Origin of the sequence: Algoriphagus sp. A40 (assembly GCF_002002735.1) — a bacterium.
In the GTDB taxonomy this organism is placed as follows: domain Bacteria; phylum Bacteroidota; class Bacteroidia; order Cytophagales; family Cyclobacteriaceae; genus Algoriphagus.
Window position 1 is genome coordinate 57,672 of record NZ_MUNY01000049.1, and the last position, 115,343, is coordinate 173,014.

A 115,343-nucleotide genomic window follows, 5' to 3' on the forward strand; every position below is an offset into this window, starting at 1 on the left:
ATGCTGGAACTCCAACCTCCGGCTAACCTTCAATTCACTTTACCCACTTGAGCGGGAATTTGTAGTGGGAATGGACCCCAGCGTCAAGGAGGACAAATGGTACAATTTTGTAGCCCGAGGAGTTTTGGGCCATTCCGGACTGAAAAGAGACTTGCTGCAAACGGTTTACATGAAAATCCCCGACAAAGTGGTCGACTATTTCCAATCTCCACATTATGATTATTGGGAGTCTCTGAATCGGGAAAAAGACTTTGTCATCCAAGACTCGGGAAAAAGGATCAAGAAAAATGAAATCCATGTTCCGATGGCTCTGTTGGGAGATAAAAAAGCCTCCGAAAAACGGGCCAAGGAAGATCCCGACAGCTATGTGGCCAAAAATGCCTGCTACCGGATCCCTAAAACCAACTTGGAACTGCTCCAATCTCTGGCAGACGACAGCGAAATCACGATGATTATCACTATCGAAGGAGCGCATTCCATTGGAACTGCCCACCCAAAAACCGTCCAGGATATCTCCGATCGGATCAAATTCATCAAGGAAATGTGGGAGGTGCCAGTTTTCTTTATCACGTTTGCACACCACTTTGACAATCACCTCTGCGGCCATGCGCATTCGATTCCCGGAATGGGAAAGATTTTGATGAAGCAAAAACCACACATGAATGCTGGCTTTCAAAGAAATGGGAATCGGATCATAAGGGAAACCCTGGGATTGAACTCCAATTTGGATCGGGATCCTTCGCTTGGCTACCGGATTCTCATCGATGTGAAGCACATGGCAGCAAAGTCGCGCCAGGAATACTATAAAATCATTAACACTTGCCTTGAAAAGCGCGATCGGATTCCCGTGATTGCTTCCCATTGCGGATACTCTGGGGTAAATACTTTACAGGATCATATTGATTGCGAAAACAAAGAAGATGATGATTTCTGTGATCAATCCGGGAAATTCAATGCCTGGAACATCAACATGTGCGACGAGGATATCGAGATGATTGTCAAAACAAGGGGAATGTTTGGTATTTCTTTCGACCAGCGGATTTTAGGCTTGACCAAAGAGGACATCAAAAAAGACGAAACCCGAAATCCCAAGCGAAACGGAATTCAGCTAATCTGGGAAAACATAGAAGGAATCATCAAAAGCGCCTACTCCAATTCCAATCTCAACGAATTGGAAAAACCTCAAGTCTGGAAATGCATCACCATTGGCACTGATTTCGAAGGCCTGATCGATCCTGTCAATCCTTATCCCACTGCTTTGAAATACGATCAAATGGCAAATAACCTGGTCTTTGCAATCGATGAGGCCAGGCAAAAGCCCGGAGCCAGCCATTTGGCGCATTTCAAGTCCCGAGAAGATGTATCAAAATGGGTGGATGACTTTTGCTATTACAATGCGGAAGCCTTTGTTAAGGAAAATTATCCAGTTTGAAAAAGAATCAAGATTGAAGAGCCAAGAATCAAGACCGACGATCTTGAATCTTGGCTCTTTTTAATTTAGCACCGTTAAAAAACTTTCAGTCAATCGCAAAAATCTCCAAGTACAGCTCATTCAGGATTTTTTCAGCTTCGGTATGTATCGGGCTTCCAGTAACGGTTGCCAGATTGATGGCCAGAAAGATGTAGGTTTTTTGTTCTGGAAAGTAGTAAAGCTGGCTTCCTGCACCCAATCCTCCCCCACTGTGACCGATCGCTTCTTTGCCTCCCAGAGTCGTCAGATCCAATCCTAAACCGTATTGGGGAAGACCTTTGGAATCATTTACCCAGGTTTTCATCTCAGCTAATGATTCCGGAGAGATCAGTTTCCCCGAAATCAAGCCTTCCAAAAAACGAATTCCATCTGCCGGAGTTGTGATGATCCCATCGTCACCCACCATCTTTTTCACATTTTGCTTTTGCAGGTAGCTGGAGTTTTCAATGATCCCATTGCTGTGACGGTCCCAATAGCCGTCCACCAAAGCGGATTTTTCGAGATAGTCTGGACTTTCTCTGTAAAAGGTATTTTTCATATCGAGCTTATCGAAAATGTTTTCCCTGATAAAAGCAGCATGATCTCCTGTCAGGTGGTCCATCATCAAGGCCAGCAATACAAAGCCGGAATTACGGTAAGAATAACGTGAGCCAGGTTCGAAATCCAAATCTTTACCTTCTATCAATTCCATGTAATCCCTGGGCTCAAAAGGATAATCCGGGTTTTGCAAAAGCACGGTGATGTATTCGGGGAGGTAATTGTATTCCGGAATTCCGGAAGTGTGGTTGAGAAGCATCCGGACAGTCATCACATTAGATTTGGAAATCCAGGAAGACAGATCAGCTGGCAAATAGTCTGAAACAGGCTTATCCAGATCGATTTTACCCTGATCCTTCAGTTGCAAAATACTTACAGCCAGATAGGTTTTGGAGATACTTTGAAGGTATTGCAGATTACACACGGTCATAGGTGTCCTATTCTCCAGACTTGACAATCCCGCAGAACCGGACCAGTATTCCTCCGACGTTTTTACTCCGGCTGCAATACCCGGAATTCCCACTTTTACCAGTTGATCCATTTTCCCCTGAACTTTTTCAAAACGCTGGGTTGCGGCCTCAGAATTAGAGGAAGTACAGGTTTGGTCTGTTCCTTGAGCAAATGCTTGGTCAGTAAAAATCAACCCAAAATACATTAAGATTACATTCTTGCTGATCGTTTTCATTTCACCAAGGAGTTAAAGTGGGTTCGGGTTCCAAACTGAAAAATGGTTTCAGGCACTATCGGGATATCCTGATTGTATCCTTTAAGAAAAACCGCCTGATAGTTTATGAAAGGACTGGTGTACACGTCGTCAGAATAATTATGGACCCCGAGCCCAATTCCGATTGGAATTGCAAGCATGCCTTTTCCTTTTTTACCAGCAGAATTCCATTCTCCGTCTTTTTGGATCCAGGAATCACTCGGCCTGAAAGCAACTTTGTAGCCGATTCCGGCTTTGAGTTCTCCAAAAACCGGATTACCCAAATAGGGTCTCCAAGCCGTTTGGGTCATCAGGTAGATGCCGTTTCCCATGGCTTTATTCCGGATCCAAAAAAGGGAAAACTCCTGAATCCAGTCGTGGTCTCCGTTGTGACTGACTTCGGTGCCTATCCCGATTCCCATGTTTTTGAAATTGCTTCCCAGATTTTTAAAAGGGAGGGAAAAGGATTGGAATTGTAGTGTAATAGTCACAGGAAAATTCCTATAGTCCTTTGGGCTAGTATCCTGTGCCATTCCTGTTTTGAAGGCAAACAGGGAAACCAGGAAAATGAGAAAAATCTGTTTTTTCATAGCTTTCGTAGCTGTTGGTTTGTGAGACAATTTTACCCACAAAAGCCAGCGGGGATTTAAAAAATCGGGTTTGATTCCCTGAACCGTACCAAAATTGACCGTGAAATGTCAGCGATTTGGCATAAACCAAGTCCGAAATGAAGGTGCCTTGGCCCGACTGATGCCCAATTCAAGGTCAAAATTGAATTTTGAATCCACCTGGGCCTCCAATTTTCCATGGTCTAATTTCTTGAATCCGAGCAGAATTTGGCGGTGGATAATAGTCTGACGATTCAGTCTGAAAAATCCGCTTTCGGGAAGGTTCTTTTCCCAATAATCCAAACTTTCATCAAGGAAGTATTTTTTGCCAGTGAGGGTAAAAAGCAACACATACTCCTCGTCTATCTTTAAAGCAGCGACTTCTGATCCTGAAATAAGCAATTCCTGATTTCCGGTTTTCACAGGAATTCCCTTGAATTCAGGCTCTAACCTGGACTTTTGTGCCTGAATCTCCTGCAAGGTGTGATAATAAAAAAGTCCGGTATAAATGCCATTGATCACCAAAAACCAAATCCCGATGATAAACACATCCATAGTGTAGAACTCAGGAATTGCGGGCCGGCCTTTGGCAATCCAACTCACCAGTTCTGTGGTCAAAATGATAAAAGCTAAACCTGCAAAAGTGGTGATGGCTACTTGGATCAGAATTCTCTTAGTCGGATTAGGTCCAAATGGAAGTACGCGGTCCAGCCAGAAAATAATCCTCCTGACGATAAGCCAAGCCAAATACCCCTGCGTGGTATCGATCGCAAAAGTGAGTGCCAAAAACCCATTCCATTGAATATTGGAATAGGTCAGGTAATAGTTGAATGCGCTGATCACAGGGATCAGCAAGAGGAAAATCAGGACATCCGGCCTGTACTTTTTGGAAATGGAAAAGTCAGAAGTCAGTCCCATGAAGATTTAACCCTTTTGGATTTCTTCTCCAAAAATTTCTTTTACAACCCAACCTTTGCCCCATTCTTCCATTTCTTTCTCGGTCCAGAGTTCGGGGAAAAAGATCACTTTTTGGAAGCGTGGAGGAAGGTATTTTTGCCAGTTGGTACCACCGGTAGCAGCGATATCGTGCGGGTCTTTTTGCAGATAGCGTACGGCAGACTTGTAATGTGCCAAAGGCCAGAAGACATTGGCTTTCAGATCAAAACTCCTCATCAGGTCTTTCAAGGCTTCAGATCCGTTTTCCAGATCCATGTATTTTTGCCAAAGGTTTTTGCGGCGATAGGATTCGATGAGTTCGATGAGTTTTTTTCCGTATTTCTCCTCAAAATTTTTGAGTGTCAAGGTCTTCTCACCGGTTGCCAATTCAATTGCGCCATGCTGCCAATACAGGTTTTCAAACAAGTCATCCCCTGGACTGTGGTAGTCAAATTCCGCTCTTTTGCTCAGGTAAATCAGATGGAAAGCATCAGTTGCCATCAATTCGATTTCACGAAACTGTGCACTTTGAAAACCAGAAGAAGGCAAAAGTGACATCCGAAACTTGAGAAATTGGTCCTTTTCCATGCCTTTCCACATCATGGCAAATGAACTGATCAAGTGGTCAAAGTACATCAGAATCCGCTCCAATCTAGCTTTGAAAAAAGTCTCCGAAAGCGGATTTTCATCTGCAATCTGCTCCATTTCGGATATGATCAGCTTAAAGTACAACTCAGTGATCTGATGGTAAATAATGAAAATCTTCTCGTCCTTGAAGCTGGTTTTGGGTTGCTGCAGAGATAGCAGAACATCAAGATTGATGTAATCCCAATAAGTGAGGTAATCTGCATAAAGCAAGCCCTCCAGATAGGAAAGTAAATCCTGTCCCGAAGACCTGAATTTCTCTTCCAACTGATGGATTTTCTCTAGGATCTTGGGATCAAACTGGGATTCGTGCATGGGGATTATTTAGTCAAAAAGGTAGTTTTTTCAGTGCCTTTCTCCTTAATTTCGGATCAGCTTTGCTTAGCTACGCGGCAAAAATGACTGATTCCCAAAAATAAACCAAATATAACATGGAGGCTGTTGAAATCCAGAAATCCCTAAAGCAGGATCTTTTTGAAGGGGTTGATTTTCTTGATCTGGACGATTTGCTCACGGAAGAGCAGAAACTGATACGATCATCTATCCGGGATTTTGTCAAAAAAGAAATCTCTCCTTACATCGAAGATTGGGCCCAAAAGGCACATTTCCCTTACGAAATCGTCAAAAAATTCGGAGATGTCGGCGCATTTGGCCCACAGCTTCCGGTTGAATATGGCTGCGGAGGACTGGATTACATCTCTTACGGCTTGATCATGCAGGAAATCGAGCGGGGTGATTCCGGCATGAGATCTACCGCATCTGTGCAGGGTTCACTCGTGATGTATCCGATTTATAAATTCGGTACCGAAGCCCAAAGGCAAAAATACCTTCCCAAATTGGCTTCAGGCGAATACTTGGGCTGCTTTGGTCTGACAGAACCGGATCACGGTTCAAACCCTAGTGGGATGGTTACCAACTTCAAGGATATGGGCGACCACTACCTGCTCAACGGCGCCAAAATGTGGATTTCAAACTCTCCAAAAGCAGACATAGCAGTAGTTTGGGCCAAAAATGAAGAAGGCAGAATCCACGGATTGATCGTGGAGCGAGGCATGGAAGGTTTTTCTACCCCTGAAACTCACGGTAAATGGTCTCTTCGGGCTTCCTGCACCGGTGAGTTGGTTTTTGACAATGTGAAAGTGCCAAAAGAAAACCTTCTTCCGGGAAAGTCCGGTCTTGGAGCACCGATGATGTGCTTGGATTCAGCGAGGTTTGGAATTGCTTGGGGAGCAATCGGTGCCGCAATGGACTGCTATGAGTCTGCCAGAAGATATGCTGCTGAACGGATCCAGTTTGGGAAACCGATCGCTGGATTCCAGCTTACACAAAAGAAGTTGGCGGAAATGCTTACCGAAATCACCAAGGCGCAGCTTTTGGCCTGGAAAGTCGGGAAGATGATGAAAGAGGGAAAAGCCAAAACTGTACATATCTCTATGGCCAAGCGAAACAATGTGGAAATGGCACTGAACATCGCCCGGGAAGCCCGACAGATCCACGGCGGCATGGGCATCACCGGAGAATATCCGATCATGCGACACATGATGAATCTGGAATCAGTAGTGACTTATGAAGGAACCCAGGATATCCACTTGCTGATTCTGGGACAGGAAATTACCGGTTTGCAGGCTTTTAAGTGATTGAATTGAAAAATTGGAACTGAATAGTAGTAAGGTGAAAAGGTGGTAAGGTTGTAAAGTTGTGACATCTTTCCGCCTTCGTGAGTGTCTCCACTCGCGAAAATTCAAATCCACATTCTGAACACAAAAAGAGTTTGCTATTTGAACAGCAGATCATAACTTAATCTCCTGGAAAAATATCAAATCCAAGAAGTGTTCGGCTAGGGTAAGTTCACTGTTTCGATCCGAAAACCTAATTGTTATATTATGAAGATGCATAGAAATAATTTAAACACTTTTCTTAAATCTAAGGGCTACAACTTAGAACAAAGTGAGGTTTCGAAATATTTTGGAGACTTTTTTCAACTATTTTCTTCTCCAACTATAAAAATACGATTAAGTAGTTCGAAATCTTCCGAGATGCTCGATGTTAGCAGTGTTGGAGAGCCTAATAATTGGTTTGATGTGGCTTTGGTGAAAGCTTTGATAGAACGGGAAAGTGAGCTAAACAAGACAGCAGAGATATTTTCGCTGATCACGTTTTTAGTCCAAAAACTAGAGACAGTGGAAGCTTTGTTTGATTCCAATAGTTACAATAGCACAAAAAAGAAGTTGGAGGAGCTCGAACATAAACGTGTCTTCCAGATGTTCCCGAACTTAAAACAAGAATATTAGAATCTCCATTTGTGCGTAGTTTGACGCAGGCTTTCCAATTTAACGTACTTTGTCGGTTGGTTACATAAAAACTTATAAAAACATAGATGTCTCCGAAGTTTTTCGGACCTTTTTTATTTCATTTTACCGGGATTCTCAAGTATCTCCTTGAGATTTTGTGGACTGTTTTTTTGATTGCCGGTGAGTAGGTAGACTATCATCCCTGCATCTGAAGGATCAAACTCCTCTCCTTTTTGTGCAGCTACCAATCTGCTGTACAACCATGTCCATGAATCTTTTTCGAAAAGCTTCGGATTGAGGTTAGTCGGGTTTTTCAACCAGTCATACTTGCTCAAGTCAGTCTTCAAACCTTCGTAATCTTCCCCTCCATTTTGATCTGAAATATGATCCAATTGAAGTCCCATTGGTTCAAATTCTTCTTTGATCTCTGCCCAAGTCCAGCCCTCATGCTTTTCCCATTCGTAGGGTTTGTCGGCATGCTCATCGTTCCAGACCGAGTGGGAAATCAGCCTGACATGTTTGAGTTTGGTCGAGTCTGCCTCATTAATGGCATCGCCAACGACATCCATCGGTCCTGCGGCGATGATAGTCAGTGGATCTTTGGCCGAGCTTTTATTGATTTGAAGTGTAATTTCGATCACCGCATAATTCGGAGCAGTCGATGCCTCGATGAATTTGGTCTTTTTGAAACCGAAATTTTTGGCCCCGATAAAGGCGCTTTCCCGCATTTGTCCATCTGCACCCGGCTTTTCCTTGTTTGAACCCCAGGTATGGTCGCTGAAAGAATAGATAACTAAATCATCCTGCAGTTCTTTGGCTGCCAAAAGTGCAAGACTCATTGGAGTGGCTGCCCAGTCATCCTCATCGTGTTCATTCCCGTCAGAGCTGATCACAATCCTTCCCTTGGAAAAAGGGATGGTTTGGGAGAAAGCAGAATTCAGTGTAAAAATGAAAAAGGCAATACTAATGGAATAAAATTTCATGAAGTTCAGTTTACAACTACTAATTTACCAAAGTAGGTTTTTTGGTTTTCTCCGACAATCCAGATAAGGTACGTGCCTTTTGCCAATCTGTTTAGGCTAATTTCAATCTCAAAGTCACTCAAAACGGTAAACTGGACAGCAGAGCTAACTTCCTTGCCTTCGGAGGAATAAACTGAAATCTCCGGTTTAGAGGCCAGGACCCCATCCGGCAATTCCAAAATGGCATGATCAGAAGCTGGATTGGGATAGATTTTAAGATCAATTGCCTTATTTACAGGCTTTCCTCCTATGCCTGAAATCGTCAGGGTCACTGGCTTCAATCTGGATTTACAACCTGCATCATTGGCCAACTCGACCGAATATTCTCCCATCAATTGGGCAGTGAAAGTTCGGGAAGTAGCTCCAGCGATCGGCTCACCATTTCTAAACCATTGGTAGGTAAAATTGCCCTCTGGAGCCCTAAGAATATCACCATCGACTGTTATTTCACCGGTAGGAGTTGGATTGACTTTAACCTCAAATTCGGCTGTTTCTGATAAACAGGCACCTGGGTAGCGAATTACAGCATGGTATTTTCCTGATTCCTTAACTTCCAAGGTTTTGCCTGTTTGTCCCTGGATTTCGGTACCGTTTCTTCTCCATCGAACCACTTCAAACGCTTTGGAAGAACTGAGTTCAAGGATGGATTTTTCTCCGGAACAAATTTCTTTTTTGCCGGAGACAATAACTTTTTCAGGTTCTGACCTTACTACCGAAACTACGGCAACTGTCTCAGTGACATTCCCGGAATTGTCTTCAGCACGTATTGCTATTTGAAACTCTTTACCAAGGTCTTCGCAGGTAAACCGATTTTTGTTGATTGTCAGGGATTTTAAGCCGCAATTGTCACCAAACTCAGCAAGGACTGATTCAGGACTGATTTCCACGACTCCTTTGGTGACATCCAGTTCCAAGTTGATATTTTTTGGAACCAAAACTGGCTTCGTTTGATCTTTCACGATCACCTTTATTTTCCTCACCCATGTTTCGCCACTTGCTTTTTTGATCGTGATGATCACCTCGTTTTCCCCAAGATTCTCGCAGGAGAAACTTGATTTATTCAAAGTGATAGTCAGCGTCGGATCAGGCTGTGGCCAGTTGACAAATACCTGCTGGGGACTGAGTTCGGCTTTGCCTTCAGGACTCAACACCAACTCGACTTTCTCTTTTATCTGTCCAAATGGCACCTCAGAAAAAGTGATTTCAGTCTTTTTAGACTCAACTGTGCATCCACCACCAGTCGGTAATAACAATGCCCAATAGGTTCCGGGCTCATCTGTAAGGAGAGCCCTGCCTTTTTGCCCAATGAGTAATTGCCCATTTCGGTACCAGCCTTCCACAAAATATTCGAATTCCTCCCCAAGTCGAATCTCTGCCTCCTGCCCTACCAAGAACTGCGTTCCTAATTCAGGGGAAATTGAGATTTTTTTAGACTCAAAAGGGGAAACAAAGATTGTCACCAATTTAGAAGTGCTATTTCCGGAAAAGTCTGTCGCTTCCAATATGATATCAACAGGAAGATCATAATCTCCGCAGGTAATGGTCGTTTTGTTGAGTTGCAGACTCTTAATCCCACAATTATCTGAAAGTGAAGAGACAAAATCTTCAGGTTTGAGCTCCAAAACTCCCGTCACTTTGTCGAATTGAAGAGAAGGAGTTTTGGTAATGAGTATTGGTTTTTGGCCATCAACCACGTTAACATTGATCCAAAACTCAGTAGAGTTACTATGATTGTGATTTTCCTTTTCAAAAATGATTGCAACCTTGACCTTTTGAGTACCTAGGTCGGTACAATCAAATTCTGTTTGACTCAAAATAACTTCATCATCAATCCCTTCACTTTCACCAAAAATATTTTCTTGGGTTAAGGCGGCTTTACCCGATTCGTTCAAAACAAGAGTTACATCATTTTTGTATTCCGAAGGGATTGTCGGTATCTCGAAAAGTAAAGATCGAGCTTCAACAGGACATCCTGTAGCCAAGAGAAGTGACGCATAATAAGTTCCTGAACTGTTTACTGTAATTTCTTTTCCAGTCTGCCCAGGAATAACGTCCCCATTTTTTCTCCATGACAAAACTTGATATTCCAGTTCGTTTCCGAGTCTCAGGGTCGAGGTTCCATTATCGTTCAATGGATCCAAGGAGGTGATTGACACTTTCTTTGATTCAATTACATTGCCGATAATGACCTTAACACTTCGTGTAAAGGAGTTTCCCGAAGGGTCTTTCAATGTAAGTTCAACAGGAAACTCCCAAGTCGGTGCCTCTGGATTCTGATAAATTTCAGCACAAGTTACCTCGTATCGGCTTTGCTCGATATTCCAGTAAGGGTTACAATTATCAAAAAAATCAGTTGGTGAAAAATCCGGCAAATTGACTGAAACTTTTCCAGCCACTGGGTCAAACAACAGGGTTGCATTTGCAGCATCAAAGAATGGCGGAATGGTATCAAATACCCAAACTCCTGTTTGGTCAATTCGTTCTTCTCCAGTTCTGGTATTTTTTGAAGTGATGGTAATCGGAGTGGAACCAATATTGGAGCAAGAAAACTCAAATCCTCCGGAAGAAACATAGGTAAATGGTTCCGCAGGTTGATTTACCAAGAAGTCATTGGGTGCAAGAAATGCCTTCCCCTCACTGTTTAAATAAAGTGCAACTGAATCTTTCACATCCGGAAAAACAGCCGGCGAATTTTCTCCTCTTTCAAATACAAGCAAAAAAGTTCCAAATGTTAGATCGGTATGCACCGGCTGAAACGGCATATTCCCTTTAGGCTTCAGAGACTTTGTCCAATTCATTGGAAAACTGATTGAAGACCCGTTAAATATGCCCGAAACTTTCTGATTTGGATCAAAAGGATTTTGGACATCACGGATCTCAAAATCAAAGTTTTTGAATTCCTCAAAGTCAGAAAAGTTCAGCTCAACCCGTTCTGCATCGGTAAAACTCAAAATACTGACGTGAAACCGGGACGGATCATACTTGTTCTGAGTAATCAAAACTTCCTTTGAATTAGCAGGAGCGGTGGAATAGGTACTTACCTTGTCGAAAGGAAAATATTCGCTTTTCCACTCCTGAAAATTTAAGCCTTGAAAAGGCTTTGCTGTATTAGCAAGATTGCTGTAGACATTTGAATCCCAAAATGAATTTGGGAATGAGGAGGAATTGCCCAGAAAAGCAAAAAAGCTCCCATGGGAATTCAAAAGCCTGTTTCTTTGAAAACTTAAGCCTTCCAAAGGTTGGAATTCTACCTGATTTCGTCCTCCGAAAACAATGTTATCATTAAATGAAATGTCATGATTAGGCGTATAGGTGCGGCCAATAGTTACATTACTGACTTCATTTGTGCTCAATCTTCCACCTTGCAAGTCGGTGTAAAAAAGATTTGAGATAACCTCCATTTCAGAACTCACATTGTTTTGAGATCCTATGCTCAAATTATGAGGTGGTCTGAATACTAAAGGGTCGAAAGTCGCAATTACTCCTGTATTGAAGGAAACATTTCTTTTTGCAACTACTCCACTATTTTCCGGATTAGTGGTATAGATATTTATTCCTTGGGAAGCATTTTGGAAAACAAAATTGTTTTCAATCACCTTGGGCTGGGCAGGTTGATCGTGCTGAATGTACATTCCATGGCCGGTTCCCCGAGACACATCCTGCGATCCATTGTTGAAAATGACAGAACCGTAAACCTCCAGGTTCCGCCCCGATCTCCAAAGCTCCAAGCCACCTCCTACCACATCATAAATCCAGCAATTGATAATCTTATTATTGTCACCAAAAACGCTGATTCCGGATTCATAGGGAATGGGTGCAAAACCATTTGAGGCATCTGATTTTTTGATCAGTGAGGAAGATGTAACATGGATCCCTACGAACCAAGTATAACTACCATTTATAATCAGCCCAGTTCCGGAAGTTCTCTGCTTACCCACATCAATGATCGCTTTCCCTTCGTTTTGAGCAAGAATTACGATGGGTTTTTCGGAAGTTCCACTAATGGTACTGGTGAAATTCCCTTCAAATATTCCATCGGTTAAAACCAGCGTATCCCCCGGAACCAAGGGAGATGAATTTCCCAATGCAAAAGCCAAAGTCCATGCTTGGTCAGGTGAAATGCCTGTGTTACCTGCTGATCCAGTAGGCGCAGCAAACTTTTTTGAAGCTTGAACTGGTACAGCCAAGCTCAAAACAAAAAGAACAACCAGGTATCTAAGCATTTTTACTAAACTAAAAACTCTTCGAGTTTAAAAAAATCTTTTGAAGAAAATGTCTCTGCAAAGCTCACTTTTTCATAAACTTAAGACCAACAAAGTAGAACAAACCAAAAACCTTTTTATTTGAAAGGTTACTCAATCCTACTTTTCAATACTATCAATTGAACCGGATTGACAGGATCGTTACTGAAGATATAAATATTTCGTTGATCTATTCCTTTTCTGCCAACAGGATCAAAGATTAGAGAAAGCTCCATACTTTCTCCCGGCTCAAGTTTATCCTTTGGCGCTTCAATTTTAAGACATTCGCAATTGCCCTGAATTTTTCGAATTTCCAAGGTCTGACGGCCTTGATTGGTCAGTGTCACAGTTCTTCTGATGACAGTTTTCGAGCTGATTTCCCTTAAGTCAATTTCCTTTTGGGCAATAAACAGCTGAGGAACCTCATTCAGGTCACTTTTTTGAATTGGAGGGAAATACTCGAAAAGATCAGCAATGATTTCCAAGTTTATTTCCAGTCCTTCCACATTTTCCCATCTTACGGGAATCACATCCTCAAAAAATCCCAGATCATTTCTCAACTTTCCATCATATCGAATCATCAACAATCCTCTTTCCTGAGGCCTTACAAACTGCTGAACTTGGGAAATCTGAAGGTATGGAGGTGTTTCTGACCTTAAAGCTCCCTTGTCCAATAGATCATCTCCCTGATTGAAAAACTCCACATACTTGATCTTTGGCTCATTGTCAAAAACATCTCCCATATTGACTTTTCTCAAACGAAATCCCAATGGCCCCTGCACGACCGGATAGGCCCGACGTATGTCTGAGGGATATGGGACGGATATCCCTTCTAGGAAAAGAGAATCTGAAATCCCGCTCAGGTTCCCTTTGACTACGATCAGCTTGGAAAAAAAACCGGCAGCTGAGGTCGGATCAAATGACACTTTGATTTTCCCCGACTCCCCAACCTGAAGGGTATCCTTGGTGTATTCGACTGTCGTACATCCACATTCCAACCAAACATCCTGAATAAAGAAAAGGGAATCCTGTGTATGGGTGAACTCAAATTCTGCCTCCTGAAGACCCTGCTCTTCAAGCACTGTCCCAATGTCAATCCGGTTTACTTTCCAAATCAATTTGGGCACATTATTGACCTGTGCAAGAGACAGTAAGGGTGAAATGAAAGAAAATAAGGCGGCGAATAGGCCAAAAGCAAAACGGTTCATAGTTGCAATTAACGCATAATTTCACCTCAATTATAGGTTGATTTACTTAATTTGCCCCAAAATTAAGCAAATGGCAAGAGTACTCACCGGCATCCAAAGCTCCGGCCGCCCGCATTTGGGCAACATATTAGGAGCAATTGTACCAGCTATCAACCTGATCAATCAAAACCAGGAAGAGTCTTTCATTTTTATTGCAGATTTCCATTCCCTCACTTCTACCAAAGATGGAGAACTTCGCAAACAAAACACCTTGGCAGTGGCTGCTGCATGGCTGGCTTTCGGGCTTGACATCGAAAAGACGACCTTTTATCGCCAATCCCATATTCCTGAAGTGACCGAGCTCAGCTGGTACCTCAATTGCTTCACGCCATTTCCGATGCTTGCCAATGCGCACAGTTTTAAAGATAAAGCTTCCAGGCTGGCAGATGTCAATGCAGGACTTTTCACTTATCCTGTATTGATGGCCTCAGACATTTTGCTGTATTCAGCCAATCTTGTTCCTGTCGGAAAAGACCAGCTTCAGCACCTGGAAATGACCCGCGACATTGCCACAACATTCAACCGGATTATGGAAGAAGAAATCCTCGTGGTGCCGGAAGCCAGAATAAGTGAAGAAGTGATGATCATTCCCGGCACTGACGGCCAAAAGATGAGCAAATCCTACAATAATTACATTGACATTTTTCTTCCTGAAAAAGAACTCAAGAAAAATGTCAACTCAATTATCACCGACAGCACTCCCCTGGAAGAACCCAAAGATCCTGATACCTGCAATGTGTTCAAGCTTTACCGACTTTTGGCTAGCCCAGAACAAACTGAGAAAATGCGGGCAAACTATCAGGGTGGAAACTATGGGTATGGCCATGCCAAAAAGGAATTCATGGAACTGATCCTAAGCAAATACAGCAAGGAACGGGAAACCTTCAATTTCTTTATGAACAATCCTGAGGAAATCGAAAAGCGACTGGCATCAGGCGAAGAAAAAGCCAAAGTGGTCGCAATGGATGTGCTAAACCGGGTTCGGACCAAACTTGGTTTCAGGTAAGCTCGTCCACTGACGACAGTCCACTGTCAACAGCTTCATCAAAGGATCTTCAATACTCGAAGAAACTTTACTTTATTCAAAAGCACAATAAAAAAGCGGCCAGTTTGGAATCCAAACTGGCCGCTTTTCTATGCCTAACTTGATTGCTCATCAATCTCAAACACACTGATTTTTATTACCGAAGGGCTGTCGACTGTTGACCATCGACCGTGGACTTCTTTTACTTCACCTCCCTAAAATATTCCCGGTCAAAAATCCTTGAATAAATCCAAGTTGGTACCTTGTCGTGAAAAGGCATCAAATCCTTAAGTACTGCCTGCTGTGTCGCGTGAGCTTCCATCACATCTAGGGTTCTAGGAAAAAACTCCCGTGTTTGAACCGAAAAATCCGGTTTTGGCAAACCCTGTGAAGGATCTTCTGGATAGTTTTTCTGAAAACCAGAGGAAAGTTTCAAGGCCAGTTTTACCTGTTTTTTGCACAAAGTCACCTGGTACATTTCACCAGGCCCAAAGCCTTCTTTCCCTTTATTTTCAAGAAAAACCTCCTCTACAGCTTGTCCGGTAAGTCGGTGGTCAGGGTGACCATACAATCCGACTCTGGAATCATAGGAAATCAAAACATCCGGATTGATTTCATTGATCAATTCTGCAACAATTTTTTTCAGCGAATCCAGACCGACTTTTTCCAGCCCACTGTCGGGATAATTTTTCATATGCAATTGGTCGGCACCAATCAACTCAGCTGCCTTTTGCATCTCATCGCTTCTGAGTTGGGCAAGTCGGACTTCATCCTCGATTCCTGAAGATTTCCCCTTTTCACCCCGGGTCAAACAGACCATCTGAATTTCATGTCCATCTTCCTTGAGTTTCATCAGGGTTCCAGCTACAGTCACCTCATCATCTGGGTGGGGAAAAACAACCAAAACCCGATGCTTTGGCTGATTTTCCACCAGTTGTTCCTGTTGGGGAATATCATGGTCATGCAGCTTATTTCTGCCAAACAGGATCAAAATCCAGGGAGAAAGCAACAAAATGAACCCAATAATCCCAAGAGAAACAACTAACAGTTTTTTCATTCTGTCCGCCTTAAAGTACTCAAGTAGCTCACCAAATCCCTGATTTCTCTCTTGCTTAGGAGGTCCCCCATGTTTGGCATACTGGATGCAGCCATCTGAGAGGATTTAATGTCCTTTTTGGAAATTACCTTATCCTCTGTCCCCACTTTTACCGTTAATGATCCACTGTCCTCAGCCATCTGGGTACCGATAATTTTCTCGCCGGAATTAAGCTCTACAGTCACAAATCCAAAGCCTGGAGACAATCGCTTGCTGGGATCAACCAAGGCAATAAGCAATTCTTCACGGGACAGGGTATTCCCGATTTGATCCAATGCAGGGCCTGCATTTCCACCCATATCATCGTAGGCATGGCATCGGATACACTGGGCAGTTTGGTTTTCGAAGAAAGTCCTTCTGCCTTGGCGCACATTGCCTTCAGCCAATGCACCTGCAAACTTTTTCCAAGGCTCATCACCAGCTTTTGCATCCAAAAGTCCGGTAAACTGTGCCTGAAGTTCAGGAGATTTTGTTGCCACGATAGCCTCTTCCAACTCAATCCAGGTAGCATCCGGCAATTTTCCGGCTTCAAAATCAGCCAAAATATTTTTCCAGACAGGCAGGTCTTTACTTCCTTCTAAGGCTCCCAAAGTCAGAAGTGCTGTTTGCTTCTCCGGATTGGTTCGCTTCTGAATAATATCAGTCAAAAGGGTCACTTTCTGGTCATTTGGGATGGAAGTCTGGGCAATGAGTCCCAAACCGGAAACCCTCACAGCTTGCGAATTGCTGTTCATTGCCACAGTGATTGCCTCTCCAAGGTTTGGTGCATTCATGGCTACAAGGGAATTCAGAGCCTGTACTTTTACCAAATCAGATGGATCTGATTTCAACTTTGCCATAAGGATTTCAGCGGCATCGGCCATACCAAGTTTGCCTATGGCCTTGGCTGATTCTACTCGTATTGACTCTTCTTTAGAACTTACTTGTGCAACCAAAACCGGTTTTACCTGGTCTTTGATCAAGTTTGCATCTCGCACTACCTCTCCTCTGAATCTTCCGTCTACTCGGTCCAATAGTGATGGCTTTGCCCAGGTACCTATGGAAGCGATGGCTTCTTGACGCAAAACTTCAGGAGTTTCGGATTTTGCCAAGTAAGCAATCAAATTATTGAGGTTTTCGTCTTTACCGACCCGCTGATTTGCACTGATGACTCTCCGGATCAAAGCCTCATTTTGGAATGGAGTTGTATTCAAAATCGCTCCCAAGGCAGGAAGTGCGGCAGGTACAGAAAAGTCATCATGGATAGCTCTTGCAGCTTCAGTCACAATAAATTCATCTGAATCTGCAAGGAATTTGGCAAGTTCAGGGGATTCCAATCTTCTCAATGCAATCACAGCACCCATTCTCACTGCCTTAGAGGAATGAGTGGACAAAGCCGCAATCGGTTCCACCTTTCCGATTCTGGACAATGCCAAAGAAGCGGCATGTCTCAGATAGGCATCCTCATCATTGTTAGCTTCCAAAAGTGCGATCAAAGGTTGAACAGCATCTGCGTTTTTGGTACGACCCAGTGCCTCCGCACTAAAAAATCTTACTCTTGCATTTTCATCTTTAAGGCCTGTAATCAGGTCATTTCCGGCTTTGGAATATTTAATATCACCCAGCCACTTGGCGGCCTGGGCTTTGATTTCCGGATCAGAATCTTTCAAAAGGGGTACAATCGCATCGGCATACTTCATGTCCTCCAATCTAGCCAATTGGCTCAATCCCACGATTCCGTGAATTCTCGCCAATTGATTGCTTTTATCCAGGATGACAGTTTGGAACACTTCTGCCCCATCTTCTCCTCTTTTTGCCAGTTCAAATTGAGCTTTTCTTCTGACCCTTTGGTCTTCAAAATAAAGCTTGGACTTCAGTTCGTCTTCTGATAGTTTTTTATAATCTGATTTGATTTCAGCCTCGGTTTGCTTTTGTAAAGCCCAGCCTGAAGCTGTCTCATCCGTCAGTTTCCAGATTCGACCGTAGTTCTTGTCGTCCCATCCATTGACAAAATCAGCCATGAAAAGCGTACCATCAGGTGCAAAATCGATCCCGGTCGGCAAAAAGCCACCCACGATTTTTTCGGTTTTGGTCATCTCGAAAGAAGCACCTTTTGGCTGAAGCTGAAAGGCATGAAGGCCTGAACTTGCTGCGCTTCCGACAAATTCAACTACAAAAAAGTGGTCTTTCCATCGCTCGCCCAAACCTGTTCCGGGATTGAAAACCATTCCGGTAGGACCGCTTACGTAGTTTTGGATACAAGGTGTGATAAAAGCCGCCTGACCTTCCCAGCGCGGCAAATACAACTTCTCGTCCATCCAGACTTTGTAAGTATTGTTGTCCGGATCTCGGTATTTTCCAAACTGCCAGTTGATTCTCCAGCCGGAATCTGAGCCGTTGGTCAGATAAACCAGACGTTCTTTTTCACCTGCATGATCTCCGTCATTATCTTCTGAAATCAGGTTGTTGTAATTGTCAAAGACAAACTCATGGGTGTTTCTCACTCCCATTGCAAAAATCTCAAAATCACTTCCGTCAGGGTTTGAACGGGCGATTACACCACGGTTGGGATACTTCCATTCCGTGCCATCAGCACTTTTTCCATTGAATCCGATATCTCCGATTCCCCAGTAAATCCGGCCATCAGGTCCCATTTCCACACCTGACATGCCATGTCCGCCAAAACCGATGTGAACTCCATATCCATGGGAAAGAGAGGTCTTTTCATCCATAATCCCATCTTCATTGGTGTCAACCAGTCTCCAAAGATCCGGGCCTGCAGCTACAAAAAGTGCCTCATCAGTCTCCAAAAGGCCTCCCGCTACGTCAGTGACTTCATCATTGAAATCCTGTACCTGAATCTGAGACCAATCAGCCAAACCATCACCGTCTGTATCTTTTAGCTTAAATACCTCATTTTTTTCAATGGTCATATCCCTCCAATCATGGGAGCCATCACCATTCATGTCTTTTAACCAGGTATTTTCAGATGATCTTTCTGGGGAAAGTTCCGAATGAAGAAATGCACGCTTTTCCTCGATTGATTGGATTGCAATGGATCGGATTTCCCAAGACTGATGACCTCGGATGTCAAATTCAGAGTTATTTCTTCGGGGAGATCTTGAGTAGAGTACTTCTCCCTTATCATTGACCTGAAGACCAATCGGGTCCCTCACCAGAGAATCTACCGCCCAAACTTCAAGCTTTAAGCCTTCCTTGAGTTGAGGGCTGATTGACTTTTGAGCGACCTCTAGCTGGACAGCAATTTCTTCTTTGGTTAATGTTGTGATCCGAAGATCAACTGGCTCATCTTTTTTACAGGATGAGAATAAGAATAGGTTGGCAAGAATCAATGAACTTACCAGAATAGGTTTGTTTTGGGATTTGAGCATATACTTGACTAAATGGAGGACCAAAGTAAAAAAAATGAAAACAATCTGCTCGCCGTTGATAAAAATGGTCCGAAAAACAAAAATCCCGATCAAGGATCGGGATTTTGTTCACTTTAACCACTAACAACCATAAAACAAAAATAATTAAGACACTCGGTGATTGAGCCTTGGGTCTTGTAGTCGGTACGGGAATCGAACCCGTGTTTTATCCGTGAAAGGGATACGTCCTAACCCCTAGACGAACCGACCATTTGGGGAAAAGAAAAATTTTCAATACACTGATTTAAGTTGTTCAAAATCAGCATCATAAGTAGTCGGTACGGGAATCGAACCCGTGTTTTATCCGTGAAAGGGATACGTCCTAACCCCTAGACGAACCGACCGTAAAACCCCTGAAAAACGTGCTTTTTCAAATGGTTGTGCAAATATAGCTGGTCAGATTTACAAAGCCAAAAACGTCACAAAAATTTCTTTGGAAAATGAGTTAAAAACCTGAACCAAAGGAGCAAAGTTTTGCTTAAAAATAGTCCCGGGCTTTTATCTAATTTCGCCCCGAGAAATAAACCAACATGAGTCCACAAGCTCCAATCACCAAAATTGCAATCAATGGATTCGGTCGAATTGGCCGATATACTGCCAAGCTTCTCCTTCGTCATCCTAGCCTACAATTGGTTGCCATCAACGACTTGGCAGATCCAGCAGCAATTGCGCATTTATTAAAGTACGATTCCATTCATGGAAAATTTGATGGTGAAATTTCCCTTCAGGAGGAACTCTTGGAAGTAAATGGAAATCAGGTTCGACTTTTTTCCAAAGCAAATCCTGAAGAATTGCCCTGGAAACAATTGGGAGTAGACGTGGTGATCGAATGCACCGGAAGATTCACTCACCGAATTGGTGCAGAAAAGCACCTAAAAGCTGGCGGTAAAAAAGTAATTATCTCCGCCCCTGTTGAGGACGGAAGCATTCCAATGGTCGTTTTGGGAGTAAATGACTCAATTTTAGACGGCTCGGAAACTATTATTTCCAATGCTTCCTGCACCACCAATTGCCTGGCACCTATGATCCAAGTCTTGGAGGAGAATTTTGGAGTGGTCAAAGGCTTTGCTTCGACGGTCCACTCCTATACCAACGATCAAAACCTCCATGATGCGCCGCACCGGGATTTGCGCAGAGCACGAGCAGCAGCCTATTCTATAATTCCCACCACCACCAACGCCGGGAAAGCGCTGGACCGAATCTTACCCGAATTGGAGGGGAAAATTGAAGCCTCTGCCATGCGGGTTCCTGTCCCGGATGGCTCACTGACTGATTTGATCGTAGAATTGAAGCAGGAAGTCACAGCTGACCAAATCAATCAAGCTTACAAAAATGCCGAATCCGGAAAATTGAAAGGCTTTTTGCAAGTAGAATCCGATCCGATCGTTTCGATGGATATCCTCGGAAATCCAAATTCCTGCATCATCGACGAGGCCTTGACTTCCGCAAAAGGAAATCTTGTGAAAGTGGTCGGATGGTACGACAATGAATCCGGCTATGCCAATCGTTTGGTCAATTTGGTCGAGAAAATAACCGGGAATTAAGCTTTCACGCGGTTGAGAGCCAATAGTTTTACCAGGAATTTTGGCAAATTCTTTTTCGGGTTCCGGTTTTTCAGGTTCAGGTAAAGGTTCCATTTCTGAAGAATGGGAACCCGGTGGGTTTCCACAAACTCGATCAGGGTTTGATCTATGTCTTCAAGGTAACCAAAATGACCAGAGGCACTTCCCATATCAAAACTGTCTTCGCTGTCCACAGTAAAAGGGTAACCGGCCTCGCCTGCTTTTTTCTTAAGGTTCCGCATTCCGTTTACATCCAGACAGCAATGGATAAATCCTAAATCTCCCCAAAGTCGGTCCTTGAAAATATGTTTGGCTTCCCGCCCCTGCACTTCGATCAATTCGATCTGTGCAGGACAAAGCAGAGCTCCAAAAGCTCCTGGATTACAATCGCCTGGCATTGAAAGTAAAGTCCTATTGTAGGTAAGTTTTTCTCCTGGAATATCGCCGAAGACCGACTTCTCTTTGTAGTTGAGAACTGAGAAACCCAAAATATCCCGGTAAAGCGGAATGGATTTTTCCAGATCTGAGACACCGATCACCACACCCAATACGCCTCCGGTCGGGGAATCATTCTCAGAAAACCAATTCGAGTCTTCCACAATCTGAAAGACATTGTCGAAAGGGTCTTTGAGAAAAAAAGTACCCATTCCATTGGGTGTTTTGGATGGAGTGGTCAGAATTTTTGCTCCGGACTTTTTCAAATGATCAAAAGCCTTTTCGAGGTTTCTCACCCTGATTTTCACAGCATAAATCCCCAAATCTCCCGGCAAAATTTCGAAATCCGTGGAATTTGGTGTCCTGCTGGTAAACTGCCAGATTTCAAATCCACCGCCCCCTTGCATATTCAATGCAAGCACCGCATGTCTGGATTCTGCTTTTCCATCGGTATACCGCGTCATGAGATTGGCAGTAGCCTGATCCTCAAAAACCGGAACATCCATTGAAAAAGCTTTCCTGTACCAAGTCCAGGCTTTGTGAACATTTTTGACTCCAATTCCGATTTGTTGAATTCCGTTGATTTGGTAAGCCTTTTCAGGAGTTTGCCCCATGGTAAAGTAATGTTGAGTACGATTTTTTTAGCTTTTCCGGAGCCACGCCCAGTTGAAATAAAGTGAATACCAATAGATTAGCTAATTGTACTCTAAGCCAGGAATTTTCCCGGTACTTTCTCGCAGACACAGTAATGAACTTCGGAATGATAAAAAATTTTGCCTTCTTTTTGATTCTTTTGACCAACTCAAAATCCTCCATCAAACAAAATTGGGTATCATATCCTCCCAATGTATTGAAAAAATCACGGGAAATAAACAAGGTCTGATCTCCACCTCCTGAAAAAGGTCCATTGAACTGTGTAAACCAAGAATTTAGCTTTAATAAAAATCCCTTTGAATCAAATTGATATCGAAAGCATCCTGCCTTGTATCCTCTGAGCCTGGCTTTTTGAATATCCTCTGCAAAAGTTCTCAAGGGACGGGTGTCCGCATGGACAAAATATAGCGTGTTCCCCTTTGCATGGTTAGCTCCCAAATTCATCTGGATTGCTCTGGAGGCAATTTCCGTCCTAAAAACCCTCGCTCCCAAAGACTCGGCAACCAAACAGGAATCGTCCCTGCTTCCTCCGTCCACAACGATCAGATCAACGATGAAATGACCTCCATTTTCCCTCAATAAAGGAATCAATTCCCGGAGATTTTGAGCTTCATTCAAAACAGGAATGATTACCGATATCTCAAACTTTTCTATCATTTGACCCGCTTGTATTGGAAATTCTTAATGGAATTTTCCAAAACTGCTTTTTGCAGCTTTCCAAATTGATAATAATACTGGTTTTGATTGCCGGGAATGTTGGTCTCATACACATTCGGTTCGAGCTTTTTGATCGTAGTAGTGAGCCCGTACACTTCAGAAATGAATTTTTTGCCTTCTTGCAGTTCCTCGAAAAACAACCTGGATGGACTCCACTCCACCTTACCAATAATGGGTTCCTGATTTTCAAATTTGTAATTCTTCGCGTCTACCACATACTTTTTGCCATCCCAATAAATTGTAGTCAAAAAATTACCTCGGTTCGTATTTGACCTGGAAAGACTTTTTACAAAATACCCATCCACATATTTGGCGTGGGTGAACATTTCCACGTCCACTTTTCCAAAAAACCAAATCTGTACTTTGCTCTCAGCAATGTAATGGAGGGTATCTCCCACCTGGTATCTGGTGACATCCAGGTCACCGATTTTCATACCCAGCACAGTTATTTCAAACTTGATTTCCTCCTTCTTTTCCTGGGAAAAAGTAGGATTCCAGAATCCCACGGAAAGAAAAAGGACCAATGCCAAAGAGAAATTCTTAGCAGCAGCCCCCGCCGTCATAGAAATAGGTAGATTCCGAAACATAAATATCCTTTCTGCCCAATATATGAAAAGCATTGGCAGTTTTATCACAAACAGCCAATGGTTGATTGTTCATCAGGACATGGCCTTTCTGATCGTCAAAATATTCTTCTTCACCGAAATAGATGGCAGTTTTTCCTGTAAAAATACAAGGACCATCAGCTGGCATGGGATCTTTGATCGCGCAGACTTCGATAGAATCCAAAAGGATCATTTCCTCTGTATCAAATTGACTTGGAGCCAAAATCCGATATGGACGTTTTGCTCTGACTTCCACTGTACCAAATCCGGCATCGGTGATCATTTGAAGGTATTCTTTCATGGAAAGGGATCCACTCAGACAAAGTGCACGTAGCCGACTATCATTTCGGAGGGAATCAGGCATACGATTTTCAGTGATCGGATCACTCAAAACCAACCGTCCAAATGGCTTAAGAACCCTATACATTTCGGCCAAAGCCAGCTTCAAGTCTTCTTTTGTGAAAATATTGAAAAGACAGTTTTGAGCTGCTACATCAATACTACTTTCCTCAACAGGAAGATCTAGGGCTGTTCCTCTTCTCAATTCCACAAATTCTTTTTGGAACCAGGCATTTTCTTTTTCCGCCTGAAGGAGGTTTTTATCACAAGCCGTCAACATCTCCTCGACCAAATCGACACCTATCACTCCGCCTTTTTGTCTGGAGAAATAAGCGAATTGAAGCACTTCCATCCCTCCTCCGACTCCTACATATAGAACCTTTGGGCTATTGACCAAATCGCGGGGATGAACCGTGCTTCCACAACCATAATTCATCTCTTGCATGATCTTGGGGATTTGGAGTTCGGGCAATTGCCAAATCGGAGTGGTGGTACAGCAAAGTCCAACATCGGGCTTTAAAGCCGCTTGCTTATACACGTCTACAGTGGTATCTAGGTAATTATTCATGGGTGATATTATTTTTGGAAGAAAATACTTTCCAATCCTCGAAGGTGTCGACATCTGAAAGAATTTTCAGGAATTCATAATTCAAATTGGCATTATCTGCCCTATCCAAAGTCAATTCCAGAACCCGGGATGTACTCCAGGGAATATCTTTGAAAATCTCAGGACAAAAGCAACTTTTCCCCAAAAGGTAATAACCTCCATCTTTTGCGGGCCCAATGACGAGATCATTTTGACTCAAAGCCAAAAATGCCTTGTTTAAGTCTGAAACCTGCAAATCAGGACAATCAGTGCCTATAATTACCACATTGGAATAGCCTTTTGCAAACAGAAATTCGAAGGCATTGCACATTCGCTGTCCAAGATTTGATCCACATTGAACCTCAAATTGGTATCCCGGGAATAACTCGTTTGAGTCCTCAGGGATAAAATCAGAGTAAAAAAGAAATTTATCCAACTTGATTTCTCTGGCAACCTGATGGGTATAAGCAACCAGCCAATGGTAAATTTCAAGAGCCAAATCATCCCCAACTGTAGCAGCAAGCCGGGTTTTGACTTTTCCGGGAATTGCATTTTTCTGAAAAATCATCAGAGCGGCCTTACTCATGCAGTGGCCCCCCCACAGCTTGAACCCGCGCCGGCTGTGCAGCCAAAGCAATGATTGTTGATTACTATGGATCTGGTGGAAAGTGCTGCCGAATCCCAATCTGAAATGTGGACGGAATTGAGCGTATTCACTTTCAGGTCCAACATCTGATTGAAATCGCAGTCATATAAAAATCCATCCCATCCTATAGAAATGGTATTTCTGCACATCACACCGGCGGCAGCCACAGGATTGAAAGCCGAAAGGAGCTTTTCCATGTAGTTTTCATAATTGTCCGTTCGGAGCAAATATTCCAAAAACCTGGAAATCGGAATATTGGTAATAGTGAAAAGCGAATTGAATTCAACTCCGAACCTATCCCAAAGTTTCTTTTTAAACTCATCTTCCAACTCGGATTGTGATCCGGGTAAGAAAGCACCGGAAGGATTGTAGACCAGATTCAAAATCAGGTCTGAATTCTTTTGCCCATAACCGGCTAGATTCAAAAGCTTCAATGCCTCAATGGATTTTTCAAAAACCCCTTCCCCTCTTTGCGAGTCTGTTTTCAAAGCAGTGAAATAGGGCAAAGAAGAAACGACTTCAACCTTATTCTTTTTGAAAAACTCCGGAAGGTCATTGAACCTCGGGTTTGCCAAAATAATGGTCAGATTGCATCGGACGATGATCTTGACCTCCGGTCGAATTTCTCTGATAGCTTCCACAAACCATCTGAAATCCGGATTCATCTCAGGCGCGCCACCTGTGAGATCGACACAAGTAATAGATTCTTCTCTTTGAATTACTTCAAGGCACAACTCCATGGTTTCCCGGGTCATGATTTCTTTCCGGTCCGGTCCTGCATCCACATGGCAATGCTTACATACCTGATTGCACATTTTACCCAGATTGATCTGGAAAATATCCAAGGTTGTAGGTTGAAGAGGATAGAGACCGATTTTTTCGAGATGGGCTCGAAAACTGCTTCCAGCGCCACCGGGATGCCTTTCTTCTAAAATTACCAACTCTTCTTCCGGATCTGCCAAGCTATGAAGCTGCGCTTTGAGTGATTTCATCTGGATATAATTGATTTTTTATGGTCAGATAGCCTGTCCCGAACTTGATTTGGGAGAATCTCGCATGGTCTATTATACCTCTGAAAGAAAACCCAATTTCTGCTCGATTTCATCACATCGAAATTTCTTTGATTTTGTTGATCATTTGTGTGCTGTGAACCAGGGATGCACCACCACGAATGGCGGCAGCCACATGGACAGCTTCCATCATCTGTTCTTCATCACAACCTTTTTCAAGGGTATCTGTTGTATACGCATCGATGCAATAGGGACATTGCAAGGCATGCGCGACCCCCAGTGCAATCAGGGACTTTTCTCTTGCCGTCAATGCGCCTTCTTTGAAAACCTCGGCATAATAGGCAAAAAACTTATCAGCCATGGATTTTTGCAGGTCCCCTATTGTTCCAAACTTTTTAAGGTCGTCAGGATTGTAGTAAGTTTTCATTATTGGAATTTGTTAGATATACGAATTGCAGGTAAAGTACGGATTGACTTCTCTCAAAAATATCAGATAGCTGACTTTGTTTGAAAAATTTGGCTTAATCGGGATAAAATAAACATTAACAGAGAGTTCTTTTTTATAAGGTCTTTTGCCTTTAATTTAGTCTATCAAATCAATAGACTTTAAATACTAAAAACATGGCTTTACGACTTGGGGACATCGCTCCCGATTTTTCAGCGGAAACCTCCGAAGGAAAAATCAACTTTCATGAATACCTGGGAAATGGATGGGGAGTTTTATTCTCACACCCAGCAGATTTCACGCCTGTTTGTACCACCGAGCTTGGTGCGGTTGCGAAACTTCGGGATGAATTTTCCAAAAGAAATACGAAAGTAATTGCACTGAGTGTGGACGGATTGGAAAATCACAAATCTTGGATAGGGGACATCAATGAAACCCAGAACACCATTGTCAACTTCCCGATAATTGCCGATAAGGACCGCAAGGTATCCGAACTGTATGACATGATTCACCCTAATGCAAGTGAAAATTTTACTGTTCGATCTGTTTTCATTGTTGGTCCCGACAAAAAAGTCAAATTGATGATCACCTATCCTGCAAGCACAGGTAGGAATTTTGATGAACTGCTGCGAGTGATTGATTCACTTCAACTGACTGCGAATTACTCTGTTGCAACTCCTGCAAACTGGAACCATGGAGAGGATGTCATTGTCGTTCCGGCGATCAAAACGGAAGACATACCAGCAAAATTTCCGAAAGGCCACAAAGTCATCAAGCCTTATTTGAGAACTACTCCCCAGCCGGATTTATAATATAAGACGGGAGACCGAAGACTGGAGACTGAAGATTGCAAAACTTTAAAGTTTCTAGCGATAACAATTTTCGAAATTGGTTAACGTAACGATTACGATTCAAAAATTTATTCACTAAAAAATACCCCCATAAAACTCAGTATTTATGGGGGTATTTTTTGAACAACTCATAAGAAGTTTAGGATTTACTTGCGTGGATCGTCTCGATAATATCCATGGCATGTCGGACCGATTCCCGAATTTCCGTGAATGCTCTTTTCGCTATCAAATCCTTTCTGAAAAGTTGAGAACCCATACCTACACAAAGAACTCCGGCATCAAACCATTTTTTCAGGCTTTCCGCATTCGGTTCTACTCCCCCAGTTGGGATGATTTCGATTTTGGGCAAAACCGCATGAACTGCCGGCACAAAATCTGGAGTCAGGACATTTGCAGGATAGATTTTTACCAATTCTGATCCCAGTTCCTGTGCGAAAAAAACCTCGGTAACCGTCCCGCAACCAGGAATCCAGGGGACTTCTACTTTTGCACAATATTCTCCGAGTTTGGGATTCATCACAGGAGCGACAATAAATTCAGCCCCCATATCGATAAATTCTTCTGCTTCATAAGAATGGTAAATAGTCCCTGCACCGAGATAAATTCCAGGCATTTTGTCGGCAGCAGCTCGGATTTTAGGAAAAATGGATTTGGCCTCTTTTCCACGGTTGACCATTTCTATAACCCTTACCCCACCTTCATAGGCGGCATGGAGTAGGTCAAGACAAACTTGCTCGTCAGGGTGAAAAAATATAGGCATCATGCCACCGGCATGCATTTTCTGGATAAATGGAGTTGGGTTTCTCATCATCTTTTGATTTTTCCGACAGCTTCACCGCTTGCCAGATCATTTATTTCTTGAAGTGAACAAAGTAATACATCACCGGGAACACTGTGCTTAATAGCACCTGCGGCCATGGCAAATTCGATGGCTTCTTTGGGTTTCAAATGGAGAAGTCCGTAAATCAATCCTCCTGCAAAAGCATCACCAGTTCCCACCCGATCTACGATATGAGTTAATTCATAGGATTTGGAGGAGTAGGTTTTCTTTTCTCCATATAGAATTGCAGAAATGGTGTTATTGGAGGAACTATGCGAAATCCGGTCGGTCTTAACAATGTACTGTAAGTCCTTGAACCGTTCGAAAGCCATATTTTTGACTTCAGTGAAATTTTTGAAATCTTCATTCAGACACTGCTTAAAATCCCGGGTACCTGCGATGATCACATTGGTCAGCTCCATCAATTTGGGCATTACTTCATGTGGTTCCTTTCCGAATTTCCAGAGATTGCTTCTGTAATTCAAATCACCGCTGACTGTGATCCCTCTTTTTCTTGCCTCCTTCAGCGAAGTGAGCGTAAGTTCTGCACATGCTTTAGACAATGCGGGAGTAATACCAGACCAATGAAACCAACTTGCACCTTCAAATACTTCGTCCCAATTGAGGTCTTTGCCGTCAAAATTGGAAAAGGAAGAATCATATCTGTCATAGATAACCTGCGAACTGCGTTGCATGGCACCTTGCTCGAGGTAGTAAACGCCCATTCGGCCTGGCAAAAGCTTTACAAACCGGGTATCGATACCGTTTCTACGAAGTTGGCCCGAAGCAGCCCATCCTATTTCATTATCCGGAAAAGCTGTCAAATGTGCAACGTGCATACCCCAATAAGCCATTGAAGCACCCACGTTGGCTTCTGAACCGCCAAATTCAACATCAAAGGAATGAGTCTGGAAAAAACGCTGGTTTCCAGGAGGTGAAAGCCTGAGCATAACTTCACCCAGTGTGATTATTTTCTTCATCGAAGAATAATTTTTTCTCTAGTTTTGACCAAGTTAAGGAATAAAAATCATGAACAATACTTCCCTCCTTCTCGACCCATCAGACAATGTGGGAGTCGCGCTATCGGATCTGGAACCCGGCCAAAAAGTTGCTCTAAATGGCGTAGAGCTTGAAATTCAGGAATTTGTGGCAGCAAAACACAAGTTTGCGATCAGGGATTTTCAGCCCGGTGAAGACATCCTGATGTATGGAACAATCGTCGGAGAAGCAACTCAAGCCATCCCGCTCGGCCATGCCATCACCCTCCAAAATATTCACCACAAAACAAGGCAATACAGTACAAATCCTGGAAAATTTACCTGGACCGCACCGGATGTTTCGAAGTGGAAAAACAGAACCTTCGAAGGCTACTTAAGATCTGACAATCAGGTAGGTACTGCCAATTATTGGCTGGTGCTTCCTATGGTATTTTGTGAAAACACCAATATCCTTTTGCTCAAAGAAGCCTTTGAAAATGCACTTGGATTCTCCACTCCCAATCCCTACGAAGTCCAGATCAAAAACCTGATCTCAGGCGTCCAGGGCAAAAAAATTACGGAAACGGTTGCGGAAAATACAGCTCCGATAGAAAGCCGGATTTTCGAAAATCTGGATGGTATCCGTTTTCTGACTCATGACTTGGGTTGCGGAGGTACAAGACACGATTCTGAGACACTTTGTGCTCTTCTCGCCGGTTACATCAACCATCCCAATGTAGCAGGAGCAACTGTCCTGAGTTTGGGCTGCCAAAACGCACAATCCAGCATCCTGTTGGAAAAGCTCGCCCTTATTCAAAAAGGTCAACCAAAACAAGTGATTGTCTGCGACCAGCAGCAGGAAGGCACCACCGAGCAATTGATCCAAAAGGCAATCCGTGAAACTTTCAATGGGCTGGTGGAAGCCAACAAAGCCAAAAGGCAGCCTTTCCCACTCAGCAAATTGGTCGTCGGTCTGGAATGCGGCGGTTCAGATGGATTTTCTGGAATTTCTGCAAATCCAACCTTGGGACGTGTTTCAGATTTGGTTGTGGCCTTGGGCGGCTCAGCGATTCTTTCCGAGTTTCCTGAACTTTGCGGAGCAGAGCAAAACCTGATCAATCGCTGCAAAACCCAGGATTTGGCGGATAAATTTGTCCACCTGATGGAAAGTTACAATGACGCAGCCAAGCGAGTGGGAAGCGGATTTGACATGAATCCAAGCCCTGGAAACATCAAAGACGGTCTCCTTACAGATGCTATCAAATCTTGCGGTGCTGCCAAGAAAGGTGGAACTGCTCCGATTTCAGATATTTTGGATTACCCGGAATACCTCAAAAACACAGGATTAAACCTGCTTTGCACCCCCGGAAATGATGTGGAAAGTACTACCGGATTGGCTGGAAGTGGTGCTAATGTGATTTTGTTTACAACAGGACTCGGTACACCTACCGGCAACCCAATTTGTCCTGTAATCAAGGTATCCACGAATAACAAAATGACCAACCGGATGCCGGATATCATTGATTTTAATGCAGGGACGGTAATTTCAGGTGAAGACAACTTGGAAACCTGCGGTGACAAACTTTTGGATTTGGTAATCCAGGTTGCCAGTGGCGAAGTCATCACCAAAGCAGAGAAAAACAAAAATTACGATTTTATCCCCTGGAAACGGGGAGTTTCACTTTAATCAAAAAGAGCGGCCCTTATACCAAGGCCGCTCTTTTTGTTTTGCTTCAATTATTTTCAATCAATAAATGATGTTGGCACTCAGCAGGGTATTTCCCTTGCCATCGGCAGCTTTCACATTTCCGATTACGCGCCCACTTCCTGTAGCACCTTTGAATTTGCCGGTTCCTCCAACGATTTCTACCTCGGCTAAAAAAGTGATGTTTCCGTATTTGTCAAATTTTGCATTGTTGGAGACATTGTGAAACCAGATAGAATTGCCTTTTCCGTCGGTAGTGATGGTACTGACAGTTTTATAATTAGAATCCAATTCTTCCGCTGAAATTCCAAGCGCTTCAATTTGCACTTGAAAAAACTCGGTGACAGGTGCTGCTACTGTGGAGACTTCACCTTTTTCATTAGGTGCACCTACAGCATATTGGTTAAAAAAGGAATAGGATTTCCCCATAAAGAGCGCATTGCCTGTTCCAAAACCCGGAAATGCATAAGGCTTTGTCGGGTCTTGAATACTTTGATTGGAGAATTTTTCCATATAAGGAAGGCTTTTGGGACCCTTTCTCAGGTTCTCTCCTCCTTCGGGAAGAACTTCAGTAGACTCTCCGATCGCCTTGGAGGAAACAGGGGCCAAGGGTTGATCTACATCCGACATACAAGAGGACATCAGAATCAATCCGACCAGGCTCAAGCCTGACCATTTCAGGTAATTACTTTTCATTGAATTATTGGGTTAGGGTGATTGAATAATATTAATAAATCTTGCACTAAATAAACTAATAAAAGATTGGGTGAATGTAGTTCATTTTTCAACAAACAGAATGTTATTTGCATTTCACACCAATAAAAATGCCAAAAATATTATCCTACGATAAAAAAGTTTGCAGATGATGCTTTTTCTCTAATTTTCCTAGCTATTTGATACTCTTCTGAATTGTACCATTCCAAGGCTATTTCTTTGTTAGGAAATTCCAATAGAACCAAGCGGTCATAATTCCAAACCCCTTCCATAACCTGAACAGGATTTCCCCGAATCACAAACTTTCCGCCATAGGCCTCAACGCTGGCAGGAGTCAATTTTTTGTATTCTTCGTATAATGAGGCATCTTGAATAGTTACTTCTACTAAAACAAAAGCGGACATAGGGTTAATTTTTAGATTGACCCAAGTTGTTCAAAACTTCTAATATGGCAAATAGCAATATCCAAATACTTCAATTCGGTACTGGAAACTTCCTCAGGGCTTTTTTGGGATCCATGGTTCAAGACTTAAATGAACTTGGCAAACCATTGAATATCTGCATTATACAATCAACCTCAGGTAACACGATTGATAAACTGGCAGCCCAAAATTTTCAATATCATTTATTGGAAGCAGGATTCAAGAACGGACAAAAAGTCGAATCCATCAGAGAAATTACCTGTGTAAAGGACGGCTTGAAACTCCCTGATGAGGTCGAAAAGTTCTTCCAGTTCAGCAGCTCAACAAGTGTAAAATGGATCGTTTCCAATGTCACAGAGGCTGGAATGATCTGGAAAAATGAAGGCCCAATCGAAAAATTTGCGGAATCCTTTCCGGGACGTCTGACCCAATGGCTTTACAAAAGATTCCAGATTATCCCTCAGTCCGAGACCGTAATATTGCCCTGTGAGCTTCTCCCAAACAACGGAGATCTTTTGAAAAATTTTGTTCTTGATCATGCCAAATCCTGGAACCTCTCCAAAGATTTTATTTCCTGGATAAATGAAAAAGTTATTTTCTTTAATTCACTGGTAGACAGAATTGTACCTGGATTTCCTTCACATCTTGATTTAAAGTTAAAAGACACAGATCCATTTCTCGTTCAAGCAGAACCTTATGCACTTTGGGCGATTCAAGGGTCTGGGCCAGCAAAGACTAAACTTCCATTTCTGGGAAGCAAATCGGAGGTGATCTTGGCAGAAGACATCGCAGGATATTCCCTGAGGAAAGTCCGGATTCTCAATGCCTCCCACACAGCCATGACAGGACACGGTCTCCTGAATGGAATAGAAACGGTAGGTGAATGGATTGGAGATTCCAAAAGAGAACAATTCCTCCTATCCATGATTTCAGAGGAAATCATTCCGACGATGGAATTGGATCAGATAGCCTTGGTGAAATACTCCGAAGAAGTGTTGGACAGGTTTAGAAACCCATTTGTATCCCACAAACTGAGCGATATTTCACTCAACAGCATCGCCAAACTAAAAAGCCGTCTCCTCCCAATCCTAGCTGATTATCATTCGAAAAATGGACATTTCCCAGCTAAATTGAGTTCTTGTATGATTTCCATGATTTTATTTTACCTCAGAAATCCGGAGAAAATCAGGGACGGGCAGGAAATTAAATCCTGGTTTGAAGCCGATTCAAAAAATGAGACTGAACTCGAAAATCTCAAACTTGCCTTATATCAATGGCTTCAATTGGATTGGAATCCAGACTTCGATTCAGCTTATAGTAAATTGACTCAATAAGATAACAATCAAGAAGTTATTCAAATCCCATTCCAGCAGCATACCTTGTCTTTGCATAGGAAATTCTGAGTTTTGAGGCTAGCTCGTTGAGCGTCAGCCGAGAATCAAAAACCGAAACCTCCCGTGCATTGACAAGGAAAAGGCTTGATTCTCCGATTTCAAATCTGCGCATCTCTCCTGTCAAAAGTGCCTGCAGGCTTTTGACATTTTCTGTGAAAGTGAGCAGTTGTTGATTTACAATTGTCCAATTGTTCAATTCAGATTCGAGTTTGGTCCGTAGCTGGAGCTCTTTCAGATCTCGGGAGTTCTGCTTGAAATCCATTTTGGCTTTAGCTAATCCAACAGCTCCTCTGGACTTTCTCCACAAGAGTGGTGTGTAGACCGACAAGCCCCATTTGTAATTGTTTTCATAAAACTGAGACCCCTCAAATTGGGAAAAGGACTCCGCTAAAAAATTGTACTTAAGCTTAACTGTCGGAATAATTTGCTGCCCTTTCAGCCTTCTTTCCACATCCAAGCTTGCCAATTCGTAATCGGTCAACAGCAATTCCGGATGATTGGCAATTGCCATTCGCAATTCGTCAAAATCAGGATTTAAAGCAAATTCATCAAACAACCCCTCCGGCACGATCTCATTTTCAAGGAGCATCGGCCTTCCACTTTCATCCCACAGGTAGGTGTTCAGTTCCTGGGTTGCAGCAAAGTAGGTGTTTTCGGCAGTCTGCAAGCGATACTGCCTGTTTAGCAATTGGGAAAAAGCTTCTACCGTATCAATCGCCGCAAGATCACCCTGTTCAAAGCTTATTTTGACGGAATTGAAGCGAAATCTGGCAAGCTCCACTCCTTCTTTCAGCACATTGAGATTCTCGTATGCCAAAGCCCAGCGCCAATACATATCTGTTGCGCCAAGATTCAACTCATTCAGGAGTTTGGTCCGCTCCACTTCGCTTGCCTGCTTGTAGATTTGTGCTTTTCGCAAAGCAGCCCTTCTTTCATCCAAGATAAGTCCCTGACCGAGATTGACCGAAGCCCCCGCAGAAAGCAGCCCACCCGAAGGAACCGTAGATTCGGGATTAAGGTATGATCCGGAATTTTGCTCAAAAGCCCCGTTAAGTTCTACTCCCATCCAGGTGGGAATACTTACGCCCGCCTCACGCTTGTCATAGTACGAGGATTCTTTGTAGTCCTTTGTATCCAGATTTCCATAGATCAAAGGATCAAAGCCACCTCTTGCCTGCCTCACTTCCATCTGTCCCATCCGCAGGTTCAGGTCTGCTTGTGCAGAAACCGGGTGATAAAGCCTCACCCACTCCATGTATTCTGCAAAATTCAGTCTGAGCGTGTCCTGAGCTTTGACAGAATAGGACAAAGAAATCACCAATAAAACCAGTGTCAGTTTTTTCATTTTTTAGAGGAAACTGCTTGATCTTTCTGTTCTCTTGTATAATAATCTGCCGGGAAGCCATTGAGTTGACGCCAGATTTCATACCAAACCGGCACATCGTTGAGAATGGCAATTCCGTCTGCTCCCGATCCCATTCGAAGCAACTCTGGCCAGGCCTCCTCCTCCGGATCCTCAATTACCAAGACTCGATACTGATTATTTGGTCCGGCAAACTGATCGATAGCCACCACGACTCCCCCAAAAGTACCATTGGATATTTGGGGCCACCCTGAGAAAACAATCGCAGGCCAACCGTCAAAAATAAACCTGACTTTATTTCCTACTTTGATCAGGGGCAAATCCACCGGCTCAACATACATTTCCACAGCCAAATCGGCATTTGCAGGCACAATATTGACGATTTCGTCCCCTTCCTTGATTGTCTCACCAATACCTACTTGGAGCGCCTTAGCTATATAACCATCCTGAGGAGCCAAAATATGTCTGTACCCGGTCCTTCGTTCATAATTCGAATATTGGTTTTCAAGTTTGGTCGTGCTCGCTTCTGCATCAAACTGTGAGGACATGGCAGTGTACATGTCCGATTCAGCTTTGGCAAGTTTGTCTTTGAAATCATTGTCAATGGCATCCAGGTCAATTCTGGCGGTAAGCAGCTCATTTTTGCTGCTCAGGTATTTATTTTCAGAGGAAATCAATTTTGCCTGAACTTCCTGGAATTTCAACTTTCGGGTTTCAAGATCTGTAAGTGACCTCAAACCTTCCTCGTATAGATTCTCCGATCGCTCCAGTTGATATTTTCCGATATCAAAATTCACCTTTGCCTGCACTAACTCAATGCTGTCCGATTGGACTTTTAGCTCAGCCATGCGCAATTTGTTTTCAGCTTGCTGCAGTCGGAGGATATTATTCTTCTGAAGTGCATCAATTTGGTCTTTTAGCGCCCCAACTTTATCTCCGTAAGACTGCGCAGATAGCGCTTTGGCATCCACTTGCATTTGGGTTCTGGGTAAAAGCAGGGAGTCAAAGTACTCATCTTTCACTTCAGAAATCCTCAAAATCGTATCCCCTTTGGACACAAAGTCACCTTCAGCTACATACCAAGCCTCAATCCTTCCTGCCAAAATGGAATGGATAGTCTGAGGTCTTTGGTCAGGCCGGAGGGCCGTAACATAACCTTTCGATCGAATATTCTGTGTCCAGGGAACGAAAAGCATGATAAAAGCGGCAATCAATATCCCTGTAAGAATCCGAACCTTTCGCTGGCTTTCCTTGAGAGGAAGCGTCATCACCAGACTTTTGGATCCACTAAAAGGAATGGAATCCGGTATCTTATTGTGTGAAATATTCAACATGGCCTCAATCTTTTAATTTTTTGAACTCAGCGTAGCTGCCTTTAAATGTGATTTTGCCTTCACTCATGACTATCACTTCATCGGCCCGACTTAAGGCTTCCTCATCGTAAGCAATCATAAGCAAGGTCCAGTTTCCTTTAAAAATGTAATCAAACACCCGTGTCCGGACTTCCGGTTCGACGAATTGGAGGACATTTTCCATAATCAATCCTTTGGGTTGATCAACAAAACCCCTTGCCAACAAAATTTTTTGTGCCAAGGATTTGGAAAGTCCTTTGCCCTCAGGCTGGAGCATCGCATCCAAACCCAATGGCAGCCGGTACAAATACTCCTTCAGCCCAACCAAATCCAGGATGTATTCCAAATGACTTTGATCAAAATCCCTCCCGACCAGGATGTTTTCCCGGATAGATCCGTGAAAAATCTCCTGCAGCTCCAAAATTTCCCCTACAATTCCACGATACTTTTCAAGATTGATGTATTCCAGGGAAAGGTCATTGACCGAAACGGTACCTTCATATTCCTCATAAAGCCCCGAAAACAGGGCCAAAAGTGAACTTTTTCCGCTTCCACTTTTACCGGTAACCACTACTTTTTTCCCAGCTTCCACAGTCAGACTGACTCCTTTCAAAACCGGTTCATTAGCATCCTGAGGTTGAAAAACCACATTTTCCATCCGGTATTTCAAGCCTTCAGGACTCGCCGTGACGATTTTTTCGGTAGGGCTGTGATGCTCAAGTTCCAGATCCATCACCTGCCCGAGTTTTTCCACCGCAACCAGGGTGTCGTAAACAGTTTCCAAGGATAGAATTAGTTTTTCGACGGAATTAATCACCAACACGATGATCACTTCCGCTGCCACAAACTGTCCGATGGAAATCTGGTCATTGATTAGCAACAAACTTCCGGCAATCAGTAAACTAGTGATAATAAAAACCTTAAATCCAATCATTACTTTGTATTGGAAAATCAACACGGAAAAGTGCTTGGACCTGAATTCAACATACTTTTGGATCAGTTTGTCCGCTCTCAAAATGGGCAAGCGGGTACTTCCGACCAACTTGAAAGAGTTTAAGGTACGCCCAACCTCCTCCAGCCAAAAGGCCGTTTGGTATTTGTAAGTGGATTCTTTCAGTGCAGTATCCATACCCCTGGGACCAGAGAAATAGAAAATCAATACCAAAATCCCGATCAGAACAATTCCAAAAATGATAAATGTCGGATGGTAGATCGACAGCAAAAGCAAACCAAAAAATACTTGGAGCAATGCCGAGGAAAACTCAATGAGAATCTTGGCAAGCCCTTTTTGCAGATTGACTGTTTCAAAAAATCGGTTTACAATCTCAGGGGCATATTGGCCATGCATGATTTCTGTCTTCACTTTGGGAAGCCGGTAAGCCAGAGAAAGTCCAGATTTGGAAAAAATCCTCTGCTGAAGCTTCTCCATGATGTGGAGCTGTGATATCTGCAAAAATCCACTGAATACCACCCCCAATCCTACTATGATGACCAAGATAATCCAGGAGGTACTGATTCTACCACCCAAGATAAAATTCAATATCGCCTGAATCCCCAAGGGTAAGGAAAGCGTGATCAAACCATTGAGAATGGCATAAAAATATATCGCATAGACTTGGTTCTTTTCCTCCTTCAGCAACCCAAAAAATCGCTTAATAGGAGTCATTTCTGGATGATTAGGCATTGGAAATCGCTTTAAATACGAGTTGGTAAAAGAATTGAAAACGCTCGCTCCCTTCATGTTTTGTCTCGGTCATCCCTGGAAGATGGACAGAATGGAAGGATTGCAGCAAACTGGACTCCATGACTGTGGAAACCAATGTCTTGGGGAATTTGTATTCCGGATTGATCTCTCGGATGATGGCAGCTAGTCTTTCTCCAAAGCGGTACACTTGGGCGAAAATTCCAGATTCGTGCTCCATGTCCACTGTTTTGGTTAGATACCCTTTAATGGACTCATTGATTACAAGCTTTCGGAGAAGTTTGGGATCCAAATATTCGTTTTCAAGGTAAACAGGTCCATCCACCATCAGACGGATCCCAATTCCGAGTCGCTCCGAAGGATCTTTGATGTTTGAAGTTGCGAATACAAGATTGTGCTCCATCCATGCCCAATACCAGGCGCATAGGTAAAGCAAAATCATGTGCTTGTTTTCAAAATACCGATAGATCGCAGCTTCTGTACTTCCGATTCGTTGGGCCAGTTTTTTAAAAGTAAACAGCTCGATCCCGATTTCCTGGATCATTTGACTGCCTTCCCTGACTATCAAAACTCCCAAATCAGAGCTGAAAGGCTCTTTGAAATAGAGATTTGGACTGACGTCTACCCGGATTTTCTTTAAAATTGCTTCCATCCTTCAAAAGAAAATTGTTCATTCCTAACGAACTGAAGTTCAAAAAGTTTGTAATCCATTTGATTTTGTTAGTAACACTAACAAAAGGATTTTTACTTTATAGATTTCAAAGCCTTGGTAATCAACACTTCCATAGGAATTATGTTCAGGCTCGCTTCATTTGTTGCCTCCAGGAAAACAGGGGGAGCGCAATTTGCCCTGTAAGCCTCCATCCATCGGAGAGCGCAAAGACACCATTTATCGCCGGGTTTTAGACCAGGGAAAAGAAATTCAGGCCTTGGTGTAGTCAAATCATTTCCCCTACTTTTTGAAAAAATCAAAAACTCCTCCGTCATCTCCGCACAAACAGTATGGGTACCTGAATCCTCGGCGCCGGTTTCACAGCAACCGTTCCGATAAAACCCAGTCATCGGAGCCGTGCTGCATGCTACTAATTCTTCACCAAAAACATTTTTAGCCATTGCGCAAAGGATTAAAAGTGTTCGAATTCAAATTGACTTCAGAGGCAGTTTAAAGCTCCTAAAATCCAAATCCCTGAAATCAGGATCCCTTAAATTTCAGCTTTCCCAAGCCGTAGAGGTAAAGCACTTTGGAATACCTCAGCATCGCAGGTAATAATACAATATTCAAAACAACCATGGTGGTCAGGTACATCCAAAGTTCAGGAACTTCAATCAGGACATTGATTGCTGTGAGAGAAGTGATCACCAATGCAACTGAAAAAGCATAGCTGATGTACATCGCACCATAATAAAAATCGGGTTCAGGAATAAAGTTGGCGCCACAGATTGTGCAGGTTTTGTTTACTTCCGACAGTTTTTGGAAGCTCAGCACACTCACTGAAAACAGTTTTCCTTCTCGGCATTGCGGACATTTGGCTCCTGCCATCGCTAAACTCAAGCTTTTGGACATGCTTTTTTGTTGCAAATTAAATCAGAAATTCATTTCCAAACGTGATCAAAATCACCCTATCTCCACGTTAAAAAATAAATTGAAATCAGGTGAAATGAAAAATGGAGCCTTTTTAGCCCCATTTTTTATCTGAATTCTTCCAAGTCGTAATCTTTTCCTTTGCCCCATTGCAACAGCTCGTGTATGGTATAAAACTCCAGCGTATCGAGGTCTTTGATTTTGAAATTATCTCCGGAAAGCCGGGACATTATCTCTATGGTCCGGATTTCTCCCTGATTGACAAGACGATAAACTCTACCCACCCGAAGGTTGTCCAATGCAATCGGCATCAGGCTTTGGGCTTTATCTTGACTCCGGTCGCTTCAAAACTGATTTTTTTCTCAGGCTCCGTGATCGCTTCCACTTCTTCTTTGGATTTCCCCTGATCTTCGGCATAATGTCTCAGGGTTTCCACGTCAGTCTCGGTCAGCGTGGCAACTCCCTCCATCACAATCGGGAATCCCTGAGAATTGGTTGGCAAGAAAAATCCATAGTCCTTGAATGTCACCCGCATGGATTCACCGCCAGGCAATTCCATCGAAAACCAACAGCCTTTTTTGGTACAAACCTCTTTGATTTCTCCCGAAATTTTCCCGTTAAATGTACCCTGAGCTTCCACTGCGGAAACCATTTCTGAAGTGCTCGCCACCTTTTCAACTTCTATGATATTTCCGTAGTTACCCGGGACAATCTCAGCTTCACCCACGACATCATAGGTTGTCTTTTGGGTTTCTTCTGTCTTTTGCTGGCAGGAGAAAGTGGATACGCCGGTCAAAAGAGCGATAATCAAAAATGACTTTTTCATGGGACTTTTATTTTTTTCAAAATTAACCCAAAAGCCGGTTTGGGAAAACTCATTTGTGATTTCTGTACAAAATCGATTGCAAACGCTTATTTCCAATAGAATGATTGGTGATTTTTCAAACATGAAAAACTTTTCGATTAATTCTTGCAACAAACCTCCAATTTTTTTAACAATCCTGTAATTTTACCTACTCAAAGACCTATTGACCCTGCACTCATGCCTCAAACCAAAAAGTTTATCATTGATTTTGACAGTACCTTTACCCAGGTTGAAGCTCTGGATATTCTCGGAGAAATCAGCCTGGTCAATGACCCCGACAAAGCTCGAAAACTACAGGCAATCAAGGACATCACTGACAAAGGAATGGAAGGCTCCATCACTTTCAGAGAAAGCTTAGAGCAAAGACTTGAAATCCTTAAGGCAAGCAAAACCCAAATCTCAGACCTGATTGCCGCACTCCGCCAAAAAGTCTCCAAGTCGTTTGAAAGAAACAAGGAATGGTTTCATGACAATGCAAAAGACGTCTACATCATCTCCAATGGCTTCAAGGACTTCATCATCCCAATCGTTTCGGATTATGGAATCAAAAAGGAAAATGTCTTTGCCAACGACTTTGTCTATGACGAGATAGGAAATATCATTGATTTCAACCGCGAAAACCCACTTTCAAAAAACAACGGAAAAGCTGAAACAATCAAAAATGTGAACCTTGAAGGAGATATTTATGTAATTGGGGATGGCTACACTGATTACGAAATCAAGGCTTCCGGACTGGCAAATAAATTTTACGCATTCGTAGAAAATGTCCACCGTCCGAAAGTTGTCAGCCAAGCCGACCATATTGCACCAAGTTTTGACGAAATCCTTTATATCAATAAGTTGAATACGAAATTTTCTTACCCAAAAAGCAGAATCAAAGTTCTCCTCCTGGAAAATGTACACCCAATCGCGGTACAGCTTCTGACAGAAGAAGGCTATCAGGTCGAAGTGGCTTCTGGCGCGATGAGCGAAGAAGAACTTTGCGAAAAAATCAAAAATGTCTCAATTCTTGGTATCCGTTCCAAGACCAACGTGACCAAGAAAGTGTTGGAAAATGCCAACAGACTTTTGGCTGTCGGAGCCTTCTGCATCGGTACCAATCAGATTGACTTGGAAGAATGTCAGCGAAAAGGCATTGCCGTTTTCAATGCACCATTCTCCAATACCCGCTCAGTGGTGGAAATGGCAATCGCTGAGATCATCTTTTTGATGCGTCGATTCCAGGATAAATCCGTGGGGATGCACCAGGGCATTTGGGATAAATCTGCCACAGGATCATTTGAAATTCGGGGCAAAAAACTCGGCATAATCGGTTATGGAAATATTGGCGCTCAGCTTTCTGTTTTGGCGGAAAACATGGGAATGAATGTGTTCTATTACGATGTCATCGAAAAGCTCGCACTTGGCAATGCCACCAAGGTCAATTCTCTGGATGAGCTGCTTTCTATCTGTGACGTGATTACCCTTCATGTTGACGGAAGAAAGGACAACAAGTGCCTTCTTGACAAGGAGAAGATTGGCAAAATGAAAAAGGGAGCAATCCTGGTAAACCTTAGCCGTGGTCACGTAGTGGAAATCCCAGCATTAAGAGACGCGATCCTATCCGGACAATTGGGTGGTTGTGCGGTCGACGTTTTCCCTGAGGAACCAAAGAACAACAAGGAGTCGTTTGAATCTGAGTTGAAAGGCTTGCCAAACACGATTTTGACTCCACATATCGGAGGAAGTACACTAGAAGCACAGGAAAACATTGCCAGGTTTGTTCCGGGAAAAATCATGGAATACATCAATACCGGTAATACTTACAATTCTGTGAATTTTCCTAATATTCAGCTTCCTTTCCTCAAGGATGCCCATCGCCTCATTCACATTCACCACAATGAACCAGGAGTTTTGGCGAAAATCAACCAGGTGCTGGCCAACTTCAACATCAACATCGTCGGTCAATACCTCAAGACAAATGAAAAAATCGGTTACGTGATCACGGATATTGACAAAGTCTATGAAACCGAAGGAATCGAAGCCTTGAAGACCATCCCAGGTACTATCCGATTCAGAACGCTCTATTGATCTTCTGAAACTAAAATAAACCAAAAAAGCCCCGAGATTTTGGGGCTTTTTTTATGCTTAAAATTTCAATTGGTTCAGACCTTTATCTGCTTTCGTAGAGATTTGAATAGTAATCCTGATAGGCTCCTGAGGTCACGTGATCCAGCCATTCTTCATTTTGGAGGTACCAATCGATGGTGATCTCGATTCCCTCGTCAAACTGTAAACTTGGCTCCCAGCCCAATTCTTTTTGGATTTTGGATGCATCAATGGCGTAGCGAAGGTCATGACCCGCACGGTCAGTAACGTAAGTGATCAGTTTTTCAGAAGTGCCAGGTTCGCGTCCCAGCTTTTCGTCCATCTTTTTGCAAAGCAACTTGACGATGTCAATGTTTTTCCATTCGTTGAAGCCACCGATATTATAGGTCTCTCCGGCTTTTCCTTTGTGAAAAACAACATCAATTGCCCTTGCGTGATCCTTCACAAACAACCAGTCGCGGACATTTTCGCCTTTTCCATAGACCGGAAGCGGCTTCATATTCTTGATGTTGTTGATACAAAGTGGGATCAGCTTTTCAGGAAAATGGTTAGGCCCGTAATTATTGGAACAATTGGAAACGACGGTTTTCATTTTGTAGGTATTGGCATAAGCCCGCACAAAATGATCCGAGGCAGCTTTGGAAGCCGAATAGGGCGATTGAGGATCGTATGGAGTAGTTTCTAGAAAGAACCCTCCATCATGGAGAGATCCATAAACCTCATCTGTGGAAACATGGTAAAACAGATGCTGATCCAATTCATTTGCCCAGAATTTCTTAGCCGCATTGAGCAGGTTCACAGTTCCAAAAACATTTGTTTTCACAAAAGCCAAAGGATCCGTGATCGAGCGATCCACATGAGACTCGGCTGCGAGGTGAATCACATCTGTGATTTTGTGCTTAGCAAAAATCACATCGAGTGCTTCTGCATCCTGGATATCCGCTTTTTCAAAAAAGTAATTGGAGGCTCCTTCTACTGCTTTCAGGTTTTCCAAATTACCTGCATAAGTCAAGGCATCCAGATTTACGATTTTATAATCAGGATACTTTCTTACAAAAAGTTGAACCACATGGCTTCCGATAAATCCGGCGCCACCCGTGATGAGAATAGTTTTGCTCATTGCTTATTTTTTAAAATAGGCTAAATACCAATCTGTAAACGCCTTTACTCCTACTTCAATTGGAGTGTTAGGCTTATAACCTGTGTCACGTACTAGATCTTCCACGTCCGCGTGAGAAGCAGGCACATCTCCAGGCTGAAGTGGCAGAAGTTCCATCTCAGCCTTCTTCCCAAGTCCTTTTTCCACAGCTCGGATATAATCCATCAGCAACACAGGAGCTGAATTACCAATGTTGTAGATTTTGAAAGGTGCTTTCCCGCTTCCGGGATCCGGGTTTTGGGGATCAAATTCCGGATTTGGGCCGGCCGGTCTGTCAGCAACTTTTATCACTCCGGAAACAATATCATCAATGAAAGTGAAATCTCTTTTCATCTCACCATAGTTAAACACTTGGATTTTCTCACCTTTCAAAATAGCCTCAGTGAAAAGAAACAAAGCCATATCCGGCCTTCCCCAAGGTCCATAAACCGTGAAAAACCTCAATCCAGTCGTCGGAATCCCAAACAAATGGCTGTAAGTATGAGCCATGAGTTCATTTGACTTTTTGGATGCCGCATAAAGTGAAATCGGATGATCTACCGAGTCCGAAGTCGAAAACGGCAATTTTTCATTTGCTCCATACACCGAACTCGACGATGCGTAAACCAAGTGCTTGACCGGATGAAAACGGCAACATTCCAGGATATTCAAAAACGCCATGATGTTGCTTTGAATATATACTTCAGGGTGAGAAAGCGAATACCTTACACCAGCCTGTGCTGCCAAATGAATGACTACATCAAACTTTTCCTGTTCAAAAAGGGTCAGCAATGGTTCTTTATCCACCAAGTCCAATTGGACAAATCGGTAATTTGTCTGTGTGTTAGATTGAACTGTTTCCCCTCTTTTAATTTTAGATTTTTGGATCCCGCGATGCTCCAGACGGGCATATTTCAGATTGACATCGTAATAATCATTGATGATATCCAAGCCGATAACCTCTTCACCCCGATCAATTAATTTTTGTGCAACATGAAATCCAATAAATCCGGCTGCGCCGGTCACGAGGTACTTCATAGGGAAAAGTGGTGATTGATTATCCAGCCCCAAATATATACTATTCCGTGGTTTTGGCGGCGTTTATTAACCGCTGGTAATTGCTAAAAATTTCTTTTTGAATGGCTTTTCTATCGTAATTTTCTTCAACCTTACGGTATAAATTGGCTGCATAATGGTCCATTTTTTCTCTTTTTACAAAAGCGAATTCCAAGGCCTCTTTTAGAACTGCGGTGTCTTTGACCGGAAAAATCAAGCCTGTTATTTGCTGGGTTATAATATCTGAATTACCGATAATATCCGAGCAAATCACCGGTACCTGCATTGCTCCGGCCTCCAGCAAAACATTAGGAAAACCCTCTCTGTGAGAAGGATGTACCAGCACGTCCGAAAGAGCAAGGTAATGGGCAACATGATCCGACCAGTCAATCTGAATGATTCGGGGATGATCCTGAATCGTCTGGATAGTTTCCGGAGAAAGGGGATCCAAGTCCTGCTCAAAGGCACCCAGCAGGACCAGTTTGGATCTATTGACAATCTTGGAATTCAAAAAGGCTGAAACCAGCTCCTCAATTCCTTTATCCTTCACCAATCTGCCAACTGAAAGAATGATAAATTCATCTTCTCCCGGCATAATCCGCATCGTCGCTGCCACCAAATGGTTTTCCTTCAAAGATTCCCTGTTGAATTTTTCGAGATCGACACCATTGGATGAACCTTTCCCGATGATCCGAAGCTTATTTTCAGGACAAAGCTCATTTTGTATTACAAACTTGCGGAGGCCTTCAGAATTTGGCCAAACCTCGGTAGCATTGGAATAAGTCCATTTCTCCACGGATTCCAACAAATTTTTCTTATTGCCTTCAGCCGCCATGGCAGGAATTCCCGCTAGGGTATGAATCCTGATTTTCACTCCGGCAAGGTTTGCAGCAATCATTCCCAAAAGTCCCGCTTTGGGAGTATGGGTATGGACGATATCCGGTTTTTCTCTTTTAAAAAATTGAATGAGCTGCCAAATGCACTTGAGATCATGGAGAGGCGTGATTTTGCGGGTAAAGGGAATGACTTCGTGGCGAACTCCTTCATTTTTCACTGCTTGATCCACTTCCCTGCCTTCTGCACTGACCATGATCACCTCCCAGCCTTGCTCCATCATGTACTTCATTTGCCCAGTGAGCAAAAGTTTGAGTGAAATAGGAACAGTGGTGATTCGGATCAGTTTGGGCATCAAAAAGAAATATTAAAGGGGCAAAGGTAAACTTTTAACGCTTTTAGTCCGCTAAAATTTGCTAAGGGAATTCAAAAACTAAATCCGGTAACCTAGATAAATGTTGATTCGAGCCTTGTTTATTTATTAACTACCTCAGTCCCTATCCTCCAGCTCAAATATTTCCTCCAATCCCACTCCGAAAATACGGGCAATCTTTAATGCTAGTACTGTCGATGGTACGTATTTTCCTGCTTCGATCGAATTGATCGTCTGACGTGAAACCTGGACTTTTTCGGCCAAATCCTGTTGGGTCATGTCTTTTTTGGCACGCTCCACTTTGATGGTATTTTTCATGGATTCAGGATTAAAACGCCAACAAAGACTGCCTTTGCTTATGAAGTACCCATCTAAACCTGCCAATGAAAATAAGCTGAATGGTAAACATGTTGTAGCCCATAAATTCCAGGAACCCGAAACCATAAAAGAGCATGGTCCCGATGATCAGAATGAACGTATTGGTGTAGCAAGCCACCAGCAGGGAATCCAGCCGAAGTTTTTGGATGAATTCGTCCTCTTCCTTTTCTCTCGAAAAAGCAATCAGAAACAAAGAAACAAAAACTCCAATCATGGCAATCTCATTGGTGAAATTCTCTTTGGAGTCTTCGAAAAGCGACCCTTCCCTAACCGGAAACTCAAGCCATCCCATATTAAAATCCAGGTAATTGTTGGCAAAAAGCAATACCGCAAAAGGCAGAAATAAGAACCAACCGAGTTTTTGAAACCGGTGTGACAAAAGGATTTTCGTAAGCATAGTATTAGTTGGTTTAGTTGTCTTCTTTATTTGCAATGTATTTCTGGTATTGAAATGCCCCGTAGATGTAGGCATTGAGCAGAAATAGTACGAGATAGGCAGTGAACATCTCTGAGGTGATCCGATCAAACCTCAGGTAATTGATCAACATGATAGCAGCTAGGCCCCAGATCAACCAAAAAAAGCCAGTCTGAAAGGCTTGTTGCCTGAAACTTCGGATCATCTCATCTTCCACTTTTTCACGAGTGAGGTTCAAAATCCCAAAGCCAATTGCCCAAAATCCATAGATAATCTGGGCAGTATCGTTGGGTTCTATTGAAGGATTCACAACAGCCATCCCGATCACTAAAAATACGGGCAGTGGAAAAAAGACATACCCCAGCTTCTTCCATCCCGGAGAAAGAAGTGGCACATTTAAAATCGAGTTCTTTTCCATAAGTAATGTTTGTTTGTCCAAATGTAAAACAAACTTTACTTTATGTCAAATTATTTTTCCAATTTTTTTTGCTTTGATGATTAACCTCATTCTCTAAAACACAATAGTAGTATTCTCAATCTGGCAAAAAGGCCCTTGATTTGTTTACCTTTAGCCAATCAAACCTATTTAAAATTCGATTTTCCATGATTTCCAATGTAAAAATTGCCATTATCGGTTGTGGTAACCTTGGCGCCTCCATTGCAAACGGTCTGTTGATGAGGGAGGATTTTGACCCAAAAAATCTAACCCTCACCAAACGAAATACCTCCAGCCTGGCAGAATTTGAGGCTAAAGGCGCTCATGTCCATCCCGATAATGTCTCGGCCGCTAAATATGCTGACCTGATCCTCCTGGGTGTCAAACCTTATAATGTCGCCAATATCCTCAAGGAAATTAACCCTGTCCTTGACCCCAAAAAGCAACTTATCATCTCCCTGGCCACAGGAGTCACTTTAAAGGAAATGTACGAGGTACTGGACCCAAAAACAGTTACGTTCCGGGCCATGCCAAACATTGCGGCAGATATTCAGGAATCTATTACCTGCATCTGCCATGAACAGGCGGATCCATTCCAGGTAGAAATGATCAAGGAGTTGTTTGACTCGATCGGATTTACAATATCCATTGATGAAAGCCTCATGGAAGCTGCCACAGTTCTTGGGGCGTGCGGGATTGCATACGTTCTAAGATTTATGCGGGCCATGATTCAGGGAGGAATACAGATAGGCTTTGATTCCGTGACTGCAAGCAAAATTGTCAACCAAACAGTAAAAGGAGCTGCAGAACTTATGATTCAAAAAAACATCCACCCGGAAGCGGCAATTGATAAAGTTACCACACCAAAAGGCTGCACCATAGTAGGACTAAACGAAATGGAACATCAGGGATTTAGCTCTGCCATGGTCCGGGGTGTCATCGCCAGTTACGATAAAATCGCAAAATAAAGGTCCAAATCCCCAAACTGAAGCCACTGGATTCTCCGGTGGCTTTTTTTTTAAAATTCTTTTGAATTGGAAAATTCTTATTTCCCATTACGAAATAGGGTTTAAAGTATTTTGGCTTATTTACTGACTTGAAAAAATCAATCATTTTATGGAAATATTAATACTACTTTAAAAAAGAATAATTTTAGGGTTGTTTTTCTTTTAAATGTTTTCATTAGATTTGTCTCGGGTGATAAACAACTTTTGCTATTCTTTTTTAAGAGACTCGATTTTTAAAGGAAGGACTGTTTGGTAACTTTTTCCTCCTTCCTTTTTTGTTTGAATTTTACATGCTGCTCATAAAAAAAGCCTCCGACCTTTTAGATCGGAGGCTTTTGAGTTTTATAGCTGGTTTTCAATCAAAAAGCTCAGCAAGCTTATTTTCCAAACTTGGTCCCCTGAGGTCTTTTGCAATTATTTTACCATCCGGGTCCACCATATAAGTTGCTGGAATGGCATCGATCTGATATAGTTCTGCCGCTATGGAATTAAAGTATTTCAAATCGGAGACCTGAGTCCAGGTCAAGCCGTCATCTGCAATTGCCTTCACCCAGTCCTCTTTGGTTCTGTCTAATGATACACCAAATACTTCAAATCCCTTGTCTTTGTAAAGATTGTACAACCTGACCACATTCGGATTTTCCTGGCGGCAAGGTTTACACCAAGCTGCCCAAAAGTCAATCAGGACATATTTTCCTCTCAAATCTGAAAGCTTCACTACTGTACCATCGGGATTTGGAAGTTCGATCTCGGGTGCAGGCTGCCCTACGGATAGTGCCCTCATTTCATCCAACTGTTGCTTCATCTGAAGAATGGAAGCAGTTCCGGGGTAATTTTCATTGAGTTTTGCCACCAATTGGTCAATAAATTGAAAATCCGTTTTGGGATTCAACAGGCCAATAGCTGCCAGAGAAGCGAAAGAATCACCCATGCTGGTGATCATTTCCTTAACCCGCTCTGCTTGATTTGCCTCCAAATTCATGGCTTCTGACTGGATATTTTTGATAGCCTCGGAGTTGTTTTTGCTCATCGCTTCATAGTAAGCCTCATTTAGCTTATTTACTTCTGCCTGATAAGCTTCCATCAACTTTTCGATTTTCACCATTTCCTTTGTATCGGCTGAGCCTTCAATGGCCAGACTTTCAGGATTGGAAAAATTGTATTTCACTTCCACATCTTCCTTAAGCAACGCAAGGCGAACTACTTTCTGACCAAATAAATTCAACTCGAAAAAAGTTGGGGCTTCCACTGCCACCTCGTAAGTAAATTCTCCATTGGAATTCAGATCCAATGTATCCAGCACTTTTGGTCGGCTATCGGTGAATTGAGAAAGAACAATCACTCCTTCCGGGGCATTTTCGATTTTTCCTGTCACCTGAACCTTGCCTTCTGTAGAAAGTTCATTTCCCCCGCAGGAGAAAAATGCCATCACGGCTAATGTCCAAACTCCGATCATCTTGAATTTCATGTATTTATAAATGATTTTTTAGGGTCACGCCTGACTGCTGCCAGGCAGGTGGAAACTATCATTTTTGAAAATCATCACTTGGGGTGAAACTTTCGCCATGCTCGATTCCATATTATTAATTTTCCAGAAGTTCAGTCAATATTTTGGTTGCGACTTTTGGATCTGCTTTTCCTTTGGATTTTTTCATCACTTCGCCCATAAACATTCCCATGAGGCCTTTTTTGCCGGATTTGTATTCCGCCACTTTGGACCCGTTCTCCGCCAAAACACTTTCCACAATTGGCTTCAAGGATCCTTCGTCACTTTCCTGGATCAGGTTTAACCGCTGCGCTATTGCAAGGGAGGATTCCTCGGTTGCCTTGAGCAATTCAGGATAAATCTTTTGGGAGGCGGCTGTGAAAGATACTTTCCCAGCATCCACCAATGCAATCAGTTCAGCCAAAATAGTCGGCTTGATTGGGAAATCATCTATGTGAAGCACCTGCTCATTCAGATAGGATTTGACTGGACCCATCATCCAGTTGGATGCTGCTTTGTAATTATTTGTTTTGGAACAAATCTCTTCAAACCAAAGTGCAATTTCCTTGGCGTCACTCAATACACCTGCATCAAGCGCAGGAAGTCCATAGACATCCACAAATTTGCGGTAAAGCTCCCTCGGTAAGGCCGGCATGGTTGCCTGAATAGAATGCAGCCATTCTTCGGAAATCACCACCGGACTCAAATCCGGTTCGGGGAAATAACGGTAGTCGTTCAGATCTTCCTTGGTACGCATGCTTGCAGTAGTTCCGGTAGCAGCATCGAAGGTTCTGGTTTCAGAAATCACTTCCACACCGGCTTCGAGCAATCCGATGATCCGCTCATGCTCATGCTCAATTGCCCGGGCAACATTACGGAAGGAGTTCATGTTCTTTACTTCGACCTTTTTGCCGTATTCAGAAGCGCCTTTCAGCATGACCGAAACGTTGGCATCGCAGCGCAGCGAACCCTCCTCCATATTTCCATCACAGATATCGAGGTATTTGACCAGTTTTTTTATTTCCGTCAGGAAAGCATAAGCTTCCTCTGGAGTTCTAATATCAGGTTCGGTTACAATTTCCACCAAGGGAGTTCCTGCACGGTTGAAGTCGACCAAAGTGTCTACCTCTCCGACTAAGTGCATGGATTTTCCGGCGTCTTCTTCCATGTGTACCCGATTCAGTCGGATCACTTTTTCGGTTCCATCAGCCAGCTCAATAGGTACTACCCCACCGATGCAGATCGGACCCTTGTCTTGGGTGATCTGATAGCCTTTGGGTAGATCCGGATAGAAATAATTCTTTCGGGAAAAAATATTGTATCGGGTGATTTCAGAATCACATGCCAAACCCATTTTGACCGCAAATTCTACCGCCTTCTTGTTCACCTTTGGCAAAGTACCGGGATGCCCGAGTGTAATTACAGAGATAAGTGTATTGGGCGATTGCCCATACTGGTTGGCGTCTGCAGCGAACATTTTACTTTCAGTCAGCAACTGGGCGTGGACTTCCAGTCCTACTACCAACTGGTATTTATTTCTCAGTTCTTCGCTTAGCATGTAATGAAATTTCAGCCATCATAAATACATTTCTTTGGCCTTGGCCACTACTTTTCCCAGTCCGGAAAGGTCCTTTCCGCCTGCTGTTGCAAAGAAAGGCTGACCTCCACCACCGCCTTGGATCTCCTTAGCAAGTTCGCGGACAATCTGACCTGCATTGAGTCCCTTGGAACCTACCAACGTATCTTCCAGAATTACTGCCACTTGAGGTTTATCTTCTATTTGGGCAGCCAGCACTACAAAGGCATTTGAAACGTCGTTTTTCAGTTCGTAAGCCAATTTTTTAAGTGAATCTGCATTAGGCAGCTCGACCTGGGCAATCAGGATATTCACTCCGTCCTTTTCCACAAATTGTTTCAAAAGTTCGGATTTCAACCCGGATGCTTTTTCTAGGTGCAGAGTTTCAATTTCCTTCCTCAGTTCATTTCTTTCCTGAAGCAAGGCTTCAATTGCCTTTTTGACATCTCTCGGATTCTTCAGCAAATCCTGGATTTCCTTGACCAAAGTCTCCTGCTCCCTCAGATAGGACTCAGCAGCCTTGGAAGTGATCGCCTCAATCCTGCGAACACCGGAAGAAATCGAACCCTCAGAGGTTATCTTAAACAAACCAATCTGACTGGTATAAGGAACGTGCGTACCTCCACAAAGTTCGACAGAGTAGTTTTTGTCAAATGTGATCACACGCACAAAGTCTCCGTACTTTTCGCCGAAAAGTGCCGTGGCACCCATTTTTTTGGCTTCCTCAATCGGCACGTTTCTTTGCTCGAAAAGGTGGATATTTTCCCGGACTTTGGAGTTTACAATATCTTCCACTTTGGTAATTTCCTCCTCGGTCATTTTGCCGAAGTGAGAAAAATCGAATCGCAATAGGTTTTCATTGACCAAAGAACCTCGCTGCTGGATATGGTCACCCAACACCGCCTTCAAAGCAGATTGAAGCAAGTGCGTAGCGGTATGGTTATTCATGGTCAAGGTTCGCTTTTCACGATCCACTTCTGCAGAAAATCGCTTTTCAGGATTTAAGGGAAGCTTTTCCACAAAATGAACGATCAAATCGTTTTCCTTTTTGGTATCGATCACTCGGATCTTTTCCGAATCGGAGATTAACCAACCCGTATCTCCTACCTGTCCACCGCTTTCGGCATAGAAAGGAGTTTTGTCGAGCACCAATTGGTATCGGTCGCCTTTTTTATCGGTAATTGTTCTGTGTTTGATGATATGAGAATAGGCTTCGGTAAAATCATAACCGATAAACTCCACTCCAGTATCCTCACTCACTATTACCCAATCTCCGGTTTCCTGTTCTGAAGCGGCGCGTGAGCGGGTCTTTTGCTTTTCCATTTCCTCGGCAAAGCCTTTTTCATCCACCGAAAAACCATTTTCCCGGGCAATCAGCGAAGTCAAATCCAAAGGAAAACCAAAAGTGTCATACAATTCAAAGGCTGTCTTTCCTGTGATGATCTTATCGCCTTTAGAATTCAATTCGGCTTTGATTGACTCAAGCATTTTCAGGCCATGGTCCAATGTTCTCAGAAACGAAGCTTCCTCCTCCTGGATCACCTTGGCGATAAATTCCTGCTGTAGCCTAACTTCCGGGAAAATGTCCCCGAAATATTCGGCGATCAAAGGAGTCAATTCAAAAAGAAATGGCTGCTGCAAGCCTAGGAATGTATATCCATAACGAACTGCTCTTCTGAGGATTCGGCGGATGACATAGCCTGCCTTGTTATTGGATGGAATCTGTCCGTCGGCAATTGTAAATGAAATCGCGCGGATATGATCCACGATCACCCGGAAAGCAATATCAGTCTGCTCATCCAATCCATAGGTTTTGCCTGATTTCTTGGCAATAGCGTCCAAAAATGGCTTGAACAAATCGGTGTCGTAATTGGAGGATTTGAACTGAATGGCTCTCACCAATCGCTCAAAACCCATCCCCGTATCCACATGCTTGGCAGGAAGTTCTTTCAGGCTTCCATCAGCCAATCTATTAAACTGCATGAACACGAGGTTCCAAATTTCGATCACCTGAGGATGGTCATTGTTGACCAGATCCCGTCCTGGAATTGTGGCAATTTCTGATTCTGATCTCAGATCGACGTGAATTTCAGAACAAGGCCCGCAGGGTCCGGTATCGCCCATTTCCCAAAAGTTATCCTTCTTGGAACCCATGATGATACGGTCCACAGGTACAATTTGGCTCCAAAGATCAAAGGCCTCCTGATCTTTTTCCAGCTTGTCCCCTGCATCTCCCTGAAAAACAGAAACATACAATCGGTCTTTGGGAAGTTTGTAAACTTCTGTCAAAAGTTCCCAAGCCCAAGCGATGGCGTCTTTTTTGAAATAATCTCCAAAGGACCAGTTGCCCAGCATTTCAAACATGGTGTGATGGTAGGTATCCACTCCCACTTCCTCCAGATCATTGTGCTTGCCGCTTACGCGAAGGCATTTTTGAGAGTTGGCGACTCTTGGATATTTGGCAGTTTCATTGCCTAGGAATGCGTCTTTGAACTGATTCATCCCGGCATTGGTAAACATCAGGGTTGGGTCATTTTTGACCACAATCGGGGATGAAGGAACGTACTGATGCTGTTTGGATTGGAAAAACTCGATGAAGGTACTCCGTATTTTCTTTGCTTCCATGGAAGGTCTGAGGTGCAGTAATGAACTATTCTTGTTTTTGGACCAAAATGAGGCCCTTTTTATCGGGTGACAAAATTAACAGAAATGACGGGCTTATGCGCATCTCCTTCAGGATTTTGAAGTAGATGGAAAAATATGAGTCATCAGCACCCGAAAGTTTGCCTTTGCCTGATTGCCCAAAAACGTGCTAATAAATCCCCAAATTATAAGTTTCCTCCCGAATCCAGAGGAAATGTAAAATCACCGATTATTTCTAGGCTATCCTAGTGACCCGATACCTTAAAAATCGTATTTCATAATTCGTATTTCCTTCCTTACTTTCATAAAAATTTTAGAAAACTTATAACTTATCGTGCTTTGGTTTTTTCAAAGCGCGTTGGTGGCAAAACCATAAAAATTCAATGTCCTATCTAGACCAAATCACCTCCCCGACTCTTTTAATCGACGAAAAAATCACTCGCGCCAATATCAAACGAATGGCTGATAAAGCCTCCAGAAATGGCAAAAAGCTCGTCCCTCACTGGAAAACTGCCCAATCCCATGAGATCGGAAATTGGGCCAAAGAGTACGGAATCCGTGAGGTGACAGCTTCATCCATCAAATTGGCCGAATACCTCTGCGGTCAAGGCTGGGACAATATCCACATCGCTTTTCCTTTCAATCCACTTGAAACCCCAAGACTAAACCGCTTGGCTGCAACCCAAAGTTTTTCTGTCCAGGTGGTCAATCCCGTGACTGCACAGAAACTGGTGGACGGCCTGACAAATCCGGTTGGGTTCTTTATTGAAATTGATGCAGGTTACGGCCGAACTGGGGTGCATATCTCTGATTTTGGTACAATCGAGGAAATCCTCCGTACCGCAAGAAAGTCCGATAAGCTTAAATTCAAGGGTTTTTACCTTCATCCCGGCCACACCTATTATACCGCCGACAAGGCTGGAATCTACGAGCAAAGCCGACAGGCCCTTCATATGCTCAAAATGAAATATCAAAGTGAATTTCCGGATTTAGTGACACGGGTGGGCGATACCCCGGGTTGTGCTGTGATGGAAGACTTTGGGGATATCGACGAACTCGGACCTGGAAACTTCGTCTTTTTTGATCTCATGCAGGCAGAACTCGGCAGCTGCACCAAAGCCGATATTTCAGTATGTCTTGCCGTTCCGGTGGTCGACATCAGCAAAGAGCGAAAAGAAATCCTGATCCACGGAGGCGGAGTTCATTTGGCAAAAGATGTGCTGGTTGATGCTGCAGGCAATAAAAACTTCGGAGAGGTGGTTTTCCTGAATGAAAATGGTTGGTCCATTCCGACAGATCGTTCCTACCTAAAGAGCATTTCCCAAGAACACGGAGTGATCAAAGCCTCAGATTCTCTTTTGGCAACTGTCAAAGTTGGAGATTTGCTGGGCATCCTACCCATTCACTCCTGCATGACTGCGGATTGCATGGGAGAATATTTGAGTCTGGATGGAAGGAAGATTGATCACTGCGAAGGTCAGTAAGCAGTCGCAGTGATCAGTAAGCAGTGTCAGACTGAGCACCTGAGTAACGAGAGTTACGAAGTCGAAGTCAGGGTTTAGTCGCAGTATTCAGGATCTCGGCGTCAGTACCTTTGTAGGTTCCCGACTTTTTTCCCTCTGTGAGAATCTGTGTCATCTGTGAGAAAATTCCCATTTTCATCGAGTAGGTTGAAGTAATCAGTTTAAGAAAATAGAGCAGTCTTTTTTCCACAATTATTCCAAGGAATCATGTACCAGTCACTAATAATCACCAAAACACTAGCTGCACCGGTTGCCATAGCTTTTGACATGTTTTCTCAAAAAGACCATGTGGCAAATTGGTGGGGACCAAAAGGAATGGACATGGAAATCAAATCTTTCGATTTTCGCCCTGAGGGCATTTTTCATTATGTGCTCAAAGCTGGCAATGGCTTCGAAATGTGGGGTAAATTCACCTATCTGGAGATCGAAGCGCCTCATCGGATTACGCTCATCAATTCCTTTTCCAATCCTGAAGGTGAAACGGTTCCGGCTCCTTTGGTTCCTTTCGGGGCAGATTGGCCTTTGGAAATGTGGACCGAATATCGCTTTGAGCCTTCTGGTGAAGAAACTCAGTTAACGCTTACCTCCTATCCACAAAACGCCAGTGAAGCCAGCAAGCAACTGTTCTTTGAAAATCACCAAAACATGAAATTGGGATTTAAAGGAACTTTTGATGCTTTGGTGGGATATCTGGAACGAATCAAAAGCAATCAATAATCCGTAAATTAGATATTCGATAATTTAACCTCCTTTTCCGATGACCAGAACCTCAACCCTTGACCCAGGAACAGCAGCCTTTTTAACCTTTCTGATTCCGGGATGGGGACAAATGCGTCGTGGCAAAGTCAAAACCGGACTGATCTGGCTAGTGGTGGTAGTTGCCGGATATTTTGCAATGATCATCCCCGGATTAATTCTTCACGGAATCTGCATCATGGATGCCTATTACAGAGAATAAAGAGAAAGGATTGAATCAATTTTCTCCCTTCACTTTTTCTTTTCCGTAAATAGGAAGCTTTATTGCGAAATAGAGATCCGTTGTTCTGGACTTTTTGGAAAGCGCATTGGTTAGGATTGATCCTGATCCAAGCAATACCGGACCAGCCCGAAATCCAAGTCCCCAGGAAGGTGTCGTGTCGTATTGACGCATTCCAAAGGGACTATAAATACTAAGCCATTTAAATTCCAGGCGGGGAGTCACCATCACCATATTGATTACTCGGCTAACCGGAATATCACCATCCTTGCTGATCGCCATCCCTGCCTGGGCGCTGATATAAAGCTTATCATTGATCCCATAATCTGCAAAAAATTGAAGTGAGGTCGGTAATCCAAGTTTCCCTTCGAATGGCATCTCCGTCCCTTCAAAATTATCTTCCAAAACCTCCTGAAAGTCTTTTTCCACAAATTCTTCTCCGGGGATAGTCGAATTCATATCATATTGAACCCGATAACCATCTGAATAATTAACTGCCCCCAAATCCAAAACCGAAACTCCCGCCCGCAATTTATAACCGGTACCAGTCGTATTCCCTTTCAGTTCATAGATCAAACCCAAGTCAAGCGCAAATCCGGGTTGAATCTCGGAGAAATCAATATCCTCTGAGTCAAACCCGAGTGAATACCCATAATCCAAAAATCCGGCTGTACCAAGCAAATCAGTTTCTGAGTTATAATCAGCTTTGAGTTGAGGAGAGTCACCATACACCCCACCAGCTCCGAGCAACAATTTGAAATTGGCACCGGCACTGAAACTGTGATTGGCCTTTGACACCAATACCCTGGAATAACCGAATCCAATCTCTCCCCATGCGTGCACGATCCCCGAAAGATCCTCCATTTCAGTCGTGAAATCCACTTTGCCGGTTTCTTCATTTGTTGCAAATTCATAAAAATTCCCATCTATATTATTCAGGTTGAAAAATCCACGCAATCGGGTGGTAAGAGAAATCACACTCTTTTCATTCAGTCTCATCAGGACTGAGGGTCCAAGTACATCCACATTGCCAAAAAAATTATTATCGGGCTGAGGGTTAGTTTCAAAGTCTTCATCCACCTCAAAACCCTCCGTCAAACTTCCAAGATCGCTAAGGTTGACAGTCAGGTAATCACTCCCTACAAAAGAAGATGCGGAAATCAAATTGATGTCCAACTTGGTTCGGGCAAGCGTACCCAAGGCAGGATTAAGAGTAAGTGATTGGACCCCCATACGGCTGTCCAGCTGCGCACCGACAAAGTTTTGGCTCATTCCGGTGAAGGAAGCGCACAAACCCAAAACAATTAGAAAAGCTTTTTTCATAAAAATCAATCTGGAAAATAATGTGGTTTCGGATTATTAAATCCGGATGTCTTATCACGTATCCCGTATTCTATTCCATTGCCGGAAGGCTAAAAATAGAATTGTCAAATTAGATATTAAACTTTGATTCAAAGGTCAATTAGTTTAAAAATTCGAATCCAAAAAAATCTTTGGAATCAATTTTCCCCAGAACTCTTTCATTTCATTGAAAAGAGGTTTTTGTGAAATTTCAAATTCAAGCCTGAATTCGGCCCCCTTGCCTAAAATTCTTCGGTTCTGCTATTTAAATTGAAAAGAAATATCTGATACTATATGTACAAAGCCTTATACCTCAGTCCAATGATTCCCTCCTATAACCTCCTTAAAACAGGGGAGTTTTTCAAGGAAATCCTGGGGTTTTCCCCACACATGGAGACTGAAAATTATTCCATCTTCTACAAAGACAAACAAACTATCCATCTTCTAAGAGCTGGAGAATCCATAGGCCAGATGGAGTTTTACCTGGAAGTGGATCAGTTGGATCTTCTTTGGGAAAGCATCAAGGATCGATTGGATGGGCTGCAGGTCAAAGCTCCTTTTGACCGGGAGTATGGTATGAGGGAGTTCCATTTGGAAATCCCATATACTAAAACCCTACTGTTGGTAGGGCAGGAATTGAATAATCAATAAAGCTTATAAAGCCAATTTGTAACTAAAAAGTAAACTCTATTTGGCCAATTGGCGAGATCTCCTGGTCAAATCCCCGAAACCGGTAACCTGATCTTAACTACTTGGCAAATAATCCATTAATTCATTTTTTTGGCCTGTTCAACTGTCAAAACAACTGAACCCTTTGTATTCCCGAATATTGATCAGTCGGGTACAGTTTGCGTCTGAATAGACTTTTCCGCTACCGATGACCACTTCTTGTTCAACGCAAAATCCATTGCCAATCCTGCATACTTTTCTGGCAAAGTATTCTTCTGAAATCCATCTTGGAGGTAGTTGGATTGGCCTGTTGAGGGTGTCCCTTCCAATCAGTAAAGGGAATTCTTGGGTGCAAATTCGGGCCAAAGTTGCTGGACCATCCTGGCAGGCTGCACTTTTGTAAACTTTGTATCGGATAAAATCACGTTCGAATTCGTTGATCAATTCTGCAGGAATTTCTTCATTGAATTCAAATTTATACCTCATTCGAAAACTGAAATCCCACAATTTTTCTTTGCAAAAATCCAAATCCCTGTAATATTCGTCTTTTGCTTCTTCATTGAGCTCCTCACCTTCTTTTTTGGCTGCTTCGGGGTCTCCTTCTTTCAGGGCTTTTTCAGCTGCTTCTCCCTTTTCCTGTCCGTTTTTGAGAAGTTTTCCTTTGAATTCATCCAGTTTTTCCTTGTCTTTTTCCATTGGCCCTTGGCCATTTAATCCCTCCTCCAGGTCGCCGGCCAATTTGCCACAGGCAAGGATGATCTGATCCTTCAGATTGGGCACATTTCGGTTTATCAGACTGGAAATCTGGTTTTCAAAATCCTGGAAAACCTCGTCCATGCAGATATCTGTAGGCTTATAATCCTGAAACTCCCAAGGACGCTCTACTTCTGCGAGTTGGAAAATATAGAGAACAGTTTTCCCCTCATGTTCCAAAATTGGCAAAGTATATAACTCCCCTTCAAAGGGTTTGGCCTGAAGTTTTGTAAGGACATCAGATTTATCAGCAGATGTGGTGAAAAGTATTCCGGAATGTGTATCCAGATAACCGGCCAAATCTTCAGAGGTTAATTCAGTTTTGATTTCTTTTTTGGAGCAGGAAAAGAGAGATAGGATTAAAATTACTGCAAGTGAAAATAGTAGCTTTTTCATAACCCAAAGTGTTTTGAAGTGGATAAAAACCGGAATGAAAAACTGGAGTTTTTTGCCTTTTTGCTTTTACAAAGTTTACTCTTTTTGTATTGAATTTCAGTCACTTGACTGTAAAAAAAAGAAAGGCAGTGTCCCCGTTATAAAAAAAGTAAAAGTTTCGGGACATGAATTTATGTCATATAACCAAGGGGCCCCAGGGGTCAAAATTCAAAAAGTCAATTCGATAACTTATTCCAAATTCTTTCTCCAATTGTCCACGTGGGAAGCGCAGTAAGAAAGGGCCGGTCCGAGACTGAATTCAATTTTTCCTATTTTTCTATCCAATTCAAAACCAACCCTCCCATGTCCGGATTTATCATTGGCCGAATCAAAAGCATCAAATACGCAGTCAAAGGGTTTTTTCTATTACTCACAACCGAAAATGCCATCATTTCCCAAAGTGTCATAGCCCTGGTGTTTATTGGTTTAGGATTCTATTTTGAAATAGGTAAGATGGATTGGGCATTACAGATTATGGCAATTGGGCTAGTATTGTCGATTGAAAGTCTGAATACCGCTGTGGAAAAAGTCTGCGATTTTATCCATCCCGAACACCATGAAAAAATCGGCTTCATAAAAGATGTGGCCTCAGGTGCTGTTACTTTCGCTGCATTGACAGCTTTTGCAATTGCTACGTTGATATATGGACCGATTTTGATGGAATAAATTCTTCTCCGATTATCCTTTTTTTTATTCGTTTATTGGCGGATAGTTTTGAAAGTTCCAGATTTTCAGGGATTTTGAATAAATATTTTTTTTGCCATGAATATCAAGCCAATTATACTTCCACATGCTGTAGATCTTTTGGAACCTAAACTGACCAAAAAATTTACCAGCCTGACTAACCTTATTTTTGAGGCTGGGAAGCATTCCCTGCCAGATGAAATGGTAATCCAAATCAACAACCAAATCGATAAAATTGCAGAATTCCCCGGTTCGACTAAAGAAACTATCAAGATCCTGGAAAAATTTCAGAAAGAATTACTTCAAAAATTGAAATCAGACTTCATGCTTTTCCCCAAAAACCATCACCGAAATCTTTGGATGGCATTAGGAATGACCACTTTTGGAATTCCAATCGGTTTGGCCATCGGAATTTCCTTGGATAATCTGGCCTTCCTAGCCCTTGGACTCCCAATAGGCATGTCCATAGGAATTGCAGTGGGAACCTCCCTCGACCAAAAAGTTAAAAATGAAGGCCGTCAACTGGATTTTTATTTAAGCTGATTTACTCTTGCCATGGAGTCATTTCACATTGGACTTATTAGAATGTTCCAGCCCTACACATCAAAACTTGACTCGATTCTAATATATTTTCCCAATTAAGCTTATTTATTGGTTAAAAACAGGAAAGCTGGCCCAAATGAATCCCATATATTCACGCCCAATTCCAGCGTAACTACCAAAAGAACCTAAAAACCGTTTTTGAAATGTCAAAAATTTCACTCCCCATTTTAAGCATTTTTGCTTTGATCCTGATGGTAGGATGCAGCAAATACCGGCCTTCACAAACTGCTGATCTTGCAGAATTAAACGCATATTTCTCCTCTGAAGGCATCGAGATTGATAGTCTTGGTGCTGACAGCACTGAATTGATCCTCACCAATTTTGCAGGTCCGGATTTGGTTCCCAGCCCTTCTTGTCTGGCAGTAGCCGCCACCGGAGAAGTATTTGTCGGAGTCGATATGATGGGTTCCTTGGGCAAATTGCCAGGCAGAGGAAGTATTGTCAAACTCGTGGACAGCAATCATGATGGAGTGCTGGATTCCCATACCGAATTTACCAAAGTGGACAACCCAAGAGGTATCATCGCGATGGGTGATCAGGTTTTTGTTCTGCATACTGTTTTTGGAACAGACAGTCTTGCTCAGGGAATGGACTTGGTCGTATTCGAAGACAAAAACAAGGATGGAGTTGCCGACGGCCCTTCAAAGCCCTTGATTACTAACATCAGCACCCAAAATCAACTTCGCAGTAGGGGAACCGACCACTCTACCAACGGAATCCGAATGGGGATTGACGGTTGGATCTACATTGCAATCGGTGATTTTGGTTTTGTCGATGCGGAAGACCGCGACGGAACCAAACTCACCATGCTGGGCGGTGGAATCGTCCGGGTTAGACCTGATGGAACCGGCATGGAAGTGTATACCCATGGGACCAGAAACATCTATGACGTGGCGATTGATCCCTTCATGAACGTTTATACCCGAGGAAACACCAATGATGGCGGTGGTTGGAATATCCGGTTCATTCACCACATCCAAAGTGGAGAATACGGCTATCCAAGCCTTTTTAAACATTTCACTGACGAAATCCTGCCTGCTTTGGTGGATGTCGGTGGTGGTTCCGGGACAGGAGCTTATTTCATGGATGATTCCCGTTGGCCGGCAAAATATAACCGAGTGCCAATGATGGCGGACTGGGGCAAAAGCCATCTGTATATCCACCGAGTCTCAATGGATGGGCCAAGCTTTACCCAAGCAGATGAAAACTTTATCAAACTTTCACAAATCACCGATGTGGATCTGGACGGATCAGGCACCATGTACCTCGCAGCTTGGGATGGAGCAGGTTTCCGCGGAAATCCCGAAAAAGGTTACGTGGTAAGAGTGGTGCCTGTAGGTTGGAAATATGAAGCTTACCCTGATTTGAAATCGGCCTCTGTGACTGAATTAGCAGAATTGCTCAAAGCGACTAACTCTGTCACCCGACTGGATGCCCAACAGGAATTGCTTACCCGATCCAAAGAAGAAGCAGCTGCAGCGGCACTTAAAATTGCCCAAGACACCTCACTTCCACTGGAGGCTAGGGTTGCCGGAATTTTCACCTACGCTCAGGCAGCTTGTGCTACTGGGGTACAGGACTTAATCAAACTCAGTGAAGAGGACAAGGTGCGTGAGTTTGCATTGCGAGCTTTAGCTGACCGCAAATCTTGCCTTGAAGGAGTTCCTGTTGAATTGTTTATTGCTGCCGCTGAAGACGCAAATCCAAGGGTCCAGGCCGCTGCTATCGTAGGATTGGGTAGACTCGGAAATCCTGAAGCCACCGAGGTTTTGTTGGAAGTCGAGGTGCCGGCATCTGCTCAAATCCCTGCAAAAGATACTGAAGGACCGCACGCTACTCCAAATTCAGCAATTGTCCTTCCTCACCTGGCTGTAAAAGCCTTGGTTGATCTGAAGGCTGTTGACGCAACGGTTGAAGCCATTGATTCAGACAATTACAAATTGGCATTGTGGGCTTTACGCTACATGCATGATCCAAAAGCAGTGGACGGTTTGGTTTCCGCCTATCAAGAGACCGAGGATGCTGGGAAAAAGGCTGAAATCTTAGCTACTGTTTCCCGACTTTATCAAAAAGAAGCTCCCTATGATGGCAGCTGGTGGTGGGGAACCCGTCCCGATACGCATGGCCCATATTACAAAGCCATCGATTGGGAAGGTTCAGCTAAGATCAAAAACTTCCTCATGGCTGAGCTAAATTCAGCTGATGAAGGTCAAAAACCCTTGTTTGCATCGCTCAATGACAGATTAAGATTGGGAATTGTTGAATTGGGAACAGAGACTGCGGCTCCTGAAGTGGAAGAAGCTTCAGTTGATTTGGAATCCATCAAAAACAAAAAAGGTCAAGTCGGAGCCGCCTCTATCGAAGACGTAATCCTTGCTGTAGGCGGACTAAAAGGTGATCCCGTCGTCGGTAAGACCCTTTTCACCAGCCAAGGATGTATCGCATGCCACGCCATCGAAGCTGGTCAGGTAATGAAGGGGCCATTTATGGGGCAAATCGGCTCGATCATGAACAGAGACCAAATCGTGGAAGCCATCCTAAAACCGAATGCTTCCATTTCCCAAGGCTTTGCATCCGTTCAGATCACAACCAACGACGGCAAATTCTTTATGGGTTTTGTTACCGCAGAATCTGCCCAAGAACTGACTCTCCGGGATATTACCGGCACGGCTACCAAACTTGAAAAGAAAAACATCAAGGAGCGAAAAGAACTTGAAAACTCCATGATGCCAACTGGCTTGGCCAATTCACTTTCTTATGAGGAATTGGCTTCCCTTGTGACCTTTTTGTCGCAGCAGAAGTAAGCTTCCCATATTGACTTTGAAAAAGCCGGAAGAGAATCCCTCTTCTGGCTTTTTGTTTTTTGAATTGAACTCTTTACCCGGGATTCGGTCCAAGTGGATTTCTTACTTATCTTTCGAAATCCGCATTCACCCTAGATTTTCGGCCAAACAGTCACAGAATGGATCCAAAAGCGATCTTTACAATTTGCCTATTCCTTTTTCTCCTTCCTTCTTGCGAAACGAAGGATTCGAAGCATCAGCAAGAAGAAATGAAGGACAAGCCATTTTTCATAGTCCCCGGTGAAGACGAAGAAATTGACCCGGAACTCATCAAAAAAGGGGAAGTTTTGGTTGCCTATTCAGATTGCTACCAATGTCACAGGGAGGAAAGCAAAGCAAAAGGACCTTCCTTCTCTGACATCGCCAGCCGCTACCCCATCCGGCAAGCCTATATTGATTTATTGGCTAGAAAGGTAATCAGCGGAGGTTCCGGAACTTGGGGATATCCAGTGATGAGTCCCCATCCCAAACTAAACCTGGATGACGCAAAAGAAATGGTGGCCTATATCCTGTCTCTCGAAAAAAAGTGAATTTTTGCCATTCTGAATCTTCATTTTTGGTGTTCTAACTCTATTGCCTGCATTTCTATATCATGATCCATTTCGCAACTGTTTTAACCCTTCTGTCGGTCCTTTTCGGATTCAAAGTTGATCCTCCGGTTCAAATCGAAATGACCACCAACTATGGGACAATCATCCTTCAATTGTCCGACGAAACTCCTCTCCATCGGGATAATTTTATCAAACTGGTCGAATCCGGAACCTACGATAGTTTGCTTTTTCATCGTGTGATCAAGGATTTTATGATTCAGGGAGGAGATACCCAAAGTAAATATGCTGATTCGGTTTCAAGACTTGGGAGCTCGGATCTCCCCTACCAAATACCTGCCGAGATCGTTCCAGAGCTATATCACAAAAAAGGAGTTTTGGCTGCAGCCCGAACCAACAATCCCGAGCGAGCTTCCAGCAGCACTCAGTTTTACATTGTTCAAGGGAAAATCCAAAATGACAGTCTTTTAGCCCACAATGAAGGGAGAATAAACAAAATGCTCGCCCGCCATTATGGAATCAATGATCCCGCGAACAAACCTTTGATTGATTCTTTGGAAAATGCCCGAACCCAAAAGGATTCGGTTTTGACCAAGGAACTGGAAATCCGCCTCAATTCCATTCTGGACAGTTATTGGAATTTTGAAAAATACTCCATTCCTGAGAACCACAGGCTAGTCTATAAATCCATTGGAGGCACTCCTCATCTGGATCAAAACTACACGGTCTTCGGAGAGGTGATTTCGGGATTGGAAGTAGTGGATGCCATTGCAGCAGTGCAAACAAATGCCCAGGATCGACCGATCAAAGAAGTGAGAATCTTGAGAATGCAAATCCTTCAAAAAAATATTGCTCACAATCCGAACAATAACATCGGCAATTGAGTAACTTCCAAACAGTACAATCCTAAAATCAAACTGTAAACATCCATACCAATGGCAAAGCAACCAGAAGGCAAAAAGAAAGACGATAAGTCTAAGCCTACCAAAACACTGAAAGAAAAAAGAGCTGCAAAAGCGGAAAAAAAAGACAGTAAAAAAAACCGGGATTGAACTAACCCGGAGGAATTCCAAACCAACATTTTCATACCAAAAGGACAGCTTATCACTGTCCTTTTTCATTTTCCCTTGTAGATCAATTAGCGAATCCCCTTGGGAAATCCTTATTTTTAGTCCGAAATTACTTGGACCTATACCTATTAAAATTGGAACTCCTCATTATTCTTTTACTGGTCCTGCTCAATGGCGTTTTTGCAATGTCCGAGCTTTCACTGGTATCCTCCCGAAAATTCAAACTTGAAAATGCCAAACGTCGCGGCAGCTCAAATGCCAAAATCGCTTTGGAGCTCTCTGAAAATCCCACCAAATTTCTTTCGACAGTTCAGATCGGGATCACTCTAATAGGGATTTTACTCGGTGTGTACTCGGGCGAAAACCTGACCACCGACTTGGCAGCCTCGATTTCAAAAGTGGAGCTTTTGGCTCCCTACTCCGGTCCGATTGCCACGGGATTGATCGTGCTTTTGGTTACGTATCTCTCGATTGTATTGGGGGAACTGTTTCCCAAACGGTTGGGAATGACTTTTCCAGAACCTATAGCAATGTTTGTGGCCAAACCGATGCGCCTTCTTTCTATGGTCGCCGCACCTTTTGTTTGGTTGTTGTCTGTTTCCAATGACTTTTTGCTGACCCTATTCGGAATCAAAAATTCAACTGAATCCAAAGTTTCTGAAGAAGAGATCAAAGCCATTATCAAGGAAAGTGCCGAGGGAGGTGAAATTATGGATATCGAGCAGGACATTGTGGAGCGGGTTTTTGAGCTGGGCGACCGCCGTATCAACACACTTTTTACCCACAGGACCGAATTGGTTTATTTCAATCTGACCGACACTTGGGAAGAAGTTCGAACCAAAATCAACGACGAAAAACATTCCGCCTATCCGGTTTGCAAGGAGGATGACCTGGACGATATCGTAGGCATGGTGATGGTCAAAGACCTTTTTGCCCCGGGATTGGAACAGGACTTTGATTTTCGAAAAGTTTCAAGGAAACCGCTTTTCATTAACGAAAATTCCTTTGCCTATCAGGTTTTGGAGCTTTTCAAAAAAGAAAAAATGCACTACGGAATCGTCATCGACGAATACGGCAGCACGATGGGGATCGTGTCGATGGATGATGTGATCGATGCCTTGGTTGGAGATGCAAGCGAATCCGATCACGAAGAATATCAAATTACCCAAAGAGACGAAACCAGCTGGCTGGTGGACGGACAGTTTGCGATCATCGATTTTGTGAAATATTTCGATCTTAATATTCTTTTGAAAACCAAAGGATTCACAACCGTCGCCGGACTAATGATCCACAAATCGGCCAGTATTCCAGAAGTCGGTGACAAAGTAATCATTGAAGATCTTCAGCTGGAAGTGGTAGACAAAGACGGGCAAAGGATTGATAAAATTATGGTGACACGGGTATAGGAAAGGAGATTTGAAATTTGAGATTCGAGATTTGACTATTGTCCTTCGGAGCTGAATGCTAGAATTGTCAAATTTTCCGGTTCCCAATATGCCAGACCTCGTAAACCGTAAATCCAAAATCGTAAATCCCTACACCTGCATCGTCTTCCATCTTCCCTTTCGGAAGAAATAAAGAGAAACCAAAGCGTGGAAGGAGTGACAAATCGCAATGGCTATAAAAATCCCCAGGTATTTCATCCCCATCGGAAAGGCAAGAAAATAGGCCAGTGGAACTTCCATACATAGCAGGACTCCGATATTGATCCAAGCCGGAGTTCGCGTATCCCCTGCCCCATTGAATGCCTGAGTGAGCACCATCCCTATCGCAAAAAAGACATAGCCCAGCACAATCACCCAAAGTCCCTGAGCGGCCACGTCCCTTACCTCGGGAATATCCGTGAAGAATCCTGCCAATTGCTGATTGAAAAGCAGGTATATCCCCGTCACCGAGGCCATGAAAATCACATTGTAGCGGGCAGTCAGCCAAACTGCCTTTTCGGCCCGGCCGACTTCCTTGGCTCCAAGATTTTGACCCACCAAAGTTGCTGCTGCACCGGAAAGACCCCAAGCAGGCAAAATCGTGAAAATCAGCACCCGAAAAGCAATGGTATATCCTGCCAAAGCCGCTGATCCAAACTCGGCATTCATTCGGGTCAAAGCAACCCAAGAAATGGAATCGATCAGAAACTGCCCCATTCCACCTAAAGAAAGGTCAATGATTTTTCGGATCGTTTCCCATTTGACATGCAGGTTTTTGCGGAGAATCTTCAGTTTGTGCTTGCCATTGATCAAGTGATAAAACTGATAAACTACGCCCATACTTCTGCCAAAGGTAGTTGCAATGGCAGCTCCATCTAGTCCATATCCATCCCAGCTTCCAATTCCAAAAATCAAAATCGGATCAAGAACTATATTCAGACCATTGGCGATCCAAAGCGACCGCATGGCGTGGTGGGCCTGTCCCGCTCCGCGAAAAGCTCCATTGATCAGAAAAAGCAACATAATTGCCGTATTTCCGGCAAAAACTATCTTCGCGTAATTGGTGCCTGACTGGATCACTGCTTCCTCTGCACCCATCAAGCGGAGCAAATCGTCTGCAAAAATCCATCCTCCTACTCCGAGAAAAATGGAAACCACTCCGCCTACAATTAGAAGTTGAAATGTTGCAGTTCCTGCTTCCTCGTATTCTTTTTCACCAAATCTTCTGGAAATCAAAGCCGTGGCGGCCATACTGATTCCAAAACCGATCGCATAGGTCAATACAATCACGGACTCCGTTAGACCCACTGTTGCGATGGCAAATTCCCCAAGTTTGGCCACAAAGAAAATATCCACCACCGCAAAGGCCGACTCCATCATCATCTCCAGGATCATGGGAATTGCCAGTACGAAAATGGCTGTCTTTAATGGAAGGCTGGTGAAATCCTGTTCTTTTCCGAGAATTGCGTCTTTGATGAGTTGCCAGGTCATGGAGAATTGAAAAATTTGAAAATTGGAAGATTGGAAGATTTTAGGTTCGGAAAATCCTCAAAGAGGATTGCTGGCGATTAAATCATTGCTGCAAAAAAACAAAAAAACCGCGAATCGGCGGTTTTTAATATGTTATGGTTTTTAATTCTTACTTTCATTAACCTGCTGAAGCACCGATTTTATCGATATGCGCTTCCTTGATCTTCCTTCGGAGGATTTTACCCACATTGGATTTTGGAAGTTCCTCTGTGAAAAAAACTTCTTTGGGCACTTTATAGTTGGTCAGTGATTCTTTGCAATGCTGGATTACTTTTTCAGAAGTCAGATTTCCTTCTTTTTTGACCACATAGGCGACCACTTTTTCGGTGGATTTGACATCCGGCATGCCGATCACACCAACTTCAATCACTCCCGGACAGGAAGCGATCACGTCCTCCACTTCATTTGGATAAACATTGAAGCCGGATACCAGGATCATTTCCTTCTTTCGGTCAACGATTTTCACAAATCCATCTTCATCCATTACTCCAATGTCTCCGGATTTAAACCAGTCTCCATGCATCACATTGGCGGTTTCTTCCGGCCTATTCCAATATCCCTTCATCACCTGTGGACCTTTGATCAGGATTTCGCCACGCTCACCAATCGGAACCGGATTTCCTGCATCATCGGCGATCATGAATTCCGTATTGGGTAGCGGAAGCCCAATGGTTCCAATTCTTTCTGTTCCGTCAATTGGATTGCAGGATGCCACCGGCGATGTCTCAGTGAGTCCATATCCTTCTGCCAAAGGAACTCCGGTCACCGCTTTCCACTTCTCAGCAGTTGCTTTTTGCACCGCCATACCGCCACCTACAGCTATTTTCAAACCTGAAAAATCAAGGCCTTTGAATGCTTCCTGATTGAGCAATCCATTGAAAAGTGTATTCACTCCGGTCATTACCGTAAATTTCTTTTTGGCTAAATCCCCGATAAAAGCCTTCATGTCCCGAGGATTGGTAATCAGTACATTATGAGCACCAATCTTTAGCATGGCTAGACAATTAACTGTCAGAGCAAATATGTGATACAGTGGCAAAGCCGTGATCACAATCTCCTCTCTTTCCCTGAGTTTGGGCTTCATCCAGGCCGAAATCTGCTGCATGTTTGCCACAATATTACCGTGGGTCAATTCTGCTCCTTTGGATACACCGGTGGTTCCTCCAGTGTATTGGAGAAAAGCAGGCTCTGCCAAACTGAGCTTTGTCGGTTTGAAGGTGAATTCTTTTCCTTTTGAAAGAACCGATTTAAATGAAACAGATCCGGGAAGGGAAAAAGGGGGTACCATTTTTTTCACGTGCTTCACTACCACATTGACAATGAATCCTTTCAACCCACCCAACAAATCTCCCAGTTCCGTCACGATGATATGTTTTGCCTGAATTTCATTTCTGATTTTTTCCAGGTGGGAGGCAAAGTTTTCAACGATTACCACCACATCCGCACCGGAATCATTGAACTGATGCTTCATCTCTGCCGGAGTATAAAGCGGATTGGTATTGACCACCACCATTCCAGCACGTAAAGCCCCAAACATGGCAACCGGATATTGCAGGATGTTTGGCATTTGGATGGCTACCCTCGATCCCTTTTCCAATTTCAATACCTGAGTAAGGTAGTTTGCAAATTGGGCGCTGAGCTTATCCAATTCTGAATAGCTCATCGTCTTTCCCATACACTCAAAAGCCACAGCTGATCCAAACTTCCTGACGCTTTCATCAAAAAGATCTACAATGCTTGAATAAGCCTCATAGTTTACCTCTTTATCTACAGAGGCCGGATAGTACTTGTGCCATGGAAAACTGGTCATATCGGTGGTATTTTGGGTGATTTTTGCAAGTCCCAATTACTTAAAATTATTGGGCTTCGCCAAAGAAATTATCCCTACTTCAAAATTTTTCGGGCGATCAGTTCTTTCATGATTTCATTGGTTCCGGCATAGATACGCTGGACCCGTGCATCGGCCCAAGCTCTGGCTACTCCGTATTCCCACATGTACCCATATCCTCCGTGTAGCTGGACACATTCGTCGGCGACTTTGCACTGCAATTCGGTCATGTTATATTTTGCTGCTGAGGCCATAGCCGAGTCAAGCTTTCCTTCATTGTGAAGCAATACCAGATAATCGCAGTAAATCCTCCCTTGCTCCAGCGCAGCTGTCATTTCTGCCAGTTTAAACCGGGTGTTTTGAAACTCTGAAATGCTTTTTCCGAATGCTTTCCTTTCTTTGACATAGCTGATAGTAGCCTGAAGCATGTATTCTCCCAATGCCACAGCGGCCAAAGCCACCACCAGGCGTTCCTGTGCCAGCTCGGTCATCAGGTAATTGAACCCGTCCCCTATTTTACCCAGGAGGTTTTCCTTGGGCACCTTTACGTCTTCGAAAAACAATTCGCAGGTATCCTGGGCATGCAGTCCAACTTTTTCAAAAGGCACACCCTTGGTAAAACCTGCCATATCTTTGTCCAGAATCAACAGACTGATTCCTTTGGCTCCTTTTCCTGGATCTGTTTTTACAGCTACTACCACCACATCACACAAAAAACCATTGGTAATGAAGGTTTTGGAACCATTGACCAAAAAGTGATCTCCCCGGTCTTCAGCGGTGGCTCTCATTCCCTGCAAGTCGGAACCAGCTCCCGGTTCGGTCATGGCTATGGCCCCGATATATTCCCCGGAAATCATTTGAGGTACATATTTCTTTTTGGCAGCTTCTGTAGCATAATGCAAAATGTACGGCAATACAATGTCTGAATGCAATGGAAATCCAACCGCAGGAGCAGAGCATCCACTCAAGCCAAGCTCTTCAATCAAAATCGCATTATATCTGAAATCTGTGATGCTCAATCCACCAAGGCTTTCGGGAGCTTGGATTCCCAAAAATCCGTTCTCTCCGAGCTTTAGCCAAACTTCACGGGAAACCATCTTTTGTTTTTCCCATTCAGCATTTTTGGGGGTAATTTCTTTGGAGATAAAATCTCTGACGCTCTGTCTGAAAAGCTCGTGGTCTTCATTGAAAAGTGATCTGTAAAGTCCGAACATATTTGGGTTTAGTTTTGCCTTGATCAAAATTAGGGAATTTGGGCCCTAAATAACAGGAATTCAAAAGGCTTGATAATCATGCAAAAAAGTTGGGGATTAAAGAGGAACCTTAGGCCTGAAAAAAGCAAAAGCTCCGGACCTTTCGATCCGAAGCTTTTCTACAACAGGCTGGCTTTAATTATTCAAAATGAATGGTTTTGCTCCGGCCTTTTGAATCTGTTACATAAAGATAAACATCTTCCGGTGAAACACCTTTCAATCTGTAATTTTTACGGAAACCTTCAGGTTCTCCAATTTCTTCCTGATGGATCAGTTTGTTGGTATCCGCATAACGAATTTCAACCTCAACTCCCGGTTCATCAAGGCCAATTACAGCCAGATTTACGGTTTCATCATCGATTATTCTGCCATAGGCCATCAGTGGAAGTTCTTCGGCAGGAATCGGTTGGTCAAAAGTAGCCACCGTGTAGACCACCTGCTCTTCTTCGGTGGTGATTCTTACCTTGAACTCTCCGGTAGGCAGGTCTTTCAGGTTATAAGGGATTATCATATCTCCCTCTCCGACATTTACTTTTCTTTGGTGAAGTTTTCTTCCCGTATTGTCAAAGAGTGCGATTTTTGCTTCTCCAACCCCTCCTTTGAGAAGTACGTTTACTTTTTTGAATTTTGCCTTTACGTTAGAAAGTGCCATTAAATCGTCGGCTGCGTTTGCTGCAAGGCTGCTAAAAGATAAGGCGCCTGCAAGTGCGATTGTGAATAAGGTTTTCATAAATGTGTTGGTTTAGTGTTATGCTTCTCCTTATGCGAAGCGCATACCAACCCATTTTGGCACGCACAAATCCTCACCCTTTTGCCAAACCGATTTAAATTTAATTAAGCTTTCTGACCAAAGATCGTTTGGTTTAGGTCATGATTTGGTAATCTGACTCCGATCGATTTTGGGATTTTTGCGCTCGACTGTTACAAGAGCGGACAGATTTTGCAGAAACTGCAAAAAATGAAGGTTACACTGTATTGTGGAATGTTAAGGAAATTTAATTTTCAAAAAAATCCATCCTGTTAGATTTAAATCGATTGCGAAAAAAAACCTGTACGGTTGCGTACAGGTTTTGTCCACTGGGACACACTATTATTGACAAAGATCAAACTCAAAAAGCGTATCCAAACCCAACTCCAGCGTACAAAGGCCAAAATCCGTTATTGTTGAAGATTGGAGTGAGATTGACCCTCCACGTAAATCCACCGTCAACCGGCACTCTCCTGTATCCAAAGTTCATCGTACCCATCAAACTTGGCGATCCGTCTACAGGAAGAATGAACGCATAGTCACTTTCACCATAGGAAGTACAGATATAGGTACCATTCTGATCATAATATCCGCTTTCACAGTAGCTATAGGAATCTTCGTCAAAAGCGAAGAAGGTCAAGCCAAATCCCATTTCAAAGTAGTGCGGACCTTTGCCATAGAGTTTGTTGACCATCACTGGCAGGGAGAAGAAGGAATCATTTTCAGTGGCATATCCTCCTGCCCCGACCCGCATTCCCCAAGAGTTCATCCGCTCTTTGTCAAATCGAAAATCATAATTGAAGCTGTACGGTAGTCCTGCTCCACCCAATTCCAGATAAACGGATCTTGTGGGAAAGGTGTCCTGAGCTTGAACTGAGATGGCTCCAAATAGGAACGCGATGAGGGCTAGTGTTTTTTTCATGGTTTGCTAAAAGTGAAACTATTATAGAAACGGCAAATGCCTATCGTTTGCTACTGTTCACCGGTGATATTGTATTTCGGAGTTTCCCTACCTGCGACTTTCAGATTTGGTTTTTCGTTGAAGAAAAACTCTATTTTTGATAAAATGAACCCAAAAGTATTTGATTCCATTTCGCCTTTTCTCAAAACCAACTGATTTTTATGCTTCGCAAAATATTTCTCGGATTATTCGTCACCGCCATCGTCTTGGTGATTGTCTATATGCTCGGTCCAAAAGTAGATCGGCAGGAACTGCTTGTTAATTTTCACGAGGTACCCACTCGGCTCAATGAGCTAGCCCAGTATGTCAAAAACAGGGAGGATACAGTCATTGGACTGAAACCCGGAAATGAAGCTTACATCCAATGGGCTGACAGCAGTAGCAAGGCAAAAACACCTTATTCTATTGTTTACATTCACGGATTCAGTGCCAGCCCGATGGAAGGTGACCCTGTTCACAGATTTCTCGCCACTCACTTTGGTGCCAACCTTTTTGTAACCCGATTGCCAGAACATGGGATTAATCGAAAAAATGGAATGGAATATCTTTCCGCACAGAAGCTTGCAGATGCTGTGGGCGAAGCCTATCAAATCGGAAAAAGTCTGGGTGACTCTGTCATTGTAGTTGGCACTTCGATGGGAGGAGCTTTGACACTATTGCTTGCCAGCCAACAACCTGAAATCAAAGCAGTAGTGGTCTATTCCCCTGCGATCAGGGACGGAGGACAAAAACTGGAAGTCCTTTTCAAGCCCTGGATGAAATTTCTGATGGAAAAAACTGCGATGGAAAATAAGGTTATCCATCATGATCGGGAAGGTGAAAAGAAAGCCTATTGGTCCGAAGACTGCCATATCAACGGATATGTAAGCCTTGCCACGCTACTCTACAGCGAAATGAATGCGGAGACTTTTTCCAAAATCAAGCAACCGTTGTTTCTGGGATATTATTACAAAAATGATCAGGAGCAGGATTTTGTCGTGTCTGTTCCCAAGATGCTTGAAATGTACGGTCAATTGGGTACCCCGGTGGATTTGAAAAAAGAACAGGCTTTTCCAAAAGCTGGAGATCACGTCATTGCCTCGGCGATTACCTCACAGGATTGGCAGGGTGTTTTATTCCAGACTATTGATTTTTTGGAAAATGTCGCGAAAGTACCGCCTAGGGCTGATTTTCAAAAGCAGGTGGATGAAATGACCGAGTCAAAGGAAATATTGGAGAAAATAAACTAACAAAAAAGGAGTCCGTTAGGGACTCCTTTTTGTTACAATCCTGTCCTAAACGGCACCGTGGGCAAATTAAGCTCATTGACCAAATTCACCTCTGGATTATCCGACCAGGCATATCGGATTCCCACCGGGATGAATCCATTGGGAATTGTCAGCCTTACTTGATCCAAACCTGAAATCACACCTTTTGCTGTCGTAAACTTCCCTTTTGCATCCTCAATAATAAATCCTTTCACTTCTACCCCAGAATTTAATTTCAGGCCTTCTCCCACTTCAGAAAAAGACAAAACCAGTTCATTTCCAACCTGCTTTGCTTCTTTAAATACGGGACCTGAGGCAAGAATTTCCTCCCCAAATGCGACTTTTTTGGCCTGAAGCCAAAGTCTCTCTCCGACGTCTTTTTTATTTCTTGGGTGTATATCCTCCGCTTCTCCAATGTCAATTATGGTCGCCATCCCGGCTGCAGGCAGTTCCAGCGTTTGGGTTTGAGCTTCTCTCAAAAATGCCCAACCGCTCTCAGGTTGAAGTTCCTTTCGCTCCATAAAATTGGCTAGCTGTACAAAAAGAAAAGGATAATCACCGTTCCCCCATCTCGCACGCCAATTGGTAATCATTGCACCAAAAAGCTCCCGATACTCGGCAGCTCTCCCGGCATTGCTTTCACCCTGATACCAAATGACACCCTTGATGGCATAATTAGTCAATGGAGCAATCATGGCATTGAACATAAATCCAGGTCTCCAATTGTGGAATTGAACTTCCGGAAGTTGAGGTTCAATCTGATCATTTGAATAGGTCCAGGTTCCTTCCAGATTGATTTTCTTCCCATTCTGAGTCAAAAACATCATTCCCTTTCCTCCGATTTCCGGCTTGTTGTTCCATGCATTCACGGCACGGATGGTCAGCACATTCTGGCCTTGCTTCAGAATTTCACCCGGGATTTTCACTTCTGGCATGGGTGATCCCCAATCTTTGTAATGAATCTGAATTCCGTTTACATATAAAAATGCCATCTGATGTACATCTGGCAAAGTCAGTGTCACTTCTTCTGTCGAGGAAAGATTGAATCGTTTTCTTACCCAGGCAATATGTTCCAAAGGATTTGCTTCCGGCAGTTGGATTGATTTCCAATTGGCGTCGTTATAGTTTATTGAAGAAACTTCTCCTGCCATCATGGAATCTGGCTTACCCATCAATAAGTCCCGCATCTCCCTCCGCTTTTCATTTTCAGCGAGATCTGCCTTCCATTTTTCTGCATTTTCGATTACTTCTTTTGCTTCCTGGGTGTAAGATCTGCCTTCGATTTCCGCCAATACTTTAGCTTCAGTCCAGCCCTCAGCCGGAGTACCACCCCAATTGGATTCGATTACACCTACAGGCACTCCTTTTTCCAAGTGATTTTGCTTCGCAAAAAACCAGGCAACTGCTGAAAAATCTGGAAGATTTTCTGCATTGGCTACTTTCCACTGACCTCCCGAAACATTGGTTTTTTCCTCGGCACTGTAGTCATTTGGAACTTTGAAAAATCTGATTGTTGGGAAATCAGGATTCGCAAATTCGGCTTCTGCACCAATGACTCCAGCCTTTAATGGCCATTCCATGTTGGATTGACCGCCAGCCAACCAGACATCTCCGAGGTATACATCCTTGATTGTTTGGATATTAACCACCAGGTCATAAGGGCCGCCAGCAGGCAATGGAGGCAATTGAACCACCCACGTACTGTCCGGCAAGACCTGAGAACTGCCGACTGCACCAGCCAGACTTACTCTAATTTTCTCATTAGGAATTCCTTTACCCCAGATTTTGAGGGGCATGTCCCGCTGCAAAACCATACCATCGGAAATTAGCTTTGGAAAGCTTACTATCGATTCCGGTTTTTGAAGGTCGCAACCGAAGAAAAGCGGCAGAAGCAGAAAAAGGAGAAGATTTCGTTTCAAGGTTTCTTAGGGTGGATTGTTTGGGAATTTGCTGAAAATAAATGATTTCTCACTGTCCTTTCCTCTGAATACTTTCAAAAAAATTAAATAAATCCGCTCCCGATGGATTTGCCCGAAATGCATTGACCAATTACGCAACTAGAGCACCGCAAATCAATAAGCATCAATGACCTAAGCAAAAATTGAAAAAAGTCCGGCTCAAGGAATATCGGCCGGACTTTATTTAAGAAAATCAAATCTAATTTTTAGATAAACCGATTGATCAGATTTTCAAAGTATTCCTGCTTGCCGCTGATCTGAGTAGGCTCCCCTGCCTCAAACGCATGATTTCTCAGGTCTTCCAGCGTAAGTTTTCCTTCCTCAAACGCTTTCCCTTTACCGGCGTCGTAGCTCGCATAACGTGTTTTTCTTCTTTCCAGGTAGTCGGACTTTTCCATGATATCGGCCGCGATCAACAAACCACGGGCGAACGCGTCCATGGAACCAATGTGGGCGATAAACAAATCCTCTGGATCGGTGGAGTTTCTACGGATCTTCGCATCAAAGTTCACCCCGCCGCCTTGCAATCCGCCTGCGGCCAAGATCACAAGCTGGGACTCGGCAAGTTCCTGGAGGTTCAGTGCAAACTGGTCGGTATCCCAACCATTTTGGTAGTCACCTCTGTTTGCATCGATACTTCCTAGCATCCCGGCATCAGCAGCTGCCTGAAGCTCGTGCTGAAAGGTATGGCCTGCCAAGGTAGCGTGGTTGACTTCGATATTCAGTTTGAAATCCTTGTCCAGTCCATAGTGACGCAGGAATCCGATCACGGTTTCGGAATCGTAATCATACTGGTGTTTGGTAGGCTCCATCGGTTTAGGCTCGATGAAGAAGGTGCCTTTGAAACCGTTCTTGCGTGCATAGTCTCTGGCCATTGTCAGGAATCTCCCCAAGTGGTCCTTTTCTCGCTTCATGTCGGTGTTGAGCAAAGACATGTAGCCTTCGCGGCCGCCCCAGAATACGTAATTCTCACCGCCAAGCTTGATAGTCGCATCGATGGCATTTTTCACTTGTGTGCCGGCAAAAGCCAATACGTCAAAGTTTGGATTGGTAGAGGCACCGTTCATGTAGCGTGGATTGCTAAAAACGTTGGCAGTACCCCAAAGCAACTTCACTCCTGTCGCCTTCTGCTTCTCAAGCGCATAGTCGGTAATGATCTTAATCCGCGCTTCATACTCTGCCAGAGAGCCGCCTTCCTCGATCAGATCGATGTCATGAAAGCAGTAATATTCAACTCCGATCTTAGTGAAAAATTCGAATGCAGCATCCATCTTGTCTTTGGCACGCTGGATTGGATCTGCGCTTTCATCCCAGGCGTGCTTAATGGTGCCAGGACCAAAAGGATCAGAACCGGTTGCACAGAAGGAATGCCAATAGGCAATAGCAAACTTGAAATGCTCCTTCATGGTTTTGCCTGCTACTACGCGGTTTTCGTCGTAAAAACGGAAAGCTAATGGGTTTTCGCTTTCCCGGCCTTCAAATTTAATTTTGCCGATGGATGGGAAATAGGTCTTGGACATAGTTTAATTGGTTATTTAGGTAAAATAGGTTTGCAAGATTTTTATCCGGCAATCCCGGATTTGAGTACTTCGTTCAATTTGCCTTCCCATTTGGAGTAGGAATCCAGGTAGGGTTGGCTAAAAATCGGGTTGGGTTCCAGTGTTTCCAGCAACTCCAAGCCTGCAAAGGCTTCAGTTTCGGAAGCAAAAACTCCAGCACCAATCCCTGCTCCTCTCGCAGCTCCCTGAGCTCCGTCGGTATCATAGAGTTCCAAATTTACCTCATTCATCTGAACAAATGTCTTTCTGAACAAAGGACTGAGAAACATATTGGCACGACCCGCCTTTACTGTCTTGAGGTTCATCCCCATGTCTTTCATTATCCGAAAACCATACGTCAATGAAGAAACGATTCCTTCCTGTGCGGCCCTTACGACATGCTTTTTGTCGTGCTTGAGCAGGTCAAGCCCCAACAAGTGAGCCCCAACAGGTTTGTTTTGCATGATCCGTTCCACTCCGTTTCCGAAAGGAATAAACACCAAGCCTTCAGCACCGATGGGAGCGCCGCTTCCGATTGCGTTCATTTCCTCATAGGAAATCCATTTGCCGCCCATGACTTTTTTAAGCCAGGAATTCAGAATTCCGGTGCCATTTACACAAAGTAAAACACCATAGGAAGGCTTTTTCTTTGAGTGGTTGACGTGCACAAAGGTATTGACCCTGGAATGTGGATCATAAAGTGGTGAATCGCATACTCCATAAACAGTCCCTGAGGTACCTGCAGTAGTTGCCAATTCTCCCGGCTTCAATACCTGAAGTGAAAAAGCATTGTTAGGTTGGTCACCGGCACGATACGAAATCGGAACTCCTGCTTCAAGTCCGGTCTCTTTTGCCGCGGCCGCAGTTATTTTTCCCTGAATAGAAAAAGAAGGAACTGCCTCAGGAATCCAATCCTGGGGAATTTCCATCTGCTTCAGCAACTTTTTGCTCAAGCCGTTTTCTTTGAAATCCCAAAAAATCCCCTCTGAAAGGCCTGTCTCGGAGGTCAGGATCTCACCGCTCAGCTTCATGGCGATAAAATCCCCGGGAAGCATGATTTTATGGATTTTGGCGGCAATTTCAGGCTGGTTTTCAATCACCCACCGGAGTTTGGATGCGGTGAAATTTCCGGGAGAATTCAACAAATGTGGCAGACAATAGTCCGCTCCAAGGCCTTTGAAGGCCTTTTCTCCAATGCTTACCGCACGGCTGTCGCACCAGATAATGGAGGTTCTGAGAACTTTTTGTTCTTTGTCCACACACACTAATCCATGCATCTGATAGGCGATTCCTATTCCTTTGAGTTCGCCTTTTTTGACTTCAGCTTTATTGCTTACAAAGGCAATTGTCTCCTTCACATACTTCCACCACATCTCAGGGTCCTGCTCGGCCCAGCCTGTTTCGGGGGCGTTGATGCCCATTTCCTCCTCGGGAAATGCTTTTGAAGCTATGGATTTACCGCTTTCTGCATCAAGTAACGAGGCCTTGACGGATGAACTTCCGATATCAAGGCCCAATAGTAATCTTCTCATTCTTTTTTACCAGAAAATAGTGTAAAGTGCTGCGATAATGCCTGAAATCAGGATTGCACCGATTTTAAATCCAGTACTGGTCTTGAAAAGTTCCGCATTGATTTCGATGCTCTTTGGATGGTCCTTTCCTTTTCCTTCAATCAAACTGATCACAATCATCAGACCTGCCAAGACTAGAAAAACATAGCCCATTCTGTCAATGAATGGCAATGCCGGGAAAACAACCTTCAATACGACAGATAGTGGGATACTCAAAGCAGCACCTACAAGAGCTGCATTGGACGTGGTTTTTTTCCAAAACACACCAAAGAAGAAGATCGCAAATACACCCGGGCTGATAAATCCGGTGTATTCCTGGATAAACTGAAACGCCTGATCCAATTGGCCCAATGCCGGTGCGACAATCGCCGCAATGATAAAGGCTACAACGGCTGTGATTCGACCTACTTTCACCTGCTTGGCTTCAGAGGCGGTCTTACCAAAATATTTGCTGTAAATATCCATCGTAAAGATGGTCGATGTACTATTGGCCATGGATGCGAGTGAGGAAACAATCGCAGCTGTCAGAGCAGCAAATGCCAGACCTTTTAGCCCCGCTGGTAACACCTGAAGCAAAGTAGGATAAGCTCTGTCTGACTTGAGGATGCCAGTCACCGGATCTTTCATTGATTCGATAAATCCTGTGTCAATTCCGTTGTTTACAATAACCAATGCGGCAATTCCGGGAACAACCACAATCAATGGCATCAAAAGCTTCAGGAAACCTGCGAAAATCATCCCTTTTTGGGCTTCGTCCAGACTTTTTGCGGCAAGGGCACGCTGCGTGATGTATTGGTTGAATCCCCAATAACTCAAATTGGTGATCCACATTCCGCCTACCAAAACGGATAATCCAGGTAGATCGCCATAAGCATCTCGGGTACCGCCTTTTCCATCAGGGATCATCATTTCACCTTTCTCCAGGATCATTGAAAAATGTCCCGGAACTTCACTTCTGAGAACTCCCAAACCTGCCCAAGCATCACCGCTGCCGACCATTTGCAAAGCAATGTAGGTCGTGGCCAATCCACCGGCAATCAGGAATACCACCTGAACTACGTCGGTCCAAGCCACTGCTTTCAATCCACCATAAATAGAATAAACCATGGCAAAAAGCGCCAAACCTATGATCCCATAGGTCAAAGGAATATCAAGAATGGTATTCAAACTCAATGCGCCCAGGTACAAAACTGAGGTCAGATTGACAAAAACATACAGCAACAACCAGAAGACTGCCATCGTGGTGCGAACACGCGTGTCATACCTGTCCAAAAGAAATCCAGGCATGGTGTAGATGCCCTTCTTCATGTACACAGGCAGGAAGAAAATCGCAACTACCAGCAAGGTGGCTGCCGCCATCCATTCGTAGGTAGAGATCGCAAGTCCAAGGGCAAAGCCTGAACCAGACATTCCGATAAACTGCTCTGCAGAAATATTGGAAGCAATCAGAGATGCGCCGACGGCCCACCAGGGCAGAGCTTTGGAGGCGAGAAAGTAATCTGAGGAGTTCTTGACGTGGCCTTTTTTCTCCCGGGAGACAAAAAGGCCCATTCCGATAATCAGGAAACAGTAGCCAAAGAAGACAACAAGGTCAATGGGTTCTAATAGCATACAACTGGGTTGATTGGTGGTTTTGGGTAATGTTAAGAGGTGTTAGTTTAAATTTTACAAATTAAGGTCGATAAATATAAGGGTTTGGTTTAAACGTCAATGCAAAAAAATCCGGAAGGATAGATTTATTCGAAAATTCCGAGGAGAGGCTCCCAATCTTCAGTAGAAAATTCCAAGGAATCTATTTTTTCCAAATAACTAATACCTGTAACATTGGAAACCCAAACTTGATCTGCGCTAAGCAGCTCATTGGTTCCAAATACACCTTGGGTCACATATCGAGGAATTTTCTCCAAAATTGCCCTTCTCCCCACTCCTTCTATACATCCGCATTCCAAAGATGGAGTATAGACTTTCTTCCCCTTTCTCCAGAAAATATTGGAAGAGCTTGCTTCAGCAATTTTTCCTTTATAATCCAAAAGGATAAGTTCGTCGAGTTCTCGCTCCACCCGCTCCTGAGCTGCCAGCACATAGGGCAAAGCATTGAGAGTTTTGCATTGACTCCATGGGTAAGGAAAAAGAGAAATCTGCTCGGCAAATGCCGCTTGGATTTTTACAGTTGGCGCAGTCGTTAGAGTTTGAATGTGAAGCGTCTGATTACAGCCGTTAAATTCTGGAGTATATTTTCCGGAACCTTCTCGAAAAAGATTCCAACGGACCCGGAGTTTTTGTCCGGAAAATTCTGAAACAAGCCACTTTTCCAATTTTGAAAAATAACAATTCCCGGCGCTAAGCTTAAGAATTTGCATACCCTTTTGGAGTCTTTCAAGATGGCTGTTGAAAAACCGGATCTTTGCTCCATCAAAAACCATGGTTTCGAATAATCCATCACCAAAGTTCAATGCACGGTTCGGAATCTGATACTCCGAGGCTTTTTGCCATTTACAAGAAGATGAATCCAGGACGTAAATTGTATCAGTTCCGCTCATAAATGTGTCCGAATTCGATCATATACAAAATCTGTTCAATAAAGGCATTGTTAAAAGTAGCAAACAAAACCACCTCAGTGGTCTTTAAATGCTGAAAGAAAGCAAAAAATAACTTAATCTTGAGTCAGGAAAAGTGTTAGCATCAAAATTGGATAAAAAGTCCCCATGGCAAACAAAAGCAGTGTATTTGATATGATCGGACCGGTAATGATCGGGCCGTCATCTTCTCATACTGCCGGAGTGGTGAGAATCGCCCGTGCTGCCATCCGAATCTTGGGCGGAATGCCGGACGAGGCAGTCATTACCTTTTACAACTCTTTTGCCAGAACCTACGAAGGCCACGGAAGTGACCGGGCGATATTAGGAGGATTGATGGATTTCAAAACCGATGATTCCCGAATCAAAAATGCACTTGAAATTGCTGCAGAAAGAGGCTTGAATTACAAATTCAAATCCATTGGCAATTCTTCCATCCACCATCCAAACACGATCAAACTAAACTTGAGAAAAGGTGAAACTCAGATCGAGGTGGTGGGCGAAAGTCTCGGTGGAGGGGTAATCAACATTGCTGAAGTGGATGGTTTTGTGGCTAATTTTTCGGCACACAATCATACGCTGATTATCAAAGCAGGGGATATTTCCGGAGCTATCGCTTTTATTTCGGGTGTAATAGCCCAGGAAAAAACCAATATCGCGACCATGTCTGTCTCCCGAAAGGGGAAAAACGATGTAGCCTGTCATGTGATTGAAATGGATTCGGGAATCAGAGAAATCACGACACTTTACCTGAAATCCCTACCTTGGATTTCTCAATTGATTTATATTCCTGATATTGATTTGTAAATGCTTTTAACCATAACCAAACTAAACCAACTAACTATGAGAAGACTTTTTCTGGGAGTTTTTGTGACATTGGGTCTCATGACTGCTGCTTTTGCACAGGAAGAAATACCCTCTGGTCCCTACGATTTGCAGACTGCAATAAACATCGCTTTGGAAAATAACCTGACCTTGAAGCGAAATTTATTGAATCAAGAAATCACAGAGGCTACCCTACTTCAAAACAAGGGGCAGCGTTACCCTTCCCTAAGCACAGGCTCAAGCTACGGGGTACGATGGGGAAGGTCTATCAACCCGGTCACCAACCTTTTTGAAAATAACCGAATCGGAAACATCAATTTCCAGGCAAGTTCCAGTATGCCTCTTTTCAGAGGCTTGCAAGTAACAAACTCTATCGGTCAAGCTAAAAGCAACTTGGAAGCCGGAGCCTATAATCTGGAAGCGAATAAAAACACCATTACGCTGAATGTGATTAACCACTTTATCAATTTGGTTTTCAACCGTGAGCAAGTGAAAATTGCGGAAAATCAACTCAAAAGCACTACAGAGCAAATGGAAAGAACCAAGAAATTGGTTGATGCAGGATCGCTTCCAATGTCTGACTACCTGGATCTCCAGTCCCAAAACGCAACAAACCAGCTCGAAGTCATTAATGCCCAGAATGCCTATCGAGGTGCCAAGCTAAACCTCGCCCAGGCCATGCAGATTCCTTTTTCGGAAGATTTTGAAGTAATCGAGCCGGAGTTTGAAATGGAAGAAGGATTGATGGCCACCGAAACCACTCAGGAAATTTATGAAACTGCAGTAGAGATCATGCCCGAGATTAAGTTTGCCGAGGCGAATGTAAGAAGTGCCGAATTTCAGGAGAAAATCGCAAAAGGTGCCTTCTACCCTTCCATAGGTGTTGGAGCAAACATCTTTACCAACTACGTGGATCAGGTATTTGGCACCGACCGTCCTTCCTTTGGAGACCAATTTGAATCCAACCTATCACAGGCTTTAACCTTCAATTTAAGCATCCCGATTTTCACAAATTTCAACAATAAATCAAGTCTTCAACGAGCCCGCGCTCAGAAGGCAATTCAGGATGTTGCAACTTTGGAAGCCAAAAACCTGCTGCGACAGAATATCGAAACTGCCTATAACAGTGCCCTGGCAGCAGACCTTTCTTACAAAGCTTCGGTAATCAGAGTCAATAGCTTGCAGGAAACTTTCCGGATTGCCCAACAACGATTCGACCTTGGAGCTATCAACTCGGTTGACTTTCAGGTGGCTCAGAATAACCTCTTCAATGCCCAGGCTGATTTGCTTAATGCAAAATACACCTACATATTCAGAGTAAAAGTGCTTGATTTTTATCTCGGTAACCCCATCAACTTAAACTAAACCATGGCTACTAAAAAGTCCAATAAACTCTTGTATTACCTACTGGGAGCAGTAGGACTGATAATCGTTGTTGCTGTCATCGGACGCTCTGCCGGGTGGATCGGCGGTGCAAAAGAAACCGAAGTGGAATTTGCAACGGCTAAAAAAACGATCATTATAGAAAAAGTAAGCGCTTCCGGTGAGATCCAGCCTGAAGTAGAAGTCAAACTTTCTCCTGACGTTGCCGGGGAAATCATCGAACTCAATGTAGCTGAAGGTGACTCCGTAGAAATGGGTAAACTTTTGGTTAAAATCCGACCTGATAATTTCGTTTCGGCCTTGGAAAGAACCAAAGCAAACCTGAATCAACAAATGGCCAATTCGGCGCAGGCTAAAGCTGCACTTCAGCGTTCCGAAGCCCAGTTTACCCAAGCTGAACTCAACTTCAACCGTCAGAATAAGCTTTATAAAGAAAAGGCCATCTCTGATGCGGATTTTGAAACTGCCAGAGCAAATTACATTTCAGCAGAAAAAGACCTGGAAGCTGCCAAGCAAAATGTGGTCGCTTCAGAATTTATTGTAAAAAGCTCCCAAGCATCAGTCAACGAAGCTTCTGAAAACCTCCGACTGACCAATGTAAATTCCCCGGTTTCCGGGATTGTTTCCAGCTTACTTGTTGAGCAGGGCGAACGTGTCGTGGGAACTCAGCAAATGGCGGGTACTCAAATGATGACCATCGCTGATCTTTCCAAAATGGAAGTCCGAGTGGATGTCAACGAAAACGACATTGTTCGACTTAGCTTAGGTGACACTACCCTTATTGATGTAGACTCATACACTTCTTTGGGTAAAAAATTCAAAGGCATTGTGACCAGTATTGCCAACACGGCCAATACCAAAACCTCTGCCGATGCCGTGACCGAATTCAAGGTGAAAATCAGAATTCTAAACAGTTCCTATGAGGATCTGGTAAAAGCCGGAAACAAATATCCTTTCCGTCCTGGAATGACTGCTTCAGTGGAAATTCTTACTACATCCAAAAGTGATGCCCTTGCTATCCCGCTTGCCGCTGTCACTACCCGTGAAACCCATGTTGATTCTTTGGCAGGCGGAACAACCAAAAACAAGGAATTGGTTTTCGTCAGCGAGAATGGTGTGGCTAAAATCAGAACTGTTAAAACAGGGATATCTGATTATGAAAACATAGAAATCTTGGATGGCTTAAAAGATGGTGATGAAGTCATCTCAGGCCCTTATTTTGTTGTAAGCAAGGAATTGAAAGAAGGCGATTTGGTCAAAAAATTGACTGCCGCCCCAAAACCAGAAGAAAAGACAGAATCAAATTAATTTAACCATTACTAATAGAAAAGGCCTGTGTAGGAATACTGCACAGGCCATTTTTTTAAGATCAAATCCCCTCTCCTCAAAAGAGGGAGTCACTGCAAAAGGACCTCAATTTTGCTTTTCTGAAGATTCAATCATAGCAGCGTATACCTCACTCCAAAAAATCCCCTAATTCCCTGATTCGGAGCGAATACATACGTCGGGTCAAATGTCAGCGCATTGGGATTCTCAGGCGTTGGGATTACTTGCCCACTCTGATCAAACTCAACTCCTTTGTCAAAAGGATCAAAAGCCCTGGCGATGCTGTTAGCCGGAGGAGTAAAATTCAGGAGGTTCTTCACTCCTCCATAGATTTCCCACTTATTGCCAAAGGATTTGGTCAATTGGATATTTTGGATGCTCCACCAAGGTGAATACTCGGCGCGGTCGTCCAATTCTCCCAAAAGCGGCAAGCGCATCGGGCTGTACACATTGCCTGTGTAATCTACAGAAAGGCCGATTTCCTGAAACTCATAACCAATCGTCCAAACTCCGGAAAACCGTTCTGTCAAAAGCTGACGCACTTTTTGTCCCTCTTCTTCCAAACTCACATCCATCAAAGTTGCCCCCGCCAAAACCTTGAATCCGGAGTTCCAGGCAGCATCAAAATTCAGGGAGATTCCTTTGGAAACTGCACTTCCATCGAGATTGGCGTAGATGATCTGGTTAGGATTAGATTCATAATCTGGGACGATCCGGTTGGTAAAATAGGTGTAGAACACTGAGGCGTCAAACCCAAAGTAATTTCCCCGGTCAGAGTATATCTTTTTCACCAAATTCAGGTTGGTATTCCAGCTTCTTTCTGGGGCTAGTTCCTCTGCAAAAACCACCTCTCTGGCACCTGTCAAAGCCGCATGATCTTCTGTAAAAACATTGGCAACACGGAAACCATTTCCAAGGGAAAATCTAAAAACCGTGCTTTTATCCTCCGAGACCAGTTTATAATTCAACCTGGGTGAAAAAATATTTCCGTGCAGGCTGTTGTAGTCGTAGCGAATCCCAGCCAAGATGCTTTGGTTGGGAGAAATCTTGAATTCATTTTGGGCAAAAACGCCTGGCAAGTGGATTTTAGATGGGGAGTTTTCTGTGCCGTTATTAGCCGTTGCCGGAGTATTATCATCATAGAAAGTATAGCGATAGGCCGCACCTAATAGCAAATTGTTCTTTCCGGCCTCTTTCATCCAAGTCAACTGCCCGAAAGCGATCTTTTGATCGGCAAAGTACGGGATGTCTCCATAATAGGAATCCTGTTTATGTCCGTTGATGGAATATTGAAAATTAACTATCCCCTTTACTGGAAGCTGATAGGTTCCAAAAGCCTCCCATCGACGGGTGCGGATGCTTTCCCCATAGATCTGATCTCCTCCCCGATCTGCTTCGGTCCATTCCATTTGACCTCCCCAGCGATTTTCGTTCACATACCTTCCGGCCATGGTAAAAACTCGGCCTGCTTTTCGCTGAACCTGAAATTTTTGAAATAAGGAAACCCGCTTCTGCAAAGTGAGGTCGGTAAATCCATCACCATTGTTGTCAATTGGATTGTCATACCAAAAGAGGCTCACACCGGTCAGGGACTGAATGGATTTTCCAAATGTGCTTTTTACACCCAAATCCGCATTGACTTCACCCCATCCCGATACAAAAGCATCCGCGGCAAGGACCGGAGCCACCTCGGTTCTTTTGGTAATCACATTGATCAAACCTCCGACAGCCTCCGAACCATATAGCGTGGATGCTGGACCTTTGACGACTTCTATCCGGTCGATCAAAGATTGGGGAATCCCCGTCAATCCATAAACCGTCGCCAGACCGCTGACTATCGGCATCCCGTCAATTAAAATCATGGTGTACGGGCCTTCCAGTCCGTTGATGTGAATGTCTCCTGTATTGCAGACATTACAGTTGATCTGGGGCCGGACCCCGTTGACGTTTTGAAGGGATTCAAAAAGCGACGGTGTTGGATTTGCTTTGAAAAAAGCTGCTTTGTACACCTCAACAGGCACCGGGCTGTCCAGTTTGGAAACTTCCTGCATTGTCCCGCTGACCACTACTTCATCGAGACTACTGTCCAATTCCTTCAGTTCCACTGTCAGCTTGGTTTTGATATCTGGAATTTTGACCTGCACACTTTCAGTCAAAAAACCAATTCGTGAGACTTGAATTTGATAAGTTCCAGAAGGAATATCATTGATCCGAAAAAATCCCAAACTGTCTGTCACTGCTCCTTTGGTGGTTCCTTTGAGCATCACATTTGCAAATTCCAATGGTTGCGAATTGACCAATACTTGCCCTTCCAGGCTATGCTGGGCTATGCTTTCGCCGATATAAAGAAATGTGCAAAGAAAAAGTAGCGCAACTTTTGACATGAATCAGATTAATTAGATTTACAAAAGTAATAAGTTAGAGTATTCTAACAAATTTGTTTTTATAATAAAACCTATTGTATTTTTGGGTCAACAGAAAATACACCCAAGTATGGCTTCCTCCACAGAAGAGAATTACCTCAAAGCACTTTTTAATCTTTCCAATTCCCTGGGAGAAGTAAACCTATCCGAACTAGCCCATGGGCTTCAGGTTAGCCTTCCGACAGCCAATAGCATGGTGAAAAGCCTACAGAAAAGCGGTTGGGTGAATTATGAAAAATATAAGCCTTTGATCCTGACTGCTGCCGGTCAAAAAGAAGCCGCTCTAATTATCCGAAAGCACCGACTGACCGAGATGTTTTTGGTAAAAAAGATGGGATTTGGATGGGAAGAAGTTCATGAAATCGCCGAGCAAGTAGAACATATCCATGCCCCCAAATTTTTCCAGAGAATGGATGAAATGTTGGGTTTCCCGACAATAGATCCTCATGGATCGCCGATTCCTGACAACCAAGGGAGAATCCAGGAATTTTCCTACGTACCACTTTCCTCCTGCAAACCCGGTCAAACGGTCCAACTCACAGCATTGACCAATTCGTCCACAGAGTTTTTGGAGTTTTTGAACAGCCGGAAGTTGGCTCTGGGCACTCAATTGAATGTATTATCCCGGGAAGCGTACGATCTCAGTTTAGTGGTTAGTTACGAAAACCATCCGCAAGAGACCTTGAGCGAAAAAGTATCGGAGAGGCTGCTGGTGAGGGTTTTGGAGTGAAGGAAAATCGGATAGGTTAGGGAATTTCCCGAATTTTTACCCAGTCTATAGTTTGGCTGCTACTTGGATTTGTCTACCGGACAAACCCGAAACGCTTTACCCTCCCATCGGGACAAACACTTGAGCTGAGCCTTAGGAGCTCATTTATTTTTTCAGTCCATCACCTCTGCTGCTATTAATTCTTCCAAATCCCTTTCTTGGCTCCTTTTTTGACAACTTAGATATGAAATGGTAAAAAAACAGGGTTTCAAAGTCAAGCACCTTCCCAAGCTTTTTGTGGAAACATTCAAGCTTTGGAACTTAAATAATCCCTGGAGGTTGGGAGCTGTCGTGGCTTACTATGCAGTCTTGTCCCTCCCGGGATTGCTGATTGTGGTGATCAATTCAGTTGGGGCTATTTGGGGCACTGAGATTGTGCAGGGCGAGATCACACAGCAGATTTCGAGCGCTATTGGACCGGATGCCGCCAAATCCGTGGTGGAGATTATCGAGAATTCCAGAAAGGAGGACCAAACCGTTTTTGCCACCATCATCGGTGTGGCTATTTTGATTTTTGGGGCAACGGGTGTGTTTTATCAACTTCAGATCTCGATGAATGAAATCTGGAGTGTCAAAGTAGACCCGAATGCCGGGATTTGGAAATTGGTCAAAGACCGGGCGATAAGTCTGGGATTTGTGATGGTGATTGCCTTTTTGTTGATTATCAGTTTCGTAGTGTCCACAGCCTTGACGGTTCTGAGCAAATTTCTATCCAGACTATGGGAACCCGGCATCGTGTATTTAGCCCAATTCTTTGAGTTTGGTTTGTCCACTTTTGTCCTTGGGCTTTTGTTTGTCCTGATTTTCAGATTTATGCCGGATATGAAAATCAAATGGAGTTCGGTGTGGCTTGGTGGATTTATGACCTCAATCTTTTTCAACCTGGGAAAGATATTGCTGAGTATTTACTTCGGTGCTGCCAATCCCAATTCTGTCTATGGTGCAGCCGGCTCCGTCGTGTTGATTCTACTTTGGGTATCCTATTCCTGCCTCATTTTGTTCTTCGGTGCAGCGTTTACACGGATTTATACAGAAAAGTATGAGGTAGAAATCCATCCGCAGGACTTTGCCATGAAGCTGGAAACAGAAGAAGTCATCGTCGAGAAGGGAGTTGATTGCCCTCCTGAGGAAGCAGAGAAAAGCTAAGAAAGTTGGGAAGTTGGAGGTTGGAGGTCTACTATGCCTTATAAACTGCTCGTCCAAATTTGCAATTTGAGGTAGTATCTTAGGATTTCAAATCCGAGAATAAGTTCTTGAGGTTACAACCCTCGAAGGGCGGAATCAACCTAAGGGTCACTGGCTACCGCCAATTTTTGGCTTAGGCTTAAAACAATATTTTACAATAGACTATCGACCATAGGCTATGGACTATTTTTTTTCATTCGGTAATCAAAAAGTCTCGACTAAAGGTTAGTTTCAATACTCCTTGACTCCAAACCCCATGAGACTATCCAATGCCCTTTTATTCCTCCTCACAGGAATCCTCTTTCCCCTCCTCTCCTTTTCCCAAGACCGGGTCACTGGCAAATCCTTCACCACCCGATCTGAGGTCCTGGCCCAAAACGGAATGGCAGCCACCAGCCAACCCCTGGCCACTCAGGTTGCCGTGGACATCTTGAAAAAAGGCGGTTCGGCCATGGATGCCGCGATCGCCGCAAACGCGATGCTGGGCTTGGTGGAACCCCAAGCCTGCGGAATCGGAGGAGATGTCTTTGCCATCATCTGGGACGCGAAAACCAAAAAACTCTACGGTTTCAACGGAAGCGGACGTGCCCCGGAAAGTTTGACCATTGAGGTTTTCAAGGAAAAAGGACTGAGTTATGTCCCCTTGCTTGGCCCCCTACCCGTTTCTGTTCCCGGTTGCGTAGATGGCTGGTTTGAAATGCACAAGCGCTTTGGAAAGCTCCTCATGCAGGAAATTCTCCAACCCTCCATCGATTATGGAAACAAGGGCTTCCCCGTCTCAGAAGTGATCGCCTGGCAGATGAACAACAACTGGCCAACCATGCAGGACATTCCGGGTTTCCGGAAAACCTACATGCCAAATGGCAAAAACACACCGAAAAAGGGAGAAATCTTCAAAAATCCTGACCTCGCCAATACCTATCAGCTCATCGCAACCGAAGGAAGATCTGCTTTTTACGAAGGGGAAATTGCCCGGACGATCGACCACTTTATGAAGGAAAACGGAGGCTATCTCAGCTATGAAGACTTGAAAAAACACACTTCGGAATGGGTGGATCCCGTCAGCACCAATTACCGTGGCTATGATGTTTGGGAACTCCCGCCCAATGGTCAGGGAATCGCCGTGCTTCAGATGCTGAATATTCTCGAGGGATTCGACATCAAATCCATGGGCTTTGGCAGTGCTGAATATCTCCATGTGCTGACTGAAGCCAAAAAACTGGCATTCGAAGACCGGGCCAAGTTCTATGCAGATCCGGCTTTTAATCAAATCCCTGTGGAACAGCTGATTTCCAAGGAATACGCCACGGAACGTAGGAAACTGATCGATCCTGAGCGCGCAGCCATGGCCTATCCCGCTGGAGATCTGGAACTGGGAAACACGACTTACCTGACCGTCGCGGACAAAGACGGCAATATGGTTTCCTTTATTCAGAGCATTTATGATGAGTTTGGGTCGGGCATGGTTCCGGATGGATTGGGCTTCGTCCTGCAAAATCGGGGACAACAGTTCAATGTCCAGGATCCTAACCATTGGAATTCACTGACAAAAGGCAAGCGACCTTTTCACACGATCATCCCGGCATTTATCACCAAGGACGGGGAACCCTTCATCAGTTTTGGCCTCATGGGCGGTTCGGTACAGCCTCAGGGTCATACCCAGATTGTGGTCAATCTGATTGATTTTGGCATGAATCTGCAGGAAGCGGGCGATGCCCCGAGGATGCGGCATAATGGTTCCTCCGAACCCACTGGTTCGCAGATGACCAATGGAGGTTCGCTCAACTTGGAGAGTGGATTCGACTACGAAGTCATCCGCAAACTCGAAGAAATGGGCCACCGCGTCGAGTACAGCATCGGGCCTTTTGGAGGCTATCAAGCCATCTACTATGACCGGATCCACAAGGTCTATTTCGGCGCATCGGAGTCAAGGAAAGACGGACAGGCGGCAGGGTATTGAGCGATCCCCATGGGAACATCTTCAGTTTTGCAAAGATTGATTACATGATCAACAATAATGTTGTTTACTAAACAATATTATTGTTGATTAGTAAACAACATTATTGTAGCTTTGAATTAAAAGCTGGCTATGCTATCCAAGGATTTACTTCAGGAAGTGGCTTTGAGCCAAATAGAAAATCTTCAAAAAAGATCTTTGGGATTGCTCCGGAATGAATTAAACAGCATTTCTCTGATTCAAAGCCATGCACTGATCATATCCGGAATTCGGCGGTGCGGAAAAAGTACACTTTTGATCCAATTACTCAAAAATCAATACCCTGATGCTTTCTATCTCAATTTTGAAGATCCAAGGCTATATAGTTTTAAGGTTGAGGATTTTCAGAAAATAGATAAACTCTTAACAGAACAGGGGCAAACTTCCTTGTTATTGGATGAAGTTCAGGTGGTAGAAGGATGGGAAAGATTTGTACGTCAAAAACTGGATCTGGAGAATTTCAGGATCGTAATTACAGGTTCCAATGCGTCATTACTAAGCAAAGAACTCGGCACCAAACTTACAGGAAGGCATGTCTCCAAAGAACTTTTCCCATTTTCTTACGATCAATTTTGTGAATTTCAAAAGTTGACCAAGTCTTCCGACAGTACTTCGGAGTATTTGAGTTTGGGTGGATTTCCGGAGTATTTGAAGACCGGAAGACCAGAATTACTCCATCAATTGTTTGATGATTTATTACTTCGCGATATCGCAATCAGGTACGGGGTAAGAGATGTGAAATCTTTGCAGAATCTGGCGATCTACTTGATATCCAATGTAGCCAAACTAGTATCTGGAAATAACCTACGAAAGGTCTTGGAATTCAAGGCAACCAGCACCGTAATGGAATATTTTTCCTACTTGGAGGAAAGCTGGTTATTCTTCTTTATATCCAAGTTTAGTTATTCCCAACGGAAGCAATTGATCAATGCCAAAAAGGTCTATTCCATCGACACGGGACTGGTGACAGCCAATTCCAGGTCATTTTCGGAAGATCTTGGAAGAAGATTTGAAAATATGGTCTTTCTGCATTTCCGCAGAACCTATCCCGAAATTTATTATTTCTCTGAGAAAAACGAATGTGATTTGGTCATCTTCGGAAGGCAGGGTTTGATGGAGTTAGTGCAGGTCTGCTTCGAGTTAAATTCCGAGAACCTCAAACGGGAACTGGATGGCTTATGGGAAGCGATGAAGTTTTTTGACAAAAAAGAAGGACTGTTGGTTACACTTGCACAGGAAGACAGCTTTGAACAGAATGGATATAAGATAAACGTAATACCCTTTCATAAGCTTCCTTCCTAAAGAGTATGGGGGGCTAGGATCTGAGAAAAAATCGATTCATTTGAAGGCTATCAAGCCATCTTCTGCGACAAGGTCAACAAAGTATATATTGAAATTGATAGAAAAATCAAATAAATCTCTTGAATTGGAAACCGAATTTTCAATTGCAGGTGGCAGTAAAATAGAAAAATTGAAACTGCAAAATAGAAGAGAATAACTCTTGCTAACAGCACCTTCCCAGTCTAAGTCTATTCTGACAATCACTTCAACTTGCCCAGCGTGTAAGGCTGACCAGGCGCAAGAACATGAATCCGTTCAGGATTAGAAATTGCCTTTTTTAATCTTTCGGGATCACCATTGAACGGAGCAAAATCCGGTGCATCCACTGATCCCCAATGACAAAGCAACAGTGGTGTATTGGGATAAGCGTTTGCAATTTTCACAGCCCCCTCAAATGTGAAATGCCATTCGCTATCTGAAAAATCAAAAAGTATAGCATCTGGGGCTGGGGAGATTGTAAGGTGCTCGGGCATCAAACGCGAGTCACCCTGTGCCCAGATTGTTCCATCGGGAGTTTCAATGAGAAAGCCAGTGGAATCCTCATTTTTAAAAGTCCGTGTCGCAGCTCCCGGATAGGCATTTTGCCAGGCATGGTCTACGGCAACCATTTTGACTGACATAGGTCCAACTTTAAACTTCTCACCCGGACTGTGGCCAAAAGACGGAAAACCTTCTGCTTTCATTAAGGAGTCGACATAGATCGTAGAATGGTAAGCCTCAATGACTGCTTTCAAATCACGATTGGTTGGAATACTGTAGTGATCATTGTCACTATGTGTAACGAGAATAGCATCAAGCTTCGGAACCTCCTCCGTTTTAATTGGGAAGTCTATCATAACCGGCATATCAAAACCCTTCAACAATGGGTCAACCATTAGAGTTGTACCACGACTGTTGATGAGAAATCCGCCCATGCCCAGCCATCGGATGGTTGTCTCTTTCGAAGAACCGAACGCCTCCTTTCCAAACGCTTGGGTTGGTGGCGCTTTGGCCTGATACTTCTTTTGCGTTGTCTGGTCGGCTACCTGTGCATATCCTTCACCCGCAAAGGCGATAAGAATTATAACAGTGATTGAAGTTAAAAGAGACTTCCTCATATCAATTAGGGTTTATCTTTTTTAGTACTACTTCTTATTTGACTGACTTTCAATTCCGGAAGCAAAGGTACAGTCTCTACCAGTTCTAGGGATTTAACCATGTGAAGTGTACCATTCTTATACTTGAGGAAGTGAGGTGTTTTTATGTGAGTTTGGTAAGCCTCGTCACTTGCATAAGTTTCTAGGATAGTAAAGTGGGAAGGGTTTTCCTTTTCGGACAGCGCGTATATGGTAATGACGCCAGGTTCCACTCGTAGTGCAGTTTCAACACCTTCTTTCAGAAATACTTTATACTCCTCCAGATAGGCCGAATCGATAACCAATATTGCCAGTCTTACAAGCTGACCTTTTTCTTGTGCGAAGGCAGTTTGAAATGTGATCTGCGTGAGCATCATTATCAAAATAACTATTATGGCTTTCATTTTTTAGGAATTTGTTAGTACCTGAAATTGTATTCTTCATCAGTAACCGATTGAATCCAGGTTACAACAGCGGCTTTATTGGAATGCCCAGCCCACAAAAACTCCATAATTTGGCTTGAACATTTTTTCGTCTCCGTATTGGTCCAAATTCGCTCCAATACCAAAATTTAGGGCATTTATTTTTAATCCGGTTCTCAGTTGAAGAAAGCTCCTTGCATGAAGTTTATCCCGGGTACTGTGGATATATAGGAACTGCAGCCTGGTGAACAAATTGATTTTAGGAGTGATTGGAGGTTTGTATTCATATATACCAAAAAGTTCTACATTTTTTTGTGAATTGAGGTAGAATGAAGCTATAGTTACTGCCACCCATTCTTTATTTGTAAAGGAATGCTTTGCACCCAAACGGGGGAAAATACCGACATGGTTGTTCACTGTGGCGCCTCCGGCAATACTAAATCCTTTGTAAATAGTATAATTTATATATAAAGGAATGGCAATATCTAAATCCTCCTCTTTGTTGTCATAGCCAGCGGAAAATGAGGACACACTCAAAAAATCAAACTTACTTTCTGGCGAAAACTCTTTAATGACTACCATTTGAAAAAACATCCTATTGTTTCCGGCCATGAATTCCACCGGAGTGGGAGTTTTTGGATGAGATTCCTGTGCCAAGACAGGCTGGGATATTCCCGATAAAATCAGCGCTACAAACAGAAACAATTGCTGGAGGACGGGTTTGTTGTTCAACCCTTGCATAACTTTAGGGCACTTCTTTGCATTGAAATACATAATTATTTTTTATAATGGGCTTTAAGGTTAACGACGAACGTAATTTTTATCGAACGAGTAAATCACACTCACATTCCAATCAAAGGCCTTCCCGGGTATATCAGTCTGGATTGCCTTATTAACAATGTTTGAAATCGAAAGCGGGAAATTTCGCATGGCCAGTGTGAGTGTATTGGTTAAATAAACCCCGTCTTTATCATCCGTTTTTAAATAATAGACCTGCGGATTCAGCTTAAAGAATATTCGTTTAGATACATTGAGATTGGTAATAGAACTCCTTAGTCCGGCATAATAGGAATCCTGAATACCGCCTTTGTCAAAGCCATGGCCACGCAGGAGATACATACCTATGCTTACTTTTTTTGACAAAGTATAATTTGGCACGAGCTCAGCAGCCAAAAAGCGCTGGGTTACAATCACATCTTCTGTCTCGCCGTTCCTGATAACTTTCTGCGTGCTGAATATGAGTGCAGGAATGTGACCTCCCACCTGGAGTGAGAACTTACCTTTGTCAACTAGCCTGTACTTGTAGATAAATATGAATGACCAGGGCTTACCTTCCAGAGCAAACCTGAACTGCGGTTCGAAGCTCCACCTCTTGTTTCCAATCGAGGGCTCGAAGATTATGGCCGGTTTACCCAGTGAGAAAGAAGGGATAAATGAAAATCCGTTTTGGGTGACGCTCAAGGCACTTTTGAAGAATAACGTGCTGTCGCGTTGCCCAAAGCCAGGCACCGATGAGAACCAGAATAAGGCGATGAGCAGGAGGCCTACTTTTTTCCAACTTTGCATAGGACAAAGTTGAATCTATCTCAAGGCAAGACACTTACCCGTTTTACAGTATCCTATACCACTTTTACTGATTCCGGTATTTCGCTGTACAACACGCGTCTCATTGGGTTATTTTTGTAGCAAATCTGAAGAACATGGACAAAATTGAAAGACTTCATAGCGTCACGCAATTCAATTCGAAAAGGGGACAGGTGACCTTGCATCCATTGGTTAGTGTATTGGATCAATCCAAATCTTCACCAATTAAGCCCTACCGCTGTTTATCTGAGATCTATATCATCTTCCTGAAAGACCTGAGGTGTGAGGATTTTCAATACGGAAGAAACACTTACGATTATCAAGAAGAGACGCTGCTGTTCATCAGCCCTGGACAAGTTTTTGGATTTGATTCACCCGAAGAAAAATTGGTTCAGCCTGTGGGTTGGGCATTGGTATTTCACCCAGATTTAATAAAGGGCACATCACTTGGAAAGAAGATCAGCGAGTACAAATTCTTCGACTATGATGTAGCCGAGGCCTTGCATGTTTCGGAAAGCGAAAGGCTGATTGTGTTGGATTGTTTCAGGAAAATTCGCGAAGAAATGGAACGTGGAATCGACAAACATAGCAAGACCTTGATCATAAGTAATATCGAACTGTTCCTGAACTATTGTGTGCGCTTTTATGATCGCCAGTTTATTACCCGAGAACCGGTGAACAAAGATATTTTGACCAAGTTTGAAAGCTTGCTCAAGGAATATTTTCAATCCGAACTGCCACAAGACAATGGAATACCCACAGTGGCATGGTGTGCTGATAAACTAAATCTCTCCAGCAATTATTTCGGTGACCTGGTAAAAAGAGAAACCGGGATTTCCGCCCTTGAAGTTTTACAGGCTAAAGTGATAGACCTTGCCAAAGAAAAAATCTTTGACAGAAGCAAGTCAATCAGCGAGATCGCTTATGAGATGGGTTACAAATATCCCCAGCATTTTACCCGTTTATTCAAGCAGCGTGTTGGGATGTCACCACAAGAGTACAGATTTGCGAATTAGTCTGCACAAAGGCACTCTAGTTCGCAATCCTGAGATCTTGTCCAGGGATTTGTAATCCCAATTGCAATCAGCAGAAACCTTAATTCAGACCAAGCCTTCCTTACTACTTTAAAATTTCCTGACCATCCAAGTTTAGGCGATTTAATGAGTAGATTCTCCACCACCACCTTCGAAAATTTGTAACTGATACAAAACATGAGATTTACTAATTCCACATTGTCCTTATTGTTTTGTTTTTTATTTATTCAGTGTAATAAACCCGCTCCTATGAAACCGTCCTTTCGTGTACATGCCTTCCGCATGCTTCCCGGTGACGATGTGATGCCGCAGCTCAAGAAATTCATTACAGACAATCAAATCGAGGCGGGTTTTATCATGTCAGCCGTTGGCAGTCTTACGAAGTATACGATTCGATTTACCAATCAACCCGAAGGCACTCAAGCGCAAGGACATTTTGAGGTGGTCTCTCTTACTGGCTTGTTGGGTACTGAAGGAAATCACGTTCACCTTTCTGTGAGCGATAGTACCGGGCGGACGATTGGCGGACACCTGCTCGATGGCAACTTGGTCTACACCACCCTCGAAGTCGTGATAGGTGAAGACCTGGATCATAGTTACCAACGGGAAACGGATCCTACATTTGGGTATAAAGAGTTGGTGGTTAAGAATAGAGATAAGTAGGATTGAAGTTGGATGGGGTTCCCCGTTCTTCAGGATTTGAAATCCTGAAGTCTTGTTCTGGGATTTGTAATCCCCATCGTCAAAATAAGACGGATTAAAAATCCTACAACAGCACCTCGAAATTGCTCCCGATTGCTATCGAGGATTTCGAGTAACGGGAATGGCTTCAAAATCCCCACTTTTTTTCGCCTCCACTCATCTTGATTTCCAGTTTTCCTTCTTTAAATTCAAAAAGGTAAGTAGGACAAAGGATCTACACCCTTTTGCACCCAAGATGAATTTTTAAACCACCTCCCAACCATGAAAAATTTTCTACTCCTGAATTTTCTATTGTGCTTTTCCACAGCTCTTTTTGCGCAGCAGGTTCCTACTATGGAGCAGGTCATCTCTCTGCGCAGTGCGGGATCTGTGGCCATTTCTCCGGACGGAAAGCATGTAGCCTACACTGTTCAGACCACAGATTGGACCGACAACCGGTACGACACGGAGATTTGGTTATCGAAAAATGGGCAACCTCCCTTTCAACTTACCAATACTCTAAAGGGGAACAGCAGCAATCCTGTCTGGTCACCTGATGGAAAGTGGATTGCTTTTATGGCGGACCGGGGAAACAAAAGCCAGATTCAGGTGATCTTCACGGATGGCGGTGAAGCCAGACCGGTGACTCAGGAAGAGGAAAGCATAGAAGGATTTGAATGGCATCCTGACGGAACCAAACTGATTTTTCTGAAGGCGGAGAAGCAGGATAAAAAGGAAATCGAGAAGCGATATGGTGCATTTGAAACAGATGACAAAGATTTCAATCTCTCCCATCTCTGGGAAATTGACTTTGATCCAGACCGTCCGCTACCTTCTGAATTGCCATGTTATGAAACAGCGGATTCCCTGAAAGTAAAAGCTGGATGCATTGAGTGGACAAAAGCCAAAAGGTTGACCGAAGGAAAGTTTACGGTAACCTATTTTTTGGTTTCCCCTGACGGTTCAAAAGTCGCCTTCAACCATCAGCCCGATCCTTTGATCAACACGAGAAGCAAATCGCGGATATCAGTTCTGGATTTGTCTTCAAAACAAACCGGTTTGCTCGTCTCTAATCCAAACGGAGACAACCTTCAAACTTGGTCACCCGATTCCAAAGAGTTGCTGTTCACCACCAACCTATCGGATTCCCTCTCCTACTTCTACACCAACAATAAGCTATTCTCCATCTCTATTTCCACGAAAGAACAGCGTCAGCTTGCCAAAGATTTTGATGAACAAATTGGAGGACTGATTTGGAACAACTCGGGCATTTACTTCTCAGCATGGAACAAAACCAAAAGGCCTATCTACAAAATCAATCCGGAAACCGGAGAGATTGGCACGTTCTTAAACTCACCGGATCAGATCTTTGGTATTTCGTTTTCGAAAAACGGGGATCATTTTGCGATAAATGCCCGAAATAACGAGCAGTTGAATGAAATTTTCCTTTTGGCAACAAATGCTCCTTCTCCGAACCAACTTACAGCAATGTCAGACCAGATTACCGACTGGAAAACTGCCGAGAGTGAAGTCATCGCTTGGAAAAGCAAGGATGGTGCAGTGATTGAAGGCATTTTGCACAAACCGAAAAATTACGATCCCTCCAAAAAATACCCGGTTCTGGTGGTCATTCACGGTGGTCCAACCGGAATCGATACCCCGCAACCTGTGCCAGGTTATGTCTATCCGATCTTGCAATGGTTGGATAAAGGTGCGCTCGTTCTGAGACCCAACTATCGGGGTTCGGCGGGTTATGGGGAAGCATTCCGCTCACTCAATGTGAAAAATCTCGGTGTGGGGGATGCCTGGGATGTGCTTTCGGGAATTGAACACCTCGATTCTCTGGGGATTATCGACACCGAAAAAATGGGCAGCATGGGCTGGAGTCAGGGAGGTTATATCTCCGCATTTTTAACGACCAGTTCGGATGTGTTTAGAGCCACTTCGGTCGGGGCAGGGATTTCCAATTGGATGACATATTATGTCAACACAGACATTCATCCTTTTACCCGGCATTACCTGAAAGCCACGCCTTGGGATGATGAAGAAATCTACCGCAAAACTTCACCGATGACCTATATCAACCAAGCTAAAACACCGACTCTCATCCAGCACGGGGAGCTCGACCGTCGTGTTCCCATTCCCAACGCCTATGAGTTGTTGCAAGGCCTGCGGGATAAAAATGTACCTTCGGAACTGATTGTCTACAAAGGTTTTGGCCACGGCATCACCAAACCAAAAGAACGCCTTGCTGCCACCTGGCATAATTGGCAATGGTTTAATAAATACATCTGGGGAGAAGAAGTGGAGTTGCCTGTTGGTGGGAATTAAAGTAGTCCACAGACAACGGTCAACAGTCCACAGCAGGGGAATCTGAATTTTTAACCCCACTGTCGTAGTTTGGACGTTTGGCGAGGAGCAGCTTGAGGCTCGACGTTAAATTTATACCAATTTGTAATTAATTCTTGACATCCCATTCTCGACGAAGTCACAAGACCATTCACCTCGAGTTTTTGAAAACCCTTGACGAATCAAGCGCTTAGTCCATTCTGATCTGCTTTGCTTTTTTAACCTCTTTCAATCCCATTGAAAATGAGTTATTTATTTTCTAATTTCCTGTGATTTTAGAAAGGACACGGTTGATATTTTTTTGCTAGCCTACTTTCTTCAGAATTACTGCCTTTTACCAAAAAGAACCTTTTGCTTCCATCGAAGAGATGAATGCCAGAGTGAATTTTAGTGGAGGACTCCATTGCCGCCTTACCATTTTTAAAAAGTAACAAACCACCACTATGGAAAAGCTCTATAAAAATTCCCATTACCTTTTTATTGCCGTCCTGCTAATGGTTTTTGCAGGTTTTTTTAAAACCTATTTTGTGAAATTCCCCTTTTTCGAGGGCTTCACAGTTGCGCTGCATTTTCATGGAATTATGGTATTGCTATGGCTGGGAATGCTGATTGTTCAGCCTATTTTGATCAAAAGAAACAAGCTGGCAATACACCGAAAGGTCGGGAAACTCAGTTACCTGATATTTCCCCTGATGGTGGTCTCCATGATCATCCTGATCCGGATTAATTTTATGAGAAACATACCTGTACCGGAGGGAGCTTTGGATACCAATTTGATCGGAATCGCAGACATGACTTTCTTTATTCCCTGCTATGCATTGGCCATGTATTTCAGGAAAAATACAGCCTATCATTCCAGATTGATGGTATTGTCAGTGCTTCCATTTATCAATCCCGCATTGGGAAGATTGGGTTTGCCGGGACCAATTCTCGCCATTGCCATCATGATAGGATTGCTGATCTATGAAAAGAAGCACAATAAAGTCTATCTGCCCTACCTGATTGCCCTACCAGCGTATATTTTCATTTATGTGTTTTATCTGGTTTTGATCGATTCCGACGACTGGAAGGCATTTTGGTGGATGTTTTTTTGAAAAAGTTTGAAGTAAATAGGCTGTAGTCGAATAAACATTCAATTGCTTTAGATGCTTTCGCGGGTTCCGAAGAACTCTACGTGGATCAAATCCAACCTTATAGATCATGCCTGTGGCCTTGGTGAAATGATGCATCGATTTCAATTGATCCCAGAGACTAGCTTCAAGACACGTAATTTTTAAGAAAAGGCATAAGTGTTGTTTACTAAGCAATAATAATATTGTTTAGTAAACAACACTATTGTATCTTGACACGAAATTTCGACTATGATATCTAAGGACTTACTAAATGAGGTCGCTCAAAGTCAAAAAGGCAATCTTCAGAATAGACCTCTCGGATTGCTAAGAAAAGAATTAGATGATTTTTCATTGATCAAAAGCCACGCTTTGATCATATCGGGTATACGGAGGTGTGGAAAAAGTACACTTTTGGTACAATTACTTGAAAACCAATACCCTGATGCTTTTTATCTCAATTTTGAGGATCCGAGACTTTACGGTTTCGCTGTGGAGGATTTTCAAAAAATCGAAAAGATCCTTGCTGAACAGGGCCAAACCTCTTTGTTTTTAGATGAAGTACAAGTCGTGGAGGGATGGGAAAGGTTCGTCCGTCAAAAACTCGATCAGGAAAATTCAAATATCGTAATCACAGGTTCCAATGCTTCTTTACTAAGCAAAGAGTTAGGCACCAAACTTACCGGCAGACATGTCACCCGAGAGCTTTTTCCGTTTTCCTACCGTCAATTTTGCGAATTTAAAAAGCTGCCAAACACCAAGGATATCACTTTGGAGTATTTAACATCCGGAGGATTTCCGGAGTATTTAAAATCCGGAAGAGCTGAATTGCTTCATCAATTGTTTGATGATTTGTTACTGCGTGATATCGCGGTCCGGTATGGAATAAGGGATGTGAAATCTTTGCAGAATCTGGCGATATACTTGATATCTAATGTAGCCAAACCGGTGTCTGGAAATAATCTTCGGAAAGTCTTGGAAATCAAAGCAACCAGTACTGTGATGGAGTATTTTTCCTATTTGGAAGAAAGCTGGTTGTTCTTCTTTGTCTCCAAGTTTAGCTTTTCACAGAGAAAGCAGTTGGTCAATGCCAAAAAGGTTTACTCCATTGACACCGGACTGGTCACAAACAATACTAGGTCGTTTTCTGACGATCATGGAAGAAGATTTGAGAACATGGTCTTTTTACATTTTCGAAGAAAATATCAGGAAATCTATTACTTCTCAGAAAAGCATGAGTGCGATTTCGTGGTCTTTGACAGAAATGGTCTTGTGGAATTGGTACAAGTATGCTACGATTTAAACACCGAGAATCTAAAGCGAGAATTGAATGGGCTTTGGGAAGCCATGAAGTTTTTAATAAAAAAGAAGGGATGTTAATCACACTGGCTCAGGAAGATCAATTTGAACAGGACGGCTTCAAAATAAATGTGCAGCCATTTGACAAGCTTGCATCTTGGGTATAAACTTTACTTTGAAGTTCAAAATCTCGGCTTCAACTGGTGTCCATCTTTAACAAGCCATCGGTCATACCTGTTGACCATCCTCGAAATTTCAAAATTCAGGTAAGGAAAACCCACTTCTTTTACACCAACCCCTTCTGCCAATTCCAGCTGTCACGCATGGAGTCCTCCAGGGAATACTTGGCATGCCAGCCAAGCACTTGGTTGATCTTGGTGGTGTCTGCCCAGGTTTTCACCACATCACCGGGTCTTCGGGGCCCGATCTGGTAGTTGAGCTTGACTCCGCTTACTTTTTCAAAAGAATGGATCACTTCCAAAACGGTATTGCCATTTCCTGTTCCGACATTGAAAACATCGTAAAAGTCCATTTCCTGCTTCTGGAGAAAGCTCAGCGTCTTCACATGGGCATCGGCTAGATCTACCACGTGGATGTAATCGCGTACACAGCTGCCATCCGGGGTATCATAATCGTCACCAAATACAGTAAGTCTTTCTCTGATACCGGCTGCCACTTGGGTAATATAAGGGACCAAATTGGCGGGAATACCCAAGGGCAACTCCCCGATCTTGGCACTGGGATGCGCTCCGACCGGATTGAAATACCGAAGAGCAACCACTCTCAAGCCTGGCTTGCTTTTTATAAAATCCACCAAAATATCCTCACAGATTTTTTTGGTGTTGCCATAGGGACTTTCTGCATCCTGTCTCGGAGTTGATTCCGTCACGGGCAAAACCTCCGGTTGGCCATAAACAGTGCATGAGGAGGAAAAAACCAGATCTTTGAGACCTTGTTCCTGCATAAATTCGAGCAACACGATCAGTGATCCGACATTGTTCCGATAGTATTTCAGAGGCTGGGCTGTACTTTCTCCCACAGCCTTAAAGGCCGCAAAATGGATCACGCCCTCGATTTTGTGGTCTTTGGCAATGGCTTCAAGCGTGGATTTATCATTGCAATCGCCTTTGTAAAAGGTGAAGCGTTTTCCGGTGATTTCCTCTAGTCGATCCAGAACTTTTGCATCTGAATTGGACAAATCATCCAGGATAATGGGCTCCATTCCTGCATTCAACAATTCTACGGCGGTGTGCGAACCAATGTAGCCAGCCCCGCCCGTAATCAAAATCTTCTTCATGGGAGTTTAAAAATCATTCGGGAGCAAAACTATTCAAATCCTTCAATTTGGCAGGAAAAAAGCTTAACGAATCAGGGTAAATGTTCCTCTTTTTTCAGAAGTGGACTCCTTGCCTTCCAATAAAAAGCTGTAAATCACTAGGTAGGAATAGGTCCCTGTAGTTGCGTCTTCGCCGTTTACTCTTCCATCCCATCCACTTGGTCCGGTATAAATCAACTGTCCCCAACGGTTGAAAATCCACAACTGAAATTCAGTCTCACAGTTTGAAACACCCTGGTACAATCCGGGGGCTTGTCTTGGGTCAAAACCTGTTGGCATCCGTACTTCAGGCGCTGCTTCCCGCACGATTCCCTGACCAATTGTGATACAACCGGAAGCATCTTTTACCTCCAGCTCGTAGGTTCCTGCACTTAGTCCGGTTACCTGATTCCCGCTTAGCCGGGTGTCTTTCCACTGGTATATGAACGGACCATTTGCCCCCTTGGGCAAGACAAACAATTCTCCGTTGGAGCCACCAGGACAGGCTGCTTTTTCCAATCGAACATCAACTTCCAAAGGAACCGGAGAAGTAATTTCAAAATTCAGGGGAATCATGCATCCATTGGAATCTTTCACTTCCCATTCATAGGTTCCGGATGGCATTTCTCCCAATGAAATCTGTCCTGAAAATGTCTTTGCCCCCAGATATTCAAACGTATAAGGCCCTACTCCTCCGGTTATATTAACCAATACTTCTCCGTCGGTTTTTCCATAGCAGGATACGCCGGCCGGAGTCAGAGATACTACCGAAAGCGGCTCCGGTTCGGTCAATTCCAAGTTTTCTATCATTTGGACACAACCCAATTGGTCTGTCACTTTCACTGTATAGCTTCCTGCAATCAGGCCTAAGGCATCAGGAGAATTCAGCGAGGCATCATGAAGCCATTCAAATTTATATGGAGCCACGCCACCCCGCACCTCCAGTTGGATCCTTCCGGAATTGTCACCGGCACAGCTTAGATTCGTCTGGTCCTTTGTTTCCACTACAAATTCTCCCGCTACCTTTACTTGGATTGCTTCGGCTTTACCTTCACATTTGTTATCCACCAAACTGTAGGCAGTATATTCGACTTTACCGGTGATTCCGGGCTGATCCCAGCTTACTTCGATCTCAGGTTCTCCCTGACCGGAAATAATTTGACCCCCAGTCACCACCCAATCGTACCCCCTCCCTCCAACCGTAACTGGTGCTGAATAAGGATGGGAAACAGTTGGATCAAAACAAACCTGTAATTCACCGGCTGCAGCAGCTACCACAATTCTCTCGTTAATGACCACTGCAAATTCAACCACCGCACCAGGACAGCCGTTTTCGGAATAGGGGATCAGCCTGAGCTTGGCATTTGGGTTGGCAGGTCCCCAATTGACCAAGACCGAGTCTCCATAATCTTCCACAATCATCCCTCCTTCTACCTCAAACTTGGCTGTTGTCACATTGACCAGATCGCTGACCCGGTACATGACTTCTTCGACCTCAGGACAGACAGACAATTCCCCTTCGAGCGCCGCCTTTGTTTCGATGACTTCCACTTCGAAAGTAACTTCCTCCTGCTCGTCACAGGAATTGGGACTCAACGCAGCCAAGACTTTTACCTCATAAATTCCGGGTTCTGTGAAAATATGGGGCACCTCCTGACCGATTTCCTGATCAGATCCATCTCCAAAATCCCAAACAAAATAGGTGAAATCTGGATTTTCGGAATTGATCGCCCAAAGCCCTTCCTGATTGAGGCAGGCGATTTTTTCCCCTTCAATATCAAAATCATAAGCGACTTCGGGCATGAAATTCAGGTTATCCAATGCCGCACCGGCAGCATAACCGTAGGATTCCAGCTGCCCAAACCCGTACACATACGCTGCAAAACCATCTACATTCCGCAGACTGTGAACTCCCTGAGAAATCGTAACCCGGGCATACTGAAAATCCGGATCACCGGGAAGCGGGGAAAAACGGTTTCCGATGTTTTGTCCATCCAAAAAAGTAGCGTTTTGAGTCCCTGTTTTCACCACCACATTCACATAGTGATTGACAATGGAGGGAAGGTTGAGCGCAACGAAAGTCAAGCCCGTCAAAAACTGCTCACTCGGGCTATAGGTAATCATAAAAGGATCACCGGTCCCTGCATCTGGAGAATTTTGCTGGTTACAGGCCATGCTTTTGGAAAAAACAGTGACTGAGGAAGGCTTGGAGGTATCGATTTTTCCGGATTCATTGGGACCAAACTCCAAAGCCAAAAATTTCCCGCGGTTTACTGTCCCCCTGGAGGCGCCATTCACAAAAACTTCGGTATTGTCCTCAGATGCCAATACTTTCACCAATTCACCGGAAGTCCTTCCGGACAAAGCCACGTGGACAAAGCTCGTTCCCCAGGTGTTTACCGGATAGGCTTGCTGAAAGAGGTGGTCATTTGCTTCACCGCAATTCCCCACCGAAGTCCATTTATTCCCTCCAAAAACCGCTATTTTTTTACACTCATCGGCATTTTCACCGATCACACGAACTCGGGAACCGGTCAGATCTCCTCTGGCTTTGATCTGGTAACTTTGACCCCGGTTCAGGGTAATAATGGAGGGAGTATCCGCCACATTTCCGCTCAGGGAATTCACACTGGTGGTAATTTCAATTTCTGTATCGTCTTCTGTGGCGACGACCAAAAGCGTGCTTTCGTTATCACTGTTCCCATTGTAATTGACATTTACAGACAAATATTCAAAGTGGGAAGTGATGTAATAGTCCCGACCCAATGCCCCAATGGGAAGAACCACTGTGCCGTCAGCACTCCGAAACCGCTCATTGAAAGCATGCACCGCGATCTTCCCGGTTGAGGTGATATGAATCCCTTTGTTTTCGACAACTCCGGTAGTTCTATGAAGCAAGTCCAAATCCGCTGAAGGAACCCGTAGCGTAAATTGCTGTCCGGCTGAAAGGGAAAACGGGGTCGATTGTCCCCGATACTCCAAAGCCCCTGTCGTGTTTTCATTGGCAGTAATCACCAAAACTGCAAAATCCGGAGCCCCGGCATTATTTGGCCCGGTAGCCGCAACCCGGTTGTTTTCCATAAAACCCACCCAAAATTCTTTCCCGACTGTAGAAAGTTGACCAAAGGCTGAAAAGCTTTGGCTTATCAGCAAAAAAATAATACCCAAGGTCCAAAGCGCATTCCTCATAAAATTGAAGGGCCGATTAAGGGATTTCAATATAACCAACTGAAAAAATATTCTTTTGAAAAAGATGTTAAATGCACAAAAGCATACTTTAAGGCATGGCTTTGCCTAAGGCTGAAAAAATATTATTCCCTATCTTTGCGCCTCTTAAAAGCAGAAAAACTCCATGATTTCAGTAGATAATCTTTCCCTCAAGTTTGGTAAGCGAACCCTCTTCGATGAGGTCAGCCTTAAATTCAACCCAGGCAATTGCTATGGTGTGATCGGGGCCAACGGTGCAGGGAAATCAACCTTTTTGAAAATCCTCTCCGGTGAAATGGATTCCACCAGCGGATCGGTCAACATCACTCCAGGACAGCGGATGGCTGTTTTGAGCCAAAATCACTTTGCATTTGATGAAGTTGAGGTATTGAAAACTGTCCTGATGGGGCATAAGACGCTGTATGCCATCATGTCTGAGAAGGACGCGCTTTACCTGAAGGAAGATTTCACGGAGGCGGATGGCTTGAGAGCCTCTGAACTTGAGTCAGAATTTGCCGAAATGGATGGCTGGAATGCCGAATCGGACGCTGCTTCCCTCCTTTCCGGCCTTGGCATCAACGAAGATTTGCATTACCTGCCCATGAATCAACTGGCCGGTAATCAAAAAGTCCGCGTTTTGTTGGCTCAGGCACTGTTTGGAAATCCTGATATCCTTATTCTCGATGAACCTACCAACGACCTGGATGCGGACACCATCGACTGGCTTGAAAACTTCCTGTTGGACTTCAAAAACATCGTGATCGTGGTTTCCCACGACAGACACTTCCTCGATACCGTGTCCACCCACATCGTGGATATTGACTTCGGAAAAGTAAAAATCTACTCCGGTAACTATACGTTCTGGTACGAATCTTCCCAATTGGCACTGAAGCAGCGTTCGGATTCCAACAAGAAAGCGGAAGACAAGCGTAAAGAACTGCAAAACTTCATCGATCGATTCTCTGCCAACGTGGCGAAGTCCAAGCAGGCAACTGCCCGCAAGAAAATGATCGAAAAACTCAATATTGATGACATTGAGCCATCTTCCCGTAAATATCCGGGCATCATTTTCAAGCCTGAAAGAGAAGCTGGTGATCAGATTTTTATGACTGAAAACCTTGAGCTCAAAGCCGACGGAGTGACCTATTTCACCGATGTCAACCTGATGGTAGACAAAGGCGACAAAATCGCTTTCATCTCCAAGACCAAGCAGGCGGTCAACAAGTTTTTCCAGACCATCATGGAGGAAATCCAGCCAACCAAAGGTTCGATGAAATGGGGTGTGACCATCAACAAGGCCTATTTGCCAAACGACAATTCCCAGTATTTTCAAACGGATCTGAATCTGATCGACTGGCTGAGACAATATTCCACCAATCAGGAAGAAGCTTACGTGCGGACATTCCTCGGCCGGATGCTTTTCACAGGGGAAGAGACTTTCAAAAAATGTACGGTCCTTTCCGGGGGTGAAAAAGTCCGCTGCATGATTTCCAGAATGATGCTCCAAAATCCAAACCTCCTGGTGATGGATGAACCTACAAATCACCTCGATCTGGAATCCATCACGGCATTCAACAACGCCATCATCGACTTCAACGGGACGGTTTTGATGAGCTCCTATGACCACGCATTTGTCCAGTCTTCTGCGAACAGAATCATCGAATTTACTCCAAAAGGAACGATTGACAGAAGAATGCCTTACGACGATTACCTCGCAAATGAGGAAATCAAGGCACTTCGTGAAAAAATGTACGGCAAAAGCTAAGCGCTAAAGAAGTGCTGCTCACCGCGATCATCATTTATCTGGCTATCACCATTGCCGTCGGAGCTTGGGCTTCTAAGCTGGTCAAAAGCTCCAATGATTTCGTGTTGGCAGGACGCTCGCTTCCGCTTTTCCTTTCTGCATCCGCGCTATTTGCAACCTGGTTTGGCTCCGAGACGATTTTCGGAGCCTCTTCTGTTTTTTTGGAGGAAGGTCTGATTGGAGTTATTGAGGACCCATTTGGCGGAGCCCTTTGCCTGATCCTTTTCGGGATGTTTTACCTCCGACCAATGTATCGGATGGGGGTTCTGACGATTGGCGATGTATTTAAAAGGGCATTTGGAAAGCAGGTCGAGTTTTTTGCAACCGTATTTATGGTTCCGGTTTTTTTCGGTTATGTCGCTGCGCAATTAGTGGCGTTAAGTTTGATTTTTGGGACAGTCACAGACCTTACATTGATTGAAGGAATTCTGGTTTCTGCGGGAATTGTAGTGGTTTATACCTTTCTCGGTGGCATGTGGGCGGTCTCCATCACAGATTTCATCCAGACCCTGATGATTGTGATCGGTTTGGTTTTTGTCAGTGTAATGATTTCAAAAGAAGCCGGAGGAGTAAATGAAATCCTTTCCCAGGCCCCTGAAGGCACCTTCCAATTTTTCCCGGATGCCGGCATCAATGCCTGGGTCAACTACCTGGGAGCTTGGATCATTTTGGGCCTTGGAAGCATTCCCAGTCAGGATATTTACCAGCGGGTGATGTCTTCCAAATCGGAACAAGTTGCTGTCCGTTCCACCTACCTTGCGGGGGGATTTTACCTGACTTTTGGACTTTTGCCTTTGTTTATTGCCCTCGGATCAAAAGTCCTTTATCCAGAACTCTATTTTGAAAATAAGCAAATGCTGCTTCCTTCGATGGTTTTGGCCCATGGAGGAATTGGCATTCAGATCATTTTCTTTGGCGCGCTGATATCGGCTGTGATGAGTACCGCGAGTTCGGGCTTGTTGGCCCCGGCTGCCCTGATCTCTGAGAACCTTATCCGTCCTCTTTTCAAAGGAAAACTCAAGGACAAATACCTGCTTTGGATATTGAGAATTAATGTCCTTTTAGTAGCGATGGTTTCCACCTACATGGCTTCCCGTGATTCCAATATCTATGAACTGGTCGCCGGGGCTTCGATCCTCTTGCTTGTTTCCCTTTTTGCGCCACTTACAGCTGGATTGTATTGGAAAAAAGCTTCCCGAATGGGCGCAATTCTTTCCATGATTCTAGGAATGATTACCTACCTGATTTGCGATGAAATGGATTTGGCGATTGATTCCCATATTTATGGATTGTTGGCGAGTATCTTTGCCATGATTCTTGGAAGCCTCCTTTTTCCTGACAAAACCCCAACAACTGATGAACTATCCTAAAATTATTCTCCAAAAAGGAAAAGAAATATCACTGCATCGGCGGCATCACTGGGTGTTTTCCGGCGCGATTGCCAAAACCGATCCGGGAATCGAAAGCGGGGATTTGGTGGATGTCTTTTCTTCCCGAAATGAATTCTTGGGAACTGGACATTTCTCCCAGGGATCGATCATGGTCAGGATTATTTCTTTTGAAGAAAGGCCGATTGACTCATCCTTTTGGAAGGAAAGAATTGCTTCAGCTTATGCCTTAAGAAAAAGCCTTGGATTGACTGACAATCAGGAAACTAACGTTTTTAGATTAATTCATGGCGAAGGCGATTTGTTGCCTGGATTGATTGTGGATTATTACCATGGAACGGCTGTGATTCAGGCGCATCATATCGGAATGCACCGTCATATCACGGAAATATCCGATGCGCTTCGGACTGTTTTGGGAGAAAACCTAAAGGGCGTCTACGACAAAAGTGCGGAGACACTTCCCAAAAATCTCGGCATCGAATCCAATGAATGGGTTTGGGGCAAAGCCGAAACTGACCTCGTTCAGGAATATGGAGCCACTTACCGGATTGACTGGGAAAAGGGCCAAAAAACCGGGTTTTTCATCGATCAGCGAGAAAACAGAAAGCTGGTTTCCACCTATTCCAAAGGGAAAAAAGTCCTGAACACGTTTTGCTATTCCGGAGGCTTTTCTGTTTTGGCCTTGAATGAAGGAGCTTTAGAAGTTCACTCCGTAGATATCTCTAACAAAGCCATCGAGCTGACCGAGCAGAATGTAGCATTGAATCCCGGATTTACTGGAAAACACCAATCCATCGTAGCTGATGTGGTCAAATACATCCGCGAAATCGGAGACGACTTCGACCTGATAGTGTTGGATCCACCCGCTTTTGCCAAAAACATCAAAGCCCGACACAATGCCGTGCAGGCTTACAAGCGGCTGAATGCAGAGGCTTTTCGAAAGATCAAACCCGGAGGAATACTCTTTACTTTCTCCTGTTCTCAAGTGGTGGACAAAAGTCTTTTTGCCCATACGATTACCGCAGCTGCTTTGGAGAGTGGCCGAAAAGTCAAAATCCTGCATCAACTCAGCCAACCTGCCGACCATCCGGTAAATATCTTTCACCCTGAAACCGAATACCTCAAAGGGCTTGTGCTTTATGTGGAATAAGTTTCATCGGAATTAAAGCTCCAAACCTTTACAATTCTGTTATTTTCACCCTACAAAACAAGAACGCATGTACACAGGACTTCAACATTTACACTCAGGAGTAGCTTATTTGGCACTTCTCGCCCTGATTTTGGTCATTTTCTATGCCTTGATCGGATCACTTTCCGGAAGAGAATTCACCGAAAAAGACCGAAAGATTGCTTTGATCGCATTTATCGTTTGCCATATTCAATTGCTGGTTGGCCTGATCCTTTACTTTGTAAGTCCATTGGGCTTTTCTTTACTCACAGGTGGTGGTGCGATGTCGGACTCTGCTGCTAGATTGACGGCTGTGGAGCATCCTTTGGTTAATATTGTCGCAATTGTCCTGATCACCATCGGCTATAGCAAAGCAAAAAAACTGGGTTCTTCCCGCGCCAAATTCCGCAGCATTTACATGATGTATGCCATTGGATTGGTATTAATTATTAGCCGGATTCCATGGGCTAACTGGCTTAATTAAGAGTTTTGGAAACCCACATCCTGAAATCCGGCTAACAACCGGATTTTTTGTTTTATGGTTTTAAATCACCAACCCCCAACATCTTACTTCCCAATCCTCAAGCTTCTCACATCCAACTTTTCACCACTCAACACTTTTTGCAACTTTGTTTCAAAAAGCTTGGTTTAATCCTTGAACTGATTCTATTTTTGGGTCGTGAATCTGAAACACCTCTCCCTGGCTATATTTCTCACCCTATTCCTCATAGCTCATCTGAGCCTTGGGCAAACCTGTGACCTGATTTTAAGAGGAAAAATCCTACATCAGGAAAACGATGATCCGATCGAGGCAGCCTATGTCTGGATTTTGGAAACCCGGACTGGAGCGGTTTCTGACCAAAATGGAAATTTTGTCGTCCGAGATCTTTGTCCCGGCACTTATACCGTAACTGTCCAATTCCTTGGACATAGGGAAATCAGGCAAACGGTAAACCTGACCGGCAACTCCACTGCTCAAACCTTCCGAATGGAAGAGGAATCCCTGGATCTGGGTGGCGTGGAAGTTCACGGTCACCGGGAAGCAGTCCAAACAACCACTGCTGTGAGTTCATTGTACGGAGAAGCTATGCTTCAATCCCGAGGGGAAAGTTTGGGAGAAAGTCTGAAACGGGTTGCCGGTGTCACGACTTTTTCCACAGGAAATACCATTTCCAAGCCGGTAATCCACGGCATGCACAGCAACAGAATTATGATTCTGAACAACGGAATCCGGCTCGAAGGACAGCAATGGGGAGCGGAACATGCACCTGAAATTGATCCATTTCTGGCCGATGAAATCACCGTAATCAAAGGAGCCGAAACCGTAAGATATGGCCCTGAAGCAATGGGAGGCGTGATTTTGGTCAATCCCCCTGCCCTGCCGACTTCCAAAAAACATCTGACCGAAATTCACCTTTTAGGAGCTAGTAACAGCTACATGGGAAATCTTTCCGCTTCTCATTTGGGCGGATCAGACAAAATCAAAGGTTTGGGCTATAGGGTTCAGGGTTCGGTAAAAAGAGCCGGAAACGTTAAATCACCGGATTATTACCAGGCAAATACCGGAATGGCTGAATACAATTTCTCAGGGTCATTGGGTTACAGTTCGGATAAACTGGGAGTTGAAGCCTACTACAGCTTTTTCAATACTGAAATCGGAATTTTAAGAGATGCCCATACAGGAAATCTTTCAGATTTGGAAGAAATCATAGAAAACGGAAGGCCTTTTACCAATGCCGAATTCACGTATGAAATCGACAATCCCAAGCAGGTGGTCACACACCATTTGGCCAAGATCAAATCCCACTATCACCTCAATCCGGATTGGAAACTCAATTTTCAATATGGCTTTCAACTTAACAACCGGCAGGAATTTGATCGCAGAAGAGGTGAACTTAATGCCAAACCCAGCCTGGATTTGGAGCTTTTCACCAATACCCTGGATCTGTTTTTGGATCACAATCTTAAACCTAACTGGAGCGGAGCCTTTGGTTTGAACGTGATTCAGCAGGCCAACAGCAATATTCCAGGCACCGGTGTCACCCCGCTGATTCCCAACTACGACATGTTCAACGGTGGGATCTATGCAATGGAAAAATACCTCAAAGGTCCTTTAGAATTGGAGGGCGGTTTGAGGTATGATTTCAGGACTGTAAATGCTGCCAGATATGTAGGAGAGGACCTACAGACTGCCGAATTGGATTACCAAAACTTCTCGGCATTTGTCGGGGGTTTATACCAATTGAGCCCACATTTCGCTTTTACCAGCAATCTGGGCACAGCCTGGAGACCACCGAATGTGAATGAGCTTTTCAGTCAGGGTCTTCACCATGGAGCTGCTGCTGTGGAAATCGGAGATCCTGATCTGGTGTCCGAAAATTCCCTTAAATGGGTCAATGGGCTTGAATTTGAAAGCGAAAAAGCTCTGGTGGAAATCACTGCCTATGCCAATCAGATCAAAAATTACATCTACCTCAATCCTACAGGCGAAACTTACGTTTCTCTGAGAGGAACTTTCAATGTGTATGAATACCTGCAGGCGGATGCGTTCTTCTATGGATTTGACCTTTCGGGAAGCTATACCTTTTCGACAAGATTTAATGGCTACCTCAAAGGATCCATTATCCGGGCTAAAAATACTGAACAGGACAATTACTTTCCTTTCATTCCATCCGACAGAATGGACTGGGGGATTTCCTACGCATTTGGAAAAAGCAGCAATCCGGAATCCGACAAAATCACCCTAGCCAATGTCCTTGTGGCAAGGCAAAACCGCGAACCTGATTATGATTTGGCACCGGCACCACCCAGCTATGCGCTCTTCAATTTGGGATATCAGAAAAAACTTCAATTAGCTAAAAATCAATTTAATATAGGACTTCAGGTAAACAATGTTTTCAATACCGAATACAAAGAATACATGAACAGATTCCGCTACTTCACAGCGGATATGGGAAGGAATATTTTACTCAAACTCAATTACCAATTTTAACTAGTACTCCAATGAAAAATTACAAACGACTACCAATTTATCTTTTTGCAGCTCTTGCATTCGGCTTTGCATCTTGTGAAAGTGAAGATCCCGTTCCGGAAAATGAAGGCGAAGTAATCACTGATGTGACTTTGAACTTTCAGGAATTGGGTGGAGGTGGAAATCCTGTAGGCTCAGCTTTCTCGGCCAAAGCAAGTGATCCGGAAGGAATTGAAGTTGGGGCTACACCGACTATTGAAACGGTGACCTTGACAAAAGGAAAAACCTACCGAATGACCATCACAGTCACCAACAGTATTGAAGGAGAGGATATTACAGCCGAAATCCTGGCAGAGGGGGATGAGCATCAGTTCTTTTTCCTTGGATCTGCCTTTACAAATATCCTAACAATCGCTTACGATGATCCAAGCGGGGAATTGATCGGACTTCAAAATGAATTGACAGTTTCCGCTTCCCCTGCCTCTAACAACGGCCAGCTGCAAGTGGTTTTGAGACATGATTTGGACAAAAGCTATCCTGGGGCGACCAACCCTAATTTTGAGGATTTTGTGAAGGCAGGCGGAGAAACTGATTTGGATATCACCTTCCCCGTGGTGATCAACAATTGATCTAATCCTATAGAAACAATTAAGGCAGCCGATTGGCTGCCTTTTTTGATTTTGGGCTACCTGGCAAGCACCGACTATTTCAGTTTGGCGATTTGCTTATTGCCAACAAGTGAACTCATCTGAGTGATGGCTATTTGGTTAAGTTGTTTTAGCCGTTCGGATTGGCTTAATCCCTGATGGATTAGAACAGCATTGATGCTCTCCAGATTTGAAAGTACAACCAGCTGCTCGATGGTGGCCCCATCCCTCACATTTCCTTCTTTGTCAGGGTTGGCCTCCCGCCATTGCTTCGCTGTAATTCCGAATAATGCCATATTCAACAAATCAGCCTCATTTGCATACACCAAAGACATCTGTAGCTTGGTCAATTCCTTTGGAATTAGTTTCTCCTTGATTGCGTCGGTATGGATATGGTAATTCACTTTTGAAAGCGTTCGCTGGAGGTTCCATTCCAATTTCAGGCGATCGTTTTCATCGGCCTTGAGACGCTGGAATTCTTTGATTAGATAGAGTTTAAATTCCGCACTGATAGCC

Annotated in this window: 97 protein-coding genes and 2 tRNA genes (2 of these 99 cut by a window edge); 39 read left to right on the top strand and 60 right to left on the bottom strand. The window is 43.7% G+C overall.

Features of this window, described 5'->3' with window-relative positions:
* Positions 1–1,432, top strand: the 3' portion of a protein-coding gene (locus B0E43_RS10680) for a hypothetical protein (protein WP_139352738.1). It extends 185 nt beyond the left edge of the window; only the last 1,432 of its 1,617 coding nucleotides appear in the window; its start codon lies off the left edge, out of view; the stop codon is at positions 1,430–1,432.
* An 85-nt stretch (positions 1,433–1,517) separates the two neighbouring features.
* On the opposite strand, the gene B0E43_RS10685 is transcribed toward B0E43_RS10680, so the two are convergent.
* From B0E43_RS10685 to B0E43_RS10700, 4 genes are all read right to left on the bottom strand, one after another.
* Positions 1,518–2,693, bottom strand: coding sequence for a serine hydrolase (locus tag B0E43_RS10685; RefSeq protein ID WP_139352739.1), 1,176 nt, complete (start codon positions 2,691–2,693; stop codon positions 1,518–1,520).
* Positions 2,690–3,301 carry a hypothetical protein gene (locus B0E43_RS10690; RefSeq protein WP_077349477.1) on the bottom strand — a complete coding sequence of 204 codons (612 nt, stop codon included), beginning with the start codon at positions 3,299–3,301 and terminating at the stop codon, positions 2,690–2,692. Before B0E43_RS10690 ends, B0E43_RS10685 begins: the two co-directional genes overlap by 4 nt.
* A 108-nt stretch (positions 3,302–3,409) precedes the next feature.
* Complete coding sequence (locus tag B0E43_RS10695) at positions 3,410–4,237, bottom strand: LytTR family DNA-binding domain-containing protein (RefSeq protein WP_077349479.1); 828 nt, start codon at positions 4,235–4,237, stop codon at positions 3,410–3,412.
* Between the two features lie 6 nt (positions 4,238–4,243).
* On the bottom strand, positions 4,244–5,215 hold the full coding sequence (locus tag B0E43_RS10700; RefSeq protein WP_077349481.1) for a tryptophan 2,3-dioxygenase family protein: 972 nt from the start codon (positions 5,213–5,215) through the stop codon (positions 4,244–4,246).
* Between the two features lie 116 nt (positions 5,216–5,331).
* On the opposite strand from B0E43_RS10700, the gene B0E43_RS10705 reads away from it, so the two are divergent.
* Both B0E43_RS10705 and B0E43_RS10710 read left to right on the top strand, forming a co-directional pair.
* Positions 5,332–6,537 (top strand): acyl-CoA dehydrogenase family protein, encoded by a 1,206-nt coding sequence (locus tag B0E43_RS10705; protein ID WP_077349483.1) that lies wholly within the window; start codon positions 5,332–5,334, stop codon positions 6,535–6,537.
* A gap of 246 nt (positions 6,538–6,783) precedes the next feature.
* Positions 6,784–7,191: a hypothetical protein gene (locus B0E43_RS10710; RefSeq protein ID WP_077349485.1), complete on the top strand. Its 408-nt coding sequence runs from the start codon at positions 6,784–6,786 to the stop codon at positions 7,189–7,191.
* Positions 7,192–7,304: 113 nt separating this feature from the next.
* On the opposite strand, the gene B0E43_RS10715 is transcribed toward B0E43_RS10710, so the two are convergent.
* From B0E43_RS10715 to B0E43_RS10725, 3 genes are all read right to left on the bottom strand, one after another.
* Complete coding sequence (locus B0E43_RS10715; RefSeq protein ID WP_077349487.1) at positions 7,305–8,174, bottom strand: hypothetical protein; 870 nt, start codon at positions 8,172–8,174, stop codon at positions 7,305–7,307.
* A gap of 5 nt (positions 8,175–8,179) precedes the next feature.
* Positions 8,180–12,436: a T9SS type A sorting domain-containing protein gene (locus B0E43_RS10720; RefSeq protein WP_077349489.1), complete on the bottom strand. Its 4,257-nt coding sequence runs from the start codon at positions 12,434–12,436 to the stop codon at positions 8,180–8,182.
* Positions 12,437–12,564: 128 nt separating this feature from the next.
* A complete protein-coding gene (locus tag B0E43_RS10725; protein ID WP_077349491.1) occupies positions 12,565–13,662 on the bottom strand; it encodes a DUF1573 domain-containing protein in 1,098 nt (365 codons plus the stop codon).
* A 70-nt stretch (positions 13,663–13,732) separates the two neighbouring features.
* Between B0E43_RS10725 and trpS the strand changes: the two genes are divergently transcribed.
* Positions 13,733–14,707: a tryptophan--tRNA ligase gene (gene trpS, locus B0E43_RS10730; RefSeq protein ID WP_077349493.1), complete on the top strand. Its 975-nt coding sequence runs from the start codon at positions 13,733–13,735 to the stop codon at positions 14,705–14,707.
* Between the two features lie 220 nt (positions 14,708–14,927).
* On the opposite strand, the gene B0E43_RS10735 is transcribed toward trpS, so the two are convergent.
* From B0E43_RS10735 to B0E43_RS10750, 4 genes are all read right to left on the bottom strand, one after another.
* Positions 14,928–15,782, bottom strand: coding sequence for a PIG-L deacetylase family protein (locus B0E43_RS10735; RefSeq protein WP_077349495.1), 855 nt, complete (start codon positions 15,780–15,782; stop codon positions 14,928–14,930).
* The gene (locus tag B0E43_RS10740) at positions 15,779–19,285 is read right to left on the bottom strand and encodes a HEAT repeat domain-containing protein (protein ID WP_254423408.1); all 3,507 of its coding nucleotides are present in this window, start codon (positions 19,283–19,285) and stop codon (positions 15,779–15,781) included. Before B0E43_RS10740 ends, B0E43_RS10735 begins: the two co-directional genes overlap by 4 nt.
* A gap of 84 nt (positions 19,286–19,369) precedes the next feature.
* Positions 19,370–19,441: transfer RNA gene (locus B0E43_RS10745), tRNA-Glu, on the bottom strand.
* Between the two features lie 62 nt (positions 19,442–19,503).
* A tRNA-Glu gene (locus B0E43_RS10750) sits at positions 19,504–19,575 on the bottom strand.
* Positions 19,576–19,761: 186 nt separating this feature from the next.
* Here B0E43_RS10750 and gap point away from each other — a divergent pair.
* Positions 19,762–20,775: a type I glyceraldehyde-3-phosphate dehydrogenase gene (gene gap / locus B0E43_RS10755; RefSeq protein ID WP_077349499.1), complete on the top strand. Its 1,014-nt coding sequence runs from the start codon at positions 19,762–19,764 to the stop codon at positions 20,773–20,775.
* On the opposite strand, the gene B0E43_RS10760 is transcribed toward gap, so the two are convergent.
* The 7 genes from B0E43_RS10760 to B0E43_RS10790 form a co-directional block, all read right to left on the bottom strand.
* A complete protein-coding gene (locus B0E43_RS10760) occupies positions 20,772–21,842 on the bottom strand; it encodes a VOC family protein (RefSeq protein WP_077349501.1) in 1,071 nt (356 codons plus the stop codon). The two genes, gap and B0E43_RS10760, sit on opposite strands and share 4 nt — an antisense overlap.
* Positions 21,826–22,539 (bottom strand): TIGR04283 family arsenosugar biosynthesis glycosyltransferase, encoded by a 714-nt coding sequence (locus B0E43_RS10765; protein WP_077349503.1) that lies wholly within the window; start codon positions 22,537–22,539, stop codon positions 21,826–21,828. Before B0E43_RS10765 ends, B0E43_RS10760 begins: the two co-directional genes overlap by 17 nt.
* Positions 22,536–23,162 (bottom strand): DUF6134 family protein, encoded by a 627-nt coding sequence (locus B0E43_RS10770; RefSeq protein ID WP_077349505.1) that lies wholly within the window; start codon positions 23,160–23,162, stop codon positions 22,536–22,538. Before B0E43_RS10770 ends, B0E43_RS10765 begins: the two co-directional genes overlap by 4 nt.
* Complete coding sequence (gene arsM, locus B0E43_RS10775; protein ID WP_077349507.1) at positions 23,140–24,111, bottom strand: arsenosugar biosynthesis arsenite methyltransferase ArsM; 972 nt, start codon at positions 24,109–24,111, stop codon at positions 23,140–23,142. The genes B0E43_RS10770 and arsM overlap by 23 nt, the downstream gene beginning before the upstream one ends.
* Positions 24,104–24,715 carry a TIGR04282 family arsenosugar biosynthesis glycosyltransferase gene (locus B0E43_RS10780; RefSeq protein WP_077349509.1) on the bottom strand — a complete coding sequence of 204 codons (612 nt, stop codon included), beginning with the start codon at positions 24,713–24,715 and terminating at the stop codon, positions 24,104–24,106. Before B0E43_RS10780 ends, arsM begins: the two co-directional genes overlap by 8 nt.
* A complete protein-coding gene (arsS, locus tag B0E43_RS10785; protein ID WP_077349511.1) occupies positions 24,712–25,767 on the bottom strand; it encodes an arsenosugar biosynthesis radical SAM (seleno)protein ArsS in 1,056 nt (351 codons plus the stop codon). The genes B0E43_RS10780 and arsS overlap by 4 nt, the downstream gene beginning before the upstream one ends.
* Before the next feature lie 112 nt (positions 25,768–25,879).
* Positions 25,880–26,212 carry an arsenosugar biosynthesis-associated peroxidase-like protein gene (locus tag B0E43_RS10790; protein WP_077349513.1) on the bottom strand — a complete coding sequence of 111 codons (333 nt, stop codon included), beginning with the start codon at positions 26,210–26,212 and terminating at the stop codon, positions 25,880–25,882.
* A gap of 194 nt (positions 26,213–26,406) precedes the next feature.
* Between B0E43_RS10790 and B0E43_RS10795 the strand changes: the two genes are divergently transcribed.
* Positions 26,407–27,042 (top strand): peroxiredoxin, encoded by a 636-nt coding sequence (locus B0E43_RS10795; protein ID WP_077349515.1) that lies wholly within the window; start codon positions 26,407–26,409, stop codon positions 27,040–27,042.
* 178 nt (positions 27,043–27,220) lie between these two features.
* Here the strand turns inward: B0E43_RS10795 and B0E43_RS10800 are convergent, their stop codons facing one another.
* Both B0E43_RS10800 and B0E43_RS10805 read right to left on the bottom strand, forming a co-directional pair.
* The gene (locus B0E43_RS10800; protein ID WP_077349517.1) at positions 27,221–27,892 is read right to left on the bottom strand and encodes a hypothetical protein; all 672 of its coding nucleotides are present in this window, start codon (positions 27,890–27,892) and stop codon (positions 27,221–27,223) included.
* On the bottom strand, positions 27,889–28,881 hold the full coding sequence (locus B0E43_RS10805) for a sugar kinase (protein ID WP_077349519.1): 993 nt from the start codon (positions 28,879–28,881) through the stop codon (positions 27,889–27,891). The genes B0E43_RS10800 and B0E43_RS10805 overlap by 4 nt, the downstream gene beginning before the upstream one ends.
* Positions 28,882–28,930: 49 nt before the next feature.
* Between B0E43_RS10805 and B0E43_RS10810 the strand changes: the two genes are divergently transcribed.
* Positions 28,931–30,565, top strand: a complete 1,635-nt coding sequence (locus B0E43_RS10810) for a UxaA family hydrolase (RefSeq protein WP_077349521.1) — start codon at positions 28,931–28,933, stop codon at positions 30,563–30,565.
* A gap of 60 nt (positions 30,566–30,625) precedes the next feature.
* On the opposite strand, the gene B0E43_RS10815 is transcribed toward B0E43_RS10810, so the two are convergent.
* Both B0E43_RS10815 and B0E43_RS10820 read right to left on the bottom strand, forming a co-directional pair.
* Complete coding sequence (locus B0E43_RS10815; RefSeq protein ID WP_077349523.1) at positions 30,626–31,279, bottom strand: hypothetical protein; 654 nt, start codon at positions 31,277–31,279, stop codon at positions 30,626–30,628.
* A 140-nt stretch (positions 31,280–31,419) separates the two neighbouring features.
* Positions 31,420–31,701 carry a DUF1330 domain-containing protein gene (locus B0E43_RS10820; protein ID WP_077349525.1) on the bottom strand — a complete coding sequence of 94 codons (282 nt, stop codon included), beginning with the start codon at positions 31,699–31,701 and terminating at the stop codon, positions 31,420–31,422.
* A gap of 44 nt (positions 31,702–31,745) precedes the next feature.
* Here B0E43_RS10820 and B0E43_RS10825 point away from each other — a divergent pair, with 44 nt between their 5' ends.
* Complete coding sequence (locus tag B0E43_RS10825) at positions 31,746–33,053, top strand: tagaturonate reductase (RefSeq protein ID WP_077349527.1); 1,308 nt, start codon at positions 31,746–31,748, stop codon at positions 33,051–33,053.
* A 16-nt stretch (positions 33,054–33,069) separates the two neighbouring features.
* Here the strand turns inward: B0E43_RS10825 and B0E43_RS10830 are convergent, their stop codons facing one another.
* The 8 genes from B0E43_RS10830 to B0E43_RS10865 form a co-directional block, all read right to left on the bottom strand.
* Complete coding sequence (locus tag B0E43_RS10830; RefSeq protein ID WP_077349529.1) at positions 33,070–34,458, bottom strand: TolC family protein; 1,389 nt, start codon at positions 34,456–34,458, stop codon at positions 33,070–33,072.
* A complete protein-coding gene (locus B0E43_RS10835) occupies positions 34,455–35,810 on the bottom strand; it encodes an HlyD family secretion protein (RefSeq protein ID WP_077349531.1) in 1,356 nt (451 codons plus the stop codon). Before B0E43_RS10835 ends, B0E43_RS10830 begins: the two co-directional genes overlap by 4 nt.
* 4 nt (positions 35,811–35,814) lie before the next feature.
* Entirely contained in the window at positions 35,815–37,512 is a 1,698-nt protein-coding gene (locus B0E43_RS10840; protein WP_077349533.1) for a peptidase domain-containing ABC transporter, read from the bottom strand.
* Entirely contained in the window at positions 37,505–38,182 is a 678-nt protein-coding gene (locus B0E43_RS10845; protein ID WP_077349535.1) for a TetR/AcrR family transcriptional regulator, read from the bottom strand. The genes B0E43_RS10840 and B0E43_RS10845 overlap by 8 nt, the downstream gene beginning before the upstream one ends.
* Positions 38,183–38,274: 92 nt before the next feature.
* Positions 38,275–38,643 carry a DUF2237 family protein gene (locus tag B0E43_RS10850; protein ID WP_077349537.1) on the bottom strand — a complete coding sequence of 123 codons (369 nt, stop codon included), beginning with the start codon at positions 38,641–38,643 and terminating at the stop codon, positions 38,275–38,277.
* Between the two features lie 79 nt (positions 38,644–38,722).
* Positions 38,723–39,094, bottom strand: coding sequence for a DUF983 domain-containing protein (locus B0E43_RS10855; RefSeq protein ID WP_077349539.1), 372 nt, complete (start codon positions 39,092–39,094; stop codon positions 38,723–38,725).
* A gap of 125 nt (positions 39,095–39,219) precedes the next feature.
* Positions 39,220–39,423 (bottom strand): hypothetical protein, encoded by a 204-nt coding sequence (locus B0E43_RS10860; protein WP_077349541.1) that lies wholly within the window; start codon positions 39,421–39,423, stop codon positions 39,220–39,222.
* Positions 39,423–39,938 (bottom strand): DUF4920 domain-containing protein, encoded by a 516-nt coding sequence (locus tag B0E43_RS10865; protein WP_077349543.1) that lies wholly within the window; start codon positions 39,936–39,938, stop codon positions 39,423–39,425. Before B0E43_RS10865 ends, B0E43_RS10860 begins: the two co-directional genes overlap by 1 nt.
* Positions 39,939–40,154: 216 nt before the next feature.
* Here B0E43_RS10865 and serA point away from each other — a divergent pair, with 216 nt between their 5' ends.
* On the top strand, positions 40,155–42,047 hold the full coding sequence (gene serA / locus B0E43_RS10875; protein WP_077349547.1) for a phosphoglycerate dehydrogenase: 1,893 nt from the start codon (positions 40,155–40,157) through the stop codon (positions 42,045–42,047).
* Between the two features lie 82 nt (positions 42,048–42,129).
* On the opposite strand, the gene rfbB is transcribed toward serA, so the two are convergent.
* From rfbB to B0E43_RS10905, 6 genes are all read right to left on the bottom strand, one after another.
* Complete coding sequence (rfbB, locus tag B0E43_RS10880) at positions 42,130–43,185, bottom strand: dTDP-glucose 4,6-dehydratase (protein ID WP_077349549.1); 1,056 nt, start codon at positions 43,183–43,185, stop codon at positions 42,130–42,132.
* Between the two features lie 3 nt (positions 43,186–43,188).
* Entirely contained in the window at positions 43,189–44,241 is a 1,053-nt protein-coding gene (locus B0E43_RS10885; protein ID WP_077349551.1) for an NAD-dependent epimerase, read from the bottom strand.
* Between the two features lie 40 nt (positions 44,242–44,281).
* Positions 44,282–45,448, bottom strand: coding sequence for a glycosyltransferase family 4 protein (locus tag B0E43_RS10890; RefSeq protein WP_077349553.1), 1,167 nt, complete (start codon positions 45,446–45,448; stop codon positions 44,282–44,284).
* A gap of 135 nt (positions 45,449–45,583) precedes the next feature.
* The gene (locus B0E43_RS10895) at positions 45,584–45,784 is read right to left on the bottom strand and encodes a helix-turn-helix transcriptional regulator (protein ID WP_077349555.1); all 201 of its coding nucleotides are present in this window, start codon (positions 45,782–45,784) and stop codon (positions 45,584–45,586) included.
* Between the two features lie 10 nt (positions 45,785–45,794).
* Positions 45,795–46,241, bottom strand: a complete 447-nt coding sequence (locus tag B0E43_RS10900) for a hypothetical protein (RefSeq protein ID WP_077349557.1) — start codon at positions 46,239–46,241, stop codon at positions 45,795–45,797.
* A 13-nt stretch (positions 46,242–46,254) separates the two neighbouring features.
* Positions 46,255–46,677: a hypothetical protein gene (locus B0E43_RS10905; protein ID WP_077349559.1), complete on the bottom strand. Its 423-nt coding sequence runs from the start codon at positions 46,675–46,677 to the stop codon at positions 46,255–46,257.
* 185 nt (positions 46,678–46,862) lie between these two features.
* On the opposite strand from B0E43_RS10905, the gene proC reads away from it, so the two are divergent.
* Positions 46,863–47,663: a pyrroline-5-carboxylate reductase gene (gene proC / locus B0E43_RS10910; protein WP_077349561.1), complete on the top strand. Its 801-nt coding sequence runs from the start codon at positions 46,863–46,865 to the stop codon at positions 47,661–47,663.
* 394 nt (positions 47,664–48,057) lie between these two features.
* Here the strand turns inward: proC and B0E43_RS10915 are convergent, their stop codons facing one another.
* The 3 genes from B0E43_RS10915 to alaS form a co-directional block, all read right to left on the bottom strand.
* Complete coding sequence (locus B0E43_RS10915) at positions 48,058–49,170, bottom strand: TlpA disulfide reductase family protein (RefSeq protein WP_077349563.1); 1,113 nt, start codon at positions 49,168–49,170, stop codon at positions 48,058–48,060.
* A 115-nt stretch (positions 49,171–49,285) separates the two neighbouring features.
* Positions 49,286–50,746 carry an Asp-tRNA(Asn)/Glu-tRNA(Gln) amidotransferase subunit GatB gene (gene gatB / locus B0E43_RS10920; RefSeq protein WP_077349565.1) on the bottom strand — a complete coding sequence of 487 codons (1,461 nt, stop codon included), beginning with the start codon at positions 50,744–50,746 and terminating at the stop codon, positions 49,286–49,288.
* Positions 50,747–50,764: 18 nt separating this feature from the next.
* A complete protein-coding gene (gene alaS / locus B0E43_RS10925; RefSeq protein ID WP_077349567.1) occupies positions 50,765–53,389 on the bottom strand; it encodes an alanine--tRNA ligase in 2,625 nt (874 codons plus the stop codon).
* A gap of 401 nt (positions 53,390–53,790) precedes the next feature.
* Between alaS and B0E43_RS10930 the strand changes: the two genes are divergently transcribed.
* Positions 53,791–54,891: an alanine racemase gene (locus B0E43_RS10930; protein ID WP_077349569.1), complete on the top strand. Its 1,101-nt coding sequence runs from the start codon at positions 53,791–53,793 to the stop codon at positions 54,889–54,891.
* A gap of 67 nt (positions 54,892–54,958) precedes the next feature.
* Here the strand turns inward: B0E43_RS10930 and B0E43_RS22950 are convergent, their stop codons facing one another.
* The gene (locus B0E43_RS22950) at positions 54,959–55,120 is read right to left on the bottom strand and encodes a hypothetical protein (RefSeq protein WP_168171936.1); all 162 of its coding nucleotides are present in this window, start codon (positions 55,118–55,120) and stop codon (positions 54,959–54,961) included.
* 17 nt (positions 55,121–55,137) lie between these two features.
* Here B0E43_RS22950 and B0E43_RS10935 point away from each other — a divergent pair, with 17 nt between their 5' ends.
* Both B0E43_RS10935 and B0E43_RS10940 read left to right on the top strand, forming a co-directional pair.
* Positions 55,138–55,647, top strand: coding sequence for an SRPBCC domain-containing protein (locus tag B0E43_RS10935; protein ID WP_077349571.1), 510 nt, complete (start codon positions 55,138–55,140; stop codon positions 55,645–55,647).
* A 40-nt stretch (positions 55,648–55,687) separates the two neighbouring features.
* On the top strand, positions 55,688–55,888 hold the full coding sequence (locus B0E43_RS10940; RefSeq protein ID WP_077349573.1) for a hypothetical protein: 201 nt from the start codon (positions 55,688–55,690) through the stop codon (positions 55,886–55,888).
* Between the two features lie 15 nt (positions 55,889–55,903).
* Here B0E43_RS10940 and B0E43_RS10945 read toward each other — a convergent pair whose 3' ends face one another.
* Positions 55,904–57,229: a DUF5723 family protein gene (locus B0E43_RS10945; RefSeq protein ID WP_077349575.1), complete on the bottom strand. Its 1,326-nt coding sequence runs from the start codon at positions 57,227–57,229 to the stop codon at positions 55,904–55,906.
* Positions 57,230–57,541: 312 nt separating this feature from the next.
* Between B0E43_RS10945 and B0E43_RS10950 the strand changes: the two genes are divergently transcribed.
* Positions 57,542–57,898: a hypothetical protein gene (locus tag B0E43_RS10950; RefSeq protein WP_077349577.1), complete on the top strand. Its 357-nt coding sequence runs from the start codon at positions 57,542–57,544 to the stop codon at positions 57,896–57,898.
* Positions 57,899–58,036: 138 nt separating this feature from the next.
* Here the strand turns inward: B0E43_RS10950 and B0E43_RS10955 are convergent, their stop codons facing one another.
* Entirely contained in the window at positions 58,037–59,065 is a 1,029-nt protein-coding gene (locus tag B0E43_RS10955; RefSeq protein WP_077349579.1) for a hypothetical protein, read from the bottom strand.
* A 342-nt stretch (positions 59,066–59,407) separates the two neighbouring features.
* On the opposite strand from B0E43_RS10955, the gene B0E43_RS10965 reads away from it, so the two are divergent.
* From B0E43_RS10965 to B0E43_RS10990, 6 genes are all read left to right on the top strand, one after another.
* Positions 59,408–59,770, top strand: a complete 363-nt coding sequence (locus tag B0E43_RS10965; RefSeq protein ID WP_077349685.1) for a diacylglycerol kinase — start codon at positions 59,408–59,410, stop codon at positions 59,768–59,770.
* 96 nt (positions 59,771–59,866) lie between these two features.
* A complete protein-coding gene (locus B0E43_RS10970) occupies positions 59,867–60,331 on the top strand; it encodes a hypothetical protein (protein ID WP_077349583.1) in 465 nt (154 codons plus the stop codon).
* 203 nt (positions 60,332–60,534) lie between these two features.
* Positions 60,535–63,195 carry a HEAT repeat domain-containing protein gene (locus tag B0E43_RS10975; protein WP_077349585.1) on the top strand — a complete coding sequence of 887 codons (2,661 nt, stop codon included), beginning with the start codon at positions 60,535–60,537 and terminating at the stop codon, positions 63,193–63,195.
* 158 nt (positions 63,196–63,353) lie between these two features.
* Complete coding sequence (locus B0E43_RS10980; protein WP_077349587.1) at positions 63,354–63,764, top strand: c-type cytochrome; 411 nt, start codon at positions 63,354–63,356, stop codon at positions 63,762–63,764.
* A gap of 62 nt (positions 63,765–63,826) precedes the next feature.
* The gene (locus tag B0E43_RS10985) at positions 63,827–64,666 is read left to right on the top strand and encodes a peptidylprolyl isomerase (RefSeq protein ID WP_077349589.1); all 840 of its coding nucleotides are present in this window, start codon (positions 63,827–63,829) and stop codon (positions 64,664–64,666) included.
* 320 nt (positions 64,667–64,986) lie between these two features.
* Positions 64,987–66,258 carry a hemolysin family protein gene (locus B0E43_RS10990; RefSeq protein WP_077349591.1) on the top strand — a complete coding sequence of 424 codons (1,272 nt, stop codon included), beginning with the start codon at positions 64,987–64,989 and terminating at the stop codon, positions 66,256–66,258.
* 129 nt (positions 66,259–66,387) lie between these two features.
* Here B0E43_RS10990 and B0E43_RS10995 read toward each other — a convergent pair whose 3' ends face one another.
* The 5 genes from B0E43_RS10995 to B0E43_RS11015 all read right to left on the bottom strand — a co-directional run bounded on the left by B0E43_RS10995 (position 66,388) and on the right by B0E43_RS11015 (position 72,557).
* The gene (locus tag B0E43_RS10995) at positions 66,388–67,767 is read right to left on the bottom strand and encodes an MATE family efflux transporter (RefSeq protein ID WP_077349593.1); all 1,380 of its coding nucleotides are present in this window, start codon (positions 67,765–67,767) and stop codon (positions 66,388–66,390) included.
* Between the two features lie 157 nt (positions 67,768–67,924).
* Entirely contained in the window at positions 67,925–69,616 is a 1,692-nt protein-coding gene (locus B0E43_RS11000) for an AMP-binding protein (RefSeq protein WP_077349687.1), read from the bottom strand.
* Between the two features lie 74 nt (positions 69,617–69,690).
* Positions 69,691–70,848, bottom strand: a complete 1,158-nt coding sequence (locus B0E43_RS11005; protein ID WP_077349595.1) for an acyl-CoA dehydrogenase family protein — start codon at positions 70,846–70,848, stop codon at positions 69,691–69,693.
* A 178-nt stretch (positions 70,849–71,026) separates the two neighbouring features.
* Positions 71,027–71,617 (bottom strand): hypothetical protein, encoded by a 591-nt coding sequence (locus B0E43_RS11010; RefSeq protein WP_077349597.1) that lies wholly within the window; start codon positions 71,615–71,617, stop codon positions 71,027–71,029.
* 379 nt (positions 71,618–71,996) lie between these two features.
* Positions 71,997–72,557 carry a hypothetical protein gene (locus tag B0E43_RS11015; RefSeq protein ID WP_077349599.1) on the bottom strand — a complete coding sequence of 187 codons (561 nt, stop codon included), beginning with the start codon at positions 72,555–72,557 and terminating at the stop codon, positions 71,997–71,999.
* Positions 72,558–72,757: 200 nt separating this feature from the next.
* Between B0E43_RS11015 and B0E43_RS11020 the strand changes: the two genes are divergently transcribed.
* On the top strand, positions 72,758–73,825 hold the full coding sequence (locus B0E43_RS11020) for a carboxylesterase (protein ID WP_077349601.1): 1,068 nt from the start codon (positions 72,758–72,760) through the stop codon (positions 73,823–73,825).
* Between the two features lie 32 nt (positions 73,826–73,857).
* Here B0E43_RS11020 and B0E43_RS11025 read toward each other — a convergent pair whose 3' ends face one another.
* The 5 genes from B0E43_RS11025 to B0E43_RS11045 form a co-directional block, all read right to left on the bottom strand.
* Positions 73,858–75,762: a sialate O-acetylesterase gene (locus tag B0E43_RS11025; protein ID WP_077349603.1), complete on the bottom strand. Its 1,905-nt coding sequence runs from the start codon at positions 75,760–75,762 to the stop codon at positions 73,858–73,860.
* A 245-nt stretch (positions 75,763–76,007) separates the two neighbouring features.
* Positions 76,008–77,321 (bottom strand): xylose isomerase, encoded by a 1,314-nt coding sequence (xylA, locus tag B0E43_RS11030; protein WP_077349605.1) that lies wholly within the window; start codon positions 77,319–77,321, stop codon positions 76,008–76,010.
* Between the two features lie 41 nt (positions 77,322–77,362).
* On the bottom strand, positions 77,363–78,871 hold the full coding sequence (locus B0E43_RS11035; protein WP_077349607.1) for a xylulokinase: 1,509 nt from the start codon (positions 78,869–78,871) through the stop codon (positions 77,363–77,365).
* 6 nt (positions 78,872–78,877) lie between these two features.
* Positions 78,878–80,521 (bottom strand): sodium/sugar symporter, encoded by a 1,644-nt coding sequence (locus tag B0E43_RS11040; RefSeq protein ID WP_077349609.1) that lies wholly within the window; start codon positions 80,519–80,521, stop codon positions 78,878–78,880.
* A 125-nt stretch (positions 80,522–80,646) separates the two neighbouring features.
* Positions 80,647–81,450 (bottom strand): aminotransferase class IV, encoded by an 804-nt coding sequence (locus B0E43_RS11045; protein ID WP_077349611.1) that lies wholly within the window; start codon positions 81,448–81,450, stop codon positions 80,647–80,649.
* 165 nt (positions 81,451–81,615) lie between these two features.
* On the opposite strand from B0E43_RS11045, the gene sdaAB reads away from it, so the two are divergent.
* Genes sdaAB through B0E43_RS11060 form a run of 3 tightly spaced genes read left to right on the top strand, consistent with a single transcriptional unit; the run spans position 81,616 to position 85,002 of the window.
* Positions 81,616–82,293 (top strand): L-serine ammonia-lyase, iron-sulfur-dependent subunit beta, encoded by a 678-nt coding sequence (gene sdaAB, locus B0E43_RS11050; protein WP_077349613.1) that lies wholly within the window; start codon positions 81,616–81,618, stop codon positions 82,291–82,293.
* 36 nt (positions 82,294–82,329) lie between these two features.
* On the top strand, positions 82,330–83,676 hold the full coding sequence (locus tag B0E43_RS11055) for a TolC family protein (RefSeq protein ID WP_077349615.1): 1,347 nt from the start codon (positions 82,330–82,332) through the stop codon (positions 83,674–83,676).
* Positions 83,677–83,679: 3 nt separating this feature from the next.
* Positions 83,680–85,002 carry an efflux RND transporter periplasmic adaptor subunit gene (locus B0E43_RS11060; RefSeq protein ID WP_077349617.1) on the top strand — a complete coding sequence of 441 codons (1,323 nt, stop codon included), beginning with the start codon at positions 83,680–83,682 and terminating at the stop codon, positions 85,000–85,002.
* 131 nt (positions 85,003–85,133) lie between these two features.
* Here B0E43_RS11060 and B0E43_RS11065 read toward each other — a convergent pair whose 3' ends face one another.
* Positions 85,134–87,404, bottom strand: a complete 2,271-nt coding sequence (locus tag B0E43_RS11065) for a TonB-dependent receptor (RefSeq protein ID WP_139352741.1) — start codon at positions 87,402–87,404, stop codon at positions 85,134–85,136.
* A 109-nt stretch (positions 87,405–87,513) separates the two neighbouring features.
* Between B0E43_RS11065 and B0E43_RS11070 the strand changes: the two genes are divergently transcribed.
* The 4 genes from B0E43_RS11070 (at position 87,514) to B0E43_RS11085 (ending at position 92,695) form a co-directional block, all read left to right on the top strand.
* Entirely contained in the window at positions 87,514–88,173 is a 660-nt protein-coding gene (locus tag B0E43_RS11070; RefSeq protein WP_077349619.1) for a metal-dependent transcriptional regulator, read from the top strand.
* A gap of 228 nt (positions 88,174–88,401) precedes the next feature.
* Positions 88,402–89,358: a YihY/virulence factor BrkB family protein gene (locus B0E43_RS11075; RefSeq protein WP_077349621.1), complete on the top strand. Its 957-nt coding sequence runs from the start codon at positions 88,402–88,404 to the stop codon at positions 89,356–89,358.
* A 295-nt stretch (positions 89,359–89,653) separates the two neighbouring features.
* Positions 89,654–91,357 carry a gamma-glutamyltransferase gene (gene ggt, locus B0E43_RS11080; protein ID WP_077349623.1) on the top strand — a complete coding sequence of 568 codons (1,704 nt, stop codon included), beginning with the start codon at positions 89,654–89,656 and terminating at the stop codon, positions 91,355–91,357.
* Positions 91,358–91,486: 129 nt separating this feature from the next.
* Positions 91,487–92,695, top strand: a complete 1,209-nt coding sequence (locus tag B0E43_RS11085) for an ATP-binding protein (RefSeq protein ID WP_077349625.1) — start codon at positions 91,487–91,489, stop codon at positions 92,693–92,695.
* A gap of 239 nt (positions 92,696–92,934) precedes the next feature.
* Here the strand turns inward: B0E43_RS11085 and B0E43_RS11090 are convergent, their stop codons facing one another.
* From B0E43_RS11090 to B0E43_RS11105, 4 genes are all read right to left on the bottom strand, one after another.
* The gene (locus B0E43_RS11090) at positions 92,935–93,831 is read right to left on the bottom strand and encodes an MBL fold metallo-hydrolase (protein ID WP_077349627.1); all 897 of its coding nucleotides are present in this window, start codon (positions 93,829–93,831) and stop codon (positions 92,935–92,937) included.
* A 5-nt stretch (positions 93,832–93,836) separates the two neighbouring features.
* A complete protein-coding gene (locus tag B0E43_RS11095; RefSeq protein WP_077349629.1) occupies positions 93,837–94,253 on the bottom strand; it encodes a putative quinol monooxygenase in 417 nt (138 codons plus the stop codon).
* Between the two features lie 75 nt (positions 94,254–94,328).
* Positions 94,329–95,003: a hypothetical protein gene (locus B0E43_RS11100; protein WP_254423409.1), complete on the bottom strand. Its 675-nt coding sequence runs from the start codon at positions 95,001–95,003 to the stop codon at positions 94,329–94,331.
* 69 nt (positions 95,004–95,072) lie between these two features.
* The gene (locus B0E43_RS11105; RefSeq protein WP_077349634.1) at positions 95,073–95,837 is read right to left on the bottom strand and encodes a hypothetical protein; all 765 of its coding nucleotides are present in this window, start codon (positions 95,835–95,837) and stop codon (positions 95,073–95,075) included.
* A 134-nt stretch (positions 95,838–95,971) separates the two neighbouring features.
* Between B0E43_RS11105 and B0E43_RS11110 the strand changes: the two genes are divergently transcribed.
* The 5 genes from B0E43_RS11110 to B0E43_RS11130 all read left to right on the top strand — a co-directional run bounded on the left by B0E43_RS11110 (position 95,972) and on the right by B0E43_RS11130 (position 102,408).
* Positions 95,972–96,871: an AraC family transcriptional regulator gene (locus tag B0E43_RS11110; RefSeq protein WP_077349636.1), complete on the top strand. Its 900-nt coding sequence runs from the start codon at positions 95,972–95,974 to the stop codon at positions 96,869–96,871.
* A gap of 267 nt (positions 96,872–97,138) precedes the next feature.
* Entirely contained in the window at positions 97,139–97,552 is a 414-nt protein-coding gene (locus B0E43_RS11115; RefSeq protein WP_256386920.1) for a PPC domain-containing DNA-binding protein, read from the top strand.
* 300 nt (positions 97,553–97,852) lie between these two features.
* A complete protein-coding gene (locus tag B0E43_RS11120) occupies positions 97,853–99,901 on the top strand; it encodes a S9 family peptidase (RefSeq protein ID WP_077349640.1) in 2,049 nt (682 codons plus the stop codon).
* A gap of 461 nt (positions 99,902–100,362) precedes the next feature.
* Positions 100,363–101,013 (top strand): hypothetical protein, encoded by a 651-nt coding sequence (locus B0E43_RS11125; RefSeq protein WP_077349642.1) that lies wholly within the window; start codon positions 100,363–100,365, stop codon positions 101,011–101,013.
* A 267-nt stretch (positions 101,014–101,280) separates the two neighbouring features.
* A complete protein-coding gene (locus tag B0E43_RS11130; RefSeq protein ID WP_217349163.1) occupies positions 101,281–102,408 on the top strand; it encodes an ATP-binding protein in 1,128 nt (375 codons plus the stop codon).
* Between the two features lie 205 nt (positions 102,409–102,613).
* Here the strand turns inward: B0E43_RS11130 and galE are convergent, their stop codons facing one another.
* Both galE and B0E43_RS11140 read right to left on the bottom strand, forming a co-directional pair.
* The gene (galE, locus tag B0E43_RS11135) at positions 102,614–103,624 is read right to left on the bottom strand and encodes a UDP-glucose 4-epimerase GalE (protein WP_077349644.1); all 1,011 of its coding nucleotides are present in this window, start codon (positions 103,622–103,624) and stop codon (positions 102,614–102,616) included.
* Positions 103,625–103,687: 63 nt separating this feature from the next.
* On the bottom strand, positions 103,688–106,831 hold the full coding sequence (locus B0E43_RS11140; protein WP_077349691.1) for a PKD domain-containing protein: 3,144 nt from the start codon (positions 106,829–106,831) through the stop codon (positions 103,688–103,690).
* 163 nt (positions 106,832–106,994) lie between these two features.
* On the opposite strand from B0E43_RS11140, the gene B0E43_RS11145 reads away from it, so the two are divergent.
* The 6 genes from B0E43_RS11145 (at position 106,995) to B0E43_RS11170 (ending at position 114,809) form a co-directional block, all read left to right on the top strand.
* Positions 106,995–108,614: an ABC-F family ATP-binding cassette domain-containing protein gene (locus B0E43_RS11145; protein WP_077349646.1), complete on the top strand. Its 1,620-nt coding sequence runs from the start codon at positions 106,995–106,997 to the stop codon at positions 108,612–108,614.
* A gap of 11 nt (positions 108,615–108,625) precedes the next feature.
* On the top strand, positions 108,626–110,023 hold the full coding sequence (locus tag B0E43_RS11150) for a sodium:solute symporter family protein (RefSeq protein ID WP_077349648.1): 1,398 nt from the start codon (positions 108,626–108,628) through the stop codon (positions 110,021–110,023).
* Entirely contained in the window at positions 110,010–111,191 is a 1,182-nt protein-coding gene (locus B0E43_RS11155; protein WP_077349650.1) for a class I SAM-dependent rRNA methyltransferase, read from the top strand. The genes B0E43_RS11150 and B0E43_RS11155 overlap by 14 nt, the downstream gene beginning before the upstream one ends.
* Positions 111,192–111,258: 67 nt before the next feature.
* Positions 111,259–111,693 (top strand): hypothetical protein, encoded by a 435-nt coding sequence (locus B0E43_RS11160; protein ID WP_077349652.1) that lies wholly within the window; start codon positions 111,259–111,261, stop codon positions 111,691–111,693.
* A 195-nt stretch (positions 111,694–111,888) separates the two neighbouring features.
* Positions 111,889–114,201, top strand: a complete 2,313-nt coding sequence (locus B0E43_RS11165; protein WP_254423411.1) for a TonB-dependent receptor — start codon at positions 111,889–111,891, stop codon at positions 114,199–114,201.
* An 11-nt stretch (positions 114,202–114,212) separates the two neighbouring features.
* Entirely contained in the window at positions 114,213–114,809 is a 597-nt protein-coding gene (locus B0E43_RS11170) for a hypothetical protein (protein ID WP_077349654.1), read from the top strand.
* A gap of 74 nt (positions 114,810–114,883) precedes the next feature.
* On the opposite strand, the gene B0E43_RS11175 is transcribed toward B0E43_RS11170, so the two are convergent.
* Positions 114,884–115,343, bottom strand: partial view of a KilA-N domain-containing protein gene (locus B0E43_RS11175; RefSeq protein WP_077349656.1) — the 3' portion only. It continues 368 nt past the right edge of the window; only the last 460 of its 828 coding nucleotides appear in the window; the start codon falls outside the window, past its right edge; the stop codon is at positions 114,884–114,886.

Bases quoted from the DNA above. Each gene is read 5' to 3' on its own strand.
- B0E43_RS10935 (WP_077349571.1), top strand. From the start codon at position 55,138: ATGTACCAGTCACTAATAATCACCAAAACACTAGCTGCACCGGTTGCC.
- B0E43_RS10780 (WP_077349509.1), bottom strand. From the start codon at position 24,715: ATGAGTAAGGCCGCTCTGATGATTTTTCAGAAAAATGCAATTCCCGGA.
- B0E43_RS10855 (WP_077349539.1), bottom strand. From the start codon at position 39,094: ATGTCCAAAAGCTTGAGTTTAGCGATGGCAGGAGCCAAATGTCCGCAA.
- B0E43_RS10930 (WP_077349569.1), top strand. From the start codon at position 53,791: ATGTCCTATCTAGACCAAATCACCTCCCCGACTCTTTTAATCGACGAA.
- B0E43_RS11005 (WP_077349595.1), bottom strand. From the start codon at position 70,848: ATGTTCGGACTTTACAGATCACTTTTCAATGAAGACCACGAGCTTTTC.
- B0E43_RS10885 (WP_077349551.1), bottom strand. From the start codon at position 44,241: ATGAAGTACCTCGTGACCGGCGCAGCCGGATTTATTGGATTTCATGTT.
- B0E43_RS10830 (WP_077349529.1), bottom strand. From the start codon at position 34,458: ATGAAAAAACTGACACTGGTTTTATTGGTGATTTCTTTGTCCTATTCT.
- B0E43_RS10810 (WP_077349521.1), top strand. From the start codon at position 28,931: ATGAACAATACTTCCCTCCTTCTCGACCCATCAGACAATGTGGGAGTC.
- ggt (WP_077349623.1), top strand. From the start codon at position 89,654: ATGAGACTATCCAATGCCCTTTTATTCCTCCTCACAGGAATCCTCTTT.
- B0E43_RS10805 (WP_077349519.1), bottom strand. From the start codon at position 28,881: ATGAAGAAAATAATCACACTGGGTGAAGTTATGCTCAGGCTTTCACCT.
- B0E43_RS10725 (WP_077349491.1), bottom strand. From the start codon at position 13,662: ATGAACCGTTTTGCTTTTGGCCTATTCGCCGCCTTATTTTCTTTCATT.
- B0E43_RS11055 (WP_077349615.1), top strand. From the start codon at position 82,330: ATGAGAAGACTTTTTCTGGGAGTTTTTGTGACATTGGGTCTCATGACT.
- B0E43_RS11160 (WP_077349652.1), top strand. From the start codon at position 111,259: ATGTACACAGGACTTCAACATTTACACTCAGGAGTAGCTTATTTGGCA.
- B0E43_RS10890 (WP_077349553.1), bottom strand. From the start codon at position 45,448: ATGCCCAAACTGATCCGAATCACCACTGTTCCTATTTCACTCAAACTT.
- proC (WP_077349561.1), top strand. From the start codon at position 46,863: ATGATTTCCAATGTAAAAATTGCCATTATCGGTTGTGGTAACCTTGGC.
- B0E43_RS10690 (WP_077349477.1), bottom strand. From the start codon at position 3,301: ATGAAAAAACAGATTTTTCTCATTTTCCTGGTTTCCCTGTTTGCCTTC.
- B0E43_RS10765 (WP_077349503.1), bottom strand. From the start codon at position 22,539: ATGATAGAAAAGTTTGAGATATCGGTAATCATTCCTGTTTTGAATGAA.
- B0E43_RS10945 (WP_077349575.1), bottom strand. From the start codon at position 57,229: ATGAAAAAAGCTTTTCTAATTGTTTTGGGTTTGTGCGCTTCCTTCACC.
- B0E43_RS10950 (WP_077349577.1), top strand. From the start codon at position 57,542: ATGTACAAAGCCTTATACCTCAGTCCAATGATTCCCTCCTATAACCTC.
- alaS (WP_077349567.1), bottom strand. From the start codon at position 53,389: ATGGAAGCAAAGAAAATACGGAGTACCTTCATCGAGTTTTTCCAATCC.
- B0E43_RS11170 (WP_077349654.1), top strand. From the start codon at position 114,213: ATGAAAAATTACAAACGACTACCAATTTATCTTTTTGCAGCTCTTGCA.
- B0E43_RS10900 (WP_077349557.1), bottom strand. From the start codon at position 46,241: ATGCTTACGAAAATCCTTTTGTCACACCGGTTTCAAAAACTCGGTTGG.
- B0E43_RS10735 (WP_077349495.1), bottom strand. From the start codon at position 15,782: ATGAAAAAACTGTTAGTTGTTTCTCTTGGGATTATTGGGTTCATTTTG.
- B0E43_RS10770 (WP_077349505.1), bottom strand. From the start codon at position 23,162: ATGACGGCGGGGGCTGCTGCTAAGAATTTCTCTTTGGCATTGGTCCTT.
- B0E43_RS10850 (WP_077349537.1), bottom strand. From the start codon at position 38,643: ATGGCTAAAAATGTTTTTGGTGAAGAATTAGTAGCATGCAGCACGGCT.
- B0E43_RS11040 (WP_077349609.1), bottom strand. From the start codon at position 80,521: ATGCTATTAGAACCCATTGACCTTGTTGTCTTCTTTGGCTACTGTTTC.
- B0E43_RS11015 (WP_077349599.1), bottom strand. From the start codon at position 72,557: ATGAAAAAAACACTAGCCCTCATCGCGTTCCTATTTGGAGCCATCTCA.
- B0E43_RS11060 (WP_077349617.1), top strand. From the start codon at position 83,680: ATGGCTACTAAAAAGTCCAATAAACTCTTGTATTACCTACTGGGAGCA.
- B0E43_RS10965 (WP_077349685.1), top strand. From the start codon at position 59,408: ATGTCCGGATTTATCATTGGCCGAATCAAAAGCATCAAATACGCAGTC.
- B0E43_RS10795 (WP_077349515.1), top strand. From the start codon at position 26,407: ATGGCTTTACGACTTGGGGACATCGCTCCCGATTTTTCAGCGGAAACC.
- B0E43_RS11020 (WP_077349601.1), top strand. From the start codon at position 72,758: ATGCTTCGCAAAATATTTCTCGGATTATTCGTCACCGCCATCGTCTTG.
- xylA (WP_077349605.1), bottom strand. From the start codon at position 77,321: ATGTCCAAGACCTATTTCCCATCCATCGGCAAAATTAAATTTGAAGGC.
- B0E43_RS11090 (WP_077349627.1), bottom strand. From the start codon at position 93,831: ATGAGGAAGTCTCTTTTAACTTCAATCACTGTTATAATTCTTATCGCC.
- B0E43_RS11120 (WP_077349640.1), top strand. From the start codon at position 97,853: ATGAAAAATTTTCTACTCCTGAATTTTCTATTGTGCTTTTCCACAGCT.
- B0E43_RS10940 (WP_077349573.1), top strand. From the start codon at position 55,688: ATGACCAGAACCTCAACCCTTGACCCAGGAACAGCAGCCTTTTTAACC.
- arsS (WP_077349511.1), bottom strand. From the start codon at position 25,767: ATGAAATCACTCAAAGCGCAGCTTCATAGCTTGGCAGATCCGGAAGAA.
- B0E43_RS11130 (WP_217349163.1), top strand. From the start codon at position 101,281: ATGATATCTAAGGACTTACTAAATGAGGTCGCTCAAAGTCAAAAAGGC.
- B0E43_RS11075 (WP_077349621.1), top strand. From the start codon at position 88,402: ATGGTAAAAAAACAGGGTTTCAAAGTCAAGCACCTTCCCAAGCTTTTT.
- B0E43_RS11000 (WP_077349687.1), bottom strand. From the start codon at position 69,616: ATGACCAGTTTTCCATGGCACAAGTACTATCCGGCCTCTGTAGATAAA.
- B0E43_RS11035 (WP_077349607.1), bottom strand. From the start codon at position 78,871: ATGAGAAGATTACTATTGGGCCTTGATATCGGAAGTTCATCCGTCAAG.
- B0E43_RS10720 (WP_077349489.1), bottom strand. From the start codon at position 12,436: ATGCTTAGATACCTGGTTGTTCTTTTTGTTTTGAGCTTGGCTGTACCA.
- B0E43_RS10840 (WP_077349533.1), bottom strand. From the start codon at position 37,512: ATGCCTAATCATCCAGAAATGACTCCTATTAAGCGATTTTTTGGGTTG.
- galE (WP_077349644.1), bottom strand. From the start codon at position 103,624: ATGAAGAAGATTTTGATTACGGGCGGGGCTGGCTACATTGGTTCGCAC.
- B0E43_RS11145 (WP_077349646.1), top strand. From the start codon at position 106,995: ATGATTTCAGTAGATAATCTTTCCCTCAAGTTTGGTAAGCGAACCCTC.
- B0E43_RS10895 (WP_077349555.1), bottom strand. From the start codon at position 45,784: ATGAAAAATACCATCAAAGTGGAGCGTGCCAAAAAAGACATGACCCAA.
- B0E43_RS10985 (WP_077349589.1), top strand. From the start codon at position 63,827: ATGATCCATTTCGCAACTGTTTTAACCCTTCTGTCGGTCCTTTTCGGA.
- B0E43_RS11125 (WP_077349642.1), top strand. From the start codon at position 100,363: ATGGAAAAGCTCTATAAAAATTCCCATTACCTTTTTATTGCCGTCCTG.
- B0E43_RS11140 (WP_077349691.1), bottom strand. From the start codon at position 106,831: ATGAGGAATGCGCTTTGGACCTTGGGTATTATTTTTTTGCTGATAAGC.
- B0E43_RS11085 (WP_077349625.1), top strand. From the start codon at position 91,487: ATGCTATCCAAGGATTTACTTCAGGAAGTGGCTTTGAGCCAAATAGAA.
- B0E43_RS11070 (WP_077349619.1), top strand. From the start codon at position 87,514: ATGGCTTCCTCCACAGAAGAGAATTACCTCAAAGCACTTTTTAATCTT.
- B0E43_RS10760 (WP_077349501.1), bottom strand. From the start codon at position 21,842: ATGGGGCAAACTCCTGAAAAGGCTTACCAAATCAACGGAATTCAACAA.
- B0E43_RS10710 (WP_077349485.1), top strand. From the start codon at position 6,784: ATGAAGATGCATAGAAATAATTTAAACACTTTTCTTAAATCTAAGGGC.
- B0E43_RS11065 (WP_139352741.1), bottom strand. From the start codon at position 87,404: ATGTCAAAAGTTGCGCTACTTTTTCTTTGCACATTTCTTTATATCGGC.
- B0E43_RS11155 (WP_077349650.1), top strand. From the start codon at position 110,010: ATGAACTATCCTAAAATTATTCTCCAAAAAGGAAAAGAAATATCACTG.
- trpS (WP_077349493.1), top strand. From the start codon at position 13,733: ATGGCAAGAGTACTCACCGGCATCCAAAGCTCCGGCCGCCCGCATTTG.
- serA (WP_077349547.1), top strand. From the start codon at position 40,155: ATGCCTCAAACCAAAAAGTTTATCATTGATTTTGACAGTACCTTTACC.
- B0E43_RS10845 (WP_077349535.1), bottom strand. From the start codon at position 38,182: ATGGAAGCAATTTTAAAGAAAATCCGGGTAGACGTCAGTCCAAATCTC.
- B0E43_RS10695 (WP_077349479.1), bottom strand. From the start codon at position 4,237: ATGGGACTGACTTCTGACTTTTCCATTTCCAAAAAGTACAGGCCGGAT.
- B0E43_RS10700 (WP_077349481.1), bottom strand. From the start codon at position 5,215: ATGCACGAATCCCAGTTTGATCCCAAGATCCTAGAGAAAATCCATCAG.
- B0E43_RS10685 (WP_139352739.1), bottom strand. From the start codon at position 2,693: ATGAAAACGATCAGCAAGAATGTAATCTTAATGTATTTTGGGTTGATT.
- B0E43_RS11105 (WP_077349634.1), bottom strand. From the start codon at position 95,837: ATGCAAAGTTGGAAAAAAGTAGGCCTCCTGCTCATCGCCTTATTCTGG.
- B0E43_RS10815 (WP_077349523.1), bottom strand. From the start codon at position 31,279: ATGAAAAGTAATTACCTGAAATGGTCAGGCTTGAGCCTGGTCGGATTG.
- B0E43_RS10715 (WP_077349487.1), bottom strand. From the start codon at position 8,174: ATGAAATTTTATTCCATTAGTATTGCCTTTTTCATTTTTACACTGAAT.
- rfbB (WP_077349549.1), bottom strand. From the start codon at position 43,185: ATGAGCAAAACTATTCTCATCACGGGTGGCGCCGGATTTATCGGAAGC.
- B0E43_RS10955 (WP_077349579.1), bottom strand. From the start codon at position 59,065: ATGAAAAAGCTACTATTTTCACTTGCAGTAATTTTAATCCTATCTCTC.
- B0E43_RS10835 (WP_077349531.1), bottom strand. From the start codon at position 35,810: ATGTTGAATATTTCACACAATAAGATACCGGATTCCATTCCTTTTAGT.
- B0E43_RS10800 (WP_077349517.1), bottom strand. From the start codon at position 27,892: ATGATGAGAAACCCAACTCCATTTATCCAGAAAATGCATGCCGGTGGC.
- B0E43_RS10970 (WP_077349583.1), top strand. From the start codon at position 59,867: ATGAATATCAAGCCAATTATACTTCCACATGCTGTAGATCTTTTGGAA.
- B0E43_RS10860 (WP_077349541.1), bottom strand. From the start codon at position 39,423: ATGCCGATTGCATTGGACAACCTTCGGGTGGGTAGAGTTTATCGTCTT.
- B0E43_RS10820 (WP_077349525.1), bottom strand. From the start codon at position 31,701: ATGTCCGCTTTTGTTTTAGTAGAAGTAACTATTCAAGATGCCTCATTA.
- B0E43_RS10980 (WP_077349587.1), top strand. From the start codon at position 63,354: ATGGATCCAAAAGCGATCTTTACAATTTGCCTATTCCTTTTTCTCCTT.
- B0E43_RS10865 (WP_077349543.1), bottom strand. From the start codon at position 39,938: ATGAAAAAGTCATTTTTGATTATCGCTCTTTTGACCGGCGTATCCACT.
- B0E43_RS11045 (WP_077349611.1), bottom strand. From the start codon at position 81,450: ATGAGCGGAACTGATACAATTTACGTCCTGGATTCATCTTCTTGTAAA.
- B0E43_RS10915 (WP_077349563.1), bottom strand. From the start codon at position 49,170: ATGAAATTCAAGATGATCGGAGTTTGGACATTAGCCGTGATGGCATTT.
- gap (WP_077349499.1), top strand. From the start codon at position 19,762: ATGAGTCCACAAGCTCCAATCACCAAAATTGCAATCAATGGATTCGGT.
- B0E43_RS11115 (WP_256386920.1), top strand. From the start codon at position 97,139: ATGAAACCGTCCTTTCGTGTACATGCCTTCCGCATGCTTCCCGGTGAC.
- gatB (WP_077349565.1), bottom strand. From the start codon at position 50,746: ATGCTAAGCGAAGAACTGAGAAATAAATACCAGTTGGTAGTAGGACTG.
- sdaAB (WP_077349613.1), top strand. From the start codon at position 81,616: ATGGCAAACAAAAGCAGTGTATTTGATATGATCGGACCGGTAATGATC.
- B0E43_RS11010 (WP_077349597.1), bottom strand. From the start codon at position 71,617: ATGAAAACCTTATTCACAATCGCACTTGCAGGCGCCTTATCTTTTAGC.
- B0E43_RS10705 (WP_077349483.1), top strand. From the start codon at position 5,332: ATGGAGGCTGTTGAAATCCAGAAATCCCTAAAGCAGGATCTTTTTGAA.
- B0E43_RS10905 (WP_077349559.1), bottom strand. From the start codon at position 46,677: ATGGAAAAGAACTCGATTTTAAATGTGCCACTTCTTTCTCCGGGATGG.
- B0E43_RS10790 (WP_077349513.1), bottom strand. From the start codon at position 26,212: ATGAAAACTTACTACAATCCTGACGACCTTAAAAAGTTTGGAACAATA.
- B0E43_RS10995 (WP_077349593.1), bottom strand. From the start codon at position 67,767: ATGACCTGGCAACTCATCAAAGACGCAATTCTCGGAAAAGAACAGGAT.
- B0E43_RS10975 (WP_077349585.1), top strand. From the start codon at position 60,535: ATGTCAAAAATTTCACTCCCCATTTTAAGCATTTTTGCTTTGATCCTG.
- B0E43_RS11095 (WP_077349629.1), bottom strand. From the start codon at position 94,253: ATGAAAGCCATAATAGTTATTTTGATAATGATGCTCACGCAGATCACA.
- arsM (WP_077349507.1), bottom strand. From the start codon at position 24,111: ATGAATAATTACCTAGATACCACTGTAGACGTGTATAAGCAAGCGGCT.
- B0E43_RS10825 (WP_077349527.1), top strand. From the start codon at position 31,746: ATGGCAAATAGCAATATCCAAATACTTCAATTCGGTACTGGAAACTTC.
- B0E43_RS11110 (WP_077349636.1), top strand. From the start codon at position 95,972: ATGGACAAAATTGAAAGACTTCATAGCGTCACGCAATTCAATTCGAAA.